Annotated in this window: 98 protein-coding genes and 1 other RNA gene (2 of these 99 cut by a window edge); 55 read left to right on the top strand and 44 right to left on the bottom strand. The window is 55.8% G+C overall.

The genetic code is table 11. The annotated features are described in order from the left end of the window. Nucleotides 1-1791 carry the 3' portion of a sodium-translocating pyrophosphatase gene (locus LT85_RS17630; RefSeq protein ID WP_038491378.1) on the top strand. 675 nt of this gene lie to the left of the window's left edge, so 1791 of the gene's 2466 nt are visible here — the last part of the coding sequence; its start codon lies off the left edge, out of view; the stop codon is at nt 1789-1791. 190 nt (nt 1792-1981) lie between these two features. On the opposite strand, the gene LT85_RS17625 is transcribed toward LT85_RS17630, so the two are convergent. After that, nucleotides 1982-2806 (bottom strand): hypothetical protein, encoded by an 825-nt coding sequence (locus tag LT85_RS17625; protein WP_156117571.1) that lies wholly within the window; start codon nt 2804-2806, stop codon nt 1982-1984. Nucleotides 2807-3049: 243 nt separating this feature from the next. Between LT85_RS17625 and LT85_RS17620 the strand changes: the two genes are divergently transcribed. The 4 genes from LT85_RS17620 to LT85_RS17605 all read left to right on the top strand — a co-directional run bounded on the left by LT85_RS17620 (nt 3050) and on the right by LT85_RS17605 (nt 9932). Next, the gene (locus tag LT85_RS17620) at nt 3050-3886 is read left to right on the top strand and encodes a M15 family metallopeptidase (RefSeq protein WP_038496669.1); all 837 of its coding nucleotides are present in this window, start codon (nt 3050-3052) and stop codon (nt 3884-3886) included. Between the two features lie 323 nt (nt 3887-4209). Then, on the top strand, nt 4210-8163 hold the full coding sequence (tssM, locus tag LT85_RS17615; RefSeq protein ID WP_038491373.1) for a type VI secretion system membrane subunit TssM: 3954 nt from the start codon (nt 4210-4212) through the stop codon (nt 8161-8163). Further along, complete coding sequence (tagF, locus tag LT85_RS17610) at nt 8160-9146, top strand: type VI secretion system-associated protein TagF (protein WP_038491370.1); 987 nt, start codon at nt 8160-8162, stop codon at nt 9144-9146. The genes tssM and tagF overlap by 4 nt, the downstream gene beginning before the upstream one ends. 3 nt (nt 9147-9149) lie before the next feature. After that, nucleotides 9150-9932 (top strand): OmpA family protein, encoded by a 783-nt coding sequence (locus tag LT85_RS17605; protein ID WP_038491367.1) that lies wholly within the window; start codon nt 9150-9152, stop codon nt 9930-9932. Between the two features lie 59 nt (nt 9933-9991). Here the strand turns inward: LT85_RS17605 and tssA are convergent, their stop codons facing one another. Beyond that, nucleotides 9992-11086: a type VI secretion system protein TssA gene (tssA, locus tag LT85_RS17600; protein WP_052135289.1), complete on the bottom strand. Its 1095-nt coding sequence runs from the start codon at nt 11084-11086 to the stop codon at nt 9992-9994. Nucleotides 11087-11466: 380 nt separating this feature from the next. Between tssA and LT85_RS17595 the strand changes: the two genes are divergently transcribed. The 5 genes from LT85_RS17595 to LT85_RS17575 all read left to right on the top strand — a co-directional run bounded on the left by LT85_RS17595 (nt 11467) and on the right by LT85_RS17575 (nt 21838). Beyond that, the gene (locus tag LT85_RS17595; RefSeq protein WP_253273567.1) at nt 11467-12174 is read left to right on the top strand and encodes a hypothetical protein; all 708 of its coding nucleotides are present in this window, start codon (nt 11467-11469) and stop codon (nt 12172-12174) included. 312 nt (nt 12175-12486) lie between these two features. Next, nucleotides 12487-14730 carry a type VI secretion system Vgr family protein gene (locus LT85_RS17590; RefSeq protein WP_052135287.1) on the top strand — a complete coding sequence of 748 codons (2244 nt, stop codon included), beginning with the start codon at nt 12487-12489 and terminating at the stop codon, nt 14728-14730. A 23-nt stretch (nt 14731-14753) separates the two neighbouring features. Then, complete coding sequence (locus LT85_RS17585) at nt 14754-16403, top strand: hypothetical protein (protein WP_038491358.1); 1650 nt, start codon at nt 14754-14756, stop codon at nt 16401-16403. A gap of 13 nt (nt 16404-16416) precedes the next feature. Continuing rightward, nucleotides 16417-20979 carry an RHS repeat-associated core domain-containing protein gene (locus tag LT85_RS17580; RefSeq protein WP_081992487.1) on the top strand — a complete coding sequence of 1521 codons (4563 nt, stop codon included), beginning with the start codon at nt 16417-16419 and terminating at the stop codon, nt 20977-20979. Nucleotides 20980-20986: 7 nt separating this feature from the next. After that, nucleotides 20987-21838, top strand: coding sequence for a leucine-rich repeat domain-containing protein (locus LT85_RS17575; RefSeq protein ID WP_038491354.1), 852 nt, complete (start codon nt 20987-20989; stop codon nt 21836-21838). A 651-nt stretch (nt 21839-22489) separates the two neighbouring features. Here the strand turns inward: LT85_RS17575 and LT85_RS17570 are convergent. From LT85_RS17570 to LT85_RS17530, 9 genes are all read right to left on the bottom strand, one after another. After that, on the bottom strand, nt 22490-22858 hold the full coding sequence (locus LT85_RS17570; RefSeq protein WP_038491352.1) for a hypothetical protein: 369 nt from the start codon (nt 22856-22858) through the stop codon (nt 22490-22492). 14 nt (nt 22859-22872) lie between these two features. Then, nucleotides 22873-25572, bottom strand: coding sequence for a type VI secretion system ATPase TssH (gene tssH, locus LT85_RS17565; RefSeq protein WP_038491349.1), 2700 nt, complete (start codon nt 25570-25572; stop codon nt 22873-22875). A gap of 24 nt (nt 25573-25596) precedes the next feature. Beyond that, a complete protein-coding gene (tssG, locus tag LT85_RS17560) occupies nt 25597-26679 on the bottom strand; it encodes a type VI secretion system baseplate subunit TssG (protein WP_038491346.1) in 1083 nt (360 codons plus the stop codon). Further along, nucleotides 26643-28487, bottom strand: coding sequence for a type VI secretion system baseplate subunit TssF (gene tssF, locus LT85_RS17555; protein WP_038491343.1), 1845 nt, complete (start codon nt 28485-28487; stop codon nt 26643-26645). Before tssF ends, tssG begins: the two co-directional genes overlap by 37 nt. 1 nt (nt 28488) lies before the next feature. Next, entirely contained in the window at nt 28489-28980 is a 492-nt protein-coding gene (gene tssE / locus LT85_RS17550) for a type VI secretion system baseplate subunit TssE (RefSeq protein WP_038491340.1), read from the bottom strand. A 75-nt stretch (nt 28981-29055) separates the two neighbouring features. After that, nucleotides 29056-29547, bottom strand: a complete 492-nt coding sequence (locus LT85_RS17545; protein WP_038491337.1) for an Hcp family type VI secretion system effector — start codon at nt 29545-29547, stop codon at nt 29056-29058. 24 nt (nt 29548-29571) lie between these two features. Further along, entirely contained in the window at nt 29572-31059 is a 1488-nt protein-coding gene (gene tssC / locus LT85_RS17540) for a type VI secretion system contractile sheath large subunit (protein WP_038491334.1), read from the bottom strand. Between the two features lies 1 nt (nt 31060). Further along, complete coding sequence (gene tssB / locus LT85_RS17535) at nt 31061-31570, bottom strand: type VI secretion system contractile sheath small subunit (RefSeq protein WP_038491331.1); 510 nt, start codon at nt 31568-31570, stop codon at nt 31061-31063. A 71-nt stretch (nt 31571-31641) separates the two neighbouring features. After that, nucleotides 31642-32145, bottom strand: a complete 504-nt coding sequence (locus LT85_RS17530; protein WP_367379779.1) for a tetratricopeptide repeat protein — start codon at nt 32143-32145, stop codon at nt 31642-31644. 352 nt (nt 32146-32497) lie between these two features. On the opposite strand from LT85_RS17530, the gene tssJ reads away from it, so the two are divergent. The 11 genes from tssJ to LT85_RS17470 all read left to right on the top strand — a co-directional run bounded on the left by tssJ (nt 32498) and on the right by LT85_RS17470 (nt 43090). Then, complete coding sequence (gene tssJ / locus LT85_RS17525) at nt 32498-33097, top strand: type VI secretion system lipoprotein TssJ (protein ID WP_038491326.1); 600 nt, start codon at nt 32498-32500, stop codon at nt 33095-33097. 65 nt (nt 33098-33162) lie between these two features. Beyond that, a complete protein-coding gene (gene tssK / locus LT85_RS17520; RefSeq protein WP_038491323.1) occupies nt 33163-34509 on the top strand; it encodes a type VI secretion system baseplate subunit TssK in 1347 nt (448 codons plus the stop codon). Then, complete coding sequence (gene icmH / locus LT85_RS17515) at nt 34509-35294, top strand: type IVB secretion system protein IcmH/DotU (protein WP_038491320.1); 786 nt, start codon at nt 34509-34511, stop codon at nt 35292-35294. Before tssK ends, icmH begins: the two co-directional genes overlap by 1 nt. Before the next feature lie 214 nt (nt 35295-35508). After that, nucleotides 35509-36687, top strand: coding sequence for a patatin-like phospholipase family protein (locus LT85_RS17505; protein WP_038491314.1), 1179 nt, complete (start codon nt 35509-35511; stop codon nt 36685-36687). 158 nt (nt 36688-36845) lie between these two features. Further along, complete coding sequence (locus tag LT85_RS17500) at nt 36846-37268, top strand: ribonuclease (RefSeq protein ID WP_081992485.1); 423 nt, start codon at nt 36846-36848, stop codon at nt 37266-37268. Between the two features lie 64 nt (nt 37269-37332). After that, nucleotides 37333-37731, top strand: coding sequence for a barstar family protein (locus LT85_RS17495; RefSeq protein WP_038491311.1), 399 nt, complete (start codon nt 37333-37335; stop codon nt 37729-37731). Between the two features lie 48 nt (nt 37732-37779). Further along, complete coding sequence (gene purN / locus LT85_RS17490; RefSeq protein ID WP_038491308.1) at nt 37780-38403, top strand: phosphoribosylglycinamide formyltransferase; 624 nt, start codon at nt 37780-37782, stop codon at nt 38401-38403. A gap of 85 nt (nt 38404-38488) precedes the next feature. Beyond that, nucleotides 38489-39742: an RsmB/NOP family class I SAM-dependent RNA methyltransferase gene (locus LT85_RS17485; protein ID WP_038491305.1), complete on the top strand. Its 1254-nt coding sequence runs from the start codon at nt 38489-38491 to the stop codon at nt 39740-39742. Nucleotides 39743-39790: 48 nt separating this feature from the next. Continuing rightward, nucleotides 39791-40375: a phospholipase D-like domain-containing protein gene (locus tag LT85_RS17480; protein WP_081992483.1), complete on the top strand. Its 585-nt coding sequence runs from the start codon at nt 39791-39793 to the stop codon at nt 40373-40375. A gap of 20 nt (nt 40376-40395) precedes the next feature. Beyond that, entirely contained in the window at nt 40396-41766 is a 1371-nt protein-coding gene (locus tag LT85_RS17475) for a mechanosensitive ion channel family protein (protein WP_038491302.1), read from the top strand. 130 nt (nt 41767-41896) lie between these two features. Further along, complete coding sequence (locus LT85_RS17470) at nt 41897-43090, top strand: DesA family fatty acid desaturase (RefSeq protein ID WP_038491299.1); 1194 nt, start codon at nt 41897-41899, stop codon at nt 43088-43090. 194 nt (nt 43091-43284) lie between these two features. On the opposite strand, the gene rpmG is transcribed toward LT85_RS17470, so the two are convergent. The 3 genes from rpmG to radC all read right to left on the bottom strand — a co-directional run bounded on the left by rpmG (nt 43285) and on the right by radC (nt 44531). After that, the gene (gene rpmG, locus LT85_RS17465; protein ID WP_009667251.1) at nt 43285-43452 is read right to left on the bottom strand and encodes a 50S ribosomal protein L33; all 168 of its coding nucleotides are present in this window, start codon (nt 43450-43452) and stop codon (nt 43285-43287) included. A gap of 22 nt (nt 43453-43474) precedes the next feature. Further along, complete coding sequence (gene rpmB / locus LT85_RS17460; RefSeq protein WP_038491295.1) at nt 43475-43711, bottom strand: 50S ribosomal protein L28; 237 nt, start codon at nt 43709-43711, stop codon at nt 43475-43477. Between the two features lie 145 nt (nt 43712-43856). Next, nucleotides 43857-44531 (bottom strand): RadC family protein, encoded by a 675-nt coding sequence (gene radC, locus LT85_RS17455; protein WP_038491292.1) that lies wholly within the window; start codon nt 44529-44531, stop codon nt 43857-43859. Between the two features lie 120 nt (nt 44532-44651). On the opposite strand from radC, the gene LT85_RS17450 reads away from it, so the two are divergent. From LT85_RS17450 to LT85_RS17425, 6 genes are all read left to right on the top strand, one after another. Continuing rightward, nucleotides 44652-45107 carry an FKBP-type peptidyl-prolyl cis-trans isomerase gene (locus tag LT85_RS17450; RefSeq protein WP_038491288.1) on the top strand — a complete coding sequence of 152 codons (456 nt, stop codon included), beginning with the start codon at nt 44652-44654 and terminating at the stop codon, nt 45105-45107. 23 nt (nt 45108-45130) lie between these two features. Continuing rightward, a complete protein-coding gene (gene ispH, locus LT85_RS17445) occupies nt 45131-46063 on the top strand; it encodes a 4-hydroxy-3-methylbut-2-enyl diphosphate reductase (protein WP_172656997.1) in 933 nt (310 codons plus the stop codon). A 612-nt stretch (nt 46064-46675) separates the two neighbouring features. Further along, a complete protein-coding gene (locus LT85_RS17440) occupies nt 46676-47605 on the top strand; it encodes a branched-chain amino acid ABC transporter permease (RefSeq protein WP_038491282.1) in 930 nt (309 codons plus the stop codon). 14 nt (nt 47606-47619) lie between these two features. Next, nucleotides 47620-48834: an ABC transporter permease subunit gene (locus LT85_RS17435; protein WP_038491279.1), complete on the top strand. Its 1215-nt coding sequence runs from the start codon at nt 47620-47622 to the stop codon at nt 48832-48834. A gap of 9 nt (nt 48835-48843) precedes the next feature. Next, entirely contained in the window at nt 48844-49614 is a 771-nt protein-coding gene (locus LT85_RS17430) for an ABC transporter ATP-binding protein (RefSeq protein WP_038491277.1), read from the top strand. Beyond that, nucleotides 49614-50336: an ABC transporter ATP-binding protein gene (locus LT85_RS17425; protein ID WP_038491274.1), complete on the top strand. Its 723-nt coding sequence runs from the start codon at nt 49614-49616 to the stop codon at nt 50334-50336. Before LT85_RS17430 ends, LT85_RS17425 begins: the two co-directional genes overlap by 1 nt. 104 nt (nt 50337-50440) lie before the next feature. Here LT85_RS17425 and LT85_RS17420 read toward each other — a convergent pair whose 3' ends face one another. Next, on the bottom strand, nt 50441-51496 hold the full coding sequence (locus LT85_RS17420; RefSeq protein WP_253273566.1) for a transglycosylase SLT domain-containing protein: 1056 nt from the start codon (nt 51494-51496) through the stop codon (nt 50441-50443). A gap of 496 nt (nt 51497-51992) precedes the next feature. Between LT85_RS17420 and ubiD the strand changes: the two genes are divergently transcribed. Together ubiD and ffs are read left to right on the top strand one after the other, a co-directional pair. Continuing rightward, on the top strand, nt 51993-53477 hold the full coding sequence (gene ubiD / locus LT85_RS17415) for a 4-hydroxy-3-polyprenylbenzoate decarboxylase (RefSeq protein WP_038491271.1): 1485 nt from the start codon (nt 51993-51995) through the stop codon (nt 53475-53477). Between the two features lie 109 nt (nt 53478-53586). Beyond that, nucleotides 53587-53685, top strand: an RNA gene (ffs, locus tag LT85_RS26115) — signal recognition particle sRNA small type. 150 nt (nt 53686-53835) lie between these two features. On the opposite strand, the gene LT85_RS17410 is transcribed toward ffs, so the two are convergent. The 6 genes from LT85_RS17410 to LT85_RS17385 form a co-directional block, all read right to left on the bottom strand. Next, a complete protein-coding gene (locus tag LT85_RS17410) occupies nt 53836-55233 on the bottom strand; it encodes a heavy metal sensor histidine kinase (protein WP_038491268.1) in 1398 nt (465 codons plus the stop codon). Then, nucleotides 55230-55943: a heavy metal response regulator transcription factor gene (locus LT85_RS17405; protein WP_052135286.1), complete on the bottom strand. Its 714-nt coding sequence runs from the start codon at nt 55941-55943 to the stop codon at nt 55230-55232. The genes LT85_RS17410 and LT85_RS17405 overlap by 4 nt, the downstream gene beginning before the upstream one ends. 85 nt (nt 55944-56028) lie before the next feature. Beyond that, nucleotides 56029-59214, bottom strand: a complete 3186-nt coding sequence (locus LT85_RS17400) for an efflux RND transporter permease subunit (protein WP_038491265.1) — start codon at nt 59212-59214, stop codon at nt 56029-56031. Further along, the gene (locus LT85_RS17395; RefSeq protein WP_038491262.1) at nt 59211-60443 is read right to left on the bottom strand and encodes an efflux RND transporter periplasmic adaptor subunit; all 1233 of its coding nucleotides are present in this window, start codon (nt 60441-60443) and stop codon (nt 59211-59213) included. Before LT85_RS17395 ends, LT85_RS17400 begins: the two co-directional genes overlap by 4 nt. Before the next feature lie 17 nt (nt 60444-60460). Next, nucleotides 60461-61978, bottom strand: coding sequence for an efflux transporter outer membrane subunit (locus LT85_RS17390; RefSeq protein WP_052135285.1), 1518 nt, complete (start codon nt 61976-61978; stop codon nt 60461-60463). 210 nt (nt 61979-62188) lie between these two features. Further along, on the bottom strand, nt 62189-63616 hold the full coding sequence (locus LT85_RS17385) for an MFS transporter (protein WP_038491259.1): 1428 nt from the start codon (nt 63614-63616) through the stop codon (nt 62189-62191). 268 nt (nt 63617-63884) lie between these two features. Here LT85_RS17385 and LT85_RS17380 point away from each other — a divergent pair, with 268 nt between their 5' ends. From LT85_RS17380 to ftsB, 4 genes are all read left to right on the top strand, one after another. Beyond that, complete coding sequence (locus tag LT85_RS17380; protein ID WP_038491256.1) at nt 63885-65534, top strand: CTP synthase; 1650 nt, start codon at nt 63885-63887, stop codon at nt 65532-65534. Between the two features lie 9 nt (nt 65535-65543). Continuing rightward, nucleotides 65544-66398, top strand: a complete 855-nt coding sequence (gene kdsA / locus LT85_RS17375; RefSeq protein WP_038491253.1) for a 3-deoxy-8-phosphooctulonate synthase — start codon at nt 65544-65546, stop codon at nt 66396-66398. Nucleotides 66399-66520: 122 nt separating this feature from the next. After that, the gene (eno, locus tag LT85_RS17370) at nt 66521-67804 is read left to right on the top strand and encodes a phosphopyruvate hydratase (protein WP_038491250.1); all 1284 of its coding nucleotides are present in this window, start codon (nt 66521-66523) and stop codon (nt 67802-67804) included. Nucleotides 67805-67892: 88 nt separating this feature from the next. Further along, complete coding sequence (gene ftsB, locus LT85_RS17365; RefSeq protein ID WP_038491247.1) at nt 67893-68273, top strand: cell division protein FtsB; 381 nt, start codon at nt 67893-67895, stop codon at nt 68271-68273. Nucleotides 68274-68361: 88 nt separating this feature from the next. Here the strand turns inward: ftsB and hslO are convergent, their stop codons facing one another. Together hslO and LT85_RS17355 are read right to left on the bottom strand one after the other, a co-directional pair. Next, nucleotides 68362-69318 carry an Hsp33 family molecular chaperone HslO gene (gene hslO / locus LT85_RS17360; protein WP_038491245.1) on the bottom strand — a complete coding sequence of 319 codons (957 nt, stop codon included), beginning with the start codon at nt 69316-69318 and terminating at the stop codon, nt 68362-68364. Between the two features lie 47 nt (nt 69319-69365). Next, the gene (locus LT85_RS17355; protein ID WP_038491242.1) at nt 69366-69890 is read right to left on the bottom strand and encodes a gamma carbonic anhydrase family protein; all 525 of its coding nucleotides are present in this window, start codon (nt 69888-69890) and stop codon (nt 69366-69368) included. A gap of 95 nt (nt 69891-69985) precedes the next feature. On the opposite strand from LT85_RS17355, the gene LT85_RS17350 reads away from it, so the two are divergent. Continuing rightward, entirely contained in the window at nt 69986-70831 is an 846-nt protein-coding gene (locus LT85_RS17350) for a ferritin-like domain-containing protein (protein ID WP_038491239.1), read from the top strand. A 33-nt stretch (nt 70832-70864) separates the two neighbouring features. Here the strand turns inward: LT85_RS17350 and LT85_RS17345 are convergent, their stop codons facing one another. From LT85_RS17345 to LT85_RS17330, 4 genes are all read right to left on the bottom strand, one after another. Further along, complete coding sequence (locus tag LT85_RS17345) at nt 70865-71362, bottom strand: RDD family protein (RefSeq protein WP_038491236.1); 498 nt, start codon at nt 71360-71362, stop codon at nt 70865-70867. Between the two features lie 65 nt (nt 71363-71427). Further along, nucleotides 71428-72159, bottom strand: a complete 732-nt coding sequence (locus LT85_RS17340) for a DUF3106 domain-containing protein (protein ID WP_052135283.1) — start codon at nt 72157-72159, stop codon at nt 71428-71430. Further along, nucleotides 72156-72602, bottom strand: coding sequence for a DUF3619 family protein (locus tag LT85_RS17335; protein ID WP_038491233.1), 447 nt, complete (start codon nt 72600-72602; stop codon nt 72156-72158). The genes LT85_RS17340 and LT85_RS17335 overlap by 4 nt, the downstream gene beginning before the upstream one ends. After that, nucleotides 72599-73168 carry an RNA polymerase sigma factor gene (locus LT85_RS17330; RefSeq protein WP_038491230.1) on the bottom strand — a complete coding sequence of 190 codons (570 nt, stop codon included), beginning with the start codon at nt 73166-73168 and terminating at the stop codon, nt 72599-72601. The genes LT85_RS17335 and LT85_RS17330 overlap by 4 nt, the downstream gene beginning before the upstream one ends. A gap of 625 nt (nt 73169-73793) precedes the next feature. Between LT85_RS17330 and LT85_RS17325 the strand changes: the two genes are divergently transcribed. The 10 genes from LT85_RS17325 to LT85_RS17280 all read left to right on the top strand — a co-directional run bounded on the left by LT85_RS17325 (nt 73794) and on the right by LT85_RS17280 (nt 83743). Then, complete coding sequence (locus tag LT85_RS17325; protein WP_038491228.1) at nt 73794-75521, top strand: acetolactate synthase 3 catalytic subunit; 1728 nt, start codon at nt 73794-73796, stop codon at nt 75519-75521. A 2-nt stretch (nt 75522-75523) separates the two neighbouring features. Beyond that, nucleotides 75524-76015: an acetolactate synthase small subunit gene (gene ilvN, locus LT85_RS17320; protein ID WP_014005248.1), complete on the top strand. Its 492-nt coding sequence runs from the start codon at nt 75524-75526 to the stop codon at nt 76013-76015. Between the two features lie 70 nt (nt 76016-76085). After that, the gene (ilvC, locus tag LT85_RS17315) at nt 76086-77102 is read left to right on the top strand and encodes a ketol-acid reductoisomerase (protein WP_038491226.1); all 1017 of its coding nucleotides are present in this window, start codon (nt 76086-76088) and stop codon (nt 77100-77102) included. Nucleotides 77103-77371: 269 nt separating this feature from the next. Further along, nucleotides 77372-78325: an ion transporter gene (locus LT85_RS17310; protein ID WP_038491223.1), complete on the top strand. Its 954-nt coding sequence runs from the start codon at nt 77372-77374 to the stop codon at nt 78323-78325. Between the two features lie 165 nt (nt 78326-78490). After that, nucleotides 78491-79252 (top strand): SIMPL domain-containing protein, encoded by a 762-nt coding sequence (locus tag LT85_RS17305; protein WP_038491220.1) that lies wholly within the window; start codon nt 78491-78493, stop codon nt 79250-79252. After that, nucleotides 79249-79446, top strand: a complete 198-nt coding sequence (locus LT85_RS17300; protein ID WP_038491217.1) for a hypothetical protein — start codon at nt 79249-79251, stop codon at nt 79444-79446. The genes LT85_RS17305 and LT85_RS17300 overlap by 4 nt, the downstream gene beginning before the upstream one ends. Before the next feature lie 401 nt (nt 79447-79847). After that, nucleotides 79848-80492: a phosphatidylserine decarboxylase gene (locus LT85_RS17295; RefSeq protein ID WP_156117569.1), complete on the top strand. Its 645-nt coding sequence runs from the start codon at nt 79848-79850 to the stop codon at nt 80490-80492. 82 nt (nt 80493-80574) lie between these two features. After that, complete coding sequence (pssA, locus tag LT85_RS17290) at nt 80575-81447, top strand: CDP-diacylglycerol--serine O-phosphatidyltransferase (protein WP_038491210.1); 873 nt, start codon at nt 80575-80577, stop codon at nt 81445-81447. A gap of 132 nt (nt 81448-81579) precedes the next feature. Further along, nucleotides 81580-82059 (top strand): peptidoglycan-binding protein LysM, encoded by a 480-nt coding sequence (lysM, locus tag LT85_RS17285; RefSeq protein WP_038491208.1) that lies wholly within the window; start codon nt 81580-81582, stop codon nt 82057-82059. 133 nt (nt 82060-82192) lie between these two features. Beyond that, nucleotides 82193-83743, top strand: a complete 1551-nt coding sequence (locus LT85_RS17280) for a 2-isopropylmalate synthase (protein WP_038496643.1) — start codon at nt 82193-82195, stop codon at nt 83741-83743. A 471-nt stretch (nt 83744-84214) separates the two neighbouring features. On the opposite strand, the gene LT85_RS17275 is transcribed toward LT85_RS17280, so the two are convergent. Both LT85_RS17275 and LT85_RS17270 read right to left on the bottom strand, forming a co-directional pair. Next, nucleotides 84215-84901 (bottom strand): gamma-glutamylcyclotransferase, encoded by a 687-nt coding sequence (locus LT85_RS17275; RefSeq protein WP_253273764.1) that lies wholly within the window; start codon nt 84899-84901, stop codon nt 84215-84217. A gap of 107 nt (nt 84902-85008) precedes the next feature. Then, complete coding sequence (locus LT85_RS17270) at nt 85009-85365, bottom strand: hypothetical protein (RefSeq protein WP_038491205.1); 357 nt, start codon at nt 85363-85365, stop codon at nt 85009-85011. A gap of 189 nt (nt 85366-85554) precedes the next feature. Here LT85_RS17270 and LT85_RS17265 point away from each other — a divergent pair, with 189 nt between their 5' ends. Beyond that, on the top strand, nt 85555-87051 hold the full coding sequence (locus tag LT85_RS17265) for a PLP-dependent aminotransferase family protein (protein ID WP_038491202.1): 1497 nt from the start codon (nt 85555-85557) through the stop codon (nt 87049-87051). Nucleotides 87052-87240: 189 nt separating this feature from the next. Here LT85_RS17265 and LT85_RS17260 read toward each other — a convergent pair whose 3' ends face one another. Beyond that, complete coding sequence (locus LT85_RS17260; protein ID WP_038491199.1) at nt 87241-88161, bottom strand: sugar kinase; 921 nt, start codon at nt 88159-88161, stop codon at nt 87241-87243. A gap of 31 nt (nt 88162-88192) precedes the next feature. After that, complete coding sequence (locus LT85_RS17255) at nt 88193-89494, bottom strand: amino acid deaminase (protein ID WP_038491196.1); 1302 nt, start codon at nt 89492-89494, stop codon at nt 88193-88195. Between the two features lie 193 nt (nt 89495-89687). Between LT85_RS17255 and LT85_RS17250 the strand changes: the two genes are divergently transcribed. From LT85_RS17250 to ppk1, 7 genes are all read left to right on the top strand, one after another. Then, entirely contained in the window at nt 89688-90569 is an 882-nt protein-coding gene (locus LT85_RS17250; RefSeq protein WP_038491193.1) for a MurR/RpiR family transcriptional regulator, read from the top strand. Between the two features lies 1 nt (nt 90570). After that, nucleotides 90571-92088 (top strand): N-acyl-D-amino-acid deacylase family protein, encoded by a 1518-nt coding sequence (locus LT85_RS17245; RefSeq protein WP_052135281.1) that lies wholly within the window; start codon nt 90571-90573, stop codon nt 92086-92088. 25 nt (nt 92089-92113) lie between these two features. After that, a complete protein-coding gene (locus LT85_RS17240) occupies nt 92114-92497 on the top strand; it encodes a RidA family protein (RefSeq protein WP_038491190.1) in 384 nt (127 codons plus the stop codon). A gap of 310 nt (nt 92498-92807) precedes the next feature. Then, complete coding sequence (locus LT85_RS17235) at nt 92808-94160, top strand: GntP family permease (RefSeq protein ID WP_038491187.1); 1353 nt, start codon at nt 92808-92810, stop codon at nt 94158-94160. Between the two features lie 331 nt (nt 94161-94491). Further along, entirely contained in the window at nt 94492-95502 is a 1011-nt protein-coding gene (locus LT85_RS17230) for a DUF2167 domain-containing protein (RefSeq protein WP_081992800.1), read from the top strand. An 11-nt stretch (nt 95503-95513) separates the two neighbouring features. Then, nucleotides 95514-96242, top strand: a complete 729-nt coding sequence (locus tag LT85_RS17225) for a site-2 protease family protein (protein ID WP_038491184.1) — start codon at nt 95514-95516, stop codon at nt 96240-96242. A gap of 181 nt (nt 96243-96423) precedes the next feature. Then, nucleotides 96424-98478: a polyphosphate kinase 1 gene (gene ppk1, locus LT85_RS17220; RefSeq protein WP_038491181.1), complete on the top strand. Its 2055-nt coding sequence runs from the start codon at nt 96424-96426 to the stop codon at nt 98476-98478. Between the two features lie 36 nt (nt 98479-98514). Here the strand turns inward: ppk1 and LT85_RS17215 are convergent, their stop codons facing one another. From LT85_RS17215 to dapC, 13 genes are all read right to left on the bottom strand, one after another. After that, entirely contained in the window at nt 98515-99177 is a 663-nt protein-coding gene (locus LT85_RS17215) for an amino acid ABC transporter permease (protein ID WP_038491179.1), read from the bottom strand. Nucleotides 99178-99270: 93 nt separating this feature from the next. Continuing rightward, nucleotides 99271-100074 (bottom strand): cystine ABC transporter substrate-binding protein, encoded by an 804-nt coding sequence (locus LT85_RS17210; RefSeq protein WP_038491176.1) that lies wholly within the window; start codon nt 100072-100074, stop codon nt 99271-99273. 184 nt (nt 100075-100258) lie between these two features. Further along, a complete protein-coding gene (locus LT85_RS17205; RefSeq protein ID WP_052135280.1) occupies nt 100259-101128 on the bottom strand; it encodes a Rossmann-like and DUF2520 domain-containing protein in 870 nt (289 codons plus the stop codon). Then, the gene (locus LT85_RS17200; protein WP_038491173.1) at nt 101086-103089 is read right to left on the bottom strand and encodes an ATP-binding cassette domain-containing protein; all 2004 of its coding nucleotides are present in this window, start codon (nt 103087-103089) and stop codon (nt 101086-101088) included. The genes LT85_RS17205 and LT85_RS17200 overlap by 43 nt, the downstream gene beginning before the upstream one ends. 88 nt (nt 103090-103177) lie before the next feature. Further along, nucleotides 103178-104062, bottom strand: a complete 885-nt coding sequence (gene prmB / locus LT85_RS17195; protein WP_038491170.1) for a 50S ribosomal protein L3 N(5)-glutamine methyltransferase — start codon at nt 104060-104062, stop codon at nt 103178-103180. A gap of 211 nt (nt 104063-104273) precedes the next feature. Then, nucleotides 104274-104678 carry a hypothetical protein gene (locus LT85_RS25540; protein ID WP_052135279.1) on the bottom strand — a complete coding sequence of 135 codons (405 nt, stop codon included), beginning with the start codon at nt 104676-104678 and terminating at the stop codon, nt 104274-104276. Between the two features lie 15 nt (nt 104679-104693). Beyond that, complete coding sequence (locus LT85_RS25535) at nt 104694-105437, bottom strand: methyltransferase regulatory domain-containing protein (RefSeq protein ID WP_052135278.1); 744 nt, start codon at nt 105435-105437, stop codon at nt 104694-104696. 30 nt (nt 105438-105467) lie between these two features. Then, on the bottom strand, nt 105468-105746 hold the full coding sequence (locus tag LT85_RS26900) for a class I SAM-dependent methyltransferase (protein WP_301280511.1): 279 nt from the start codon (nt 105744-105746) through the stop codon (nt 105468-105470). 135 nt (nt 105747-105881) lie between these two features. After that, the gene (dapE, locus tag LT85_RS17185) at nt 105882-107030 is read right to left on the bottom strand and encodes a succinyl-diaminopimelate desuccinylase (RefSeq protein ID WP_038491167.1); all 1149 of its coding nucleotides are present in this window, start codon (nt 107028-107030) and stop codon (nt 105882-105884) included. Nucleotides 107031-107079: 49 nt separating this feature from the next. Then, the gene (locus LT85_RS17180; RefSeq protein ID WP_038491165.1) at nt 107080-107433 is read right to left on the bottom strand and encodes an ArsC family reductase; all 354 of its coding nucleotides are present in this window, start codon (nt 107431-107433) and stop codon (nt 107080-107082) included. A gap of 36 nt (nt 107434-107469) precedes the next feature. Beyond that, nucleotides 107470-108615 carry a PilT/PilU family type 4a pilus ATPase gene (locus LT85_RS17175; protein WP_038491163.1) on the bottom strand — a complete coding sequence of 382 codons (1146 nt, stop codon included), beginning with the start codon at nt 108613-108615 and terminating at the stop codon, nt 107470-107472. Between the two features lie 183 nt (nt 108616-108798). Continuing rightward, nucleotides 108799-109626, bottom strand: coding sequence for a 2,3,4,5-tetrahydropyridine-2,6-dicarboxylate N-succinyltransferase (gene dapD / locus LT85_RS17170; protein WP_038491160.1), 828 nt, complete (start codon nt 109624-109626; stop codon nt 108799-108801). Between the two features lie 152 nt (nt 109627-109778). Continuing rightward, nucleotides 109779-110981, bottom strand: coding sequence for a succinyldiaminopimelate transaminase (gene dapC / locus LT85_RS17165; RefSeq protein ID WP_038496627.1), 1203 nt, complete (start codon nt 110979-110981; stop codon nt 109779-109781). A gap of 14 nt (nt 110982-110995) precedes the next feature. Here dapC and LT85_RS26695 point away from each other — a divergent pair, with 14 nt between their 5' ends. The 3 genes from LT85_RS26695 to LT85_RS17155 all read left to right on the top strand — a co-directional run. Continuing rightward, complete coding sequence (locus LT85_RS26695) at nt 110996-111226, top strand: hypothetical protein (RefSeq protein ID WP_156117567.1); 231 nt, start codon at nt 110996-110998, stop codon at nt 111224-111226. A gap of 173 nt (nt 111227-111399) precedes the next feature. Beyond that, nucleotides 111400-114930 (top strand): chromosome segregation protein SMC, encoded by a 3531-nt coding sequence (gene smc / locus LT85_RS17160; RefSeq protein ID WP_038491157.1) that lies wholly within the window; start codon nt 111400-111402, stop codon nt 114928-114930. A 358-nt stretch (nt 114931-115288) separates the two neighbouring features. Next, nucleotides 115289-115343: the beginning of a cell division protein ZipA C-terminal FtsZ-binding domain-containing protein gene (locus tag LT85_RS17155; protein ID WP_038491155.1), read on the top strand. 1103 nt of this gene lie beyond the right edge of the window; 55 of the gene's 1158 nt are visible here — the first part of the coding sequence; the start codon lies at nt 115289-115291; its stop codon lies off the right edge, out of view.

The following is a 115343-nucleotide window of genomic DNA, read 5'->3' as shown; positions in this document are numbered from 1 at the left end:
GGCGACTGCGCCGGCATGGCGGCTGACCTGTTTGAAACCTATGTAGTGACTTTGATTGCGACCATGCTGCTGGGTTCGCTGCTGATCCACGGCTTTGAACTTCAGGCGGTGCTGTATCCGCTGGCCTTGGGCGGTGTATCGATCCTGGCTTCGATCATCGGCTGTTCGATGGTCAAGGCCAAGCCTGGCAAGAAGATCATGTCAGCGCTATATACCGGCCTGTGGTGGGCGGCCATTTTGAGCCTGATCGGTTTTGCCGTGGTGACCTGGCTGGTCTTGCCTGCACCGATACGGATACCGATGATGGGCTCCGCCTTCATCGGCATTGTTCTCACCGGCCTGATGGTGTACATCACCGAGTATTACACCGGCACCGATTTCAAACCGGTGCGCCACATCGCGCAAGCTTCGACGACTGGGCATGGCACCAATATCATTGCCGGCCTCGGCGTCTCGATGAAATCCACCGCCTATCCGGTACTGGCCGTGTGCGTCGCCATCCTGGCTTCTTACTGGCTGGCTGGCCTGTACGGCATTGCAATCGCCGCGACCGCCATGCTGTCGATGGCTGGCATCATTGTGGCGCTGGACGCTTATGGTCCGATCACCGATAACGCCGGCGGCATCGCCGAAATGTCAGGCTTGCCTGATTCGGTGCGGGCGATCACCGATCCGCTTGATGCGGTCGGTAATACCACCAAGGCCGTCACCAAAGGCTACGCCATCGGCTCGGCCGGGCTGGCGGCGCTGGTGCTGTTCGCCGACTACACCCATGCTCTCGATTCAGTGGGGAAGAGTACTGTGTTCGACTTGTCTAATCCGCTGGTGATCGTCGGCCTGTTTATCGGTGGCCTGATTCCCTACCTGTTTGGGGCGATGGCGATGGAAGCGGTGGGGCGCGCAGCTGGTGCGGTGGTGGTGGAGGTACGACGCCAGTTCCGCGACATCAAGGGCATCATGGATGGCAGCGGTAAACCGGAATACGACAAGGCGGTCGACATGCTGACTTCGTCGGCGATCAAGGAAATGATCATTCCGTCGCTGCTGCCGGTGGTGGTGCCGATCCTGGTCGGCCTGATCCTTGGTCCGGCGGCGCTCGGCGGTCTGTTGATGGGCACTATCGTTACCGGCCTGTTTGTGGCTATCTCGATGACCACCGGCGGCGGCGCCTGGGACAATGCCAAGAAATATATCGAAGACGGCAATCACGGCGGCAAAGGTTCGGAAGCGCACAAGGCGGCGGTCACCGGCGATACGGTCGGCGATCCCTACAAGGATACTGCGGGTCCGGCGGTCAATCCACTGATCAAGATCATCAACATCGTAGCCTTGCTGCTGGTGCCATTGTTGCCGGCTTCGGGTATGAACCAGGCCGTAACGAGGCAGGAAGTGGTTCTGGTGCCGGTACCTGTCACCGCGCCGCCAGCTACTGAAGTCACTATCGACAAGAACGTTCCCGCCGCTTCGGCGCCGGCATCGTCGCCTGTCGCTGTGATTTACTTTGATTCGGGCAAGTCCGATGCACCTGCTGATACCGGTGAAAAACTGGCAGTGATAGTCGATGCTGCCAAGGCCAAGCCTGATGCCAAAGTAGTGGTGAGCGGCTTTCACGACACAACTGGCGATCCGGCCAAGAACGAGGAAATCTCGAAAGAGCGCGCCAAGAGCGTCAAAGCCATTCTGCTGATCGCCGGTGTGGCCGAAGATGCGATCGTGCTGGAGAAACCTCAAGTGACGACCGGCAGCGGCGACAATGCCGAGGCACGGCGGGTCGAGGTGAGTGTGCGTTGAGCTTGCGGCAGGAAAAGCAGGCGGCTAGCCCGGGATCCGGGCTGCCCCCGCAAGAAGTGCCTGTGTACCGTATGTCAGTCGCAAAGCGGATACCCAGGCTGCTTGGACTTCACCCATCACGGATAAACCGGATTGAAAATAGAAAGGACACCAGAAGGTGTCCTTTCTATTTGATCCCGCTTGCAGTAGCTTATCTGTTTATCTTGCAAGCAGTATCGGTATCCCAGCGTCCGGAACAAATCCGCCAGCGGCACAGTTCGCCTTCGATGATGCCAAGCTGTTTGCAACGTTGTAGCAAGCCGGCGGTGCTGTCGCCGCTTTTGCGTTCGACAATGTCCGGCGCGTCAGCGGTATTTTGCGCGAGCACTGGTTCGGCTGCTTTCCTTTTCGCTTGCTGCCGGGACTTCGCCGTCTCTTTGGTTTTTGGCGGCTCTGTCACGCTGTCGCCATGCGATACCAGCGCGGTCAGGATATTCACGTCGCTGTCAGCCGGCGCGCTTCCGGCTTTTACCGGTTTCTGTGCAGCCGCGAGTTTTTTTTCAGAAGTACTGCGATTCACCAGCGGCGCATTCACGCCCTTTACTACAGGTTTCGCAGGCTTCGGTTCTTCCAGCGCTTTTTTAAGCGAGGTGGCGGTTACGGGCACGCCTGCTTCCAAGCTTTCCGTCAGTTTGGCGCGAGCATCGACCGGCGTTTCATCGGTGCTTGCATCGGGTTTGTCCGGATGTGCGCTGGGGTCGTTTTCGATTACAGCTGCTTGTGATTCGGCTTTCTCGGGTTGAGGGGTGTTGGCCGCGAGTGCAGGAGTGGCGGATGCTGATTCTTTGGCCGCTGGCGTCGGCGTTGCCGGCAAGCTGGCTGCCGTAGCATCCTGGTTACTGCGTTGATTCCAAGCAAAAAATCCCCCTGCGCCAATCGCAGCAAGCAAGACCACTGCAATTGCACCGCGCAATGCGCCAGATTTCTTTTGCGCAATGGCTTTCGTCGGAGACTCTTTGCCCTCCAAGGCATTCAAGATGCTCCCGCTTGTATTTTCTGTCGGCGTCGATCCCGATAACAAATTCGGTTTTACGGAGCCACGCGCAGTTTCTTCTGATGGTTGCAAGACACAATTCTCCATATGTCAGGTATTAAACACAGACCGACGTGACGCCCAATTTGATAAGGTATACTCTCTGACAACTAAATATGTCAACTGGCAATATATTACCAAAAAAGTATAATTTTTTTTTGGTAATATTCACGAAAGGTGTTTGCGTTGGTCTTAGCCGTTGCTCTTTATTTTCTGCTTGCTTGCGGCATCTCGGGATTGCTGCTGTTTCCAGCCGCCCGTGAGATTGTGTTTTCTGCATTGCTCAAGAGGCGGCAGCAAATTGGCGTGCAAGTCCAGAGTTGGAAAGAACGTCGGTCCCGGACAACAAAATCCGTTACACAAAACCTGCAAGCGTCGAGACTCTCGACGTGGCAGTTTGTTAAAAAACATCATTTGATGTTGCTCGCAGGAATGGCGGTGGTGTTGATTCCGCCGTTAGTTGCGTGGATGTTGAGTGGAAAAGGCATGCTCGGTAGCTATGATGATTCTGGGCAAGTAGTGAATCAGCAGATTGCTGCGTTGCTGGAAGGTGAGCAGTTAGTACCGCCGCCGCCGTTACCGCCGGAGGTGTTTACTACCCAGGAAGTAGCGTTGGTACGGCCGATGCTGGATACCGCCAGTCGTAACTGGCAGCAGTTGGACGCGGATTTTACCCAGCGTTTGCTGCTGACTTTCAAGATCATGAAAGAACAGCATGGTTACGACATGGTCATTATCGAAGGTTATCGTAGTCCAGAGCGGCAAAACGCGTTGGCTCAGATGGGGGGCAGCGTCACCAATGCCAAGGCGTTCCAGAGTTATCACCAGTACGGCTTGGCGGCAGATTCGGCGTTCATGCGTAACGGCAAGTTGGTGATTACCGAGAAAGACCCATGGGCCATGCGCGGATATCAGCTGTATGGCGAAGTGGCTGAATCGGTTGGCCTGACCTGGGGCGGACGTTGGAAAATGATGGATCTGGGTCACGTAGAGTTTCGCAAGCCGGGTGTAATGAAAAAATAAAGCGGCTCTTTTTGAATGGCGTGAAGCGATAAAAGAGATATGGCATGGTACGGCGATTGATCGTATCGGAAGATAGCATTTCATGCGGTGGCATAGTCGTGCAACAAGCGACGGCCATTTATGCAGCGCAATCCAGATTCACCGTTTAGGCCGATGTAGAAACGCATAGGGTTCGGCTGACGACAGTTAGATCAATAATGGTGTTGCATAAAAGCAACGACAGTGGTGATTTGACTCCGAATACGGCTATCGTCATGGCTCTCGATGGCGTTTGCGGCTTTGCATCACTTTCAAAAGAATCAATTACTTAATTACTGATACTTATGCAACGAATTTGGCAATTTTTGACGAATACCCGCACTCTGGCAATCGTCGGCTTTGTGGCTCTCGCCTGTTTTCTCTTTCTTGCTGCGGATGCCTTGCAAATCGACGGCATCTGGGTCATTGCACTCCTGGCAGCAGTCCTGCTGATTTGGGGGCTGATCTGGCTGTATCGCAAGCAGCGCACCAAAACAGCGTCGAAAAACCTGAGCGACATGCTGGAAAATCAGGCCGAGAAAGCCAGCGACAAGCCCAGCACCGTTGGTCGCGACGAGACTGAAACCATCCGCAAGCGGATGCTGGAAGCAATTTCCACCATCAAGAATTCCAAGCTCGGCGAAAAATCCGGCGCTACTGCCTTATACGAGCTGCCGTGGTACATGATCATCGGTAATCCCGCCGCTGGTAAAAGTACGGCAGTCGCCAACTCCGGTCTGCAATTTCCGCTGGCCGACAAGAACAGCAATATTGTGCAGGGCATAGGCGGTACGCGTAATTGCGACTGGTTCTTTACAACCGACGGCATCCTGCTGGATACGGCAGGACGCTATTCGGTGCATGAGGAAGATCGCGCCGAGTGGTTCAGTTTCCTCGGTCTGTTGAAAAAGCATCGCAGCCGCGCGCCAATCAACGGCATCATCATTGCCGTCAGCGTGGCCGAGCTTGCGGGTAACCGTCCTGAGTTCGGCATCAACCTCGCCAAAAACCTGCGCCAGCGCGTACAGGAACTGACAGAGAAGCTGGAAGTTTTTGCACCGGTCTACGTCATGTTTACCAAGGCCGATCTGATCACCGGCTTTACCGAATTTTTCGTCGATATGGATCGCGGCGAAAAAGACCGGGTATGGGGCGCAACGTTGCCGTACAGCCGGAAGACCAGCAGTCAGGACGTGCTGTCGTATTTCGATGATCGCTTTGATGAGTTGTTTGAAGGCCTGAAGGAAATCAGCCTGGTTAATATGGCCTTGAATCGAGGCGACCGCTTGCCGCCAGGCGTGCTCACTTTCCCGCTCGAATTTGCAGCTGTGAAGAGTTCTTTGCGCGCGTTTATCGCGACCCTGTTTGAAGAAAACCCGTTTCAGTTCAAGCCGGTCTTCCGCGGTTTCTATTTCACCAGCGCTTTGCAGGAAGGCAGCGGCATCAGCAGCTCTTCGGAGCGGATTGCCGAACGTTTCGATCTGAAATTGCAAGCGCTTGAGCGTCCGGAAGTGCATTCCAAGCATGGCTTCTTTCTGCTCAACCTGTTCCGCAAAGTCATTTTTGCCGACAAGGATCTGGTCTCGCAATATGCAAGCCGCCACAAGACGCGTTTGCGCTACACCATGTTTTTTGCCGCGACCGCATTCGTCGGCCTTGCCCTGGCTGGCTGGAGCTGGTCGTATATCGGCAACCGTCAATTGACCGCCAACGTCCAGGCTGACCTGGACAAAGCGATTAAGCTGCAGGAAAAGCGGATTGACCTGCAATCGCGCTTTGAAGCGATGGAAATCCTGCAAGACCGTATCGAGCAGTTGCAAAAATATGACAACACTCGTCCGCTGTCGCTGAGCTTCGGCTTGTATCAGGGCGATTTGCTGGAACAGAAGCTGCGCGAAGAATATTTCGCCGGCGTCAAGGAGATCATGCTCAAGCCGGTCACAGCCAATATCGAATCCTTCCTGTCGGAGATGAACGCCCATGCAGCGCAGTTGGAGCCGATGTCGCATCCGGTGCAGTTGACCAGTACCTCACTGCCGGCAGCAGGGGCGGCAGCCGCAGCTCCCGGGCAGCCAGCGGGCGGCGCTGCCGCTCCTGCTGCTAGTGCTAGCGGCAATGCTACAGCCCCGGCTGGCAATGGCAGCAGTGGCGTTGCCCAGCAATATAAGGATTCCTCGCCGACGAATGTCCAGGATGGCTACAACGCCCTGAAAACCTATCTGATGCTGAGCGACCGGCAGCGCGCCGAATCGAGTCATCTGAATGATCAGCTGACCCGTTTCTGGCGCGGCTGGCTGGAAAGCAATCGCGGCAACATGACGCGCGAACAGATGATCCGCAGCGCCGAGCGCCTGATGACTTTCTATCTGTCGCAAATCAATGATCCGTCGTGGCCGACTATCGAAAGCAAACTGACCCTGGTTGACCAGTCGCGCGATAATCTGCGCCGCGTAGTGCGCGGTATGGCAGCTCGTGATCGCGTGTATGCGGACATCAAGGCGCGCGCTTCGACCCGCTTCCCGTCGATCACGGTGGCCAGTATTGTTGGCGATCAGGATAAGGAATTGATCGTCGGCAGCTACGCTATTTCCGGCACCTTCACACGTGAGGCGTGGGAGAAATTCGTCCAGGGCGCCTTCAAGGAAGCAGCTAACAAAGAACTGCAAAGCGCCGACTGGGTGCTCAAGACGGCTTCCAGCGATGACCTGACATTGGAAGGCAGCCCGGAGCAGATCCAGAAAGCGCTGGTCACCCAATACAAGACCGAATACGCCAAGGAATGGCAGAAGTTCATGCAGGGCGCGAACATTGCCGATCTTGGCGGATTTGATAACGCGGTCAAGGCGATGAACCGTTTTGGCGATCCATCCACGTCGCCGATCAACAAATTTGTCAATGCCGTGTATGAGCAGACCTCTTGGGACAACCCGTCGCTGTTGAATACCAGCCTGGGCCGTGCACAAAGCGGTGTGGTCGCCTGGTTCAAGCAAACCATCTTGCGTCAGGCGCCGTCCGGGGTGAACGTGAATGTCAACGTCAATGCCAACGTCAGTGCGGATGGCACAGCCCCGCCAATGGGGCCGGTCGGCAAGGAATTTTCCGGCGTCGCTCGCATGGTGAGCGCCAAGGACAACAATGCCACGCTGATGCGCGGCTACATGGAAACCCTGTCGAAATTGCGCACCCGTTTCAACCAGATCAAGAATCAGGGCGATACCGGCCCTGGCGCTAATCAGCTGATGCAGCAGACCTTGAACGGCAACGGTTCGGAGTTGGCCGATGCGCTCAAATATGTCGATGAGCAAATGCTGGTTGGCATGAGCGACTCGCAAAAGCAAGCTATCCGTCCAATCCTGGTGCGGCCGCTGATCCAGGCTTTTGCCGTCACCATTAAGCCGACCGAAGCAGAGATGAACCGGACCTGGGCGGCGCAGGTGTATGCACCGTTCGAGAAAACCCTGGCGGAGAAATATCCGTTTGCCGCCAACTCGAAGATCGAGGCGACCAGCGCCGAGATCGGCCAGACTTTTGGTCCTGACGGCAGCATCGCCAAGTTCGTCAATGCCTCGATGGGGCCATTGGTAGTGCGCCGCGGCGATACATTGGCGGCCAAGACCTGGGCTGACATGGGCATCACCTTGTCGCCGACCATGGTGTCGAGCTTCTCGCGCTGGGTTGCACCACTGGGAGCCAGCAGTGCAGCCGCGGCCGGCGCCGGCGGCGGCGCCGCAGATGCGCAAACGGTGTTCCAGATCCAGGCGCTGCCGGCTGCCGGCACCACCGAATACACCATTGAGATCGATGGCCAGCAACTGCGTTACCGCAATACGCAAGCGCAATGGACCAACTTTGTCTGGCCTAATCCGCAAGGTGTCGCTGGTGCTCGTATTACCGCGGTTACTTTTGACGGCCGTACTGTTGAAATCGCCAACCAACCCGGCCGCTTCGGCCTGGAGCGCCTGATCAACACGGCGGTGCGTAAGCGTAAAGACGGCAACTTCGAACTCAGCTGGACCAACGAAAATATCACCGTGCCGATTAATCTGAAAATCATCAGCAGCCCGCAAGTCAGCGCCAAGACGCCTGATGGCAGCGCACAGCAAGGGCAGGGCTTCCGTGGCATGAAATTACCTGAAACCATCGTAGGCACAGCGGCGAGTCCGGTATCCAATCCGCCAGCCGCTGCTCCAACCGGAACAACAGGGGCAACTGCAGCCGCTGCGGTAGGCGTAGCAACTGCAGGGGGAACAGTACAATGAGCGTTGGAGAAAAGTTGGCAAATATCGGTTATTTCGGGAAAATTCCTAGCCGCGGCGATTTCATCAAGGCCACGGATAATGTGCCACTGGTGTCGATCCTTGATGAGTGGCTGGCGCAAGCCATGGATCTGCTGTCCGCCGAGCCGCGCTGGAAGATCGCCTACGATGCAGTCAGTCCGCTGCACTTCGCGTTCGTCGGTCCGCGCAGCAGGCGCGCCATCGCCGGGCATCTGATCGCAAGTAACGACCAGGCCAACCGGCGCTTTCCTTTCCTTGCAGTCAGCACCATGGAAATCGATGAGCCGCAGGATTTTACGGCGAAGAGTCCGATGGCCTTCTCGCGCCTGTGGAACAGGCTCGAAACCCAGGCTTCCGATGTGATCGCGGCGACTGATCCAGCCATTTCCTTGCAAAACCTGACGGCCACCGCTATCCCCTTGCAACTCGGCAGTGGCGCTTATCATGCTGCTTTCACCGATTTCATGGAAATCCAGACCGTCGGTGGATTGGAGGCCATGCTGCGCAGTACCGGTTTCAAGGGTTCCTTGCGCCATCTGATACTTGCGCTAGGCATCTTGTTGCAGCCTGTGATGGAAAGCGCCTCCTCGCGGCTGGAAAAGAGCCTGGTGATGCCGTTGCCGGAAGATCCTCTGTACCGTAACCTGGTGGCGTCTTACTGGCTGCACCTGATCACGCCATTCCTGTTGCGTGGTAATTTTGAACTGGCGACCTTCGTCACCAAGATCAACGACCGGCCGGCGATGGTGATCGGCTTCAGCGGCGCTTCGCCGCGCACCCTGCAAGCGATCATGGATCCACAGGTCGCACTGGAGCACCATATTTCGTTCGAGGATGCCAATTGGGTCGAAGAGCAGGTCAGGGCCGACTACAGCATCACAAAAATCGCCAGCTATCTGGCGCAACCCACCTTATCGTTAAAATCGGCTCATGATTCGTTTCGTGAAGCATTTATTGGAGCCTGACGCATGCGTTATCTGAGCATTGCCCTGACATCGTTATTGCTGTCAAACCTGGCGCTGGCACAAAATGTGGCGCCCCCTGTCGCGACCCCCAAACCTGGCCAGATCCTGGTCAGCGGCACGGTGCCGGACGAAGCCAGCAAGCAGAGCGCGCTGAGCAAATTGCAGGAACTGTATGGTGCGGATCGGGTAGTCGACCAGATCTCGGTGGGGGCGGTGGTAGCGCCGGCCAACTGGAACGGTTATGTGCAAAAACTGATTAATCCAAGCTTGAAGCAAGTCAGCCGCGGCCAACTGAAAATCGATGGCAATACCGTCAGCATCAACGGCGAGGTCAGCAATGAAGCGCAGCGGCAGCAAATCGCCAGCGAGATTGCGGGCAATCTAAACCCAACCTACACGGTCAAGAATGGTCTGCGGGTGTCGGCATCTGAGCAAGGTCTGCTAGACCAGACGCTGGCTAACCGCACCATTGAATTCGAAAGCGGGCAAGCCACCTTGACGCCATCGGGCATGAGCATTCTTGATGAAATGTCGGCGGCGCTGTCGAAGCTGAAAGACAAGAAAGTGGAAGTGATCGGCCATACCGACAACCAGGGACTGCGGGCACGCAATATCTCGCTGAGCAAGGCACGCGCCGATGCGGTCAAGGATTATCTGACGCAGAAGGGCATCAATGGCGACCTGATCGTCACCTCAGGCCAAGGGCCGGACCGGCCGATCATGACCAACGATACGGCCGACGGGCGCTCGCGCAATCGTCGTATCGAGTTCCGGGTATCACAGTAAATGTAATAGCTGGAATGGCAGTGGTGATCGCAGTCGGCGTAGCGGCTGCAATCAGAGAATCAGTTTTGGTCTTGCGACTGGTTCTGCTGCAAACCCAGCAATTCTTCGACGTGGGCTAGCGATGCAGGGTCTTTGATGACCGTCTGCAGCCAGCTATGCAAGGGCAAGTCACCCCAGCTGGCGGCCTTGTCCGCCAGGTAAGCAACCGGGCTATGCGGTTCGGTGCGGCGGAAGAAATCCGCCACATGGCGCAGCTGCATCAAAGCTTGGGTGCGATTCTGTATTGGGCCATTCAACGTTGCTTGCGGTTCGTGCTGTTCCACCTTCTTCACCTCCTGTTGCATTTTGGGTGCGGCTTGTCCGTTGTCGGCGCTGGTTGTTGTTTGTGGCGCAGGGCGGGTATTGATCCCGGCTTCCTGGGCGAAACGGGTAATCGTCGAAATCACACTTTCAAGCGCTTCCTTGACTGCAGAAAAAGCCGGTCCGTCCTGGCCGACCCGAAAATCAATCGATTTTTCGAGTTGCAGCAGTGCTTGCTGGCATGAGGTAGCGTCCTTCAGCAGGGTTTCGTAGAAAGCCGGGGACGATTTGCGCCGTGCGGATTCAATATCCGCCAGCTTGACGCCATCGTTGTTGCCGCCATCGCTATTACCGCGTTCTTCATTCGCAGCACGAATGCGAGCAGACTCGAAGTCGACGGTAGAGAATGCAGTGCCGCGACCTTCGGTGAGCGGTATTTCACGCACCAATTGCACCGAGCGCGACAACAGCCAGCCGACATTGCCGATCCGCAGTTCCTGGTCGCCATCGTCCGGCACCGGATGCAACATGTCCCAATAACGGTCGCTCAAACCCGCCAGCACCAGATAGCCATCCGCCAGTCCGCGGAAACGCCGGACTTTGACATTGGCTTCGGTCAGCCATACGGCCAGACGGAGATCCTTGCTTTGTGTTTCAATCAGGCGCGCACAGTTGTCGACGACAAAACCCCAGTCGGCTTCTTTCAGGTCGGTGATCCATTCACCCTGATCCAGCGAAGGATCATCGAAGCGGCGCGCATGCGCAATGGCATCGAAGTCGCTGGAAAAAGACAGGTCGCCACCGCAAGGCGATGACTCGCTGATTGGATTGAGTAGTTGATCGATAGAAAACATAAAAGACAAACCCACAAAAAATATTTCAAGCTAAAAATGGCGGCCGCAATGCGGGGCGTTCCCTAAGAACGCCACTGTCGCCGCCGATATGGAACATATCGCAACAGTAAATAAAATCTTGCCAATACCTTACATGAAACATAAGAGAAATGCAGGAATTTCCTTGGGGTAATCATACCCCAGTGCTTACCCTGGTTACAAAATGATAGATAACTACCCGATGTCGGTCACTGTGGTTTTTCGGTAGATTGGACTCGGCGCAGGGTGTCAAAAAGTAAAAGGATATGTTTCCGTAGTAACATGTGTTCTACGTACACGATGAGTGATTGTCTGTTGGTATCCGAGGGTACCTGAGCCCGTAACCAGGTTTTTATTGGCGGATGAAATACCTGGTCATGCCGAGCAAGCAGTTAGTAGCCGCCAGATTTGATAATCAATTCATGATTGTTGTATTTGAAACAATTGTGTCATGTTGCCCCGGTTTTAATATTTTTAGGAAAGTGAGTAAAGCTATGAATCGTTGGAAAACCAGATTGATTTGCAGTGTTGCGATGACCTGCCTGACGCTGCCGCTGGTGGCGTCAGCCGCGCCTGCTGCTGCCCCAGTTGTTGCCGATACGACACAAAAGAACGCTGTGGCCGACCAGGAAATCAAAGTACTCAAGGACGTGGCGCAAGCCCGTCCAACCGAAAAAACGCCCTGGCTGCGTATGACCCAGATCAAATACGACGCCGGCAGCTATGGCGATGCGCTGGCTTATGCCTCCGAGGTGCTGCAGCGCGATCCGGCTGACAAATATGCGCGGGGTATTGTCGCGTTGAGCAGTCTCCGGTTGTCGATCAAGGCGTTGAACGACCTGAGCGCGCAGAGCGATCTGAATGGCACCGTGATGACAGATGCACAAAGCCAGACAAAACTGCTGCGTGAAAGCCTGGGTGAAACCGTGGTCGACCCGGCTGCGGTCGCTGAAGCAAAACCCAAAGTTTCTCATCCAATAAGGAGAAAGGCGGTACGCGCTGCCAAGGCCGCAACTCCGGCTCCCGCCGAGGCTGGTGGCGACGCAAAGCCATTTGGCGCGTTGCAGTAATACCAGCATGGCGATGTCGGACATCGTCATCTAACATATTGTGCATGCATCATCTGGCTGCCAGTCTTCGACTACTGGCAGCCGCTTCATTTTTCTTCGCTTTGCTTTCTCCTTATTGCTGCAATGTAATTTATTGTGGCGAAATGTCGCATCTCCCCAAAATATCGATATAATTTCATTCCGGCAATAATTGCCGCTCAGTCGTTCAATGAAGTGTCCAGGCGCCGGAGGTTCGCGCCAAACTCATTTGGGACCATGGCTCGAATCGCTGTCTCGGGCGGAGCCATTCCCCTTGCGAAACGGAGAATGTCCATGTATCCAAACGCCTCTGCATTGCTGGCCCGGGTGGGCCGTTTCAATCAAGACCGGCGCCTGGTCCGGATCAAGACGCCACTGGACGCCGACCTGCTGCTGGTGCACCGGCTACATGGCAGCGAAGCGTTATCCAAACCTTTCGACCTGACGCTGGAATTGTTGTCTCCCTACGACCAGCTGGAACTCAAGCAACTGGTCGGCCAGCCAGTGTTGCTGACCATGCAAACACGCTCCGGCGAAAGACATTTCCATGGCTTTGTGAAAGAGTTCGCGCGCACCGGTAGCGATGGCGGCATGGCTGTTTACCAGGCGCAGTTGGCGCCTTGGTTTTCCTTTCTTGATTACGCCAGCAATTGCCGCGTGTTCCAGGATCTGTCGGTGCTAGACATCGCGCAGAGAGTGTTCCAGAAGTACAACCAGCTAGCCGACTATCGCTTCGATCTGATCGCCAGCCGTTACCCGAAGCTGTCTTATTGCGTGCAATACAACGAATCCGATTTTAGCTTCGTCTCGCGCCTGCTTGAAGACGCCGGCATTTACTATAGCTTCGAGCATAGCGAGAGCGGCCACAAGCTGGTGCTGGCTGACGATTCCACCCAGTGCCTGCCGCTGGAAGAAAATGCCACGGTACGTTTCCAGCCGAACCAGGAATTGAAGGCCAGCGACGTCCTCGATGACTGGCAGCCGCGCCGCAGGATCGGCACTACGGTGCACAGCCTCAAGAGTTTCGATTTCAAGCAGCCGCGCAACCCGCTGGCGGCGGAGCAAAAGACCGATGCGCCTCGCGGTAGTTTGCCGCAGTTTGAGCGCTATGCCTATGACGGCTCCGCCAGATACGGCAACAGCGCCATCGGCGAGCAATTGACCGCGGTGCGCGCCGAAGAAGCCGGCTGGCAGACCAAGCTGTTCGAAGGTGCAGGCACCAATCGCGAACTGGTCGCCGGCCGTTACTTCGATCTGCAAGGCCATTTCGAGCACGAGAGCAGCGACATCGCCGAGCATCGCTTCATCGCCTTGCAGGTCACGCACGATGCACGAAATAATTTTTCCAACGATTTTAGCGACGTCCAGGATTGCGTCTACCGCGCCGGCGTCACCGCCTTGCGCCGCAAGATTCCATTCAGGCCCTTGCGCGACACAGCCAGACCGCGCATGCCGGGACCGCAGACGGCGACCGTGGTGGGGCCAAAAGGCGAAGAGATTTGGGCCGATAAATACGGCCGCGTGAAACTGCAGTTCCATTGGGATCGGCAAGGGCAGTTCAATGACCAGAGTTCTTGCTGGGTGCGGGTCGCCAGCCCGTGGGCGGGCAGCGGCATGGGTGGCGTGTCGGCGCCGCGTATCGGCCAGGAAGTGGTGGTCGATTTCCTCGACGGCAATCCGGACCGGCCTATCATTACCGGCCGCGTCTACAACGCCGACAACATGCCGCCGTTTGGCCAGGAGGTCAGCGGCATGCGTTCGAAAACAGTGCGCGGCGGCGGTTTCAACGAAGTCACCATGCACGACTCGGCCGGCGGCGAACTGCTAAACATGCACGCTCAGCGCGATATGGCGGTAACGGTGCTAAACGACCACAACAGTACCGTCAAGAACAACAAGGCGACCAAGGTCACTGTCAACCACAGCCTGGACGTCGGCGCCAACCAGGATATCTCGGTAGGGGGTAATCGCGGAGCGACGGTGACCGGTACCGATACCCGCACCGTCACCGGCACCGATACCGCAACGGTGACTGGAGCCGTGACGCAAACCTATCATGCCGGCCAGAAGCGGACGATTACCGCGGCGGGCTATAACGAAAACATCACCGGCGATTACGGCAGCACCTTGCTTGGCAATTACAGCGGCAATACCAATGGCAACTGGAAACGCGATATTACCGGCACGCTCACACACACCGTGACCGGCGCCGTCACCGACACCATGTATGCCGGCCGCGAGGTGAGCGTAACCGGCACCGACAAGCGTACCGTAACCGGTCCGGTAGAAGACAACAATACCGGCCACCGTCTGCTATCGGTAACCGGCGACATGCAGCACGAGGTGTCTGGTACGCATTCTGTTTATTCCGGCGCCAACCAGACCATGACTTCTGCCAGCAAGATCGAATTGGGCGTCGGTAGCGCCGTCATCAGCATCGACGCCGGCGAAATCACTATCACCGCCGGTGGATCGGTCATCAAGATCAATGGCGGCGGAGTCGCGATCAATGGCAGCAAGATAAATCTGAATAGCTGAAGCATCACCGAGAGGGCGCCAGCATGGCTAAGAATCCCGTTGAAAAAAGAGTCGACACCCTGCGCGATCTATGGCTGGAAAACACACAGGATCCACGCGTACGGATCCTGGTGTGGCGCATCCCGGCCAACGCCGACCGCATGCTGCAAGCCTTCTTCGAGATGCAGCAGCATCCCGGAGACTGGACCACGCCGGATTTGTTCCTGCGCTTTGATGTGGCATTCGACACTGGCTTTGGCTACAGCCGCGCGTTGCGCCAGTCTCTGGCCGAAAATTATATCGACAGCAAGGACAGTCTGCGCGAGCAAGGCGTGACGGCCGACTGGTCGGTGGCGCAGGTCGTACAGCACGATTCAGCTTCGGGCACGATGGCCATGCTGGCTTCGTTCGCGCAATATCATAAGGCTCAGCTGGCGCATTTGCGTTACGTGGCAGCGGTGCTGGCGCCGCATCCTGTCAGCAGCCAGTCGGCTTGGGAGGCATGGCTGGATGCTGCGTTGCGTAGTTCCGCACTGGCGTCGGACGACGCCAGCGTTCGCCTGACTCTGGTTGACACCATGTCCGACCAGCGTTGGCAAGCTTTGGCACAGCGTCATGGCGACCGCGTGCGCGTGGTCGAGGCACCCATTGATATGTTCGATATCGCCCGCGAAACAGTAGCGCAATCGGGCGGCACCGGACCGACCGTGGCTTACCGCCAGCTCCTGACCGACGTCATCACGCTGGTAGAAAAAGGCAGCGCCACGCAAACCTCCGCACGCGCCGAAAAAGCCATGCAGATCGCCCAGCGCGAGCAGTGGCCGGACCAGCAAGTGGTGTTGCACATGGCTGTCGCCGGTGCTTTTCTCAAGGAAAAAAACTTTGCCGACGCCATCAAGCGCTATCGTGATGCGCGCGCATGTGCAACCCAGGCCGAGCAAAGCAAGCATCCGATGGGCGCCGACCTGATCATGCAAACCTGGTTCGGCGAAGCCGGTGTATGGCTGGTAGCCAAAGAACCTGAGCGTGCGGCTCAAGCCTATCGTAGTGCGGCGGAGCAAGCGCAGCGCGTACCGAATCCCATGTTTGAAATTGAAGGCTTTCGCATGGCTGGCTACTGCTATGCGCAAAACGGCCAGCAGCAACAGGCGCGCGAACACGGCGCGCTGGCGCTGCGCGCCGCCAAGGTCATCAGTCCAGCCGAACGTCCGCTGACTACCATGCCGCTGGTTCTCCAGGGTTTATTGCGTGTGCAAGATCCTGCGCGCACCGCAAAACTGGAGCGCAGCGCAGCAGACTATCAAGCGGCTGTCGCCGCCGCGCATCTGCAAGCAGAACAGCAAGCCGCCAAACTTGGCGAACGGCCACAAGCCAGCGACCTGGAAAAAATCGAAAACGCCATGCATGCGAGCTTCGAAAGCAGCTTTCAGCGCCAGAGGCAGGAGCGCGAACACCTGATTGCTGGCGGTGACGAATTTTTCCGCAAAGTGGTGGCGCTGGCGCGCGAGCTGCTCAATCCGCTCTGGAACGGGCTGCCTGAGGTCAAGCATCCGTTGGACAAGGATGTTCCGGAATGGAGCGAGCCGCCGCAATTTACCAAACTGCCTGATTCGTCCGGTGTGATTGATGGTGAGACCGCAGTGAATACAAGCGCAAACATTACAGAACCGTTGAACGCCGCCGCGACGGCCTGAGAGGGAAGCGCCCATGACCAACGCAGCCAAACACTTCGATCCGCAGATCGGTATTGACATCCACATGTATTCGGTGCCGCCCGGCCCGTTGCCAACCGCGCACATATCCATCGTACTAGATCCTTTCGACTATCTCCCTTTCATCGGCGCCACGGTGCAGGTGGCCGGCGTCAAGCGCGCCACGGCAGGCACCGGAGGATTGTCGGTGCATATTCCTCTGGGAATGTGGACGCCGCCCATGCGCGCCCCAGAAGGGCCGCAGTTTGACGACCAGATCTTCATGGGCAGCAAGACGGTGATGGCCGACGGCTCCCCGTTTTCTCGCCTGGGCATGCCGGTACTCGATTGCAGCGTGGTTGGCATGGTGCCTCCGTTCCGAATCAAGAAGCCGGAAGAACCGCATATGTCGATGACCCTGCCGACTGCAGTTAATCTGGCGATACCCGACACAGTTTTCATCGGTGGCCCGCCTAGCATTATCGAGGCATTGGAGGGAATTGCAGCCCAGCTGGCGCTGGCTGGTCTGGTTAAAGGCTTGGGTAAAGGGTTAAAGGCCCTGCGTGAGACGAAAGCTTTCAAGCGCGCCGCCGCATCACTCAAAAAGAAGTACAAGAAGCTGTTCGAGAACATGGAGTCGGGTTTCTTGAAGTGCAAAGTGCTGCGCGCCGAACCAGTCGATATTCGTGACGGTAGCGTCGCCGTCTCTCATGAAGATTTTTTGATACCGGGTCGTTTGCAGCTAAGATGGAGTCGCGACTATGCATCGGGCAATAGCTACGATGGCATATGTGGCTACGGCTGGCAGACCCCCGCCGACTTTCGACTGGAAATCGATGTTGACGGCACAGTTCTTTTCTTCGAAGCCAACGGTGCGGCTGTTTTTCCGCATCTGCCTGCAGCGATCGGCGCTGAACACGCGGTGACCGAATTTGTCGATGGCGCACGCCTGATATGGACGCAAGATGCTGGTACCGATTTACTACAAGTAGTGACCAAGGACGACCTGCGCTACGTCTTCGACAAACCGGCCGCCAACATCACACCGTTGCATCAAGCCGTGCACCTGCAGATAGAACGGATCGAAGACCTGTGTGGCAATTACTGGCGCTTTGATCGCGTCGGCGGGCACTTGACCCGGATCGTCGAAAGCGGTATAGACGCCTTGCAGGGACGTTTCATCGAGGTGCATGAACATGATGGAAAGATCCATGGCCTCGGCTTGCACGACCCTGCTACCGGCCTGACCCACCCGTTGGTGAGTTACAAATATCAAAACAAAGATCTGGTCGCCGCGCTTGACGCGCTCGATGCCGCGCGTACCTTCGACTACGATCACCATTACATGGTGCGCCATACCGACCGCCTGGGCCTGTCTTTTTACTATGCTTATGATAGTGAATGGCGCGTGCTGCATGCCTGGGGCGATCACGGATTGCACGACTATCGGTTTGCCTACAACACACTACTGCGCGAGACTGAAGTCACTGATTCTCTCGGACACATCTTCTTGATCAAGTTCGATGAGAACAACTTGCCCCTCTGTGAAATCGATCCCTTGGGCGGAGTCACAATCTTCGAATACGATGAGGTGGGGCGTACTACGGCAGTAGTCGATCCGGTCGGAGCGCGCACTGAATTTGAATATGATGAGCGCGGCAATTTGTTGAAATTACTGCAGCCCGACGACAGCGCAATTGTGATGGCATTTGACGATGCTAATCGCATTACTGAGGTAGTCAACCCGCTCGGTCAGCACTGGCGGTACAGCTGGGATGAGCACGGCTTACTGCTGGAGCAAAGCACCCCCATGGGTGCGTGCTCGAATTTTACCTACGACGTCCATGGCCAACTTGTAACCCATGTCAACCCGCGCGGCGCTGTCACAGCGCTTGCTTTTGATCGCTACGGCAACCTATTGCATCTGACCGATGCACTCGGCCATCGCAGCTATTTTGAGAGTGATGCACTGGGTTGCTTGATGCGGCACACCGATCCAGCCGGTGACATCATCGAATATCGCTATGATGCCAAAGGGAGATTGTTACAGACGCGCCAGGTCGACGGCACTAGCGTCCATTGCGACTACGATGCAGAAGATCAGTTAGTTAGCTATACAGACCAGAACGGTGCTCGAACGAAGCTGGAGTATATGGGTACCGGTCAGCTCAGCGGACGCGTGCAGGCCGATGGCCACATCATGCAGTATCTCTATGACACCGAAGAGCAACTGATCGGACTGATCAACCAGAGCAACGAAAGCTACCAGCTCAGACGTGATGCGCTGGGTCGCATTATCGAAGAAATTGATTACTGGGAGCAGTCGCGCCACTATTGTTACAATGCCGACGGCAGCTTGCTGAGTACTACCGATCCGTTGGGTCGGGTCATTACCTACGCAACCGACCGCTTGGGCCGCGTCATCAAAAAAACTCTGCCTGACAGCGACCATCCAGCGCAGCAAATCCACGAAACCTTCAGCTACGATAGAAACGGCGCGCTCGTCGAGATGCGCAATCCGTATCGGCACATTCTGCGAAAGTTCGACGCAGACGGCCGTCTCAGCGAAGAAGTACAGGATGGATTTCAGATTAAATACCTCTACGACGAGGCCGGCAACTGGTTATCGCGGCAAACCTGTACCGGGAACAAGGTCGTTGCCACCTACGATCTGCGTGATCAGGTGGCGACCATCGCCGTCAACGATGAGCCACCCATTCTGATCGAACGTGATGCGCTGGGGCGCGCCATCAAAGAACATTTGAGCAGTAGCATCCAGCGTCAACTGCGTTATGACGCGAACGACCAACTGACCGCCCAGACCGTCCTGCGCGACCAGGTGCCATTGTTCGCCACCAGTTACGGATATGACCGCGCCGGTAACCGGACCCGGAGCAGCGATAGCGAGCATGGCAGCGACCTGTACCACTATGATCCTCTGGGCAATCTTCTGCGCCACACAGATCCGGTCAGAACGGTGACTGACTTCTTCAATGATCCTGCTGGCGACCGGTTGCGCACGCAGATCCGCCGATTGGAAATTAAGCAGGCAGCCGGCGGAGAAAGCCAAGCCGAAGTCCTGTGGACCCGGGAAGGGAGCCACGAAGGTACACATTACGTATTCGACCGCGCTGGCAACCTGGTCCGAAGAGGTGGTGGCCCAACATCGTCGACAGATTCACCTGTTTCTACTGCAGTTACAGATCCCGCCATGCAATTGCGTTGGGACGCCAACCAACGTCTGATCGAAAGTATCAAGGCGGGTCAGGTGACCCGTTATGGCTACGATCCGCTCGGGCGTCGGGTATTCAAACGCAACCCGACTCATACCACCTGGTTCTTTTGGGATGACGATGCCCTGCTGGGCGAAGTGCGGCACTGCAACGATGTTCAGAGCGCTGATATCTGGTCGGCCGGCAATGTAGCTGATTTAATGGCGGCGCGTAAACGGCTTTCTGCACTAAAGACACTTCACAACCGGGTGAGGGAATTTGTCTATTATCCGGGTACGTTTGTGCCGCTGGCCCTGATTGATCGGCAGACCAAGCTATCCAAACCGCCTGTGCGCGCGCCGATAACATCTGTTCCTGTAACAACGCCGCTACCCCACGTTTTATCAGATTTAACGGGAACCGCTGTTGGTGGTATCGGTGGATTGGGTGGGATGGGAGGATTGGGCAGTGTCCGACTCGGTCAGCAGGGTGAAGTCGCGTTCATGGCAGTGGAGGGCAATCGCCAAGCCAATCTTGCAGGATTGGGTGTTGGGATGCAACTGGGTGGCAATACAGGCCGAGCGTCCACTGCCTTTACACAAACGGCTGTTGAGCCAACAACAGCGGCAGGTACCCCATTAGAGATCACCGTCAGCAATGCAGAATCGACGGAGGATCAGACAAGCTACGGTGTCTTCCACTATCACAACGATCCTAATGGTTGTCCGATCAGACTGACTGATAGCAGTGGACAAGTGGTCTGGTCGGCCAGCTACACGACATGGGGGGGGAGACAGTCACAGCAAACGCTTGCCGTGGATAATCCGATCTGTTTTCAGGGACAGTACAAAGACGATGAAACAGAGCTGCATTACAATCGGTATCGCTACTATGATCCAAATATTGGCCAGTTTGTCGGGCAGGACCCTATTGGATTGCATGGAGGGGAAAACCTCTATTCCTATGGACCCAATCCGCTTTCTTGGATTGATCCATGGGGGCTGACAGGGACTTATATCTTTACGGATGGAACAACATCTTATATTGGTAAGGGTCCGATAGATAGAATGAAAAGTTCAATGAGGGCGAGAATAGGTGGGGTGGCTAACGCAACCAAATCGGCACACATAGATTTTAGGTCTTACGGTGGCTCTAGTAAATTGGGTTTTATGGTGGAGTATAAAATGATGGAAAAATATAATGCCCGACTTTCCCCAAATTTTGCAAATAGCCCATCTATGAATTCGCCTGGAAGGAAGAAATACATGGCAGCAGATTTGAAAACAAAAAGAAAGGTGGATAGGCTCGCCAATAAATTAGATAGGGAATATAAAAATTCTACTCAAGCTAAACCTGGTCGGTGTTAGGAAAAATATGAAAAAATTTAATTTTAATGAAGATATACAAGAATTAGAAGTTGACCCTCGTTTTATTGAACAAGGATTGTCCTACGCAGCGAAAAAAAAATGTACCGCAATTAGAGTGCATGAGTTAAATGAACAAAGTGGGGGTAGTTATGATCTGGATTTAACACCGCTCGCGAACAATAAAGTTATTCAGTCGCTATCAATATCGGACAATTTTAAAATTTCAAAAATACAAATTGATGAAATATATACATTGGAAAATCTAAGTAAGTTATCTTATCAAGACAAGAAAATTAAAATAGATTTTTCAAAATTGCCACAGCTTGAAGTTCTTTATTTTAAATATAACGATGTGCCAACCGGATTTTCTTCCTTAAAAAATTTAAAGCATCTTCTAATAACTTCTTTGAGTAATAATGATTGCTTTCTTCTTGAGGGGTTGACTTCTTTACGAGAGCTGCGGCTAAGTGGCGGGACTGTAAAAACCTTGTCCGGTATCGAGATGTTGTCGAAGTTGATAGATGTGAAAATCGACCATTGTTCCAAACTGGAAGATATATCTTCAATAGGTAAATTAAAGAACTTAGAAAATTTATATATAGAGAAATGTAAACTTCTAAATGATTTTTCATTTTTATCATCCAATAACTCTATCGAGAGACTGTTCCTGTCTGATTTGGACTCGATTTCGTTTATTGCTGGGATGAAGAAGCTCAATTTTCTTAAGTTTTGGAATTTAAAAGATGGAGATCTAAATCCCGTTTTAAAGGTTAAATCGTTAAAGATGGTGGATTTTTACCCAGATAAAAAACATTATAGCCACACAAAATCAGAAATTAACAACCTGCTAAACCATTAATATTAATGGTTCAGAAAATAATTCCACGAGACTGCATTAACGCTCAGCTTGTTAAAAAAATATTTCACGAGCTCAGGTAATTTCTGCGTCCGCAGTAAAGCGCGAGCTTTATTATATGGTTATTTTTTTTGACAATATGTTGCTGACCAGACTAATGACGTGAATTCGGGCACACTTAATTTTTTGTGGGCAGGTGACGACGAACATGCACTTGGTCGCACCAATCATCAGGTACATGAGAAATTAATTATTTGGTGGTGCTTGATATTCAGGAATTATCCGGGAACCATGAACCGTTAATCGCCTCGGGCGATTAACGGTAGGATCATGTTGTACGAGAAGCTATGCTCTGTCACCCCGAGCACAGGTGTGCCACCAAAAGGCTGCCATGTCTTGTCAGCGATGGTCAAAACAACGCTGGCCTTATTGGTAAAATAGCTCGGTAGATCGCAGTCCAGGTTTGCGCTTGAATCGCCCGACAGATTTCTGCTTGCGCCATTACTGGACAAGCTCGGTGTTTTGCTATCAGAGCTGAATAGCCGCTCCCGAATAGAAAAACCAAATGGCTTCGTAACGGGGCTGACTCAAGCCAGAGTAAGTGACTTACCGATTGGCCAATTCATAGATAAAGATTGGCAAATATCCAGGCGGTTACCCTGTGATCTGGATTACATGCAAAACAGGCAGTTCCTTACACCGCAAGTGATAACTCTTATCCCCCACCTTCAGCGTGATATGCAGATTAGTATCCACCCCACGCTGATCCCCAGTTCCGCCTTCATGCGGCGCTGCCGAAGGTAGCCAAGGCCGTCCCTGCATCAGCTGCAGCAAGCCGCGCGCCTGTGAGCGAGCAGCGGCAGTGGGCGTATCCAGTAAATCAACAATATCCGCCGGCGTCAGCTTGACGAAATTTCGCACATCCGTCGCCTTATCCTGGTACTGGTGCTTGCGACTGTATTTCTCGTCGAAGCGTTTCGAATAGCACTGTTTCAGAATTTTCTGTTTGGTTGCTGCATCCATGATTTCTCCTGGTTTTATTTAATCGCGTACTTGAATTGCCCCTGCTTGTTGGCAGTGACCTTGATCTTGGCGATGCTGCCGCCTTCGGCCATCTTGGCCAGCACGGTTTCGGCAATTTCTGGCAACAGCGTACCGTTGAGGATGTTGTCGACGTTGCGGGCGCCGGAATCGACTTCGGTGCAGCGCGCCAGCACCGCTTCGACCAGCGGCTCGTCGTAGCTGAATTCGGCCTTGTGGTTGATGGCGATGCGTTTCTGGATGCGTCCCAGCTTGAGGTTGATGATCTCCACCAGTACGTCGTCGGAGATCGGGTAGTAGGGGATCACTTTCAGGCGGCCGAGGAAGGCCGGCTTGAAGGCTTTCACCAGCTGCGGCCGGATTGCCTGTTCGAGGTCGTCGGTGCTCGGCAGTTCCGCCGCGGCCTTGTTGAGGCAGCTTTGCATGATCAGGCTGGAGGCGACATTGCTGGTGAGGATGATGATGGTGTTCTTGAAGTCGATTTCGCGGCCTTCGGCGTCGTCCAGAACGCCTTTGTCGAAGACCTGGAAGAACAGTTCGAGCACGTCAGGATGGGCTTTCTCTACCTCGTCGAGCAGCACCACGCTGTACGGATTGCGGCGCACCGCTTCGGTCAGGACGCCGCCTTCGCCGTAGCCGACATAACCCGGCGGCGAGCCTTTCAGGCCGGAGACGCTGTGTGCTTCCTGGTATTCGCTCATGTTGATGGTGACCAGCTTGCGTTCGCCGCCGTACAGCACGTCGGCCAGCGCCAGCGCGGTTTCGGTCTTGCCGACGCCGGACGGGCCGACGAACAGGAACACGCCCTTGGGTTTGTTCGGATCGTCCAGGTTGGCGCGCGAAGTACGCACGCGCTGCGCCACCGCTTCGATCGCATGCGGCTGACCGAGCACGCGCTCGTGCAGCAGCGAACCGAGGTTGATCACGGTCTTGATTTCATCCTTGACCATCTTTCCGAGCGGGATGCCGGTCCAGCTGGCGACGATTTCCGCCACGACCAGGCCGTCGACCTGCACCGGCACCATTGGTGTTTCGCCCTGCAGCAGCTTCAGTTCTTCGATCAGCTTGGCCAGTTCCTGGTTTTCCTTGCTGTCCTTGGCGGCTTTCTTGGACGGCTTGGTGCTGTCGTCTGCCGCGGTTTGTTCGGCCGCGGGGATCGCTTCCAGTTCAGTGCGGGCCGCCTTGATGCGATCAGTCAGCGCTTTTTCTTTTTCCCAGCGTTCGCGGTGGATCGCCAGTTCTGCATTCAGCGTGCTTTGCAGCTCACGCAATTCCTTGAGGCGCTCGGCATGTTTGCCGCCGGCGTTCGATTCACGTTCGAGCGAGTTCAGTTCCGCCACCAGACGATCCAGCTTCTTGACGATGTTCTCGATCAAGGCCGGCGTCGCGTTCTGGCCCAGTGCGACCTTGGCGCAGGCGGTATCAAGTACGCTGATGGCTTTGTCCGGCAACTGGCGGCCGCTGATGTAGCGGTGCGACAGGCGCACCGCCTCGGTAATGGCATCGTCGAAGACGCGCACGCCGAAGTGCTTTTCCATCAGCGGCGCCATGCCGCGCAGCATGGCGCAGGCCAGTTCTTCGCTTGGCTCTTCGACTTTGACGACCTGGAAACGGCGGGCCAGGGCTGCGTCTTTCTCGAAGTATTTCTTGTACTCGCTCCAGGTGGTGGCGGCAATGGTGCGCAGTTCGCCGCGCGCCAGCGCCGGTTTCAGCAGGTTGGCGGCGTCGTTCTGGCCGGCCTGGCCGCCAGCGCCGATCATGGTGTGGGCTTCGTCGATGAACAGGATGATGGCGTGCGAGCTCTTCTTGACTTCGTCGATCACGCTTTTCAGGCGGTTTTCAAACTCGCCCTTGACGCTGGCGCCGGCTTGCAGCAGGCCCATGTCGAGGGTATGCACTTCCACCCCTTGCAGCACGTCGGGCACGTCTTTTTGCGCGATGCGCAGCGCCAAGCCTTCCACCACTGCGGTTTTGCCGACGCCGGCTTCGCCGGTCAGGATAGGATTGTTTTGCCGGCGCCGCATCAGGATGTCGATGGTCTGGCGGATTTCGGCATCGCGGCCGATCACCGGATCGACCTTGCCTTCGCGCGCGCGCTGGGTCAGGTTGGTGGTGAACTTGTCCAGCGATGGGGTTTTCGACGCTTCGCCTTTGGTGGTCAGCTCCTGCACCGGGTCGCCGCCGTCGTCTTCAGTGGAAGCGCTGTTACTATCGATAGTGCTTTCTTGTGAGCCCTCGGTCAACTTCGCTAGGTCATGCTTAAGGTCATCCAGCTTGAACTTGATGAATAGCTTGGAACCGCGATAGGCCAGTTGCACCAGATCCGGTTCGGTCAGCAATGCCAGCAGCAAATGGCCGCTGCGGATGCGGCCGGACTGGTTGTCGAGCGAGGCGATCAGCCAGGCATGCTCGAACAACTTGGGCAGGTGAGGGGAGAATACCGGGGTGCGGGCGTTGCCGCTTTTGAAGCGTTCGATTTCATGCTGCAGATCGCTTTCGAGTGCGGCGAGGCTGATGCCGCATTTATGCGCAATCACCGCAAAATCGCTCTTCGGCTGTTCCAGCAAGGCCAGGAACAAATGCTCGATATCCACTTCATACTGGCCGCGGCCGACGCAGATGTTTGCTGCCCGTTCCGCTGCCAGGCGCGAGGTGTCGTTCAGTTTGCTGATTAAGGTTTTGAGATTAATGCTCATTGAAGCCTTCCCATCCATGCATGGTCAAAGTGAGTGAATTTCGTAACAAACGTCGGTGCGATCATTGACTTCCGGCTTGCTGGTGACAAACGTATCCCAGCCGAGCTGCCCACCCACGCGGTCGGAGTCCAAGGTCACGCTTTGCACCTCGTCCGCCCGCAGGATCAGCTGTACTTCATATTCCAGGAAAAAGCTGGTGAACATCGCCAGGATTTTCTGCAAGCCGATGGCGGCAGTGCCGCCCGGCAGAAAATTTTCAAAATTCTTCCGGCGCAGCGGGCCTATCTTCAGACGCATGCGCAAGTCGCGCTGCCAGACCCGCTCTCCAACCATCGCCACGCTGCCCAGCGTCGCATTGGTGGCTCCCAGCACCGTTTGTTGATCGCGCGGCACGTCGTACCAGTGGCCGACAAATTGCTCAATCGCGATCGGCACCGCAAAATATTCGCACAGGACCCGCTGCATGTAGGCGGCAGACGGTGGCCGGTGCCGGATCGCTGCAGCGAAATGCCCGATCGATTCGTCCAGCAAGCCCTCGCCGTCTTCCGACATGCGGTCGCGCAAAGTTCGATGGCCGAGACCGGCCAGCGCCATCAGCAGGGGCAGGAAACTGTCCTTGCCGTCGATCTGGTACTTGAACTCCAGGCGGTATTTGCGCCAGGCCTTGAAAAACAACGCCACGCCGCGATTCGAGAAGACGTCGAGGAACGCGCGCGGGCCGTGATCCTTTTCATACAACTGATGTGCGGCGATGCGTTCCGAATAGTGACTCGGGAGCGTGCCGTTGCTGCCTAAAAAGCCGAGAAACGCAGGTGTTAGCGAAATACTGTCGAGCTGGTTGGTCTGCAAGGCTTCCAGCAACTCTTCCACCGATTGCTGGGTCAGCTTGGGCCTTACTTCCAGCGCCTCGATTTCGCTCGGCGGAAAACCCAGCGACACGGTGTTCTGGAAACGCAGATAATCACTGACGGCCTCTTCATGCGGGACGCCATTCCGTTTCAGCCACAGTTCCAGCATCATCACTGCCTGGAAAAAATGGAAGCGATGCGGCTTGTCGAGCAGGCGCTGGATTACACTAGGTTCGAATCTCCGCTGCGCGGCAAGCATCGCAGTATCTCCTCACCTGTTCGTTTTGAAGCGATCACCAATTGCGTAAAGCTGTTGGCATGTACATACAGGCCGAGAAAACTGTCCAGGATATTGGCAAATACGTGAATGCCGCTACCGACAAAACCTTCCTCGTCCAGGGTCACCTTGATCTCGATGCCGCGCACCAGCGAGGCGAACGGATTTCCTGGTAACCAGGCGGTTGCGGCTTTATGATCGATGCCGACAACGCTGCCGATCTGGCGTTGCGATATTGCCGAACGCGGCAAATCGTACAGGCTCAGGGTTTCTTGCAGGGCTTCCAGGCCGCCCTTGGCCAGCGACAGATGGTTCAGCGCCAAATGCGAGATCAGGCGCCAGTGGGCGCCGCGGCCGCGTTCGAAACGACAGGGTTCGGAAGGTTTGCGCAAGAAACTGATTTCGTTGACCAGCGAGCCGCCTTCCAGGAACAGATCGCCGTCTGGCAGGCCGTAGGCCAGCGAGGCTGGCAAATTGCGATTGCAGCAAGTCAGTTCGATACTCAGCGTGTCGGTTTCTATGGCCGCCGGATCGAAGTCGATGTCAACGATGGAAATTTCGGTTTCGTAGCCGGGGCTTCTATCGGCTACCATTTCATCGCGCCGCATGGCCCAGTAGTGGCCGGCCTTGTCGACGTTTTCTCCATGGCGCAACGAATAGAACGGCCTGAATTCTGTGATCGATTCGCCTTCCGGCGTTTGTCGCACCAGTTGCACGGAATCGATGGAGTGTACTTCGTAAGCGTAGGCGCGCCGGGAATCGCCGACCACCGGATAATAGGCGCTGGTGTGAGTCAATCGGATCGGATCGCCGCGTTGTTTGAACAGGTTGATGACCGGCGTACAGCCCAGCAACAGGTTGTTGGTAGACAAGGTGCCCAGCATGCGCGCAGTGTTAGAGTCGGCGCGTAGTCCCGACAGCACCAGATGCAAGGTAAATTTCTTGCACCCGGCTGGCAGCAGCCGGGTGAGTTCGGCGACATCGACATCGAAGAAGTTGAATTTCTCCGGATAGGAAAAATACTCGGTCAGCAATCGGTAGGCAGGATGCGAGCGCGCCGGAAAATCGATCAGCGATTCTTCTTCTGCAAAGCCGGCAGGCGTGACCGGGATTTTACTCACCGCATGCCATTTACCACTCTTGCCGGCTTCTACATAGGCTCGCACAGTGCGCATGAACAGCGTATCGCGCAGGGCAGCGCAAAACGATGGCTCGCCGTCGATAAATACGCGGAGGGTCTTGACTCCGAGTTGAGCAAAACCGGCTTGCTCTGCGGTGCTTTCAAAGGTGATACCGATGCGCGAGCTGGCGGAAGGCGGCAGCAGGACTGCATCCGGCGGTTCGATGATGGGATCGAATATCGCATGCGACAAAAGCACAGGCGCTACAGTGACATCATAGCTAGTCTTGAATTTGCAGGCCACGCCTTTGACCAAACGCGTTGTCAGTTCGGTGCCACGTGGCACCGACATGGCCGAGGTGAGTTGCTTTGCCGCGGCACGATAGTCCATACGGGCAATTGAGCACGATGGAAAAGGGCGCAGATAGTGCGGATACAGTACCTCGAACAGGGCTTCAGTGAACTCCGGGTAGTCGTCGTCTAGCCGTTTCGATGTACGTGCATTGATCAGTGCAAACGACTGGATCATGCGCTCGATATGCGGATCTTCCGAGACTTCGCCGGACATCAGCAAGCGTCCGGCAATCTTCGGGTAGCGCTCGGAGAATTCCCGCGAATAGCGTCTCAGGAAACCCAGCTCACGTTCATAATAGGGGAGTAGTTCGTCCACGTTAACCGTCCATTCGCATCGCGCGGCGTGCTCTGCTGATTGAGTATTGCAAGGTAGAAGGCTGCAGTACGGCGTCGAAGCTTACGGCTTCCTTGGCCGGTCCGACAACCAGCATGGCGGCAATCGCAAAATTCAAGCGGTTGATCGATCCTTCGCGCAGTTCGAGCGAGGCCTTGACATCTCGCAAGCGCGGTTCATGGCGCGCAATGCCTTGTTCCAGGCATTGGCAGATATATGCACGATCATCCATGCTTGCCAGGCTCATACCGGAAAAATCATTCAAGCCGTAGGTCAATATCGACTGGCTGCATTCAGGGAAATTCTTCAGTATTTCTTCGGGAATCACGGTACGCGTATTCAGCATCGCTTCGAGATCGCGGGCAACCGCGTCTTTCAAGGCGTCCATCGATAAACGCACTACCAGGTCGGATTGCGCAGGCGTATTGTCGCCGCCCATCAGTCTGTCAAACAATCCAGGCGTGAAACCTTTCATCGCATACCATTCAGAGAAAAAAAGAACCGCAGCATCGGGATGCCACGGCTCTTGTTATTACTGGTACAAAAAAAATTACACGACCTTGTTGGTCGACAGATCCCAGCCGCCGGATGTGTTGCCACCGGAGCCGCCACCGATTTTTTGCTGGGTGTACTTCCATTTGACCTTGGAGTACTTCAAGCTGACGCTTTCGCTCAAGACATCGCCTTCCTGGACCGAAGGAGTGACGTCGGAGATGAGCAGGTTCGAGAGCTCGATTTCGAAGTACTTGATGCGGTCGCCCTTGCCGTCAGCACGCAGGAATTCAAACTTGGCGCTGTCGATGGTTTTGCCGGAAGAGCAGTTTTGCAGCAACAAAGGTGTGGCCAGATCGGCGATCTTGGTGATCACGATGTCCTTGTGTTCGCAACGTTCAGCTGTGTGGCCGCCGCCGGTCGATGCTGTAGCCGACTTCGGTTGCAGCACTTCCCATTGCACCGATTTGCATTCGATCCAGTCTTTATGCGCGCTGTCGGTCGATTCGCCCTTGATGCCGTTAATTTGCAGATATACGTCGATTGCCATGGTGATACCCCTTATTCAAGTAAATTAAGACTTGGTTGATGCTGGTAATTCTGCGACCAAGCGAAGTGAAACTGAAAGTTCGTCAAGCTGGAAGTGCGGGCGCAAAAACGATACTGCACGGTAGACGCCCGGACGTCCCGGTACTTCAGATACCTGCACTGAAGCTTCACGCAACGGGAATTGCGCCTTTTGCTCCTGGCTGGCATTGTCATCAAGCAGCACATACTGGGTCAGCCAACGGTTGAGGAAGTCTTCCACGTTGCCTGCCGAAGCAAAGCTGCCGATTTTGTCGCGCATCATCGATTTCATGTAATGCGCAATACGCGATACGGCGAAAATGTACTGCAGTTGGGCTGACAGTACCGAGTTGGCATTGGCCGAATCAGTATTGTATTTTTTTGCCTTCTGAGTCGATTGCGCACCGAAGAAGGCGGCGTAGTCGGTATTTTTGCAATGTACCAGCGAGATGAAGCCGAGGTCGCTCAGTTCTTTCTCGCGACGGTCGGTGATCGCGATTTCGGTAGGGCATTTGAGCGCAACTTCGCCTTCGTCGGTCTTGAAAGTGTGGGTCGGCAAGTCTTCCACCAAGCCACCGCCTTCGACGCCGCGGATGGCCGCGCACCAGCCAAAATCTTCAAAAGCCTTGGTCAGCTTGGTGCCAAAGGCATAAGCGGCGTTACACCACAGGTATTTGGAATGATCGGTGCCATCCACGTCTTCCACGAAGTTGAAGCCTTCGACAGTCTGGCCATCCTTCGGATTGAATGGCAGCCGGCCCAGGAAGCGCGGCAAGGTCAATCCGACATAGCGGGAATCTTCCGACTCGCGGAAAGATTTCCATTTTGCATATTCGACGGTTTCGAATACCTTCGCCAGGTCACGTGGCTTGCCGAGTTCGCTGTAGGTTTCCAGGCCGAACAATTCCGGCGATGCCGAACTGATGAATGGCGCATGCGCAGAAGCTGCGATGTGCGACATCTGTTCGACGAAGTACATGTCTTCCGGTTGGCGGGTAATTTCAAAATCGCCCAGCAAGGCGCCGAACGGCGAGCCGCCGAAAGTGCCGAATTCTTCTTCATAAACTTTCTTGAAGACGGCGCTTTGGTCGAAATCCAATGCTGCCTGGAAGTCTTTTACCAGTTCGCGTTTGGTAGCGTTCAAGACCTTGATCTTGATGTTCTGTCCGGTAGTCGAGTTGAAGACCAGGTAGTGCAAACCGGTCCAGCTGCTTTCCAGTTTCTGGAACTCAGGCGCGTGCATGACTGCGCTGACCTGTTCGGAAATCAGACGGTCCAGTTCTGCCACGCGGGCGTCGATGGTAGCCGACAGATTGGCCGACACCACCACAGTGCCCTGCATGACCTGATTCACGAGCTCCGAAATGATGTCTTTGGCGCGGTCGTGTTCTGCGCCGGACTTGGCGACCTTGCTCTGTTCTACGATCTGGTCGAGTAGACCGGATTCTGCCGCGGCCGAGCTGGCCGCCGCCGCAGGATTGTGCTGAAAGGACATCTCAGTCTCCTTGCTTTTTGGTTTGCTTACTCAACGCCGCCAGCTTTTCGGTACTGTTCAGCACGTCGTTCAGGATATCTTCCAGCTTGTCGTTGCCGGCCAGCTTGTTGCGCAGATCCGCAAGTTTGGTGCGGGCTTCGAGCAATTGCTTGAGCGGTTCGATCTGCTGTACTACAGCCTCCGGACGGAAATCGTCGATTGACTTGAATTTCAGTTCGACTCCGAACTCGCCGCCGGCGTCGGTCAGATGATTCGGCACGCGGAAAGTGGCTTTTGGCTCGATCCCCTTCAACACTTCGTCGAAGTTGTCGTTGTCAATATTGACGAACTTGCGGTCCTTCAGCTTGGCCTGGGCCACATCTGATTTGCCGCTGAAGTCGCCGACTACGCCCATCACGAAAGGCAATTCCTTTTGCTCGATAGCGTCGCCGATTTCAACGTCATACGTCATCTGCACCCGTGGTGGACGCACTTTCTGCAAACGTTTTTGAGTACTCTCTTTTTTGGCCATAAAACCCCCACTGATGCTTACCGAATAATCAAATCCCCGGTCCCGCTGGGCGGAAGCAGGATGTATTTAAGTTACTGCAACGATCCGAACGGATTGGTGCCGTCACCGCTAGGTTCTGGTGTAGCGCCCGGTTTCGCAGCGACTGCCCCTTTTTTTGTAGCGGCAGGGCGTGTAACTACTTTAGGGCGGGCAGGGACCAGGACTGTTTCGCCCAGGCTCTCACGCAGGATTTTTGCCAGCCCTTGTGCTTCAGTACGCACATTGCCGTTCAGGTCGTTTTGGGTACGCAGGTCGTTCAAAGCCTTGGTAGACAATCTGAGCCCACCCACGGCGACGATGCTGTTGGCAACCTTGTCTTTTGAGTCGCGTTGCAAACCTTCCAGCGCATAGGAAATTGCGTCACCGTAATTTTCCGCGTCGAATCTGATTTGCGCCAGCTTGATCCATGGGGCTTTGTCTGCTGGAAACGCGCCAGTCGCGTCCTTCAGCAATTTGACTGCCTTGTCGGTCTGGCCGGCTTTTTGAGCCGCGTCCGCTTCAGCAACAATTGCGTCCAGTTTGACAGCTGGGTCCACCGGTGGCGGGGTTGTTGCGCATGCACTTACCAAACATGCCAACGCCATGCTGTAGATTAATTTACTCTTCCATTGACTCATCTTAAACTCGCTTTCTATGTGGCAACTTTTAAATAGCCCAAATCTTAACAAAACTCGGCAGATGCAGATATCATATTGCCAATCTACATCAAAATTTGTTAACTTTGGTTACACCATTGCAACAAGTTTAGTTCAGACACGTACTATATGTCTAGAAGACAACTAATACATTGTTGTTGTTTTTTACAATATTGGTAACAAAATATTATCTCAGACAGTATTTTATCTATTTGGCATTTTTGCAACCCAAATAAAGACGACAATCAAAATAATGCGACATCTCTCTCTCTTGGCATCGCTGGTATCAGTACTAACTCTGACAGGCTGCGCAGCAGGTGCCGTCTCTGCGGTTGGCTCAATCGCCAGCTCTGTATTACAGATGTCAGGCATCACCAAGCCGGAAGTTCCCGACGCCCAGAAGCCGCCGCGAACCATCGCAATCAAGTTGCATGCAGGCACCAATCTGAATGCAGATAGTGGTGGCGCGCCACTTGCCCTTGTCGCCAGAGTATATAAGTTAAGACAAAATGGTGCATTCCAACAGGCAACTTACGATACATTTACTAATCCGCAAAAGGAAAAAGATGTGTTGGGGGCAGATTTGATTGAAGTCAAGGAAATCACCCTGGTTCCCGGGCAACGCTATGAAGTCAGTGAAAAAGTTAGTCGGGAAGCGGGCTTCGTCGGCATTGTTGCCTTGTTCCGGAAGCCGGCGGCACAACGTTGGAAACTGACCTTTCCAGCGGAGCAGGCTGAAAAATCAGGTATAACTTTAGGTGCAAATGCTTGTGCGTTGACGGTTGGTACTGGCGTTGCAGTTGCAGAAGATGTCGGCGCCAGCAAGTTCTTAACCCCGGCTCCGTGCGGCTAAGCGGCCAACTCTTGCTGCTAGCTGCATGATGATGGTTTGAATAAATTTACATGTGAGTCAAATACGTGAATCGAACATCGAAAATTTTATGGGGCGAGGGATTGTTCCTGCGCCCCCAGCATTTCCAGCAGCAGGACCGGTATCACGAGAATCGCCTGCATGAAACCACCAACGCCTTGCATCCTTTTGCCTGGGGCGTGCTGTCGGTGCAATTGGACCGAGATGCGCTGGCCAACAATACCTTGCGTTTGGCGGAATTGTCGGTAATTTTCCAGGACGGTGAAATCTATAAAGCGCCAGAAGCAGACGATTTGCCGGAAGTGGTTGACCTGGTTAATATCCCGCATGCCCAGCAAACTGTTACCTACTATGCGGCGCTTCCTTATATGAAGGGGTTCGGCGGCAATTTTTCGGCCCTGGGGCAGGTCAGCAATTCGACCCGTTATGCACAAAGCAATTCAGCTACGCCCGATCTGTTTACGCAAGCGGCGGAAGCGGAGCTGACTTACCTCAAGAAGTCGGTGCGACTGGTGTCGGAAGTCGAACCGCGCGACTCCCTGATCAGTTTTCCGTTGATCAAACTGCGCCGCATCTCGACTGGCGGCTTCGAGCCCGATCCGACTTTTGTCGCCCCAAGCCTGACGATCCGCAGCGCACCCGCGTTGTATATCCAGCTGCGACGATTGATGGATGCGCTACAGGCCAAGGTCAGCGCCTTGTACGGCCATCACCGTGAACCGAGCAAGAATGTCATCGAATTCCGCTCTGGAGATATTTCCTCTTTCTGGCTGCTGCACACCGCCAGTTCGGCATTTGCCGCATTGACGCATTACTTCCATAATCCGTCGTTTCATCCGGAGCGCCTGTACGAGCAATTACTGAGTCTTGCCGGCGCGCTGATGACGTTTTCAAAGAGCTACGCGCTATCCGATTTGCCGGTATACCAGCATCAGGATCCGGGGCCTTGTTTTGCCAAACTGGATTCCATCATTCGTGAGTTGCTGGATACCGTGATTTCGTCGCGTTACTTCTCGATCGCGTTGTCGGAAAACAAGCCTTCGCATCATCACGGCATGCTGGATTCCGGAAAAATCGACGACAAGACGGCGTTTTACCTGGCGGTCAATGCCAGCATGCCTGCCATCGAACTGGTCGATATCGTACCGTTGCGCTTCAAGATCGGCGCACCAGATGACGTCGATAAATTCGTGCTGTCGGCGATGCCTGGCGTCAAGCTGTCGCACTCGCCGCAAGTCCCTGCGGCGCTCCCGGTACGCCCGGATACTTATTACTTTGCGCTGGAAAACAAGGGCGCTCTGTATGACCGCATGTTGCAGGCGCAATCGATTTCGATCTACGTACCATCCGGCATCAACGACCTTAAACTTGAGCTCTTAGCGGTTACATCATGATGAACAGAACTTCAGCCCCATCCCTGCTTGGCGACATGGCTACCGGGCAAGGTCAATACTCCGCGGCCGACAGCGGTACGTCGGCAAATTCATTGCTGGACCTGATGTACGACGGTTTCTATGCCTTGTTTTTGCTGAAGAACCGCTGCGCGCCGGCCGATGAAGCCGGCTTTACGGAAAAGATGCAGCGCTTCCTGAATGATTTTGAGCGTGGCGCAAAAAAACTAGATGTTTCGGCGGAAGATGTCCACGCAGCCAAGTACGCTTTTTGTGCAGCGGTGGACGAAAATATCTTGCATTCGCAATTCAATATCCGTGAGTCATGGGCGCGGCGGCCACTGCAACTGATTCTGTTCGGCGATCAACTGGCGGGTGAGCATTTCTTCACGCGTCTCGAAGACTTGCGCGCAAAAGGCGCTTTGCACTTGCAGGCGCTGGAAGTTTTCCACATGTGTCTGCTACTCGGTTTCCAGGGTAAATATATTATCGAAGGCCCTGAAAAATTGAACTACCTGACCGCTCGCCTGGGCGATGAAATCGCCCGCATGAAAGGTAAGAGCGCCGGTTTTGCGCCGCACTGGGAGCGGCCGGACCAGATCAGTCACAAGTTGCGCAACGAAGTGCCGCTGTGGGCGCTTTGCTCGGTGTTTGCGTTGATCGGACTAGGCGGTTATTTTGGTTTGAACACGATGTTGTCGCGCGCTACTGCATCCAATATTGCCGGCTATAGCGACATCGTCAAACTTGCGCCGCGTGCGGCCAACTTGACCATCACTTTGCCGTAATCAACGATTTTTACTGTGCCGGCTGCGGGTCTTGTCGAGTGATTTGAAAAGGATCAACTTGTCGCCCGCACTACGCGTCATGGCTGTTGAGATGGCTGCGTTGTTTGACATGCAAGTCTTTCCCCTGTGCCAGAATTTTACGGCTTGTGGAATATTCCACTGACGTTCAATCTGATGGAGCAGTAATACATTACTGCTGGTAATCTTCTGTTTCATGGAGACAAAACAAAAAACCGGCCTCATCCTCACCGGCGGCGGCGCTCGCGCGGCCTATCAGGTTGGCGTCATGGACGCGGTGGCGTCGATTTTGCGAGAGCAGGGCTGGGCGGCCGAGAAAAATCCTTTCGATATCATTTGCGGTACGTCGGCCGGCGCGATCAATGCCACGGCGTTGGCTTGCCGGGTCGATAATTTCGGCCTTGGTGTGCAGAAGCTGATGGATGTCTGGGAACACTTCACGGTTGAGCAGGTATACCGCGCCGATTCGCTGGCCGTCTTGCGTTCGGGTGCGCGCTGGCTGTCCTTGCTGTCTTTCGGCTGGCTGTTGCGCAAGTGGCACGCCCATCCACCCAATTCGCTGCTCGACAATACGCCGCTGATTACTTTACTGCACCGTTTGCTGGACCTGGAGAGGCTGGATCAGGCGCTAGCTAATGGCAGCCTGGATGCGTTGGCGATCACCGCCTCATCGTACAGCGGCGGCCAGCACATTACTTTTTATCAGAGCGCTATCGAAATCCAGGGCTGGACCCGCAGCCAGCGGCGGGCAGTCAGGGATCAGATCGGCGTCGGCCACCTGCTGGCATCGTCGGCGATTCCCTTTATCTTTCCAGCGATTCCGATTTACTGCGAAGGCCGCCGCCAGTTTTTCGGCGATGGTTCGATGCGCCAACTAGCACCGATTTCTCCGGCGATTCATCTGGGCGCCAGCAAAGTGCTGGTGGTCGGCGCCGGTCGCCGCCAGGAAGCACCGGCGGACTCGCCGAACTTCGCCCGTTATCCAAGCCTGGCGCAAATAGCCAGTCATGCACTGTCCAGTATTTTCCTGGACGGGCTGGCGGTGGATATCGAGCGCCTCGAGCGTATCAATCACACACTTTCTTTTCTCACCGAAGAACAGCGCCAGCGAACGCCGCTGAAGCCGGTGGAAATGTTGATTATTTCTCCTTCGGAACAAATCGACGATATCGCCACCAAGCATTTTGGCAGCTTGCCGGTGCCGATCCGCACCTTGCTCGGGGGGCTTGGCGCTAAAGAAGTGCAGGGCGGCGGTTTGGCGTCGTATCTGTTATTCGAGTCCGGTTATACCCGTGAGCTGATTCGGATGGGACAAAAAGATACCTTGGCGCGACGCGACGAAGTTGCTGCTTTTTTCGGGCCTGCCTGCACCTAGATCACGATTAGGACGGCGCTGTACTGAACGCACGTTGTGCGATATTGTCAAATATTGCAACACTTGATGCGGGGGCAGGTATACGGGTTGATTCGTTTTCAGCAACACGTTACCCTACGGTATCGCATATGGTTTGCACATACAAAAATATGAAATTTATGAAAAACCACGCAACCCAGCGCCATTTTCTTGGTCTAAATGCCGATTTTGCTGTCGCCATGCTACGCAACAGCGTTCTGTTGCTGCTAGGTTTGCTACTGTCTTTTCAGGTTTTTGCGCGTGAGTCCCTGTCACAGGATGTGGTTACGGTGGACCAATTGCCGTCAGAAGCACAGACTACATTGATACTGATCAAGCAGGGTGGGCCGTTTCCCTATGCCAAGGATGGCGTCATCTTTGGTAATTATGAAGGGATGCTGCCGAAGCAGCGACGCGGCTATTATCATGAATACACGGTAAAAACCCCACGCGCCCGTAATCGTGGCGCTCGGCGCATCATTGCCGGCGGCAATCCGCAGTCGTCCGGCGAATATTATTACACTGACAATCACTATCAAACTTTCAGACGCATACAGGAGTGACTGAGACGAGTGACTGATATACAACAACGGCAATCCATTATCATTGCTCTAGCTGAGGGAAAAAATGAGCTTGTTTAAAACCGTACCGCCAAATGTAGTGCAGTCCATCCGCGCCTTCCGTGTGACCGAACTGCAGGCGGAGGCTCACCGTCTGGGGCAGCATTTCCTGTATGCCTACTGTGCGGAAGCAACGACTAAACAGCAAGTTTTAGGCAAAATCGCCAGCGCCTTCCATTTCCCCAAGCATTTTGGCAAGAATTTCGACGCTCTGGCCGATTGCCTGACCGATCTGGCGCACAAGTCCGGCCCGCAGCCTGGCTTTATCGTGGTAATCGAACAACTGCCAAATACGCAGAAATTCGACAAGGAAGCGCGTGAAACCTTGCTCGACGTATTCCGCGACAGCGCCGATTTCTGGGCCGACAAAAAAGTTGCCTTTCGCGTCTTTTATTCTTTCCAATAACGATATTTACCGTCTGTTTTGCTCAAAAACAGCGTTGCAACGGGTACAATGCGCGCCATGAGAAGCATTGTTATCCTGATTTCCGGGCGTGGCAGCAACATGCAAGCCATCGTCCGCACCGCTCAAACCGAACAATGGCCAGCCCGAATCGTTGCAGTGATCAGCAACCGTGCAGATGCCGAAGGTTTGAAATTTGCTGCCGCCCAAGGTATTCCCACGGCGGTGGTCGCGAATAAAGACTATCCTGATCGTGCGCAGTTCGACGCCGCTTTGCGTGTCGTGATTGATGGCTTTGTCCCTGATCTTGTGGTGCTGGCAGGTTTCATGCGGATTTTGACTGCGCCGCTGGTGGAACATTACGCCGGCCGCATGTTGAATATTCATCCTTCGCTACTACCAAGTTTTACCGGCATGGCGACCCATCGGCAAGCGCTGGAGGCGGGTGTAAAGGTACATGGCGTGACCGTGCATTTCGTTACGCCGACATTGGACCATGGGCCGATTGTGGCGCAAGTTGCAGTGCCGGTGCTGGAAGGCGATACCGAACAGTCGCTGGAGCAACGGGTGCTGATCGAAGAACATCAACTCTATCCGCGTGCGGTGCGCTGGTTTGTCGAAAATCGTTTAGTTATAGAGGACGGCCGGGTTCGCATCAATGCCGATCCTGCCTGACGCTAACAGCGCCGAATTTAATTTAACTGCACTATCGTCGTTTGCCATCCGAGCACGACAATCAGATTTTTAAGAAAGAATCATTATGAGATTGCCTCCAGCGATCATCGGTCACACCGAAGAAGTCTTGCGCGAAATTTTACGTTTTACCGGCCCTGCCGATGGCACCTTGTCGCACTATTTCCGCGAGCATCCAAAGCTCGGTTCGCGCGAGCGCGGCGTCGTTGCAGAAGCAGTGTATGGCTTGCTGCGCAACAAATCCATCTATACCAGTTTCGCCGAATCGGGAAATGGTCCGACCATGCGTCGCATGACCTTGCTGGGCCTGGCCGATGCGGTCGGCGTCGATTCGTTGGGCGGTTTGACGGAAGAAGAAACCGAATGGCTGACGCGGGTCGCGGATATCGACCGCAATCTGATGCCGCCGCTGATGCGTTCCAACCTGCCGCAATGGCTGTTCGACAAACTGGTCGCGCGTGATGGCGAGGCTGCAACGCTGGAGCTGGCGTCTGCAATGAACCAGCCGGCGCCATTGGATCTTCGAGTCAACACCATCAAGTCAAATCGTGAGGACGTCGCCGCCGCCTTGGCCGAAGCGCCGATTCTGTGTGAACCGACCCCGTATGCGCCGCTGGGTTTGCGTGTCATCAAAAAACCGGCTTTGCAAAACCTGCCGCTGTTCAAGAGCGGCGCGATTGAAGTGCAGGACGAAGGTAGCCAGTTGCTGGCGCAAATCGTCGGCGCCAAGCGTGGCGAAATGGTCGTCGATTTCTGCGCCGGCGCCGGCGGCAAGACCCTGGCGTTGGGCGCTACCATGCGCAATACCGGCCGTTTGTATGCTTTCGATATTTCCGAGAAGCGTCTGGCAAAACTCAAGCCACGTATGGCGCGCAGCGGATTGTCGAATATCCATCCTGTCTTGATCGCTCATGAAAACGACGGTAAGGTCAAACGCCTGGCCGGGAAGATCGACCGCGTGCTAGTCGATGCGCCTTGTAGTGGTCTCGGCACGCTGCGCCGCAACCCCGACGTCAAATGGCGCCAGACGCCGGAAGCGGTTGTCGAGATGAACGCCAAGCAGATTGCGATTTTGTCGAGCGCTGCGCGGCTGGTGAAGTCAGGCGGCCGCCTGGTGTACGGTACTTGCAGTTTGCTGGACGAAGAAAATGACGCGATTGCTGCACAGTTCCTGGCAAGTCACGAAGATTTTTCCCTGGTGCCGATGAAAGACGTGCTGGCCGAACAGAAAATCCCGCTGGAAATGGGCGACTATCTGAAATTGCTGCCGCATCAGCACCAGACCGACGGCTTCTTTGCCGCGGTGTTCGTACGTAAGTAACGTAATCTCGTTCAACCTGGCACGGATATCGTGTTTGCATCCACGCGAATGAAAGTAGCGGCTATCCTGATGCGCCGTATCGGGTTGGGTTTGGTGTTTTACACGGCGCTGATTGCCGCACCCGCAAGTGCATTCGATTCCACTCAGGCGCCGCAAGCCGCTGTTGGCACTTTGCAGCCGCTCTTTGCGCCATGGGACGATATTGAAACGGCTCTGATCGATGCACTCGATGCCGCACGGCAACAGGTGCTGGTGCAAGCCTACTTATTGAGTAATCATAAAATCGCCGCGGCATTGATCGCCGCCAAACGGCGCGGCGTCGATGTCAAGGTCATGCTGGATGGCCGCCAGCTTGAGAAGGTCGGCGCCAGCAAGGCGCGTGAGCTGGCCGCGGCCGGAATTCCGCTGTGGCTGGAAAGCGGCTATCAGAATGCGCACAACAAGGTGATGGTGATTGACTCGTCCACCGCCGCTGCAACGGTAATCACCGGCAGTTTCAATTTTACCTGGAGTGCACAGCACAAGAACGCGGAGAACGTGCTGATCGTACGCAACAATCCAGCGCTGGCGATGCGTTACGCGCTGAACTGGGAGCGTCACCGTTTAGACGCCACGCCCTATAAAACGCAGTAGTTAAAGCCGAATATACGCCCATGCCAGATATTTTCACGGATTTGCTCAATGATTTGCTCACTAACCTGCGTGCGCCAGGTTTGCTGCTGCAGGTCGGCTTGCTGCTGCTCTGTATATGCCTAGGCTGGGTGCTGGCGCGCTTGTTGCGTCGGACTTTCACGCTGAGTGCGGCGCAGCCGCAGGCGATGCAGATCGGCCTGGGCAGTTTTGTCAAGGTCTTGACCCCGATCCTGACTTTCCTGCTGCTGTTGCTGGTCAAGCTGGCTTTGCAGCGCTGGCATCAGCCGGTGAATATCTTGCGTCTGATGGTACCGCTGGTGGCGTCGCTGGCCCTGATGCGCTTTGTGTTCTATGTATTGCGCAGGGTTTTCGCGCGCAATAGCGGTGTCGGCACCTTCCTGTTGTTGTTTGAAAAGAGTTTTGGCGCACTGGTCTGGATCGGCTTGCTGTTGTATATCACCGGCTGGTGGCCGGACCTGTTCGATTACCTGGACAGCACGGTGTTGCCGATCGGTCGCTACAAGGTATCGTTGTTATCGATCATGCAAGCTCTGGTTTCGGTACTGGTAACGTTGGTGATCGCGCTGTGGGCCGGCGCTACCATTGAAGAGCGGCTGATGCGCGTCAACACCATGCATTCGTCGATCCGTACCGTGGTGGCGCGTATGGCGCGTGCGGTGTTGATCTTGATAGCAGTGTTGCTCAGCCTGTCGCTGGTTGGCATTGATCTGACTGTGCTGTCGGTGTTCGGCGGTGCGTTGGGTGTGGCGTTGGGGCTTGGTTTACAGAAAATCGCCAGCAGTTATGTATCAGGCTTCGTGATTTTGCTGGAACGCAGTCTTGCGATCGGCGATATGGTCGGGGTCAGCACGTTTTACGGAAAGGTGGTGCAGATCAATAGCCGCTACACCGTGCTGCAGGGGCTGGACGGCATTGATACCGTGATACCGAATGAGATCTTTATGATCAATTCGGTGCAGAACTATTCGCTGACCAATCGTATCCTGCGTCTGTCGACCCAAGTCACGATCGTGTATCAGGATGATGTCGAAAGCGTATTGACGATGCTGGAGCAGGCCGCGCTCGGGGTTGACCGCGTATCGCGTGAAGTGCTGCCGCAAGCGTTGTTGTTGAAAATCGGGGCGGATGGCCTAGAACTAGAGCTCGGGTTCTGGATCACGGATCCCGAGAACGGCCGGTTGAATGTGTTGTCAGATGTTAACCGGGCGATTTGGCGTGCGTTGCAAGCCCGTCAGATCAAAATTGCTCACGTGAAACGTGAAATCAAGGTATACGACGCTGACTTGCATAAAAGTAATTTTCACTCAGATTCGCAACAGGATTTGCAATTAGATGGCTCGGTAGATTCGCCGAAATCTAAAAACAGCTGATATTCAGGGTACAATTGCGATCGAAATTCGGGTAAATGGTCGGTAACTACCCGTCAATTTACCCGCATCACACTGCAAATTAGATTTTAAAACAAGCAGTGGCGTAATCTCTACACATGGAGTACACATAGTGTTCAATGCAATTCTCGATTTCTTGTCGAATGGCGTAACGGGTGCGAGCGCCTGGCAGGTCGTAGTGTTCACGCTGGTCGTGACGCACATCACGATCGCTGCCGTGACGATCTACCTGCATCGCGGCCAAGCACATCGTGCGCTGGATCTGCACGCCATTCCAAGTCATTTTTTCCGTTTCTGGCTGTGGCTGACGACCGGCATGGTCACCAAGGAGTGGGCTGCGATCCATCGCAAGCACCACGCCAAATGCGATACCGAAGAAGATCCGCATAGCCCTGTTACCCGCGGCATCAAGAAAGTCTTCTGGGAAGGCGCCGAGTTGTACCGTGCTGAATCCAAGAACCTGGAAACCATGGAAAAATTCGGCCATGGCACTCCGGACGACTGGATTGAAAGAAACCTGTATACCAAGCACAGTGCCTACGGCATTGTGGCCATGTTGTTCATCGATCTGATGCTGTTCGGCGTTGTCGGCCTGAGTGTGTGGGCAGTGCAAATGATCTGGATTCCAATTACTGCTGCCGGCATCATCAACGGCATTGGTCACTATTGGGGCTACCGCAACTACGATTGCAATGATGCTGCTACTAACATCATCCCGTTTGGCATCATCATTGGCGGTGAAGAATTGCACAATAATCACCATACTTTCGGTACTTCGGCCAAGCTGTCGTCGAAGTGGTACGAATTTGATATTGGCTGGATGTATATTCGGATCTTGGAAATCTGCGGCCTGGCCAAGGTCAAGAAGGTTGCGCCGGCGCCGAAATTCAACCATACCAAGCTGGTGCCGGATCTGGATACTTTGCAGTCCGTGATCGCTAACCGCTACGATGTCATGGCCAAGTACGCCAAGTCGTTGAAAAATGCCTGGCATGAAGAGCGCAGCCATCTGACTGATAAGGCTAAGCTGGGCTCCGGCTTCCTGAAATCATCGAAGAAGTTGCTGCAACGTGAGCCGACCAAGCTGGAAGCGCCACAAAAACAGCAACTGACAGAGTTGTTCTTACATAGCAAGGCACTGCAAACCATGCATGAAATGCGTGTTGAGCTGGGTGCCATCTGGGAGCGTTCGCATTTCACGCGTGACCAGTTGCTGCAGCAATTGCAGGATTGGTGTGCGCGGGCCGAAGCTTCCGGCATCAAGTCACTGCAGGATTTTTCCTTGCGTCTGCGCAGTTATTCCTGATTCAGATATTGTTAAGAAAGCGGCCCTGCATGGGCCGTTTTTTTTCGTCTGGTGATTTTTCTGTCTCTGCCTAAATCAGTAACGTCCCGCTTACCAGCGCCGATTAAAAATAGTGTGGGCAAGCGAAGCATTGGTTCCAAACGTAAAAAAGCCCGCAGGGAAAACCATGCGGGGCTTTTCAGAGTGCAGATCAATTACTTGATCTTGGTCTCTTTGTATTCAACGTGCTTGCGTACCTTCGGATCAAATTTCATGATCGACATTTTTTCCGGTGTTGTACGCTTGTTTTTTGTCGTAGTGTAGAAATGACCTGTACCTGCGGTCGATTCCAGCTTGATTTTGTCGCGGCCTGATTTCGCCATGATTCTTCCTTTATTCTGCTAGTTAGACGTTTTCGCCACGAGCGCGGAGATCGGCCAACACGGCATCGATGCCGATTTTGTCGATTACGCGCAAACCGGCGTTGGACAAACGCAGGGAGACCCAGCGATTTTCAGACTCAACGAAAATGCGGCGATTTTGCAAGTTAGGCAAAAAGCGACGTTTCGTCTTGTTGTTTGCATGGGAAACGTTGTTGCCGACCATCGGCCCCTTCCCGGTGACTTGGCAGACACGTGCCATGTTTTTACTCCTAAAAGATTTCCGAAACTGGAAAAAAGAAGAGTATATATAAAAAAATGAGATTTTTCAACGACTTGCGGAAAACAATTGTGTCTTATGCGCGTTTTATGATTTAACAATTTGGTTTTGGTCTAATATTGCAAATTTACAACTGGCCATGCTCTGCAAACGAGTACACCTTGGTGCCGGCGACGATGAAATGATCGAGCACCCGGACACCGATCAGATCCATGGCCTGTTTCAGGGTTTGTGTCAGCTTGTGATCGGCGGCGCTCGGCTCCAGCGTGCCTGAGGGGTGATTGTGTGCAAGCATGATGCTCGCGGCATTGTGCGCCAAGACAGCCTTGACTACTTCGCGTGGATAAACGCTGGCGTGGGTCAGCGTGCCGCGAAACAGCTCCTCGGCGCAGATCAGCCGATTTTTGACATCGAGGAACAGCACCAGAAAGGATTCATACGGTTTATTGGTTAACAGTAATTGCAGGTACTGCTTTACCGCGGCTGGCGCATCAAAGCTGCTGCCCGATTGTAATTCCTCTGCCAGCGAACGCCGCCCCAGTTCCAGGATGGCTTGCAGTTGGGCGTATTTCGCAGGTCCGAGGCCGTTAATCAAACAAAAGTCCTTTAGCGATGCGGAAAACAGCCCGTTCAACGAGCCGAAATGGGAGGTCATTTCGCGTCCCAGGTCGACTGCGCTTTTGCCTGCGGTGCCAACCCGCAGGAATACTGCCAGCAGTTCTGCATCGGAAAGCGCCTGCGGCCCGAATTTAATCAGGCGTTCGCGCGGTCTTTGGTCTGTGGGCCAATCTGTAATTGCCATAGCATGGATGAATTGCTGAGTGCGAAGCACGTCATGTGCTGCAAGGTGGCTTACAATATCATCTTCAGATGAACGATTGCCTTTTTGTTAGTGGTGTTTTTGCCTAATTGCGTCTAATTTATGTCTAATTTGTCTTTGCCTGTCGTCACCGAAGCATCCTATTTAACGTTGCACTATCGCCTTGCTTCACAAGAGGGTGAAGATATTGTCAGTACTTTCAAAGAGTCACCGGCCACCTTGCAATTCGGCATGGGCCAGCTGGCGCCATTCCTGGAGAGTTGCCTGCTGGGTTTGCCTGAAGGTACGCATCAAACCTTTGACCTGCCGCCGGAACAGGCTTTCGGTCCACGCAATCCAGAGCTGATCCAGCGCGTGTCGCGCGCGACCTTGCGTCAGAATTCGCAGTTGGGCGAGGAGTATCGTATTGGCGATCTGGTGGAATTCGCGGCGCCGGGCGGTGGTCAATTCGCTGGCGTGTTGCGCGAGATTGATGAGCAGGGCGCCTTGTTCGACTTTAATCATCCGCTGGCGGGGCAGTCGCTCAAGTTCGAAGTAAAAATCATCGGCATTTTGTAATTGCGCCGATTGAAGGAATGACTATGGATAAAGAAATTCTACTAGCGCAGCCGCGTGGTTTTTGCGCCGGTGTCGACCGCGCGATTGAAATCGTCGAGCGCGCGCTGGAACAGTTTGGCGCACCGATTTATGTGCGCCACGAGATTGTCCACAATGCCTATGTGGTGGCGGATCTGCGAAATAAGGGCGCGATCTTCATTGAAGAGCTAGCGGATGTCCCGGCCGGGAACACGGTGATTTTTTCTGCCCACGGCGTATCCAAGGCGGTGCAGGAAGAAGCTGAGGTGCGCGGCTTGAAAGTGTTTGATGCAACTTGCCCACTGGTGACTAAGGTGCACATGGAAGTCGCCAAGATGCGGCGCGAGGGACGTGAGATTGTTATGATCGGTCACGAAGGCCATCCCGAGGTCGAGGGCACCATGGGCCAGACAGAGGGCGGCATGCATCTGGTGGAAACCGTGGCCGACGTCGACAAGCTGCAAGTGGCGAATCCGGCGATGCTGGCTTATGTCTCGCAGACTACCTTGTCGGTCGACGATACCGCAGATGTGATTGTCGCTCTGAAGCAGCGCTTTCCTCTGATCACGGAGCCGAAGAAGGGCGATATCTGCTACGCCACCACCAATCGCCAGCAAGCCGTGAAATTCATGGCGCCGCAGGTTGACGTAGTGATCGTGGTCGGCAGCCCCAACAGTTCGAATTCCAACCGTTTGCGCGAAGTAGCCGAGAAGCGCGGCACCGCTGCCTATATGGTGGATAACGCCGAGCAGATCGATCCTGACTGGCTGCAAGGCAAAACCCGCATTGGCGTGACCGCCGGCGCCTCTGCACCCGAAGTCCTGGTGCAGGCGGTAATTGATCGCCTGACTGCCTACGGCGCCAAGAATGTGCGTACGCTCGACGGCGCAGAAGAAAACGTCACGTTCCCTATGCCAAAGGGCCTGGCGCGGGCCTGATTCGCGAAAACGACGAATGAAATAAGTTGATTGCCCATGGGAATCTGAAAATTTTCATGGGATAAACTTGTTTCACCGTTGCTGGCCAATGGTCAAAACGGTCGCGCAAATCCAAGCCCAATGGGGTGTTTGCCTCATTCTGGCGCGAAATTATATTTCGAATAAATCCTACTTTTCCATCGATAGTTTTTTGTTTTCCTCGCTATCATTGCGGCGCTGTAACTTGATTGTAAAACCCAGTGCCGAAGCACGTTTGGCAAGGTAATATTGTAGTGCTGTCAGAGTTGCTTATCCCTCAACGTTAGCTATAATCTGCACGGTCATGGTGCATTTGCCCATCGAGGCAAGGCACTTTAAGATAAAAACGTTTTTTATAAAGACGTAATAGGAGACAAACAAATATGTGTACCTCGTTCATCCTTCTTATACCGGCTATTCACGCAATGCCAAATTACCTTTCCAGTTAAGCGAAAGGGCGTCTCCCCACGGCACTAGGACTTTATCCAAGGTGCCGTTTTTGTATCGGGAATGATTTTTGCTGTGCTGCCTCTGATATGGTCGCAATAGTGTTCTGACCGATTTGAACCGAAACACACATACAAGAAGGAAATTATGGATATCTTTATCCAACAAGTTATCAACGGCTTGGTGCTGGGAAGCATGTATGCGTTGATTGCCCTCGGTTACACGATGGTATACGGCGTCTTGAACCTGATTAATTTCGCCCACGGCGATATCCTGATGATCGGCGCGATGGTTGGCCTGACCATCCTCAAGCTGCTGCAGCATGTCGCTCCCGGCTTGCCTGGCATCGTCCAGCTGGCGATTGCCATCATCGGCGCCATACCGGTCTGCGTCATCGTCAGTCTGATCATCGAGCGCGTTGCCTACCGGCCGTTGCGCAACGCGCCGCGACTGGCGCCGTTGATCACAGCGATCGGCGTATCCATCCTGCTGCAGACTTTCGCCATGATGATCTGGGGCCGCAGCCCGCTGCCAGTGCCGCAAGTCATGCCGTCCGACCCTGTGCACATTTTCGGCGCCCTGATTTCGCCTACGCAGATCATGTTGCTGGTGCTGGCCGCTGCCTCGATGTTCGGCCTGGTGATGCTGGTTGAGAAAACCAAGATGGGCCGCGCCATGCGCGCTACCGCCGAGAATCCGCGGGTTGCGGGTTTGATGGGCGTCGATTCCAACCGTGTCATCGTCATGACCTTCGCCATCGGCGCCGCGCTGGCGGCAGTGGCCGGCGTGATGTGGGGAGCGAATTATTCTTCTGCGCAGTTCGCCATGGGCTTCGTGCCAGGCTTGAAAGCCTTCTCCGCTGCAGTGCTGGGCGGTATCGGCAATATCTACGGCGCCATGCTGGGCGGTATCCTGCTGGGCTTGATCGAGAGTCTCGGCGCAGGTTATATCGGCGACCTGACCGGCAATTTCTTCGGTAGTAACTACCAGGACATCTTTGCCTTCATCGTGCTGATCATCGTATTGACCTTGCGTCCATCCGGCATCATGGGCGAACGTGTCGCCGATCGCGCTTAATTCGGAGAACATACATGGCCAATTTCTTCGACACCAAAAAGAATCCGACCAAGGCTTACACCAGCCTGGTCGCCCTTGCTATCCTGTTCATGATATTCCCGTTCATTGCCGCCAATTTCGGCAATTCGTGGGTCCGTATCATGGACTTCGCTCTGCTCTACATCATGCTGGCGCTGGGCCTGAACATCGTGGTCGGTTTTGCCGGCCTGCTGGATCTGGGCTATATCGCCTTCTACGCGATCGGCGCCTACATGACCGGCTTGCTTGCCTCGCCGCAGTTCGCCTCGGTGCTGGAATCTTTCGTCAATACGTATCCTGCCATTGGCAATTTCCTGGTCATGGTCTGCGGTCCGGAAATTGTCCAGAACGGCATTCACTTGTCGCTATGGGTGATCGTGCCGCTGGGTGCGGCCTTGGCGGGCATGTTCGGCGCTATCCTGGGTGCGCCTACACTCAAGTTGCGCGGCGATTACCTTGCCATCGTGACCCTGGGTTTCGGTGAAATCATCCGGATTTTCATGAACAACCTGAACGCGCCGGTCAATATCACCAACGGTCCGCAGGGTATCAACCTGATCGATCCGATCCGCATCTTCGGCGTCTCGCTGGCAGGTGAACGCGGCTCTAATGCGACCGTGTATTTTGGCGGCATCGGCATGCCATCGGTGAACGCCTATTACTTCCTGTTCCTGGTGCTGTGCATTGCGATCATCTTCATTTCGATCCGTTTGCAAAACTCGCGCCTGGGCCGTGCCTGGGTGGCGATCCGCGAAGATGAAATCGCCGCGAAGGCGATGGGCATCAATACCCGCAATATGAAACTGCTGGCGTTCACCATGGGCGCTTCGTTTGGTGGCGTTGCTGGTGCGATGTTTGCCTCGTTCCAGGGTTTTGTCTCGCCGGAATCATTCTCGCTGACTGAGTCGATTGCGGTGCTGGCGATGGTGGTGCTGGGCGGCATGGGCCATATTCCTGGCGTGGTGCTGGGCGGTATCTTGCTGGCGGCGTTGCCGGAAGTCTTGCGGCATACCGTGGAACCGCTGCAGATGGCGTTGTTCGGCACGGTACTGATCGATGCCGAAGTATTGCGTCAGTTACTGTACGGCCTGGCGATGGTGGTGATCATGTTGACGCGCCCAGCCGGCTTGTGGCCAGCACCCAAGCACGAGGACCGGCCGGATGCCGATATCGATAAACCTACGCTGGCAACCGGCGTGGTAGAGGCTTAAGGAGATCACATGAGCGCACCAACAATTTTAAATATCTCCGGCGTCAACAAGCGATTCGGCGGTTTGCAGGCTTTGTCTGAAGTCAACGTCAAGATCCTGAAAGGCCAGATTTATGGCCTGATCGGGCCGAACGGCGCGGGCAAGACGACTTTCTTTAACGTCATCACCGGCTTGTACCAGGCCGATACCGGATCCTTTGAGCTGGCCGGCAAGCCGTATTCGCCGTCGGCACCGCATGAAGTCGCCAAGGCGGGGATTGCCCGTACATTCCAGAACATCCGCCTGTTTGGCGAGATGACTGTGCTGGAAAACGTCATGGTAGGTTGTCACGTACGCACCCACCAAGGTGTGTTCGGCGCGGTGTTCCGCCACAAGGCGGCCCGCGTGGAAGAACTGGCAATTCGCAAGCGTTCGCAAGAATTGCTGGATTTCGTCGGTATCGGTCGTTTTGGAGAACGTACTGCGCGTCATTTGTCGTACGGCGATCAACGCCGTTTGGAAATCGCCCGGGCGCTGGCGACAGAGCCGCAATTGCTGGCATTGGATGAACCTGCTGCCGGCATGAACGCCACCGAAAAATTGGCGCTGCGTGAACTGCTGGTAAAAATCAAGAATGAAGGAAAGACCATTTTGTTGATCGAACATGATGTCAAGCTGATGATGGGCTTGTGTGACCGTCTGACCGTGCTGGATTACGGCAAGCCGATTGCGGAAGGATTGCCAGCAGAAATCCAGAAGAACCCTGCAGTGATTGAAGCCTATCTGGGAGGTGGTCACTAATGGCAACCAATATCCTGAAAATCAGCAACCTGAAAGTCGCTTATGGCGGCATCCAGGCAGTCAAGGGCATCAACCTCGACGTCAATGAAGGTGAGCTGGTCACGCTGATTGGCGCCAATGGCGCTGGCAAGACTACTACGCTGAAAGCCATCACCGGTACTTTGCCGCAATGTAAAGTCGAAGGCGAGATGCACTATCTGGGGCAGCACACCAAGGGTTTGACCTCGTTTAACCTGGTTAAGCAAAAACTGGCGATGGTGCCGGAAGGGCGTGGCGTATTTACCCGCATGAGCATCCAGGAAAATCTGCTCATGGGCGCGTACACAAGTGACGACAAGGCCGGCATTGCGGCTGACATCGACAAGTGGTTCACTGTCTTCCCGCGCTTGAAAGAGCGGGCTGCGCAGATGGCCGGTACCTTGTCCGGTGGCGAGCAGCAGATGCTGGCCATGGCGCGCGCCTTGATGAGCCATCCAAAGCTATTGTTATTGGATGAGCCATCGATGGGTTTGTCGCCGATCATGGTGGAGAAGATATTCGAAGTGATCCGCAACGTTTCCGCACAAGGCATCACCATTTTGCTGGTCGAGCAGAACGCCAAATTGGCGCTGGAAGCGGCGCATCGGGCTTATGTGATGGATTCCGGCCTGGTGACGATGACCGGCAACGCCAAGGACATGCTGGATGATCCTAAGGTGAAGGCGGCTTATTTGGGCGAGTGATCAAAAGGCCCGGAGGTTTTCGTAACCTCCTGCGCCGTTTGCAGAAGTAAAAAAAGAGCCATTGGCTCTTTTTTTATTGGCGCGCTGCTAGATCAGGATGTCGATCAAGTCAGTGGCAGGGGAGTCAACTGATTGTCTGACTGCTGGATACGGCGTTCGATCGGGTCCGGCACATTGACTGCTGCTTCAGCAGGAGTCGGGCTGGCGGCATCGGCAGGAGCCACTGCCTGTATCGGATGCGCTTTCGGCGTAGCGATAGGTGCAACAGAACCGGTTGACGGCACGTTTTTGCCGATAGCGACATCTTGCAGGCGGCGATATTCAGCCAGCACCTTGTAGCCGTAGCCGCCATCATTGGCGAACGCAGCAGCGCCGACATAGCGTTTCAGACCGGCTTCGACCGAGCCGCCCTGGTTCACGTAGTCACGCAGGATCATGGAGCCGACCTTGATATTGGCAGTCGGGTTCAGAGCAGCCTTGATACCGCCCATGCTTTCGAACTTGTCTTCATGTACTTTCGACATGACTTGCATCAGGCCTTGCGCACCAACCGGGCTTTCGGCAAACGGGTTCAAGCCCGATTCGATCGCCATCACAGCCAGGATCAGGAGCGGATCCAGCTTGGTTTCGCGCGCGGTTTTATAGGCTGTCGTCACAAACATGTTGGTGGCGTCGCCAGCGACGCGATAACGCTTGGACAGCCAATTGGTTACCCATTGCTGTTGGCGCGAGCTGTCGAGCGGTTTGATGGCCTTGTTGGCCAGTCCATCCATATGCAGCAAATGATTCACGTTGGCGCTTGGCGCCGGTACCGTCAGGCTGGCAATGTTCTTGGCCGCAGCATTCGCCGGCACATTCGCCAGGTTGCTTATCGTTGAGGCAACTTGTGTCGCCGGTAGTGTTGCAGCTTGCTGCGGAGCGCTGCTGGCAAACAACGGCAGGCTTTGCAGCTTGTAGACCAGGTCCGGCTTGATGATCATGGTGCTGAGACCGATGATGGCCAGGATGCCGCTGAACAGGATGCTAACGCGAGTGGTGGCGATAAGACCGCCGACGGTATCGCGGGCAAACAGCGCGCCGCTGACGGATTGAGTACTGAGTTTCTTTAAATACGCGGGCGTAGCCCAACTAGGTAAAGCTTTGGTAGATCTTGCTAACAATGGAACCTCCTGAATCGTCGCGGTGCATGCAGGCCCCTTGGAACAGCGGGGCGGGTACAACTGAACTGAATGCTGCTTGCACCGTAATCAATATCGCCTGGCTTCGCATGCTGTGTGCGTCATGCCAGACGTCGTTGCTGTTTGCGCTTATGTGACTTTAAGCTGGTCGGCTGCATTAGTGCGCCGTGCCACTGGCAAACAACTTGTTCGGGGGAGAAGGCTGACGCCTTTTGAAAACACTCCTTAAAATGTCATGTGGGACCCCGATCCCGTAAGTACTGAGAGCCGATTAAAAACGCTTTTTGGGCGCTGCGGCTTCTTCAAGCTGGGCGCATTGTATGAGTGGGTTTATATCAAGTCAATACTATAAAAAACATTAACAATAACTTTTATGTATAACGATTGCATGGGTTTACCGCTGTGACCCAATAGAATCAAGCACTTGGCGAGCAAATATTAGTTGCTCAATTAACATGTAAAAAGATTGTAAAAATTCATGAAATATTCAGATTTACGTGATTTTATTGTCAAATTAGAACAAATTGGAGAGCTAAAACGGATTTCAACGCCGATTTCGCCCTATTTGGAGATGACGGAGATCTGCGATCGCACTCTGCGCGCGGGCGGTCCGGCGCTACTTTTTGAGAATCCAAGCGGACATTCGATACCTGTGCTAGGTAATCTGTTCGGCACTCCGCGCCGTGTCGCGTTGGGCATGGGCGCTGATGACGTCAGCGAATTGCGGCGCATCGGCCACGTGCTAGCAAGCTTGAAAGAGCCAGAGCCGCCCAAGGGTTTCAAGGATATTCTCGGCCTCGGTACGCTGGTGAAATCCTTGTGGGACATGGCGCCCAAGGAGCAGCGTTCGGCGCCTTGCCAGGATATCGTCTGGGAAGGCAATGACGTCGACCTCGCCAGGCTGCCGATCCAGCACTGCTGGCCGGGCGATGTGGCGCCGCTGATTACCTGGGGGCTGGTGATTACCAAGGGGCCGCACAAGAAGCGCCAGAATCTCGGTATTTATCGTCAGCAGGTACTGAGCCGCAACAAGGTCATCATGCGCTGGCTGGCGCATCGCGGCGGCGCGCTGGATTTCCGTGAGCACGCGATTGCCACGGGCGGCAAGCCGTATCCGGTAGCGGTGGCGTTAGGCGCCGACCCCGCAACTATATTAGGTGCGGTGACGCCGGTGCCGGACAGTCTGTCTGAATACCAGTTCGCCGGCCTGTTGCGCGGCAGCCGGACCGAGCTGGTGAAGGCCATCGGCAGCGAGTTGCGGGTGCCGGCTTCGGCTGAGATAGTACTGGAAGGGCATATCAATCCCGATCCATCGCATCCGTCCGGCTACGAGATGGCGCTTGAGGGGCCATACGGTGATCACACCGGTTATTACAACGAGCAGGACTGGTTCCCGGTGTTCACTATCGACCGCATCACGATGCGCAAGTCGCCGATCTATCACTCTACGTATACAGGTAAGCCGCCGGATGAGCCAGCAGTACTTGGCGTGGCGCTGAACGAGGTGTTCATTCCTTTGCTGCAAAAGCAGTTTTCCGAGATCACCGATTTCTATCTGCCGCCTGAGGGTTGCAGTTACCGCATGGCGGTGGTGCAAATGAAAAAGGCTTACGCTGGCCACGCGAAGCGCGTGATGTTCGGCGTCTGGAGTTTTCTGCGCCAGTTCATGTATACCAAGTTCATCGTCGTGGTCGATGAGGACGTCAACATTCGCGACTGGAATGAAGTGATCTGGGCGATCACCACCCGCGTCGATCCGATACGCGATACCACAATCGTCGATAACACGCCTATCGATTATCTCGACTTCGCCTCACCGGTCAGTGGTCTCGGCAGCAAGATGGGCATTGACGCCACCAACAAGTGGCCGGGTGAAACCAGTCGCGAGTGGGGTCGTACCATCAGCATGACGGATGAAGTGAAGGTGCGGGTCGACCAGATCTGGCAAGAGCTCGGCTTGTAGAGGGGATTCGGAGAAAAGCTTTATACAAATAGCAGGAAAAATGGCAGCGCTTTCCAAAAAGCTGTAAAAAGCGCTGCCAGCAATGACGCAATGCGGTACAATTCACCCCGGCGGGCCCCTGCGCATTGTGGCGTGGTCAACCTGGTCAGGTCGGGAACGAAGCAGCCACAGCCATTTCCTGCAAGTGCCGCAGACAAGGCTCGCCTCTATCCTCAGTATTATTCCGTACGGTTTTTCTCAGCGCACTCCGCGCAGCTAATCTATCTATTCATATGGCGCCCGGCAATTGCCAATAGCTTGCCAGTTTGTAGTCGGTTACCGTTATTGCGCAGGCAAGCTCCATGTCGCCCGTTTCTTATCAATGCGTAATCGCGCCTGTGGCTGGGATGCTGAAGCCTATCGTCGTTACGCCTTCAATGCTATTTGCAAACACGCCGCCGCCATGCATCTTGGCAATTGCCTTGACGATCGCAAGGCCCAAGCCGTGGCCGTGCAACTGGCTTTGGTCTTTATCGTTGCGAGCGGCATCGACACGATAGAAGCGATCGAACAGGCGTGGCAAATGGTTTTCGGCAATCGGTTTACCTGGGTTCGAGACGGCGATTCCGATAATCGCAGGTTGCTGCGTGATGGTAACCACAATTGCTGCGCCAGGCGTTGAGTGCTGGATCGCGTTGTGCAGCAAATTGCTCATGGCGCGTTTGAATAGTGATGTTTCAATCGAGGCCTCGGCATTGATGTCGCCTTTTACCTTGACCGTCATTTTCGACTCATCCAGCACAAATTCAAAAAACTCCACGGTCTTGTTTATTTCCAGCGCAATCGAGGTGCGCACCAGGCTAGTGGCGGCCTCCCCCTGGTCGACGCGAGCGAGGAACAGCATGTCGTTGATGATCGAACGCAGTCGTTCCAGTTCTTCCAGGTTGGATTGCAGCACTTCCTCGAATTGCGGCGCCGTGCGCTGGCGTGACAACGCGACTTGGGTTTCGCCGATCAGGTTGGCCAGCGGCGTGCGCAACTCATGGGCAACATCCGCATTAAAGGCTTCCATCTGGTTATAAGCGCCCTCCATGCGTTCCAACGCGCCATTGAACGCTGCCGTCAGGTCTGATAGTTCACCCGGCAGCGGGGAAATTTGCAAGCGCTGCGACAAGGTCTTGGGGCCAAGCGATTGCGCTTCGGTAGAGAGTTGTTTCAAAGGCCGCAATCCTACTTGCGCAATCCAGTAGCCGAGCAGCATCACCAGTACCACGCCCAGCAGTGACAGTCCAACCAACGCAATCATGAAGGCGTGCAAGGTGTGCATATAAGGTGCTGCGTCCACCGCCACGATCAGCCTGACTGCGGGCCGTTCCTGGAAGGCGGGCAGGGCTTTCGTCAAGGTATGCAGCGGATATGCGCGGCCGCGCAGTGTCAGGTTGCCCATGCCGTTCGGGTTGCGATCTATCTTTTCGATATCGGCCAGGTCCTTGCCGTACTGGAAGCGCGGATCGTCGCTCAGCACCCAATAGCGAAAGCTGCCGTCGGCCGGCGTCAGCGTATCCAGTTTCGCCTGAACCCGCGGCCAGCGGGCGGGATCGCCGTTGTGCTCGATCATGTACTGGGTGTCCAGGAAGCGAGTATTCAATTCATCGTGCTGGTGGCGCGCCAATTCACGCTGCAGCACGCCGTACAAGGCACCGCCTATGAGTGAAAAAATCAGCAATGCGGCCAGTGCGAACATCGCCACCAGGCGCACTTTGATGGAACGCTTCATTCGATGCTCTCTTGACCATGCTGCTCATGCGGATGGTGCGGTTCGCGTGGTTCCAGCACGTAGCCCATGCCGCGTATGGTGTGCAGCAGCTTGAGGCTGAACGGCATGTCGATCTTGGCGCGCAAGCGCTTGATAGCGACTTCGACGACATTGGTGTTGCTGTCAAAATTCATGTCCCACACCAGTTCGGCGATCGCCGTCTTCGAAAGAATTTCGCCTTGCCGCCTGGCCAGCACCGCCAGCAAGGAAAATTCCTTGGCGGTGAGGTCGATGCGGATACCGGCGCGGTAGGCTTTGCGGCTGATCAGGTCGATCTGCAGATCGGCGATCCTCAATTGTGCCGGTTCCAGGGCGCGGCCACGCCGCGTCAACGCCTGCAGTCTGGCTAGTAGTTCCAGGAATGAAAACGGCTTGACCAGGTAATCGTCGGCGCCGCCTTGCAAGCCCTTGATGCGATCTTCCACGCGGTCGCGCGCGGTCAGCATGATGACGGGGGTTTGCTTGATTTCGCGCAGAGCATGCAAGACAGAAAAACCGTCCACGCCAGGCAGCATGACATCGAGCACGATCACATCGTAATCGTGCTGCAACGCCAGATGCTGGCCATCAATGCCGTCGTGCGCTACATCGACGGCGCAGCCTTGTTCGGTCAGCCCCTTGTATAGGTAGTCCGCAGTCTTCAGTTCATCTTCGACGATCAGGATTTTCATGTGTAGCCGGTCTCCTGTTCTGTCCTGCATGGCGGCATGTACTAACGCCATACCGCCATGCAGGATCGGGAAATTTCTGTTTTGATTATTTCGAATCTATCACGACTGACGGGTTTGCAACCGTTGTTCCTGCCTTGCGCGCTGCCTTGAGCGCCCGCCGCGCTTCCTTGCGGCTCTCGTACCAGTAATGGGCGCGATCCAGATACAGATAGACCACGGGGGTTGAGAACAAGGTCAGCGCTTGCGACAGGATCAGACCACCTACCATGGCGTAGCCCAGCGGGCGCCGCAGTTCAGAACCGGCGCCGTGGCCCAGCATCAGCGGCAGGCCGCTCAACAGCGCGCACATGGTGGTCATCATGATCGGCCGGAAGCGCAGCAGGCAAGCCTGGTAAATCGCCTCTTCCGGCTTCATGCCGTGATCCCGTTCTGCGGTGAGCGCAAAGTCGACCATCATGATGCCGTTTTTCTTGACGATGCCGATCAGCAGGATGATGCCGATCAGCGCAATCACGGTGAGGTCATAACCGCCTGCCATCAGAATCAGCAGGGCGCCGACGCCGGCCGAAGGCAAGGTCGACAAGATCGTCAGCGGGTGGATATAGCTTTCATACAGCAAGCCCAGCACGATATATACCGCAACCAGGGCGGCAGCGATCAGGTAAGGCTGCGACGACAGCGAGTCGCCAAATGCCTTCGCCGTGCCCTGGAACGCACCGGTCAGGGTTGGCGGTATGCCCATGTCGTTTTGAGCCTTGTTGATCGCAGTGACTGCTTCGCCCAGCGCCACGCCCGGCGCCAGGTTGAAGGAAATCGTCACCGCCGGGAACTGGCCCTGATGACTGATCGACAGATACGAAGTCTTGTTGGTATCGACGGTGACGAAGGTCGACAACGGTACTTGCTGGCCCGTGACCGGTGAAGTCAGGTACAACTTGTTGAACAGGTCCGGATCTTGTTGCAGCTTGGGCGTCACTTCCAGGATCACGTGATAACTATTGATCTGCGTAAAATATTGGGCGACCTGGCGTTGGCCGATGGCGTCGTAGATCGTCGCATCGATCAGCGCCGGCGTGATGCCGAAACTGGAGGCGCGGGCACGGTCGATGGTCAGGCTGGCGGATGCCGCGGAATTTTGCTGGTCGGAGGCGACGTCGGTCAATTGCGGCAACTGGCGGAAGCGCGTCATCAGTTTCGGCGCCCAGACATTGAGTTCATCCAGGTTGGAGTCGGTCAAGGTGTACTGATACTGAGTCCGCGACAGACGGCCGCCGACGTTGATGTCCTGGCCCGCTTGCAGGAACAGGTTAACCCCCTGCACCTTGGCCAGTTGCGGCCGCAGGCGGGTAATCACTTCATCGGCGCTGGCAGTGCGTCCTTCGTCTTTTGGTTTCAAACTGATGAAGAAGTTACCGGTATTGAAGGTGTTCTGGCCGCCGCTCATGCCGAAGCCGGTAACGTCCGGATCCTTGCGTACGATATCTGCCAGCGCCAGCATGCGCTGATTCATCGAAGAAAACGATGAATCCTGGCCAGATTCGGCGAAGCCGTAAACGAAGCCGGTGTCTTGTTGCGGGAAGAAGCCTTTCGGGATCACGATAAACAGCGCCACTGTGGCTGCCATGGTGGCGAAGAACACCATCAGCGTGATGAATTGATGGCGCAGCACGACATGCAAGCCACGTTTGTAGGCGTTCAGCATCGCATCGAAACCGCGCTCGAACAGCTGGTACATGCGGCCATGCGATTCGGCGGAATGCGGCTTGAGGAAGCGCGAGCACAACATCGGCGTCAAGGTCAGTGAAATCACGACCGAGACAGCAATGGTCAGCGTCACGGTAATTGCAAATTCCCGGAACAGGCGGCCAACGATGCCCCCCATCAGCAGAAGCGGAATAAACACAGCCACCAGCGATACCGAAATCGAAATGATGGTGAAGCCAATTTCTCCTGCACCCTTGTACGCCGCTTCCATAGGCGACATGCCTTCTTCGACGTAGCGGTAAATGTTTTCCAGCATCACAATCGCATCGTCGACCACGAAGCCGACGGCGATGGTCAGCGCCATCAGGGAGAGGTTGTCGAGACTGAATCCCAGCAGATACATGACGCCGGCGGTGCCGAAAATAGCCAGCGGCACGGTGACGCTAGGGATCAAGGTCGCCGGGATATTGCGCAGGAAAATGAAAATCACCATTACGACCAGCGCGATGGTCAGCACCAGCGTGAACTCCACATCGGATACCGATGCGCGGATGGTCTGGGTGCGGTCGATCAGGGTATTGACTCTAACGGTAGGCGGGATAGCTGCTTGCAAGCGCGGCAGCGCGGCCTTGATACGATCCACGGTTTCGATCACGTTGGCGCCCGGTTGCTTGGTCACCGCCAGCACGATCGAGCGGCCGTTGATCACGGTATTGCCAGCTGGTGCGGCGGCGCCGGCGTAGGCCCAGCCGGCGACCTTGACGTTCTCCGGCGCATCAATTGCAACGCCGATGTCGCGCACGCGAATCGGCGCGCCGTTCTTATATGCCAGCACCATGTCGTTCCATGGTTCTGCGCTCAGCAACTGGTCATTGGTGTAGACAGTGAAGCTTTGTTTCGGACCGTCGACGGTGCCCTTGGGCTGGTTGACCGTCGTGTTCGCAATCACGCCACGGATATCTTCCAGGCTCATGCCCATCGCGCTCAACTTGGTAGGGTCGACCTGGATACGCACCGCCGGTTTTTGCACGCCACCGATATTGACCAGGCCAACGCCGGGAATCTGCGAAATCTGCTGTGCCAGGATGTTGTCGGCATAGTCATTCACCTGGATGATAGGCAATACATCCGATTGCACCGACATCACCAGGATCGGCGAATCTGCCGGATTGACCTTGCGGAAAGTTGGCGGACTCGGCAAGTTGGCCGGCAACTGGCCGCTGGCGGCGGTGATCGCCGCCTGCACATCCAGCGCGGCGGCGTCGATGCTGCGGTTGAGGTCAAACTGCAGGGTGATCTGCGTCGAGCCGAGCGAACTACTAGAGGTCATCTGCGACAGACCGGCAATCAGCGAGAACTGTCGTTCCAGTGGCTGCGCGACGCTAGACGCCATGGTTTCAGGGCTGCCGCCCGGTAAGTTGGCGGAGACTTGAATCGTCGGGAAATCGACTTGCGGCAACGGCGCGACCGGCAGTAAGGGCCAGACTGCTGCCCCCACCAGGAAAATCGCAATAGCGAGCAGCGTGGTGCCGATAGGACGCTTGATGAAGGCGGCAGAAATACTCACTTGCTTGCCCCCGTAATTGCAGTCGTTGTTGTGCCCGCAGTTGTACCTTTAGCGGCTGCGCTAGATGCGTTGCCGCTGCCTGCCGCGCTGGCGTTCTCTTTCACTTTAATGCCTGGTTTCAATTTGTACTGACCATCGACCACTACTCTTTGACCTGCGCTCAAACCTTTGTTGATGACTGCAATGCCGTCCTGGATATTGGCGACCTGAATCACCTGGTTTTGCGCGGTGCCGTCGGCGTTGATGACATAGGCGTAGGTACCATCCTGGCTGCGCTGTACCGCTGCAGCCGGCACGGTCAATGCCTGTTTGCGGTCGCCCAACACCAGACGTACATTGACGTATTGTCCCGGCCACAATACATGCGACGGGTTCTGGAAAATGCCTTTCAACTGCACCGTGCCGCTGGTGGTGTCGATCTGATTGTTCAGCAACGCCAGATTGCCCTGGGCCAGCATGGTGTCGCCATTGCGCGGGAAAGCTTGTACGCCGAGCGGTTTCTGGCTGCCATGCAGGGCGGTGTTGATGCTCTGGAAGCTTTCTTCCGGTAGTGTGAACACCACCGCGATCGGATCGATCTGATTAATGACCACCAGGCCATTGGTGTCGGTAGCATGGACAATATTGCCAGGGTCAACCAGGCGAGCGCCAACGCGGCCGCTGATCGGCGCAAGGATAGTGGTAAAGCTGAGTTGCACCTTGGCGTAGTTGATCTGGGCGTCGTCGGATTGCACCGCAGCTTGCAACTGGTTGACCAGCGCGTGCTGGGCGTCCAGCGTCTGTTGCGTGGCGGCGTCTTGCTGCACCAGCGTGGTATAGCGTTGCAGGTCCAGCTTGGCGTTTGCCAGCTGAGCCTGGTCCTTGGCTTTTTGCGCCACGGCCTGGGCCAGTTGCGCCTGCAAAGTGCGCGGATCGAGCTGCGCCAGCATCTGGCCGGCTTTGACATCCTGGCCCTCGACAAAACCCACCTTGTCCAATTGGCCGTCGATACGTGCCTTGACCGTCACGCTGGCATTCGAGGTAACGGTGCCGACTCCGGTCAGGTACATCGGCATATCCTGCTGTTTGACGGTGGTAGTGCTGACCGATACGGCGCTGGAAGAAGCGGCGGCAGGCGGCGCTGCTGCACCGGCCCTAGGACTCAGGGTCCAGCCGGCGGCGCCGATCAGGACCAGTATCGCGGCGGAAATCAGCAGCGTCGAACGGGTTTTGGAAAGTGTGGTGGTCATGATGTCGGCTCGAAAAATTAATTGGCGGTATTGTTGTTTTTTGCTGGCGCGGCACTGTCAGTCTGGGCCGTGCTCAACTGCGAGGTCGGTTGCGTGGAGAGCTGAGAAGCATCCCAGCCGCCGCCGACTGCTTTGATCAGCGCGACACTTGCTACCAGCTGGCGTCCCAGCAATTGCACCAGGGTGCGTTCATTGCTCAGCGAAAGGGTTTGTGCAGTGACCACCGTCAGGTAGGTTGCAGTACCGGCCCGGTACTGGCTCAAGGCCAGCTGTTCCGCCAGTTGCGAGGCTTTCACGGCTTGGCTTTGTACGGTCGTTTCCTGGTCCAGTACGTTCAGCGTCGCCAGGTTGTCCTCGACTTCCTGGAAGCCGCCCAATACGGTTTGCTTGTATTGCGCTACCGCGGCATCATAGGCCGCCACTGCCTGCGCCGTATGCGCGCGGCGCAGGCCGCCATCGAAAATCGTCTCAGCCAGCACCGCTCCCAGCGACCAGACCCGGCTTGGCGTATTGAACCATTGGGCCAGGCTGCTGCTGTTGAAGCCGCCGCTGGCGCTCAATGTCAAGGCGGGGAAATAAGCTGCCTTGGCGACGCCGATATTGGCGTTTGCCACCGCGACATTGCGTTCAGCATTGGCAATATCCGGCCGCCGTTCCAGCAGGTCCGACGGCAGGCCGGCTGGAATCGCCGGCAAGCTTGCTTGTATCTTGGCTGCCATTTGCGGATCCGCGGACGCTGCCGCCAGTGAAAATCCGGCCGGCGCTTTGCCGGTCAGGATAGCGATGGCGTGTTCCAGCTGGCTGCGTTGCGCCTGCAGATCGATGGCTTGCGCTTCTGCGGTCTTCAACTGGCTTTCCGCCAGCGCTACGTCGGAGCGCAGCGCTACGCCGACTGCATACTGGCTTTGCGTCAGTTGCAACGAGCGGGCGTAGGCGGCAGTGGTGCGCGCATATAAATCTTTCAGCAGATCGGTAATGCGCAATTGCAGATAGTCTTGCGCCAGCGTGGCCTGGATACTGAGGCGCGCAGCCGCCAGATTGGCTGCGCTGGCCTGGGTGCCGGCATTGCCCGCTTCGACAGCACGCCGCACGCTGCCCCAGACATCAGGCTCCCAACTGCCTTGCACGCCGGTCGTATAGCTATCGCCAAGATTTGGGCCATTGGTGTTGGTCTGGGCGCGGCCGGTTCCGGCACTGATGCCGATAGTCGGCCAGAAGCCAGCGCGAGCGGCATCGGCCGCAGCGCGCGCCTGGCGATATTGCGCTTCGGCCTGGGCGATGTTCTGGTTGGCCTGGTTGGCTTGCTGCATCAACGTGTTCAGCGTGCTGTCGCCATACACTTCCCACCAGTTATGGTTACTGTCGATCTGCTTGGGTTCGGCCTGCTTCCATGGTCCGCTTTCTTTGTAGTGGGTGGGGACATCCATGGCGGGGCGCACATAATCGGGGCCTACGGCGCATCCGGCCAGCGCCAGCGCGATCGCAGCAGCCAGGATGGTACTGGAGAGTTTTCTTGGGGAGGAGGAGAAATTCATGAGTCTGATTAAGCTGGCGTTCGGAACATTGAATGGAATGTCCGGGCGGCAGGTGGCGACAAATGAACTATGGATAAGCTAGCAACAAGCTAAAACGAGCATTCGCGCCGCGCGCAGCATCGGGCAGTATTTGCAACCACTTTAAATCTTGCTGCAGTACGTGATGCTGTCGCTAATATGACAATTCTGTCAGTTTGGCTTTTTATTTCTCTACACGGAAGCTTCTGACACTCTTCCGTGGCGGATACGCAATGCGCTGATGATGGTTGCAAGCAAAGTTGCGCTGGCGGCAAGCCATAACGATAGGTGCACTGCGCTGGCGTCCATATGGGCAGTGTCGGCGTTAGCCTGGGCAATGCTGGTGGCCGCCAACACCACGGCAACCAGCGCTGCGCCTAAAGACTGGCCGAAAGTGCGGGCAATGGCCAGTACGCCGGAGGCGGTGCCGCTACGGGTGCGAGGCGCATTGCTCAGCATTTCGCGATTATTCGGACTCTGGAAGAAGCCGAAGCCGAGTCCGCAAACGAAGGCGCGCCACAAAATATCCGGGATCGAAGCGTGTTCGCCGAGGCAGGCCAGTAGCATCAGGCCGATCGTCAGCACCAGCAAGCCGCAAGTTGACAGCAATGCGGCTGAGTATCGGTCGGCAAGGCGGCCTGCAATCGGTGCTGTGATGGCGATTGCGACCGGCCATGGGGTGAATAGTGCGGCGGAAAGTAGGGGGCTGAAGCCGTAGGCCCCCTGGAACAAGAATGGCAACGCAATAAAGGCAATTCCCTGGCCAACGAAAGAGCAGAGTGAAGTGGCGACCGCCATCGAAAAGCGCTGTGATGCAAAAATATCAAGCGGCAACAGCGGTGCGACATATTTTCGTTGTCGAATGATAAATAAAATAGTCGATGCCGCTGCCGTCCCGCCTAATAACAACTCTTTGTCCCAGCTATCGTGACGCGATAAGCCGTCCACCGCCATGACAAAGGTGCCAAGGGCGATCGCCGACAACAGGGCGCCAGTGGCGTCGAATTTGCCGCCGCGGCCGGGATTGCGCGGCAATACGCGCTGCGCTAGCAATAAGGTGACTATCCCGATCGGTACATTGACGGCGAATAGCCATGGCCAGTTCAGTACTGACAACATCAGGCCGCCGATGGCTGGCCCGGCGGCGGTGGATGACGCTACTACCAGCGCGTTGATGCCGAGCGCCGTGCCTAGCAGGCGGGTCGGGAATATGTTGCGGTAGAGCGCCGGCCCGATGCTCATGGCGGCAGCGCCGCCCAAACCTTGCAAGAATCGCATGCCATTCAATATGGCCAGCGATGGCGATAACGCGCAACCGAGCGAAGCCAGGGTGAACACCAGGATGCCGCTCATGTAGAGACGCCGGAAGCCAAATACTTCGCCGATCGAGGCAAAGGCCACCATGGTCATGGCGCCGGCCAGGATGTAGGCATTCGCGATCCAGACCGCGGCTGCCGGATCTACATGCAAGCTGCGCGCAATCATCGGCAGCGCGACGTTGACGATAGAGCCGTCCAGTACGGTCATGCTGGTGCCGAGGATCATGACGATAATCGCTACCCGCCTGGTTGCTCCAGGCAGGCCGTCATCTTCTGGCATATCGCCGAACAGCTGGCTCATGCGGCGAGGCCGCGCAACATGGTCGCAAGGCTTGTAGGGAGGGAAAGCGAAATAGGCACGTTCAGCTAGGCGGTGGAGGATGTGTCGGAAGGCGTGAACCGGAGCCGTGAATTATTACATGAAGCGCAATTTTATGCAGATAACCGCAGAGCCGCTTGCCACCGTCTTACAACATAAGGCATTATTTTTACAATCACTCGCGGCCGACCGGAGCGCGGTTTGATGTATAATTCGAATTTCCCGCATGTGCCGTTCGGCACCTTCTGTAATGACTAAGTTTGTATTTGTTACCGGTGGCGTTGTCTCATCCCTTGGTAAAGGGATTGCAGCCGCCTCACTCGCCGCGATTTTAGAATCACGCGGCCTTAAAGTCACCCTTCTTAAACTCGATCCGTATATTAACGTCGATCCAGGCACCATGAGCCCGTTCCAGCACGGCGAAGTGTTTGTGACCGACGATGGCGCAGAGACCGATCTCGATCTCGGCCACTATGAGCGCTTCATTACGGCCAAGATGAAGAAGGTAAATAACTTCACTACCGGCCAGATCTACGAATCGGTGATTCGCAAGGAACGCCGTGGCGAGTACCTCGGCAAGACGGTACAGGTTATTCCGCACATCACCAACGAAATCCAGGATTACATCTACCGTGGCGCCGAAGGTTTCGACGTCGCGCTGGTGGAAATCGGCGGTACTGTGGGCGACATCGAATCCCTGCCGTTCCTCGAGGCGGCGCGCCAGCTGAGCCTGCGCGCAGGCCGCAAGGCGGCGGCTTTCGTCCACCTGACTCTGGTGCCTTACCTGGTATCGGCCGGTGAACTGAAGACCAAGCCGACCCAGCACAGCGTACAAAAACTGCGTGAAATCGGTATTTCTCCGGATGCGCTGCTGTGTCGTGCCGACCGTCCGATTCCCGATGACGAACGCGCCAAGATTTCCCTGTTCTCGAATGTCCAGGGCGATGCCGTCATTTCGGTATGGGATGCCGACACCATCTACAAGATTCCGCAAATGCTGCACGATCAGGGGTTGGACGCGATTGTCTGCGAAAAACTGGGCCTGTCGCCGAAACCTGCGGACCTCTCGGTCTGGACCAAGCTGGTGCACGCACTGGAAAATCCAACCTACGAAGTCACCATCGGCATGGTCGGCAAGTATGTCGACCTGACCGAATCCTACAAGTCGTTGACGGAAGCCTTGCGTCACGCCGGTATCCATACCGGCAGCCGGGTCAACATCGAATACCTGGACTCGGAAGAAATCGAAGCGACCGGTACTGGTCCGCTGGCCAAGTACGATGCAATTCTGGTACCCGGCGGTTTCGGCAAGCGCGGCGTGGAAGGCAAGATTGCCGCGGCCCGTTTCGCTCGCGAACACAAGATTCCTTACCTCGGTATCTGCCTCGGCATGCAAGTTGCGCTGCTAGAATATGCGCGTAACAAGGCAGGCCTGCCGCACGCCAATTCGACCGAATTCGATGCGCAAACCGACCAGCCAGTCGTGGCCTTGATCACTGAATGGCAGAATCATGACGGCAAGGTGGAGTTGCGCGATGTTAACTCCGATCTGGGTGGCACCATGCGCCTGGGCGCGCAGACCTGCGATATCAAGCCGGATACCTTAGCTTCCGAGATCTACGGCCCGACCGTGACCGAACGCCATCGTCATCGTTACGAAGCCAACAACCATTACCTGGAGCGGATTGAAGCTGCCGGTCTGGTGGTGTCGGCCCGTACCCCGACTGAAGACTTGTGTGAAATCATGGAATTGCCGCGCACTGGCGAGAATGCTCATCCTTGGTATGTCGGCGTCCAGTATCACCCGGAATTCAAATCGACTCCGCGCGATGGCCATCCCTTGTTCATTTCGTTCATCAAGGCTGCGCTGGCGCACAAGCAAGCCAACACTGCGGCTTAAGGAAAAAGCATGAAACTTTGTGGCTTTGACATTGGTCTGGATCAGCCGTTTTTCCTGATCGCCGGTCCGTGCGTGATCGAATCGCGCCAGATGGCGCTGGATACCGCCGGCAAACTGAAAGAGATCACCAGCGAGCTGGGCATCAATTTCATTTACAAATCGTCTTTCGATAAGGCTAACCGTTCGTCCGGCGCGTCGTTCCGCGGTCTCGGCATGGACAAGGGGCTGGAGATCCTGGCCGAAGTCAAAGCGCAAATCGGCGTGCCGGTGCTGACCGATATTCATGAAATTGATGAAATCAAGCCGGTGGCAGCAGTGGTCGACGTTTTACAGACGCCGGCTTTCCTGTGCCGCCAGACCGATTTCATCAATGCTTGCGCGCAGTCCGGCAAGCCGGTGAATATCAAGAAGGGCCAGTTCCTGGCGCCGCACGACATGATCAACGTCATCGCCAAAGCGCGCGCTGCTGCACGCGAAGCTGGCTTGCCGGAAGATAATTTCATGGCTTGCGAACGTGGTGCATCGTTCGGCTACAACAACCTGGTATCCGACATGCGCTCACTGGCGATCATGCGCGAAACCGGTTGCCCGGTGGTGTTCGATGCCACTCACTCGGTACAATTGCCGGGCGGCCAGGGCAGCACCTCCGGCGGCCAGCGCGAATTCGTGCCGGTATTGGCGCGCGCAGCGATTGCAGTCGGCGTGTCAGGTGTGTTCATGGAAACCCATCCGAATCCGGCCGAAGCCAAATCGGATGGCCCGAACGCGGTGCCGCTGGGACGCATCAAAGAATTGTTGTCGACCATGATAGACCTGGACCGGGTCGTCAAAAAGAATGGCTTTATCGAAAGCAATTTCGGTTGATTGCTTGAGGCTGGACGAGGATGACTATATGGCTGCCGCTATACCAGGATGCGGCGCCGCATGAACCTTGTCCCCGCAAATGGTTTTAATATCTCGAATATTTTTATCTGATAGGGAAATACATGAGTGCAATCGTTGACATCATTGGCCGTGAAATTATTGATTCACGCGGTAATCCGACAGTAGAGTGCGATGTCTTGCTGGAATCCGGCGTGATGGGCCGTGCGGCGGTGCCGTCCGGCGCTTCGACCGGTTCGCGCGAAGCGATTGAACTGCGCGACGGCGACAAAAGCCGTTACGGCGGCAAGGGTGTGCTGAAGGCTTGCGAGCATATCAACACTGAAATCTCCGAAGCCATCATGGGCCTGGACGCCAGCGAACAAGCATTCCTGGACCGTACCCTGATCGACCTCGACGGTACTGAAAACAAGAGCCGCCTGGGCGCCAACGCCATGTTGGCGGTGTCGATGGCGGTGGCCAAGGCTGCGGCTGAAGAAGCCGGCCTGCCGCTGTATCGCTATTTCGGCGGTAGCGGCGCGATGCAAATGCCTGTGCCGATGATGAACGTCATCAACGGCGGCGAACATGCCGACAACAACCTGGATATCCAGGAATTCATGATCATCCCGGTCGGCGCACCTAGTTTCCGTGAAGCGCTGCGTTACGGCGCGGAAGTCTTCCACGCGCTGAAGAAAATTTTGCACGACAAAGGCCTGGCGACTTCGGTTGGTGATGAAGGCGGTTTTGCACCATCGCTGGCCAGCCATGAAGAAGCGCTGAAGCTGATCATCCAGGCAATCGAAGCCGCAGGCTACGAGCCAGGTACGCAAATCGCCCTCGGCCTGGATTGCGCTGCGAGCGAATTCTACAAGGACGGCAGCTACGTCCTGGCAGGCGAAAACATGACCCTGACCGGCGCGCAGTTCACCGGCCTGCTGGCATCGTGGTGCGATAAGTATCCGATCATCAGCATCGAAGACGGCATGGCGGAAAACGACTGGGACGGCTGGAAGCTGTTGACCGAAACACTGGGCAAGAAAATCCAGCTGGTGGGCGACGACCTGTTCGTCACCAACACCAAGATCCTGAAAGAAGGCATCGATAAGGATATCGCCAATTCGATCCTGATCAAGATTAACCAGATCGGTACTTTGACCGAAACTTTCGCTGCGATTGAAATGGCCAAGCGCGCCGGTTACACCGCAGTGATCTCGCACCGTTCGGGCGAGACGGAAGATTCGACCATCGCCGATATCGCGGTTGGCATGAATGCCCTGCAGATCAAGACCGGCTCATTGTCGCGTTCGGACCGCATGGCGAAGTACAACCAGCTGCTGCGTATCGAAGAGGATCTGGGCGATATCGCCAGCTATCCTGGCCGTGACGCGTTCTATAATCTGAAGTAAATGACTGGCAGGGTAATTGATCGTTATGCGATGAATTACCCTGAATTCCATTGACTGGCAGGAAGTTTCAAGTAATCCCATACAATCGATGCGCCTAATTGCAATTTGCCTGACTCTCCTTCTGTTGCTTGTCCAGTATCCGCTCTGGCTAGGCAAGGGCGGTTGGCTGCGCGTCTGGGATATGGATCAGCAGGTACATACTGCACACGACAAGGTCGCCGAATTAAAGGCTCGCAACGCCAAGCTGGATTCGGAAGTCCATGATTTGAAAGAGGGTACCGGCGCAGTTGAAGAACGTGCGCGGACTGAGTTGGGCATGATCAAGCAGGATGAGATTTTTATCCAGATTCTCGATCCAAACGGTAATCCGGCCGATGCGCCGGCACCGCCGAATCCAGAACTGACTGCCGTGGAGAAAACGGTGGCGGTTGCAGTGCCGGAGGAACGGGCCAAGAAACCGCAACATTGATTCGTCCAATTTCTACAGGACAAAAGAAACAATAATTGCCTGGAACTACGGCGCGCCATTATGTAGAAATAATGGCGCGCCGTTTGTTTTAGTGCTTGCTGGTCCCAGTAGGCAGTAGCGCTTCGACCGGAGCTTCGGTGGCAAACAGGTGGGCGCAATCGACTTTGTCGAATTCATAATGCTGGCCACAGAAATCACAATCCACGGACAGCTTGCCTAAATCGGCCAGAGCCTCCTCGATTTCAGGCTCCCCCAGCATTTTCAGCATATTGCCGACTTTTTCACGCGAGCAGTTGCACTGGAAACTAGGTTGCTGCGGTTCGAAAACACGAATGCTTTCCTCCCAGAAGAGGCGCCGCATCAGCGTTTGGATATCGGTCGCCAGCATTTCTTTCGGTTGCAAAGTGCCGCCCAGCGCCATGAAACGATTCCAGGTTTCCATATCATCGTTAACCGGTGCATCGATGCCGCCATGATTCGGCAATTTCTGCAGCAGCAAGCCACGGGCAACCTTGTCGTCCGCCGCCAGCCACAGCTTGGTATCCAGCTGCTCCGAGCGCAGCATGTAGTTCTCTATGACGGTCGCAATACTGTCGCCATCCAGCGGAACGATACCCTGATACGGCTTCTGGCCGGGCATCTTGTCCTGCGGGTCGAGCGTGATCGCGAAGCGTCCCTGGCCATTCAGGTTGACCAGCTGCGACATGCCTGCGTCGTCATCGATCACGGCGTCGGGAGCGAGTTTGGCCGTAGCACGCATGCGAAGTTGCGAATCGCACTCGGCCACCAGCAGGCGGATCGGGCCATCGCCGTGAATTTGCATGACGATGACGCCGTTGAACTTCAGGTTGGCCGACATGAGTGCCGCCGCAGCCATCATTTCCCCCAGTAGCACGGTGACAGGCTTCGGATAGTGATGATGTGTCAACACCTGTTGCCAGGTAGTCGACAATTCCACCAGTTCGCCACGCACCGCCGCATTTTCCACCATGAATTTCTGCAGCGAGTCGTTATCGCCAGTTTCCGCTATCTTTGTTACGTCCATATCGTTATCCACTTATTTTCTGTTTATTGCCTGCCAATTATTTGCGATCAGCCGATTTGCTTGAGCCTGGCCTTGTATTCCTGCCCGCGTTCGATGTAGTGTGCGGCGTTGCCTGCAAGGGCGGCGACATCCTGCTCGCTTAAGGTGCGCACCACTTTGGCAGGCGAACCAATTATCAGCGAATTGTCGGGGAACTCCTTGCCTTCGGTGACCAGCGCACCGGCTCCGACCAGGCAATTCTTGCCGATCTTGGCGCCATTCAGTATCACTGCCTGGATACCGATCAGGGCGCCGTCGCCGATGGTGCATCCATGCAGCATTGCTTGATGGCCGATGGTGACGTTCTTGCCTATCATCAACGGAAAACCCATGTCGGTATGCAATGTGCTGCTTTCTTGCACATTGCTGCCCTGGCTGACAGTGATCAATTCATTGTCACCGCGAATCGTGACGCCGAACCAGACGCTGGCGTCGGCTTCGACCCTGACCTTGCCGATCAGGTTGGCGGATGGCGCAATATAAGCTGACGGCGCGATGTCGGGGGCATGTTCACCCAATTGGTAGATGGCCATAAATCTCCGTAAAATGCTGGATGCCGTTAATCAATGTCTGTAAATATGTCCATATTCCGATTTTTCAACCTTGCCGCCATTTTACCGCTGTCAACATGAACCATTCGTCTGATTCTCGCTTTGCAGCAGATAGCGCGGTCAAGGCCGAGCTGCGTTCGGTCGCCTTGCAATGCCTGTGCGAGGCCGATGTTGCAACTAAAGTCGCCGCGGTTGAAGCGATGGCCGCGGCATGGAGCGCTGGCGACATGACGCTTGACGCCGATGTCATGCTGACTGCCGTCGCCAGCATACCCGGACGTCCGCCGCAACCGTCGCTGGTGCCGCCGCGCGAAGTCGAGCATCGTTCCATGGCTTCGGTAGAAGGGCGTGCCGCTATGATTCACGCACTGGCGCATATCGAATTCAACGCCATCAACCTGGCGCTGGACGCCATCTGGCGATTTGGCGGCATGCCGCCTGATTATTATGCCGACTGGCTGCGTGTGGCAAAGGAAGAATCTTATCATTTTTGCCTTTTGGCAACGCATTTGAGCACTCTGGGCTTCGCCTATGGCGATTTCTCTGCGCATAACAGCTTGTGGGAGCTGACGGAAAAAACCAGTCACGACATCGTGGCCAGGATGGCGCTGGTGCCGCGCATGATGGAAGCACGCGGGCTGGATGCGTCGCCGCGTACTCGCGCCAAGCTGGCGCAGGCCGGGGACGAGCCGGCAGCGGCGATCATCGACATTATCTTAGGCGATGAGATCGGCCATGTAGCGATCGGCAATCGCTGGTATGGCTGGCTTTGCCAAGAGCGGCAACTGGAGCCGCTGGCGACATTTGCCGCTTTGGCAGTGCAATACAAGGCGCCGATATTGCGCGGTCCGTTCAATCTGGAGGCTAGGAGAGCGGCTGGCTTTTCAGAGCAGGAGTTGCTGGCATTGCAGCAGGAGATATAAAAAAGCCGCTTCAATCAGCGGCTTGATAACGGCTTAGTGATACCACTTATGCTTGCCGGCTGGAGTGGTGATTTCCGCCATGTTGACCAGCTTGGTGCCGGCGATCCTGTCGTGCAGGAACTGGCGTTGGGGATCGAGATAAATCGTCATGGACCAGAGAATGAAATTGGCCATCGGCACCCAGACCAGCATCCAGGCATGCGCGCCAAGCGCCCAGGCCAAGGCAAGTCCCGGCAAAAACCAGCACCAGCTAAGAAGAAAGCGCAGCACTGCGCGGCCAGCCTTGACCGTACTGCCGTCGCGGTTGACCAGGCGGATGCGCCAAGTTTTCATGGCCAGGGTTTGGCCGCCATGGCTCCAGCACCAGACAAAATACGCTGTCAGCACCAGGAACAGCCAAGCCTGCTGAGCGTGGCGCAGATAAAGGGCACTGCGTTGCTGTAGCAGGGTAGAAAAAATCCACCCCGAAATAAACAAAATGCCAAATAACAGCATCGATTCATACATGATGCTGCCAAACCGGCGTTTCAATGAGGGCGTTTGTTGCTCAATAGAAGTTTTACTGGCGACGGGCGACGCGGAATGATTCAAAATGCTTATTTCGCGGTGGACGCTGGCGCAGGTGTCGGCACAGGCGCAGGCGGCGTGACGGATATCGCAGTTGCCGCAGCCGGTGCGATCACTGCAGTTTGTTCCGCATTTTTCTGCGACGCTGGCTGGGCTGGTGCCGTCAGCTTGTGTTTGATCGATGCGGCAGGTGGCAGAGTGGTTACCCGTTTATGTCGTGGCGTGGCCTGTTCGGCCAGTTCTTTCTTTTGTTCTTCGGATAATTGCTGATATTGCTGCCAGCGCAATGCTCTTTGCTCGGTATCCAGTTTGTTGGCGCGTGCATAATTTTCACGGGCGATACGGCGTTGTTCCGGGGTCAGGGTGACCCAACCGCGCATCCTGGCTTGAAGCCTTTCCTGTTCGGCAGGAGTCATCTTGACGTAGCGGCCACTGATCTCGAGCCATTTCTTGCGCGTGGACGGTTTCAGATTGTCCCAATCCGGCGCCAGCGGCTCCAGGATATGCTGTTGCAATGCCGTCAGCTCCACCCAATTGGGTGCGGCGGCATTGCCAGCCACCTTGGTCATCTTGGGCGCTTTGAGGGGGAGCTCACTGATGTCGGCAGCATGGGACGGTGCAGCCGGTCCGAGCACTGCCAGTACAGCGCCACCGCTGATCAGCAAAGCAAATGCGGCACCGATCAAACGCCTGGCGCCGCCATTCTGTTTGCTCGCTGTCGCCTTGCGTTCAGCCGGATTCGAATAGGTGGTCAGGGTCATTGCTCTTGCTGAGTCGTGTCTTGTTGTGGTTCTTGCTGTTGCGCAAGATAAGCGCTAAAGCCGCGGTCGAGATAGGCCGAAGGCGGTAATTCATCAGATAACACGGCGGCATCGATATCGGCAGCAGCCGCAATCCGGTGTTGCTGTTCGAATTGATACAGGCCCGACAACAATATCGCGCCAACCAGTATTGGCGCAGCGACGCCGATACGGGTCAGCCAGGACAGGCGGTGGTTAAAGAAGTTACCCGCGAAATTACCAGCATGGCCGGCGAGCACGCCCTGGCGCACCAACACCCGCGTCGGCGCGTCTTTTTTCTTGCGCGCAAGCGCAGCCTTGCGTGCAGCAGCCAGGCGGTCGACGGCCGGCGTCGGCAAGCTGTCCAGGTTTTCATTCAGTGCGTGCCGCACCTTGAAAGCGAAGTTGATTTCTTTAGTGTTCATAAGCTGATTCCTTTGGCCTTGAGCGATAGCGCCAGAGTGTGCGTTGCGCGAGAGCAGTGCGTCTTTACGCTGCCTTCCGAGCATCCCATTGCGGCCGCGGTCTCGGCAACATCCATGTCCTCCCAATAACGCATCAGGAAGGCTTCCCGTTGACGCGCCGGGAGCTTCTGTACTTCCTGATCGATCATATTAAGAATTTGCTCACGCTCAAGCTTACTGGCGCTGGATTCCGTGGCTTGCGAATCTTCCGGCGATTCGAAAGTTTCCAGGACGTCGTAGTCTTCGTCGTCGGCATTGTTATGCCCCATGCTGGAAAACAGGCTGACCCAGGTATTGCGTACTTTTTCCCTGCGGAAATAGTCATGGATTGTGTTTTGCAGGATGCGCTGGAACAGCATCGGCAGTTCTGCAGCCGGTTTGTCGCCATATTTTTCCGCCAGTTTGATCATGGCGTCCTGGACGATGTCCAGCGCAGACTCATCCTTGCGGACAGCGTAAACCGCCTGCTTGAAAGCCCGGCGTTCGACGTTTTCAAGAAAGTCGGAAAGTTCTTTATCTGTGGCCATGCTTTGCGGCGGATTCGGTCATTAACTGGCTACTGCTTTGGTTCAAGATACTGCCTTGCCGCCGGTATACGGCGACGCCTGGAATAAACCCCCGGCGCAGGCTCGTTTATGCTAGCCGTCCTTGGCCTCTGCCTGAAATCTGTTTTTACCATTGCCTTGATAAACAATGGCTTAGGATTAATTTCGAGACTGGCCGAATCCTAGCAAAAAAGGCGGGTGTTGTGGGCAAAACTACAGCAAAAGACATGATTTAAAGCGGATTTCATGCAATTTGGCTTGACCGAATTGAAACTACGGATTATGGTAGCTATCCACTTCAGCATCCTGGAGTGCAACCATAGTCTTTTCGCTGACGACTCAAGATGTTGTTCAACGGAAGGCATGCTACATATTTGTAAGCTGTTTGCTCTAACCCGTGCCACAAGCGCGAGAATCAGGTAACAGCGTAAGCAGGAAATTCGGCTGAACGAGTAGCGTTTAGCGCCATTTTGAATCGTATCTACGGCTACGCAACGGAATGACGTGATCGCACAAAGAAGGGACGCCGTAGCACTGATACGCTTCGCCATTTCGTCAGGAAAGAGCATCCGATCAATTTCCAATGGACCTTGAAAGGATCTAGTAAATGAGCAAAGACACAAACTTGCCTGTCACCGGCGCGGAAATTCTCGTGCGCTGCCTGGCGGAAGAGGGAGTCGAACACGTGTTCGGTTATCCCGGTGGTGCCGTGCTGTACATCTACGACGCCATTTTCCAGCAAGAAAAATTCCAGCATATCCTGGTACGACATGAGCAAGCTGCGATTCACGCAGCCGATGCCTATTCTCGCAGCTCGAACAAGGTTGGCGTGGCAATCGTCACGTCCGGTCCCGGCGTCACCAATGCGGTGACCGGCCTGGCCACGGCCTATATGGACTCGATCCCGATGGTGGTGATTTCGGGTCAGGTGCCGTCCTATGCGATCGGCGAAGATGCGTTCCAGGAATGCGACACAGTCGGTATTACACGCCCTTGCGTCAAGCACAACTTCCTGGTCAAGGACGTCAAGGATTTGGCGGCGACCATCAAGAAAGCGTTTTTTATCGCCAGCACCGGCCGTCCCGGCCCAGTGCTGGTGGATATCCCAAAAGACATCACCATGCACCGGCACGTCTTCGAGTATCCGAAGGAAGTCGAGATGCGTTCGTACAAGCCGGTGGACAAGGGCCATTCAGGCCAGATCCGCAAGGCCGTACAACTGTTGCTGACTGCTGAACGTCCGATGATCTACGCCGGCGGCGGCGTGATCCTGGCGAATGCTGCGCCAGAGCTCAACAAGCTGGTTGATCGCCTGGGTTACCCATGCACCAACACTTTGATGGGTCTCGGCGGTTACCGTTCGTCCAGCGACAAATTTGTCGGCATGCCAGGCATGCACGGCACCTACGAAGCCAACATGGCGATGCAGAACAGTGACGTGCTGATCGCCATCGGCGCTCGTTTCGATGACCGCGTGATCGGCAATCCGAAGAATTTCACTTCAGTGTCGCGCAAGATCATCCATATCGACATCGATCCATCGTCGATTTCCAAGCGCGTCAAGGTCGATATTCCTATCGTTGGCAACGTCAAGGATGTGCTGCAGGAATTGCTGGCGCAGCTGGATGCGGCCGAAGCACGGCAAAACACAGCGGCCTTGTCCAACTGGTGGAAGCAGATCGAGGAATGGCGCGGCCGCGATTGCCTCAAATTTACCGATTCGAAAGAAGTCATCAAGCCGCAGTCCGTGGTGCAGAAAGTATGGCAGATCACCGATGGCGATGCGTTCATCACCTCGGATGTCGGCCAGCACCAGATGTGGGCGGCGCAGTACTATGGCTTCGACAAGCCGCGTCGCTGGATCAATTCCGGCGGCCTGGGCACCATGGGTGTCGGCTTGCCGTATGCGATGGGCGTGCAGATGGCCAATCCGGGTGCAACCGTGGCCTGCATCACCGGCGAAGCATCGATCCAGATGTGTATCCAGGAACTCGCCACCTGCAAGCAATATCATTTGACGCCCAAGATCATTTTGCTGAATAACCGCTTCCTCGGCATGGTCCGTCAGTGGCAGCAGATCGACTACGGTTCGCGCTACTCCGAGTCCTACATGGATTCGCTGCCGGACTTCACCAAGCTGGCAGAATCGTTCGGCCACGTCGGCATGAAGATCGAGAATCCGGCCGACGTCGACGGCGCGTTGAAAGAGGCATTCGGCATGAAGGACAGGCTGGTATTCATGAATTTCATTACGGATCAAACCGAAAACGTCTGGCCGATGGTCAAGGCGGGCAAGGGCTTGACTGAAATGCTGCTCGGTTCGGAGGATCTGTAATCATGCGCCATATCGTTTCTGTACTGCTGGAAAATGAAGCCGGCGCGCTGTCGCGCGTGGTCGGTCTGTTTTCGGCCCGTGGCTACAACATCGAGACATTGACGGTCGCACCGACCGAAGATGCGACCTTGTCACGCATGACCATCGTGACAAGCGGTTCGGATGACGTGATCGAACAGATCACCAAGCATTTGAACCGTCTGATTGAAGTCGTCAAAGTGGTCGACCTGACCGAAGGCGCTCATATCGAACGCGAACTGATGCTGATCAAGGTGCGCGCCGTCGGCAAGGAACGCGAGGAAATGAAGCGTACCGCGGATATTTTCCGTGGCCGCATCATTGACGTCACCGACAAGTCCTATACCCTGGAACTGACAGGCAACAAAGGCAAGCTGGACGCGTTTATCGATTCGATCGACCGTGCAGCGATCCTGGAAACCGTCCGTACCGGCGGCTCTGGCATCGGTCGCGGCGAGCGCATTCTCAAAGTTTAAGAACAAGACAGAACAATGCGCTGAGATGTCTCGGCGCATATCAAATCAAATTACATATATAGGATTAAAAATGAAAGTTTTCTACGACAAAGACAGCGACCTCTCCCTGATCAAAGGCAAGAATGTTGCCATCATCGGTTACGGTTCCCAAGGCCACGCACACGCGCAAAACCTGAATGACTCGGGCGTGAAAGTTACTGTCGGCCTGCGTAAAGGCGGCGCATCGTGGGACAAGGCGAAGAACGCCGGTTTGAACGTGGCTGAAGTCAACGACGCAGTGAAAGCTGCTGACGTCATCATGATCTTGCTGCCTGACGAAAACATCGCCCAGGTTTATGCAGAAAATGTCGCTCCGTTCGCCAAGCAAGGCGCAACCCTGGCATTCGCCCACGGTTTCAACGTGCATTACGGTCAAGTCGTGCCGCGTGCCGACCTCGACGTCATCATGATCGCCCCTAAAGCGCCAGGCCACACTGTCCGCGCAACCTACACCCAAGGCGGCGGTGTACCGCACCTGATCGCCGTTTACCAAGACAAATCCGGCAGCGCCCGTGACATCGCTTTGTCGTACGCAACCGCCAACGGCGGCGGCCGTGCCGGCATTATCGAAACCAACTTCCGTGAAGAAACCGAAACCGACCTGTTCGGCGAACAAGCGGTTCTGTGCGGCGGTGCGGTTGAGTTGATCAAGGCCGGTTTCGAAACACTGGTGGAAGCCGGCTACGCGCCGGAAATGGCTTACTTTGAGTGCCTGCATGAGTTGAAACTGATCGTCGATTTGATCTATGAAGGCGGCATCGCCAACATGAACTACTCGATCTCCAACAATGCGGAATACGGCGAGTATGTCACCGGCCCACGCATCGTTACCGAAGCCACCAAGGACGCAATGCGCCAATGCCTGAAAGACATCCAGACCGGCGAATACGCGAAGAGCTTCATCCTGGAAAACAAGGCTGGCGCGCCAACCTTGATTTCCCGTCGCCGCATCACTGCTGAACACCAGATCGAGCAAGTTGGTGAGCAACTGCGTGGAATGATGCCTTGGATCAAAAAGAACAAAATGGTTGACCAGTCGAAGAACTAATCAGAGCTTTATTGATTAACCATCGGGCATCACGCAACAAGCGCTTGTAGGCGCTTGCTGGGCAGGACGGCGCAAAGCAGTGCTTTGCGAAACCCCGTCCAGCCTGCCTTGGATTAAGAAAAACAAGATGGTTGATCAATCCAAAAATTGATTAAATCTTTCTTGATTTGATGAAAAGGACGGCATTGCCGTCCTTTTTTACTTTCTTGACCCACAATCGTTCATTGTTTAGATTGTGGCGTTGGTAATTGGGTGATTTTCTAGGGAATATGGTAACTAACACTATAGGCAGCAGGTTCGGCAAACCTGATCGCGGTTGGCGCGAGCGGCTCTACACGATCATTTTCGAAGCGGATACTAGAGCAGGAAGGCGTTTCGACACCGCTTTGCTGATCATCATCGTGCTGAGCGTGGCGACGGTGATCATCGATAGCGTCGGCACCGTGCGCGCACGTGATTTCCTGGTGTTGAATGCGCTTGAGTGGCTGTTCACGATTTTGTTCACGATCGAATACGTAGTGCGTCTGTTGTGTGTCAAGCGGCCTTTGCGTTATGCCTTGAGTCTGTTCGGCGTCATCGACCTGCTATCGATTCTGCCAACCTACCTGGCATTTTTGCTGCCTGAATTCCATTTCCTGATCGATGTCCGGCTGCTGCGCATGTTGCGTGTATTCCGTGTGATGAAGCTACCGCGCTATTTCGACGAATCGCAGGTCTTGTGGCAGGCGCTGCGCAACAGCCGCCACAAGATTCTGGTGTTTCTTGGCGCGGTGCTGATCATGAGCGTGATCCTGGGCACCATCATGTACGTGATCGAAGGGCCGGAAAACGGCTTCACCAGCATCCCGGTCGGCATGTACTGGTCGATTGTGACCTTGACCACCACCGGTTACGGCGACATCCATCCGAAAACGCCGGTGGGCCAGTTGATCACATCCTGCGCCATGCTGATGGGCTACGGCATTATCGCCTTGCCGACCGGGATCGTCGGTGTGGAACTGGCGATGACCATGATGAAGGGCACGCCGACCACCCGCACCTGCGCTCATTGCCTGACCGAGGGGCATGAAGCGGATTCGCTGTTTTGCAAACATTGCGGCGAGAAATTGGAACCCTATCAATACGATGCGGTTGCTGCAGGCATGGACACTTCCGATAATCTGGCGGAGTTCAAGAGTCGCATGGGGCGCAATGCGCGCGGCGTTCCCCCTGAAAAAAAATAATTGCTGCCTGGTTGCCACTAGTTTTTTCTGTATTGCAATTGATTCTGACAACAGGCAACATTGTCATCGAACTAAATTGACAGAATATAATCGAAGGGTGGTCTGTAAATTAACAGCTTTTGGGGCGCACTTCGAGTAGCGCTCCATTTTTTCTTGGAGAAGAATATGTCGCGATCACGCAAATTGATGTTGTCATCCCTGTTTGCCGCCACCGGTTTCGCCGCCCAGGCGCAAGCCCTGCCGCCGACCAGCGGCACTCTGGTGATAGTGCCTGCCTTCGGCGAAGTCAAGCACACCAACGATCAGGTCAGGATCACCTTCAACGTGGAAGAGCAAGACAAGGATAAGGCCGCCGCAGCATCCCGCGTCAACGTCAAGATGAAGCAGGGTACCGACATCCTGAAACGCCAGGATCCGCAGGCGATTCTGCAAACGCGTGGCTACTATACGTATCCCGTCTATCCGGAAGACCAGCCGCAGCCACGCGGCAGCGCCAACAAGCCACGCCAGCCAACCGGCTGGCGCGTCGGACAGTATCTGGACGCCACCACCACCAATCTCAACAATCTGCCGAAGACAGTGGCGGCAGTGCAAAGCGTGCTGGGCCTGAACGGCTTGTACTTCGGCTTGAGCGACGCTACCAGCAAAAAACTGGATGACCAGCGTATCGCTGCGACTTATCAGAACCTGACTGAGCGGATCACATCGATCGCCCACGCCATGGGGCGCAATCCCGCAGATGCCGTGCTGGATACAGTTGATTTCGAAGGTTCCGGTAACTATGCACAGGATTCTTCGCCGGCACCCAAGGCAATGATGATGCGTGCAGCCTCCATGGCTGAAGCTGCCCCGGTAGAAGAGCCTAGCTTCGAGCCAGGCGAAACCACCTTGAACATGCGCGTGGTTGGCAAAGTTCGCTTCAAATGATGCGCTCTTCCGTTTTTTGCCTGAGTCTGGCCGCCGGCGCTGTACTAGCGCTGGCCGGCTGTAAACCTTCGGCCCCGCCGCCGCAGATATTCAAAACCCAGACGGATGCGCTGGAAAAGGCAAAAGGGGTGGAGAAGCAGTTGCAGGATGCCCAAGACAGAAACCGGGCGGCGGAAGAAGAGCAGGAGAAATAAGCGAAAGTCCGGGTTGTTGTCTGCCAAGTGTGTACAGGTCGGGTTACACATGCGAACCCGACCATGTTTTAGCAAGAAACCTCTGATTTCTTGTTGTATTGCAAATATATCTCTGACTATATTTATCTACGTCAATAAAATCGAGCGAGAAGCTTGGTCTTTTTATACAATGCCCAAGATCATCTAGTATCATGCTGACGGTCTGCGGCGTTGATTTATTTCTTACCGCGTATCTTGATCATCAAGCGGCACAGCGGCTGGCGGTTTGGCCTTGAGCATGCAGTAATCGCCATGCAGCAGGTTACATTTATTTCCCGCTCGACTAGAATAGCCACGCTCTCAGTTCCGTCATGTATCAATCCGCTAATGTATCAATCCACTAATTCTCAAAATAATCCGGAGTGCAGTTGAATAATTACCCCCATCCTATTATCGCCCGCGAGGGTTGGCCGTTTTTGGGCATCACCTTTGCGGTCGCACTGCTGGTCACGTTTTTTTCCGTGGCATGGTCACTGCCATTCTGGATTATTGCTTTATTCGTATTGCAATTCTTTCGCGATCCGGGCCGCGTGATTCCGCAAAATCCTGCTGCTGTGCTGTCGCCTGCGGATGGCCGGATCGTGGTTGTTGAAAAAACCATGGATCCTTACGCCAATCGCGAAGCCCTGAAGATCAGCGTTTTCATGAATGTGTTCAACGTCCATTCGAATCGCGCACCGGTCGACGGCAAGATTGAAAAAGTACAATATTTCGCGGGGAAGTTCGTCAATGCCGATCTGGACAAAGCATCGGTGGAAAATGAACGTAATGCCTTGGTGATTACCGCCGACAATGGCCAGACTGTGACGTGCGTCCAGGTCGCCGGCCTGATTGCGCGCCGTATCCTGTGCTACGTCAAGGCCGCCGATGTCTTGACGCGCGGTCAGCGCTACGGCTTCATTCGCTTCGGTTCGCGCGTGGACGTGTACCTGCCGCTGACCGCCACCCCGAAGGTTGCAGTCGGCGACAAAGTGTCCGCCACCGAAACTATCCTGGCCGAGTTCTAAAAGACACGGCGGAAAGTTGATGTTTGCAACATTGTTTGTACAGTCGTTGTTTGTAATTAGAGTTGATTGAAACGGAACTTACATGGCCACATTCAAGCGCCGTAAAGCGAAGAGTAACGTCGCACAGTTCCCCAAGGCGCTGCGCCCGTACAAAACCGCCGAGCGCAGCGAATACCTGAATGAAGAAGATATCCACCCGCCGGTACGCCGGCGGCGCGGCATCTATCTGTTGCCGAATGCCTTCACCACAGCAGCATTGTTCTGTGGTTTCTATGCCATCGTAATGGCGATGAACCTGCGCTTCGACCAGGCATCCATCGCGATTTTCGCGGCGATGGTGCTGGATAGCCTCGATGGCCGCGTAGCACGGCTGACCAATACCCAGAGTGAATTCGGCGCGCAGTATGACAGTCTCTCCGATATGGTGTCGTTTGGCGCCGCGCCGGCGCTGGTGGTCTATGAGTGGTCCTTGCGTGGGATGGGCAAGCTAGGCTGGCTGGCGGCTTTCGTGTATTGCGCTGGCGGCGCCTTGCGCCTGGCGCGCTTCAACACCAATATTGCGGTGGTCGACAAACGTTACTTCCAGGGGTTGCCCAGCCCGGCTGCGGCAGCGTTGGTGGCAGGCTTTGTATGGCTGATGGACGATCTCGGATTCCAGGGTACATCCCTGAGCTGGGCAGCCTGGGCGATCACCTTGTACGCCGGCCTGACAATGGTCAGCAACGTGCCTTTCTACAGCTTCAAGGATATCAATCTGCGCAAGCCGATGCCGTTCATTGCCGCATTCCTGGTGGTGCTGGCGCTGGTGGCGATTTTCAGCGATCCGTCAAAGGTATTGTTCGGCCTGTTCGTGCTGTATGGTTTGTCGGGGTTCGGCGTGTATTTCTGGCGCTGGTTCAAAGGCAAGCCAGTCAGTATCGTGCAAACGGAACTTGAGCACGACGATAAGGACTAAGCGATAGAAGCCAGTGCTTGGTCATGCCAGTGAAATATAGGTAAGGTTAAATGTTGTTAAACCTTACTTTTGAAGCAGCACTGTAGCGAAGCTAGTGGCATCATCGTTGTTCAACTACTACCGGAGAAAAAAATGGGATTACTTTCTTTTTTTAAAGACGCGGGTGAAAAGCTGCTGGGACACAAGCCGGAAGAAGTGGCGGCAGCGCCAAACGTCGAAGAACTGCAAAATGCCGCAGCAGACGCGATCAAGACCTATGTCGGCACACAAGGCATTGACACCAGCGGTTTGACGATCGCTTTCGATGCTGCTTCCTCCGCGGTCACAGTCAGTGGTGAAGCGCCGGATCAGGCAACCCGTGAAAAGATTGTTTTGTGCTGTGGCAATGTCAAGGATGTCAGTAATGTTAATGATAATCTGACCGTTGCAGCTGCTACCGATGAATCGCAATGGTATGACGTGGTTAGCGGCGACAACCTGTCGAAGATTTCCAAGCAATTCTATGGCGATCCGAACAAGTACCAAGCCATTTTTGAAGCCAACAAGCCAATGCTGAAAAGCGTGGACCTGATTTATCCGGGCCAGAAGCTGCGTATTCCGCCGCTTTCCTAATAGCCGGGAACCAAAACAAGCCGCCCGTTGTACTCCGGGCGGTTTTTTTACGTCTGTCGATTTGTTATTTTTATGCCGCAAGTCGCCAAAGTCTTTAAAATTGATGATTCACAAGACCAATCTGGAGCACAGCATGGCAGCCAACTCGCCCGAAAAACTGATCATATTCGACACCACCTTGCGCGACGGCGAACAATCGCCCGGGGCATCGATGACCAAGGATGAAAAAATCCGTATCGCCCGGCAACTGGAGCGGATGAAGGTCGATGTGATCGAAGCCGGGTTTGCCGCCGCTTCGCCGGGTGACTTCGAGGCGATCAGGGCCATCGCCGGTATCATCAAGGATTCCACCGTGTGCTCCCTGTCGCGCGCCAACGACAAGGATATTGCGCGCGCAGCAGAAGCCCTGCAACCAGCCGAGCGCAAGCGAATTCACACCTTTCTTGCAACCTCGCCGCTGCACATGGAAAAGAAGCTGCGCATGACGCCGGACCAGGTGTTCGAGCAAGCGAAGCAAGCCGTGCGCTTTGCCCGCAAATTTACCGACGACGTTGAATTCAGTCCGGAAGACGGTAGCCGTTCCGACATGGATTTTCTGTGTCGCGTGCTGGAAGCCGTGATTGCGGAAGGTGCGACCACGATCAACTTCGCCGACACTGTCGGCTATGGCGTGCCTGAGCTATACGGTCATATGCTGCGGACTTTGCGCGAGCGGATTCCTAACTCGGACAAGGCGATCTGGTCGGTGCATTGCCATAACGATCTGGGCATGGCGGTGGCGAATTCATTGGCGGGCGTCATGATCGGCGGCGCGCGTCAGGTGGAGTGCACCATCAATGGCCTGGGCGAACGGGCCGGCAATACGGCGCTGGAAGAAATCGTGATGGCGGTGCGGACGCGGCGCGACTATTTCAATCTCGATATTGGCATCGATACGACGCAAATCGTGCCGGCTTCCAAGCTGGTGTCGCAGATCACCGGGTTTGCGGTGCAGCCTAACAAGTCTGTTGTCGGTGCCAATGCCTTTGCGCATGCTTCGGGTATTCACCAGGATGGCGTGCTGAAGGCGCGCGATACTTATGAAATCATGCGTGCCGAAGATGTGGGCTGGAGCGCCAACAGGATTGTGTTGGGCAAACTGTCTGGTCGCAATGCGTTCAAGCAACGCCTGGAAGAACTTGGCATCGTGTTGGAGTCGGAAACTGAAGTCAATGCGGCCTTTGCGCGTTTCAAAGAGCTGGCGGATCGAAAATCTGAAATCTTTGACGAAGATATCATCGGGCTGGTGTCGGAAGAGCAGCAGTCGCATGACCAGGAATTTTATCGTTTTGTCTCTTTGTCGCAGCATTCGGAAACTGGTGAACGGCCTGCTGCGCAGGTGGTGTTTTCGATTGATGGTAAGGAGTCGAATTGCGCGGGGGAGGGCAACGGGCCGGTGGATGCGATTGTCAATGCGATTGAAACCAAGGTTGCCAGTGGTGCGGAGTTGTTGTTGTTTTCTGTGAATGCGATTACTACTGGTACGCAGTCGCAGGGGGAGGTGACTATGCGTTTGTCCAAGGCTGGGCGGATCGTTAATGGTGTTGGCGCGGATTTGGATATTGTGGTGGCGTCGGCTAAGGCGTATCTGTCTGCACTGAATAAATTGCATTCCAAGTCGGAGAAGCTGAATCCGCAGTTGTAATTTTCTTGGCCGGAGCTGTTCGGTGAGTCGCCGCGCACATAGTTAAATGGGGTCGGAGTTTTTTTTCGCGGCTTTTGCGAAAATTACTCCGACCCCATTTAACGTGCCACGGAGTACGTGCGTTGGTATTTGATGTTCGGTCGTCGTTACTTGAAACGGTTGCTACTCCGTGGATGCAAGCCGGGGGTAGCCCGGCAGCTAGTCACTTTTTCTTGCTTCGCCCCCTGGCCGGGCGCAAGAAAACATAACCAAAAAGAAGGCGATCGCAAAGCCCTTGCCTTCCCTGCGGTCAGGTCCCCAAAAGAGGCGCGTGCCAGTCGGGTGAGACACAAACTCGCTACGCTCAGACATGTGTCTCACAATTCCCGACCGTCACGCGCCTCTTTTGGCAAGTTCTCAATGCGGAGCACTTCAAAAGCAACGTCAACTTCCACTTCAACGTCAAAATCAACTTCAAAACCGGTGGTGGGATTATTTTTCTGTTGAAGGATTTTGGCGGGATTCTAGCTGCGCCCATAGTCTTGCTAGATATGGATCTTCGAAGCCTTCTTTCAGTAGTCCCTCTAGCGTATGCCGTAAATAATCTCTGGCCGGCCCATATAGGCCGCACGCATCGCGTAAATAGGACACTACTGTCGGGTCTGGCAGACGGCCTGCGTAGCTTTCGTGCTGGCGGTTCATGACGAAGGCCAGGGCTTTGATGCGGGGGCCGGTTTTGCCGTTGAGTTGCATGGGTAGCCAGCGCGGGATGTAGGCGCCGGTCAGCATTTCGCGGCGCCATAACATCTTCAGTTCGGTTTCTATGCTGATGGCGGGAATCCGGAAGGCGATGCCTTGGCAGGAGCCGCCGCGATCCAGGCCTAGCACCAGTCCCGGGTTATCCCAGGTGCCGCGGTTGATGCGGGAGTACAGGTAGAAGCCACGGTGATAGCCATATAGCATGGCCGGCAGCCGTTCGCTGTACTCCACCATCGGATTCCAGATCAGCGAGCCGTAGCCGAATAGCCAGACATCGCCATTGGGATCCGGCAGCGACGCTAGAGCGGCGCGCCACGAGGCTTCCAGCGCTGCTTCTGACAGCAGGGCAGCTGCAATAGGAGTGTTATCCAGGATGCTTCGGAGGCGGTCCTGTTCAAGATCTTCACGCGTGATACTCATGCGTACAGAATAAGCCAGATCGGGGTTTTGCAACAAGTGCTTTGCTGTATCGCGGCGTGCCAACCCTTGGATATGTAGCAGTTGGCACACTGTTTGCCGTAGATTGTCTATGATTCAATGGCCTCAGTCCGGTTTGCCGGATGTGTAGAGGTGTTGCCCCGACGTAGCCAGCGGGCCAGGAGCGAGCCTAGAAAATTTCTTGTCGGTAAAATTATCAGGCCGGTCGCCTTACCGCCTCCTTGCGCACACAAGCGGACCCAGCCACCGCGCTGTATCACATGGCAATCTCCCTCGGCGATCAGGGCGCGGTTGGCGACGGTGATATCGACCAGGTGGCTGGCCGCTTCGGCGATCAGGATATTGCCCTGCAAAGATACGATGGCTGTGCCGCGGCTGGCATAGAACATATTGCTGCGATCATGGCCAAGCTGGATCCTGGCGGTGTTGCTGTCGGGGGAGTTCATCGCGTTTTCCTTGTTCAAAGAGATGGCTCCAGCGTAATCCCCCTCGTACTATCGAAACAGGCACAGAGATGCCCTGAACGTGGCGCAACAGATAGGATTTTGGCAGATCTGTTATCGTCCATTTTGCTTTAATCTGTATCTGTTTCGTTTTCCGCCAATGATTCACACTAAAGCAATTCAACCATCGCCATGAGAAAATCTCCCTTGTCGCTTTCGCCGTCCCAATCTGTTACGCCGCAGTTGCTATACCGCCAGTTGGCCGGGCATTACCTAGCGGCGATTCAATCCAATACGCTGGCGCCGGGCGAGCGTATGCCCTCGGTGCGCGACCTGATGCAGCAACACCAGGTCAGCTTGTCGACCGCGTTGCAAGCGCTGCGTTACCTGGAGCAAGACGGCTGGCTGGAAGCGCGGCCACGCTCTGGCTATTTCGTGTTGCCCGCACGGCGCATGGCGCTGGCGGAAGAGCCGAATCTGTCAACCATGCCGGCCCTCATGTCAGCGCAGTATGCAGGGATCCATGAGCGGGTCTCAGGAGTTATCGCCCAGGGACATGGCGCCAGCGTGACGCTTGATTTGAGCGGCGCCAGTTGTGCCCCCGAGTTGTATGCAGTGGAGGCTCTGAAAAACGCGGCAATCCGTACCTTGCGCAAGCAGCCACAGGTCTTGACCAGCATGATGTCCCATCGCGGCAATCCAGCCTTTCGGCAAGTTCTCGCCAAGCGCAGCCTGGCAATCGGCATCAAGATGGCGCCGGAAGAGGTGATCGTCACCCACGGCTGCATTGAGGGGATCAACCTGGCGCTGCGTGCCGTAGCGCAGGCCGGTGATACCGTCGCGGTCGAGTCGCCCACTTACTACGGCTTGCTGCAGGTGCTGGAAAGCCTGGGCATGCGTGCGCTGGAAATTCCGACCAGCCCGCGTACCGGCATATCGATAGAAGCGCTGCAACTGGCGTCGCAAACCTATCCCGATATCAAGGCATTGGTGCTGGTGCCGAACTTGCAAAATCCGCTCGGCAGCATCATGCCCGACGAACACAAGGCACAACTGGTAGCGCTGTGCCAAGAACATGGCATGGCGCTGATCGAAGACGACTCGTATAGCGGCCTTGTGCCGGAGACAAGCTCGGCGCGGGCTTTGAAATCCTGGGATCGCAGCGGCAATGTGATTTATTGTGCGTCGCTGAATAAAGTGCTGGCACCGGGGATGCGGCTGGGCTGGATGGCTGGCGGCCGCTGGCAGGCGCGGCTCGAAATGCTGAAATTTGCACATACGCGCGCTAATGAAGAATGGTCGCAGATTGCCGCCGCCGACTTTATGGCATCGGCTGCATACGAGCGTCATCTGCGCCGTTTGCGCGACGCTTTGCGATTGCAGCGGGCTCGCACCGCAGACGCAATTGCGCGACATTTCCCTGTCGGCACCCGTATCAATGTGCCGGATGGTGGTGCTTTGCTATGGGTGGAACTACCTGCGCAACTTTCATCGAAAGCGGTGTTTGAATCAGCATTGAAAGAAGGGATCAAGATCGCCCCCGGCCTGATGTTTTCCAACTCGAACCGTTTCAATCACTTTCTGCGGCTCAGTTGCGGCCAACCGTTTTCGCCTCGGATCGAGTACGGCATAAAGCGACTGGGAGAAATTGTCGAAGATTTGCTGGCGGGCCGGGTGCGTGTGGCGTAACAAGCCTTAGAGGCTGTTGCAAACACACCTGGCGTTGGTTGCCCTTGCAGGGCGCGCACGGGCTTGCAAGCCCGGGCCGTTCCGCGGGCAGACGACAATGTCGTCTGAAACCCCCGCTACACCCTCTTTGTCGTACTACTCGTACTGTCTTCGTCGGAGCGCCTAGCCATCTGTGTTCGCAACAGCCTCTTAGTTTAATTCCAGTATTTCTTCAACCTGCGCCGCACGCGGAATCGGTGCCACCGCGCCGTAGCCGGTTGTCGACAAGGCTGCACAGACATTGGCGTAGCGCGCGGCCTTGAATGGATCGTCACCGGCCACTATGCGTGCAATGAAGGCGCCGCCGAAGCAATCGCCGGCGCCGGTGGCGTCTACCGCTTCCACGCTGTAGGGCTGTACCAGCCGCCGTTCCTTGGCGGTGGCGACATAACAGCCTTCGGCGCCGAGCTTGAAAGCGATCAGGCCGATACCGTAGGACAGCAGCGTATCGACAATCGCATCGCGGTCGTCGAGGCCGGTGAGGGCGTTGATGTCGTCCCAGCTAGGCAGGCAGATATCGCACAGCGCAAACGCCTGGCGCATTTTTTCCTGGGCTCGTTCCAGCGGCCAGAGTTTCAACCGCAGATTGGTGTCCAGCGAAGTCTTCACACCATGCTTGCGCGCATGCGCCATTGCCGCCAGGCCGGCGTCGCAGGCCGAGGCGCTGATCGCCAGGCTGATGCCGGACAGGTGCAGCACCTTGGCCGCAGCGATTACCGCCAGCGGCAGTTGCGCACTGGTGTAGCGGCTGGCGGCGGAACCCGCGCGCAGGTAGTCGAAGTGATGACCGCTCTGGTCGTGCGAAACGAAATACACTCCGGTAGCGGCGCTTGCATCGCTGGACACGTGGCTTGCGTCGACCTCTTCAGTCTGCCACAGTGCGCGCAGCTTGTCGCCGAAATGGTCGTGGCCGAGCGCACTGATATAACCACTGCGCGCGCCCTGGCGGGCTGCGGCTATGCAAAAATTGGAAGTGTCGCCACCGAAGCCCTGCAAATACATGCGTGCATCATGGGCGCGCTGGTTGAATTCCACCATTGCTTCGCCATAGGCCAGGATATCAATAGTCATTGCTTTGCTCGCTACAGTACGGAAGTCAAAATTAAAAGAAAGTCTGGATCACGTCGATTACTTGATGCTGCGGGTTGACCACGGCAATCTGACGCCACTTGTCGAAGGTCAGGCAAGGGTGTGAAATGTCGAAGCCGATCATGTCGCCGACTTTGATATCGTCGTCTTCTTTAATTTGCAGATAAGCATGCTGGTCCATCATGCCGGTCAGTTGCCAGTGCGCCGGCGTTGTGTCTGGCGCGGGATTGCCGGGCCGGTAATGCGCGGCAGGTAAAGGCAGGCCGGCATCAAACGCGGCGTCACGCTTGCCGAGCGCGATGATGGCTTTATTTGCTTCAGGAATCGACTGTACGTAAGCCCACAACTGCAAGGCTGGCTGTAGCTCGGTGCGCATTTTGCGGGCGATCGGATTACGCGTCTGGATTTGCGCCTGCGCCGCGCGATAGATGCCGACGTCATGCGTCAGGTAACAGCCGGGCCGCAGTACCACATCCAGCGGCAGGCCGATCTCGGTCTTGGCGAATTCCTCGGCGACCACGTCGTACCAGGCCGAACCGGCGCCGGTCAGGATTACCGGCCGTGCGGCCGCGCCTCCGGTGCGGGCGGCAAAGCGGCCATCCTTGGCCAGTTGCTTGGTGCAGGCGACGGCGTGCTGTAAAAAGCCGCGAATGTCGGCTTCTTCTTTCAGCACGCCTTCGTAGACTTCGACGCCGGCCAGGACGATATTGTCGGGCCAGCGCGCCAGCGCTTCCAACACTGCGGCTTGCTGTTGCGGGTTGCGGATGCCGGTGCGGCCGCCGTCAGGTCCCAGTTCCAGCAGCACATGCAATTGTTGCTTGCGTGCCTGGAAGAAGGCGCCCAGTTGATCGACGCCGTCGGCCGAATCGACCAGGCAGCAGAATTCAAACGACTGGTCCGCCAGCAAATCGGCGATGATCGCCATGTTTTGTTTGCCGACCAGTTGATTGGCCATGATCACGCGCCGTACGCCGTGCTGATAGGCGACCTTGGTCTGATGCGCGGTGGCCAGCGTGATGCCCCAGGCGCCGCCAGCCAGTTGGCGCGCGAACAGCTTGGGCGCCATGGTGGTTTTGCCGTGCGGCGCCAGCTTGACGCCGTATTCGCTGACGAACTGCTGCATCCACTGCAGGTTGTGATTCATGCGCTCTTCGTAGAGCACAGCTGTAGGCAGGCTAAGGTCTTCGCGCAGCAGGTTCCAGTTCAACGCCTTGATCTCTGCGGCAGTCACGGGCTGCTGAAATGCACCAAGTCCTTTGTTCAAAGGGCTGATGGCCAGGCTATCGATGCTGCCGTGATTGTTTGTAACATTCATATTCAATTCTCCTCCGTCATAATTCATTTGACGTAATCATATCCTTGAATTTACTATATTAAAAGCATGTTACAAAGTAACATAGAATTTCAGCTTGTCGTCACATCACTTTCTTGTTGTGATTGATATGATAACTTTGACTGGCCCTGCGGTATAACCATTGGAACACGTCTCGGAGCACTTCGTGGAGCGCATGAATCATCCCTTCGATATTGTGTCGCGCATCGCCGAGCGCAGCAGTCTGTTGCGCCAGGCCGAGCAAAAGGTAGCGCAGGCGATCCTGGGCGACTTGCCGTTCGCCGCCAGCGCCAGCATCCAGACCCTGGCCAGGCAGGCCGGCGTCAGCGAAGCTAGCGTTACCCGTTTTGCCAAGGCTATCGGCTGCCGCGACGTGCGCGAGCTGAAGATGAATCTGGCGCAGGCGGCAGCTATCGGCCAGCGCTTTTTGCGGACCGAGAATGCGCTTGCGGAGGATGAGCTGCCGCAAATCGTCGACCTGGTGTACGCCGATATCCACAAGGTGCTGGAAGTGAATCGCAGTTTGCTGAATCAGGAAACGTTGCGGCAGGCAGCGCAGGCGTTACTGCAGGCGCGCATGATTTATGCCTTTGGTATGGGAGGCGGCTCGACTATGCTGTCTGATGAGGCGCGTTACCGGTTGGTGCGTCTGGGCCGGCCGGTGGCAACCTATCACGACGCCATGCTGCAGAAAATGGTCGCAGCGACCTCTGACAAGAACGATGTGGTGCTGGTCCTCTCTACCACCGGCAACGTGGCTGAACTGAACGCCAGTTGTGCGGTGGCCAGGGAATATGGCGTACGGCTGGTGGCGATCACCGCGCTGGGTTCGCCGCTGGCGGCGATGGCCGATGTGCTGTTGCCACTGAAGTCGATGGAAACAGATTTTATTTTCAAGCCATCGTCGTCGCGCTACGCCATGATGATGGCGCTGGATGTGCTGATGACTGAATTGGCGCTGTTGCAAAAGGACCGCAGCCAGGAACTGCTGCGACGTCTGAAGTTCACACTGGATACGCATCGCGGCGGCAGCAGCCGCGAGCCGTTGGGAGATTGAGATGAGCAATGAAATAAATACGGATGGCCAGGTAGCGATACGTCAATGCGACACCTTGATTCTCAACGTGTCCGTGATCGATGGCAGCGGCAGCGCGCCGTTTGCAGCCGACGTTGCGCTCGATGGCGGCCGCATCCTGCAGATCGCCAGCGATGGCGCATTGCTCGGTTGGCATGCGCGGCAGGTAATCGATGGAAAAGGCAAGGTGCTGAGCCCCGGTTTTATCGACGTCCACACGCATGACGACACGAACGTCATTCGCACGCCTGCGATGTTACCCAAGCTGTCGCAAGGCGTCACCACCGTAGTGGTCGGCAATTGCGGCATCAGCGCTGCGCCGGTCAGCCTCAAGGCAGAGCCACCCGATCCGATGAACCTGCTGGGCGAAGCGAGCGCGTTCAGCTATCCCACTTTCGCCTCCTATGTAGAAGCCGTCAACCTCGCCCGGCCATCGATCAACGTGGCTGCGCTGATTGGCCACACGGCGTTGCGCAGCAACCAGATGGACCGCCTCGACCGTGCCGCCAGCGATAGTGAAATCGCTGCCATGTGCGTGCAGTTGCGCGAAGCGCTTGCGCACGGCGCGCTGGGCCTCAGCACCGGTCTTGCTTATGGCAATGCGATCATGGCGCCGACCTCGGAAGTGCTGGCGCTGGCCGAGCCGCTGGCCGAAGCCGGTGCGATCTACGCGACGCATCTTCGTAGCGAGTTCGCCGATATCCTGGAAGCCATGGATGAAGCCTTTCGCATCGGCAAACACGCAAGGGTGCCGGTGGTGATCTCGCATATGAAATGCGCCGGCGTCGAAAACTGGGGCCGCAGCAGCGAAGTGCTGGCGGCGCTGGAGCAGGCGCAACGTTACCAGCCGGTTGGTTGCGACTGTTATCCCTACACCGCTAGCTCTTCCACACTGGATTTGAAACAGGTAACCGATACCATCGACATCATGGTGACCTGGTCGGAGCCGCAGCCAGCGATGGGCGGAAAGATGCTGGCTGACATCGCCGCCGAATGGAAGGTTGACCTGATGGAAGCGGCGCGCCGCTTGCAACCGGCAGGCGCGGTCTATCACTGCATGCAAGACGATGACGTTAATCGCATCCTGAGTCATCCGGCGACTGTGGTCGGTTCGGATGGCTTGCCCAATGATCCCTTGCCGCATCCACGCCTGTGGGGCGCATTTCCGCGGGTGCTCGGCCATTACAGCCGCGAACAAAAGCTGTTTCCATTGACTGTCGCGATCCGCAAGATGACAGGCCTGTCTGCAGAGCGTTTTGGCTTGACCGAACGTGGCCTGGTGAGCGAAGGCTATTGGGCCGACCTGGTGTTGTTCGATCCGGAGACGGTGCGTGACGCCGCGACTTTTGCGGATCCGATGCAGCCGGCTGAAGGTATTGAAGCAGTTTGGGTGAATGGCGCGTTGTCTTATCTTGGTGGTGCGGAAAAGGCGCCGACAGAATTGCGGGCAGGGCGTTTCCTGGCGCGACAGGCTGGTGTTCGTGCCACCGTCGCAAGTTGAGTTTTATTTTTTCTGAGGAGTAGTTATGACAATCAAACGATATGGTGTTGAAGGTGGTTCAGGAACCGGCGGCCAGCATCTGCCATTCGCGCGCGCGGTGGAGGCCGATGGCTGGCTGTATGTGTCCGGCCAGGTGGCGATGGTGGATGGCGAAGTAATCGACGGTGGTATTGTCGCCCAGTCGCACAAGACTATCCAGAACGTGCTGACGATCCTGAAGGAAGCCGGGTATGGTCCGGAACACGTAGTACGTTGCGGCGTCTGGCTTGACGATACCCGCGATTTTCAATCCTTCAACAAGGTGTTCAAGGAATATTTCGGCGCCAATCCGCCTGCGCGCGCCTGCGTGCAATCGGCAATGGTAGTCGACTGCAAGGTGGAAGTAGATTGCATCGCCTATAAAAAATAGTCGATCAAGGCTAACGGCGTTGGGCGGTGCAGTGTGGTATTCATCCAGGCTGTATCGCGATCTGAATATTTATCAGGACTTACGCAAAATCGTCGTGGCAAGACGCATCGACGAAGATCATGCAAAGATCAGTCAGGAGATGCTCGCGGTCAGGGCCGTTTTGCGTAAGTCCCGTTTATAAAATATAAGAGGCTGTTGCAAACACAGATGGCTAGGCGCTCCGACGAAGACAGTACGATTAGTACGGCTAGGAGGAGCAACAACGCCAGATGTGTTTGCAACAGCCTCTAAGCAAACATAGGAGGATTTGATGGAGATGGTTCAAGGAAATCTGTTGCTGCTTTACGCAGTGATTGCAGTGATCGCATTGGTGGTGCTGATCGCCAAGTTCAAGATGAATCCGTTCATCGTACTGATCGTGGTATCGGTGATTCTTGGCCTGGTGGTGGGCATGCCGATGGCGAGCATCGTCAAATCATATGAAACCGGGGTCGGCGGCGCGTTGGGGCATATTGCACTGGTGGTCGGTCTGGGCACTATGTTTGGCAAGATGATGGCCGAGTCGGGTGGCGCTGAACGTATCGCCAATACGCTGATCGGCGTCTTCGGTCCCAAGCGGGTGCATTGGGCCATGATGGTCGTGGCGCTGATCGTCGGCTTGCCAGTATTCTTTGAAGTCGGTTTCGTATTGCTGATTCCAATCGCCTTTAACGTCGCCAAGCGTACCGGCACCAACATGATCATGGTTGGTATCCCGATGGTTGCCGGTTTGTCGGTGGTGCATGGTTTGATTCCACCGCATCCTGCTGCGCTGTTTGCCGTCACTGCCTATAACGCCGATATTGGCCGCACCATCATGTACGCACTGATCGTCGGCATCCCTACGGCCATCATTGCCGGTCCGCTGTTTGCCAAGCTGATCAGCCGCTTCGTTGTTCCTAATCCTGACAATCCATTGATTGCGCAATTTGTGGAAGAGCGTACGGCTCGTGAATTGCCAGGCTTTGGCATTACTGTCGCCACCATCTTGTTGCCAGTCGTGCTGATGCTGCTGGGCAGCTGGGCCGATTACTTCTTCACGCCAAAAACCTTCGCCAATGATTTCATGCGCCTGATGGGCAATTCGGTGATCGCACTGTTGATCGGTACACTGGTGAGTTTCTATACCTTTGGCAAGTCACGCGGCTTTGACCGTGAAGCCATTCTCAAATTCACGACTGAATGCCTGGCGCCTATTGCAGGCATCACGTTGATCGTCGGCGCCGGTGCCGGCTTTGGCCGTATCCTGATCGACGGCGGCGTTTCCAAGGCGATTGTCGAAGTGGCCAATAATGCGCATCTGTCACCATTGCTGCTGGGCTGGTTCGTGGCGGCGCTGATCCGGGTTGCCACCGGTTCGGCGACTGTCGCCATGACCACCGCTTGCGGTATCGTGGCGCCGATCGTCACTGCCGGCACTGTCGCGGTCCGGCCGGAATTGATGGTACTGGCAACCGGCGCCGGTTCGCTGATCCTGTCGCATGTGAATGACGGCGGCTTCTGGCTAGTGAAGGAGTACTTCAATATGACCGTGACGGAAACCTTCAAGACCTGGACGGTGTGCGAAACCATTATTTCGGTGGTGGCTTTGCTGCTTACTTTGGGTCTGGCTACTGTGATCTGATTTATCCCAAGCTTGTCGCATCAACCGTATACAGCCTGCAGAATTTGATTCCGCAGGCTTTTTTTATGTGCTTCAAGCACAAATTGTCGAACCGGAATTGGTTTGCTAAAACGGTAGACTGTTGTACAGGATTAATAAATATTGTGAATTCATTCATTATTTAGGATGCAATACGGCAATACGTGTCGATTTTATGATATTAAAGTGGCTGCTGTTTTGTTGAAAAGTCAATGCGTCCCGGCCGGTGTTATTGCTGGATGCCATAGACGCCTTTACCGGCAATCGACAGAAAAATTCCCGACACTCTAATATCGATAAAGCCATGAATATCCTGAGAAAAATCCTGATTGCGCTTGCGGCTACATTTATCGCGGCGACCTGCGCAGCTCAGACCGCCGAAATCCAGGCTGAGATTAAAGCAGCGGCGGCTGAGGCAAATAAAGTTTTGGTGGAAGGACCGAGCAAGATCGCGCTCGGTGACCAGGCTACTTTTTCTTTGCCCCAAGGTTATGGCTTTGTTCCGTCCTCCGCCGCTGCGCGCTATTTGCGTGCAGTCGGCAACGTTATCGACGACAAGTCGCTGCTGGGCGTAATTGTCCCCACGGCTAAAAATGGCGACTGGTTTGCCACCGTTGAATACAAGAAAGAAGGCTATGTTCGAGATGACGATGCCCGCGACTGGAAGGCCGACGACATGTTGCAGAGCTTGCGAGAGGGGACCGAGCAAGGGAATGCAAGTCGTAAGGAGCGCGGCATCCCCGAGATTGAAGTAGGTGGCTGGGCGGAAGCTCCCGCCTACGATTCGACCACCCATCGCCTGGTATGGTCCTTGATCATTCATGACAAGGGTGCGATGGCCAATGATGATAAAACTGGCGTGAACTATCGCACCCTGGCGCTTGGCCGCGACGGCTATCTCACCTTGACCATGGTAACTGCCCTGTCGTCCCTTGCGCTGGACAAGCCAATCGCAAACAGTCTTCTGGCTGCCATCGACTATCACCAAGGCAAGCGTTATGCAGATTTCAAGGCGTCGACCGACCATGTCGCGGAATATGGCCTGGCCGCTCTGGTGGTTGGGGTAGCGGCCAAGAAAATTGGCTTGATCGCAGTCATTGCGGCTTTTGCTGCAAAATTCTTCAAGATCGGCCTGCTGGCGGTGTTCGCCTTCGGCGCAGCCATCAAGCGATTCTTCAAGCGTGAACCGAAACCTGCACCGGTGCCAGTCAACCCGGTTGAAACGGAATCGTCGCCGTTTGCGCCCCCACAGTTTCCGCAACTTACGCCCGACACTAAAGCTGAACGTCCGGCCGAAGCCAATGATCCGGCAAATCATACCTGACGGCGCGGGCCATGATTAAATTGTTATTACTATTGTTGGGAGGCCTGAAATTTGGCAAGATCCTGACTACTTCCGGCACCATGCTGCTATCGATCGCGGTCTATGCGATGTTCTACGGCTGGCGTTACGCTGTCGGTTTCGTGCTGTTGTTGTTCGTGCATGAAGCAGGGCACTACCTGGCCGCGCAGCGGCGCGGCCTGGCTGTAGGTGCACCAACCTTCATCCCGTTTGTCGGTGCCTGGATCCAGTTGAAAGATATGCCGCACGATGCGGAAACAGAAGCCTATGTTGGCCTGGCTGGGCCATTGGTCGGTACGGCGGGAGCGCTGGTCTGCTACTTTGTCGCGCGCCAGTACGACAGTAACCTGCTGCTTGCCTTGTCGTACGCCGGTTTTTTTCTGAACTTGTTCAACATGATCCCGATGTCGCCTTTTGACGGCGGACGCATCACTGCGGTGCTGTCTCCGCGCATCTGGTTTGCCGGCGTTCCTGTGCTGCTTGCCTTGTTCGTCTACCAGCCGACGCCCCTGTTGATCGTGGTAGTCATTCTCGCCTTGCCGCAACTGAAGCGGGCCTGGAACTACGATGCCAGCAGTCCGGAAAACCAGCGTTATTATGGCATCGAGCCTTCCGTAAAGATGACGTATGCGTTCTACTATCTGGCGCTGCTAACGTTCCTGGTGCTGATGACGCACGGCGTGCACGATATGCTGGCGCCGATCCATAGCAATTTGCGCTAATCGGGTTTTCAATTTCCTTGTATACGCGGCCGGTTTCATGCGGTTGCGTATCTCATTCCCTTTTTCGTTTGTCATTCCCGCGTCACATTGCATCCTTACAATCGTTAAGGCATTATTGGTAATATGCTAATAATGCAGGCTGTTAATCGTCCATCCCCTAGCTCACTCTACTGACCGGAACATGACTTTTCCATTGCTCAATCGCGAACTCGGCGTGCTTGCCTTTAACGAGCGGGTCCTGGCCCAGGCCGAAGATCCTATGGTGCCCTTGCTGGAACGGCTGCGCTTTGTCTGTATCACCAGCAGTAACCTGGACGAATTTTCGGAGATTCGCATGTCTGGCCTGCAGGAGCAGATCCGGGTCGCGGTGGATGGCGTGACTCCCGACGGCATGTCGCTGCAGCATGCTTACAGCACCATCAGCGAGCGTGCACAGAAACTGGTGGCGCGCCAATACGCGCTGTTCAATGAAGTGTTGCTGCCGGCGCTGAATGCCGAGGGTATTGCGTTCTATCAGGAATCAGAGTGGACTGAGGAGCAGACGGCCTGGGCTCATGAATTTTTCAAGACAGAGTTGCTTCCGGTACTGACGCCGATCGGGCTCGATCCGGCCCATCCGTTTCCGCGCGTGCTGAACAAGAGTTTGAATTTCGCCGTCAAGCTGAGCGGCAAGGATGCGTTCGGCCGTGAAACCGAACTCGCCATCGTGCAGGCGCCGCGGGTGCTGCCGCGCCTGGTGCGGATGCCGGAACATCTGTCGGGTCATCCTTACGGCTTTGTGTTGTTGAGTAGTTTCATGCAGCGTTTTGTCGGTGAGCTGTTTCCAGGATTGTCGATCGGTGGCTGCTATCAGTTCCGCGTTACCCGCAACAGCGACTTGTTTGTCGACGAAGATGAGGTGACCGATTTGCGGCTGGCTTTGCAGGGTGAGCTGCCGACGCGTCAGCTTGGCAATGCGGTGCGACTGGAGGTGGCCGATGGTACACCGGCTTCACTGGTGCAGCGCCTGCTGAATCAAAATGGCTTGACGCCGGCGGACTGCTATCGTGTCAACGGCGCAGTCAATCTGGTGCGTCTGATGCCTTTGCCAGATCTGGTCGACCGTCCTGATTTGAAGTTCACTCCGCATTCGCCGGTGCTGCCGAAAGCCTTTGTCACAGGCGCATCGGTATTCGATATCATCGACCAGAACGACGTTTTGCTGCACCATCCCTACGAAAGTTTCCAGCCGGTGCTGGAGTTACTGCAGCAGGCTGCGATCGATCCCGACGTACTTGCCATCAAGCAGACCATTTATCGCACCGGTAATGATTCGCCATTGATGAGTGCGTTGATGCAAGCTGCCAAGAACGGTAAGGAAGTCACGGTGGTGCTGGAGCTGATGGCGCGCTTCGACGAAGAAACTAATATCGGCTGGGCCGCCAAGCTGGAGGCGGTCGGCGCCCACGTAGTGTATGGCGTGTTCGGCTACAAGACACATGCCAAGATGCTGCTGATCGTGCGCCGCAAGCGCCACGCCAAGCATACTAAGCTGAAACGCTACGTGCACCTCGGCACCGGCAATTATCATCCGAAAACCGCGCGCCTCTACACCGATTTCGGCTTGATGACCAATGACGACAAGATCTGCGAAGACGTGCATAACGTGTTCCAGCAATTGACCGGCTTTGGCAAGCAGGTTCCGCTCAAACGCTTATGGCAATCGCCGTTCACCTTGCATGCCAATGTGCTGCATGCGATCCAGAAAGAAGTCGACGCCGTCAAAGCTGGTAAGCAGGGCTACATCATCGCCAAGATGAACGCCTTGTTGGAGCCGACCGTGATTGAAGCGTTGTATCTGGCCTCCCAGGCCGGGGTCAAGATCCAGCTGCTGATTCGTGGCGTCTGCGCCTTGCAGCCGGGCGTGCCTGGCCTGTCGGAAAACATCAAGGTGCGTTCCGTCATCGGCCGCTTCCTGGAACATCACCGTGTGTTTTATTTCTATGCCGACGGCGAAGAACATGTGATGCTGTCGAGTGCCGATTGGATGGATCGTAACCTGTTCCGACGCATCGAAACGGCGTTCCCGATCCTGGACAGCAAGCTCAAGCGCCGCGTGATCGAGGAGAGTTTACTGGTGCATTTGCAAGACAATGCATCGGCCTGGGATATGGATAGCGAGGGAAGCTACCAGCGCGCCAATCCTGGCGACGATACGCCGCTGGTGAGCCAGATCGATTTGCTGTCGCGGTTTTGACCGCAAACCTGATTGCTAGTGGGCTGTTGCAGCCCGCTAGTTTGATTTATGCGCCTGCCCGAGCTTGCGCTCCAGGCGGATTTGCAAGCGTTCGAAACACATGCTCAGGCACCAGTAGATAGCGGCTGCCGCCAGATACAGCGGCAGCGGCCGGAAGGTCACCGCAATCACTTCCTTGGTGGCTAGCATCAGTTCGGTCACGGTGATGACCGATACCAGCGAGGTATCCTTGATCAGGCTGATCAGGGTGTTGCTCATCGACGGCACTGCGATCCGGATCGCCTGCGGGATAATGACATAGCGCAGGGTTTGCCAGTAATTCAGGCCGATACTATAGCTGGCGGCCCATTGTCCGGTATGCACCCCTAGAATCGCGCCGCGCAGGCTTTCCGACAGATAGGCGCCGGCATTCAGGCTGAGCGCCAGGATACCTGCCGTCAATGGCGAAAAACTGATGCCAATGCTCGGCAGACCATAATAGATGACAAAGATTTGCACCAGTAGCGGCGTGCCGCGCATCAGACTGACGTATACGGTGGCAGGCCATTGCGCCCAGCGTGACGGCACGATACGGGCAATAGCGAGCGGGAAGCCGAGCAGTAAACCGCCCAGCATCGACGCCACTGCGAATATCAAGGTATAGCCGACTCCGCGGAACAAGGTCGGTGCCGCCTGCTGCAGCAAATCCAGTAATTCCATATGGTCTCTGTTAAACCTAGATCTTTAGCTTAAAAAAACATCCCCGCAATGGGCGGGGATGTCTGGTTTAACTGAAGTGTAGCGCGAATTATGTCACTGCGCCGCTGGCGCTTTGCTAACATCAAAGCCGAACCATTTGAATGACACCTGTTTGAAACTGCCGTCTTTTTGGATATCATCCAGCGCGTTATTCAAGGCAGCCTGGAATTTCGGATTGCCTTTTTGGAAAGGAATGCCGATTTTATCGATGTCACCGAAAGTGGCGCCGGCCTTCAAAGGCAGATTCGAACTTTTCAGCAGATAACCGACGAGCAGGCGGTCATTCAAGGCTGCATCGATACGGCCGCTGGCGAGATCGGCCAGGTATTCAGGCGAGCCAGGATAGGTTTTGACATCGATGCCGGAGACAGCCTTGGCTTTCTGTTCAAAGTTGGTGCCCTGGCCCAGGCCGAGCTTGTAACCCTTCAGCGATTCCAGTGTTGGGAAACTGCGCTTTTCGTCTTTCCGGACGATCAGCTGTGCGCTGGAAAAGGTATACGGCTGCGAGAAATCGAAGGCCTTCTGACGCTCTGGGGTAATGCCAACCTGGTTCAGGATGACATCGTATTTGCCGGCGCCGAGGCCTGCCAGGATACCGCTCCATTCCGTCGTCGTGAATTCCGGTTTCACACCCAGCTTGGCCGCCAGCAGTTTTGCGACGTCAACTTCAAAACCTGTCAGCTCGCCGCTTTTCGGGTCCTTGAAGTTGAACGGCGGGTAGTTGCCTTCCATGGCCACTTTCAAGGTGCCGCGGGATTTGACGGTATCGAGCAGATCCGCTGCGAAGGCATTCAGCGTCACGCTGGTGATCAGGATCGCCGCTGCTATTTTGCTGAGTTTTGACAGTGTTGTGGCCATTTTTTATCCTTTGGTTGAGGGCGCAGACAAGCACGGGTTGTTGTTAGTGGACGGTTACAGCCCACTAGTGACGACTATGTTAAGCGGTTTGCGGGCAAACGTAAAATGAAGCTTTTTCCATTCTATATGCACTTATTGTCTTTGCATTCTAGATTTTTTTCAGTTAGCAGTGATACTACGCTATTTACGATTGCCCGTTTTTCTTGCGTCCGGCAAGGTCCGTGGTGAGGAGCGCAAATTGCTCATACAGTGCGGCGACTTGCGGCTGCCACTGCTGTACGGCTTGATGCTGGCGCGTCACCGTCGCTAGGTCGCCGCGCGCAATGGGGCCGGTGAGGGCGGCAGCTGGGCCGAGGCGGAAGGCGTTGGCTGCGCTTTCGATGAGTAGCGGTTCGATCATTTTTAACGCCAGCTCGGGCGCAATGCCGGCAGCGGCATATGCTTGCTGGGCGACGTCGATCAACGTCACCAGGTAATTGGAGGCAAATACGGCCGCTGCGTGGTACAGGGTCTTCTGGTCGCGTTGTATCTCGACCAGTTGTGCGCCGATTGCGTTGAATGCCAGGCCCAAAACGGCGAGAGCGGCGGCGTCGCCTTCGCTGCCGCACCAGGTGCCTGAAAAATGATCGGCCACTTGCTGCGGCGAAGCAAAACTGCGAATCGGATGGATGCTGGCGACTACTGCACCGAGTTCGGAGGCAGAAACTAGTTCGAGCGATGACAGCGCGCCGCTGCAATGAAACACGATGCTGCCTGGTCGTAGTTTGCCGGCAGCGGCGAGGGCACTGCAGCAAGCTGCGATCTGGTCATCGCCGGCGGCAATCAGGAATACATCGGCTTGACGCAGGTCGGCGTACGATGCGACTGCATCGCCGGCGCCGATGAAGGCGCATGCGTGGCGGGAGCTGTCGCTTGAGCGGTTCAGTACGTCGAGCAGAGAAAAAACCTGTTGGCGATGCCAAAGCCGGCCCAAGGTCTGGCCGACTTTACCACCTCCGATAATGCTCAGGCTTAGTTGCCCAGTTGCTCCAGCGCTTCCTGTTGTTCCAGCCATTCGGCCTCCAGTTGCGTCAGTTCCTTGGCGTAAAACGCCTGATCGGTCAGCAGCGTCGCCAATTCCTTCTTCTTGTCTTTATCATAGATTTCCGGATCAGCCAGGCGGGTGTCGACCGTGTTCTTTTGCGCGGTACGCTTGGCGATCTGCTCGTCCAGGCGCTTGATGCGTGATTCGATAGGCTTCTTCTGCGCCGCCAGCTTTTGCCGCGTTTCCGCTTCCTGCCGCTTTTGTTCGCGGCGGTCGGCGTTGTCGACAACCGGAGCCGCCGGCGCTACTGCGCTGGCGATCTTGGCCTTGCTGCTGGCTTTTGGCAGGGCCGCATCGGTGGCGCTGTTCTTCGCCGCCAGCTTGGTCTTGAATAGCCAGTCCTTGTAATCGTCCAGATCGCCGTCGAACGGCTGCACCTTGCCGTCGGCGACAATGATGAACTGATCGGTGGTGGCGCGCAACAGATGGCGATCATGTGACACCAGCACCAGTGTGCCTTCGAACTGCGCCAGCGCCATAGTCAAGGCTTCGCGGGTTTCCAGGTCCAGATGGTTGGTCGGTTCATCCAGCAGCAGCAGATTAGGCCGTTGCCAGACGATCAGCGCCAGCGCCAGGCGGGCTTTTTCACCACCGGAAAATGGCTTGATTGAACTGGTCACCATGGTGCCGTTGAAATTGAAACTGCCGAGGAAATTACGCAATTCCTGCTCACGCGTGGTCGGCGCAATTTTACCCATGTGCCACAGCGGCGATTCGTCGTGACGCAGCATTTCGACCTGATGCTGGGCAAAATAGCCGATCGACAAACCTTTACCGAACTGGGCATCGCCGCGCAATGGCTTCAGTTCTTCCGCGATGGTCTTGATGAACGTCGATTTACCCGCGCCATTGACGCCCAGCAAGCCGATGCGCTGACCAATCTGTAGCGAGAAATTGATGCCGGAAACGATGACTTTTTCTGTGACTTCGTGGCTGGTTTCGCTTTCAGTGCGATAGCCGGCGCTCACATCTTCCATCACCAGCAGGGGGTTCGGCGCGCTCAGCGGCACCCGGAATTCGAAAGAGAATTCAGCGGCGGCGCGTAACGGCGCCAGTTCTTCCATCTTGGCCAGCGCCTTCATCCGGCTTTGTGCCTGACGTGCCTTGCTTGCCTGCGCCTTGAAGCGGTTGATGAACGATTCCAGATGCGCACGCTGGCGCATTTGCTTTTCCAGGGTGCCGGCAGCCAGTTCCAGCTGCGCCGAACGTTGGCGCTCGAACGAGGAATAATTGCCGGAATAACGCTTCAGCTTGCGTTCGTCGATATGCACGATGACATTCACCACGCCGTCGAGGAAGTCGCGGTCATGGGAAATGATGATCAGGGTGCCAGGGTAGCGCTTGAGCCAGTCTTCCAGCCAGATAATGGCGTCCAGGTCCAAGTGATTGGTCGGTTCATCGAGCAGCAGCAGGTCGGACGGGCACATCAGCGCCTGCGCCAGATTCAGGCGCATGCGCCAGCCGCCGGAGAAGCTGGCCACCGGTTGTTCCATTTGCGCCAGCGAGAAGCCAAGGCCTGTCAGCAATTGTTCGGCGCGCGAACGCACGGTGTAGGCATCGGCGTCGGCCAGCGCGCTATACAGCTCGCCGATCAAAATGCCGTTGGAGGTGCTTTCCGGTTCGCTTTCCAGGAAGGCCAGTTCTTCTTCCAGCCGGCGCAGGGTGACGTCGCCATCGATGGCGTATTCGATCGCAGGGCGATCCAGCGCCGGAGTTTCCTGGGCGACGTAAGCCATGCGCCATTTCGACGGGAAGTCGATGTCACCGAGGTCGGCATGCAGCTCCCCGCGCAGCAGTCCGAACAGGCTGGACTTGCCGGCGCCGTTGGCGCCGATCAGGCCGATCTTGTCGCCCGGATTGAGGGTGACGTCGACATTGTCGAGCAATGGCTTAATGCCGCGCATCAGGGAAACTTGTTGAAAACGTATCATGTCTACTATCTACTTGCTGAATGAATGGCCATGCATGCGTCAGCGAACCGCATGCAGGTCTTGAGATCTTGGATAAAGCGTTACAGGCTTACGGCAGCTGGTCGGCGGTCAGCAGGAACACCATGTCGTCGCCGGCGCTGGTCGAGACCCAGGTCATTTCCAGGTTCGGGAACGCGGCTTCGGCGAAAGCGCGTTCATTGCCGATTTCAACCACCAGCACGCCGTTAGCAGTCAGACGCTGTTTGGCGCCGGCCACGATCTGGCGTACCAGGTCCATGCCGTCGCTGCCGCCTGCCAGGGCGATTTGCGGCTCGCGCAGGTATTCCGGCGGCAGCTTGCCCATCGAGCCTGAGTTCACATAAGGCGGGTTGGTGACGATCAGGTCGTATTTCTTGGCTGGCACCTTGCTGTACAAATCGGATTCGATCAGCGTGATGCGGTCCTGCAATTCATATTCGTCCACGTTGCGGCGCGCCACTGCCAGCGCATCGGCGGAGATGTCCGCTGTGTCGACGTGGGCAGAAGGGAAGGCGTCAGCCAGCATGATCGGCAGGCAGCCGGAGCCGGTGCACAGTTCCAGGATGTTGCTGACCGTCGCCGGCTCTTGCAGCCACGGCGAGAAATGGTCGGGGATCAACTCGGCGATGAACGAACGCGGCACGATCACGCGTTGGTCGACATAGAAACGGTATTCGCCGAGCCAGGCTTCGTTGGTGATATAGGCGGCAGGCAGGCGGTCGACGCTGCGCTTTTCAATTACTTGCAAGACGGCTTCAATTTCATGCGGCAGGAGGCGCGCATCGAAAAAAGGTTCGATCTTGTCCAGCGGCAGCTTCAGCGTATGCAGGATCAAATAGGCCGCTTCGTCCAGCGCATTGCTGCTGCCATGGCCGAAAAACAGACCGGCGGTATTGAAACGGGTCACTGCATAGCGCAGCAGGTCGCGGATAGTGGTAAAGGATTGTGGTGTCATGGCGCGATTGTCGTATGTGCGGGATAGATCAGGAGTTGTCGCAACGTGGTGGATTACGCTGTCAGGGCAACTCGGCCTCAACTGTCAACTGCTTACTCGCAGAGTTACAGCCAGAGCCAAAAAATGTGTCAGGCGGATTCTATCGGAAATGCCGGGCAGAATGGGGCGAACCCGGCTATTTAGCCTGGTATTGTATCGATTTAACCCCAAATTATCGGGGATTGATTAATAGCGCATTATATCTGAGTGCGCGCAGGGCATTGCCGACATGTTCGGCGGCAGCTTCCTGCAAGGCTTGCGGATCGGTCAAGCGGTGGCCTTCCTTGTGCTTGAACTCCAGGGTGTTTTGCTGCTCTTTCTGCAAGATATGCGCTATCAGTTGCTCTTGAGTATGATTTTCATCCAACTTGGGCAGCAGGATTTTCTCGATGATGTTCAGACGTACTCCCTGGTGCCAGAGATTGGTGGTGTCGGCGTTCGGGGCCAGGGTCAGGTCTGCACGGGCGAACGCCAGGGCGAGCGGTTGTTCGGCAACGGCAGGGGCAACGTCCAGCGCTTGCACGCGAAAATTCACAGCGCCGCGTATCACCAGCACCTCCATCAGTTGGGTGATCATCTCGGTGTCGCTGTCCTAGCGTTGTTGCAGGCGTTGGCGAATGGCGCTTACCAGTTCCGGCACGTGCATGGTGGCCGGAAAGCGTTCGCCCAGCAGTTGCAAGGCAAGCTTGTTGATCCGGCCTTTGATGACTAGCTGCTGGCCGTTGAGGGTGAGTGCCTGCTCCGTATCGTCATGAGCGATCGTCGCAGTACCGCTATCGACCGCGCAAGCATGGTGCAATAGCGCCAGCCTGCCCGAATTGAGCATATAGCGGATCTGGCTTTGCTGTTTCGCGTGCACCAGCAGGGTGTGGCGGAACTGGCAGTTACTCAGGAAATCCATGTATTGTTCCAGCACCACCTGGTCGTTTCCGCATTCACGCAGCAGGGGATCGGCGACGTTGCTGCCAAGATTGCTGACAAACATAGATTGCGTTTCGGCATCGGCCAGATAGCCCAGTTTGTGCCGCTGTGCACGCGCCGCAAATTCGCTCAGACAGCAAGGCCCGTTGCACGGCTCCAGATATTCATGCAGCAGATAGTAATCGTCGAACTGGCCGTTGAGCGCGCCGGCGTGCTGTTCCAACACCTGGTGGAGGACGCTGCCCTTGCTCGACACCTCGTGCATGAAATTGAACGTGCCGCGGGAATGCGCTAGCTTGTCTTGCGGCTTTTCATGGTTTTTGCCGCGGAACAGCATCGCCTCCCGCACCACTTCCTTGAATTTCCAGCCCGGATAGGTGTTGTAGCTGATGATGGCTATCCCGTCGGAGGCCAAATTCTCTGCACATACACGCAAAATCTCGTCTTACACCTGCGGCGACATCCAGCTGTACACGCCATGGCAAACGATGTAGTCGAACTGGCCCAGGGCCGGACCGATGTCGCTGATGCTCATATGGTGCAGGTTGATATTTGTCAGACCCAGCGCGGCGAGCCGTTGCTGACCGGCGTCGATTTGTACCTCGGACAGGTCTACGCCGACATAGTGGCCGCCGGGATGCCGCTGCGCATGAGGAATCAGATTGCCGCCGGCAGCGCAACCCAGTTCCAGCACGCGCGCATTCTCTGTGCGCGGCGGAGTCAGGTTGAACAGGGTAGCGACCGCCGCCAGATGCTCTGGCGCGGTGGCTTTGAACGGATGGGAGGTGTATGACGTGGCGTCGTAGGCTTGTTCAACGATGTCTTTTATGCCAGCGATAAGTACCTTTGTGCGAGTGAGTTAAACGGCAGTGGAGGGCAGCAGGTTTTCCAGGGTCCGGCGGTAAATGTTCTTCAGCGGATCGATGAACTGTACTTCAACATGCTCGTCGATCTTGTGAATACTGGCGTTAGGCGGCCCGAATTCGATCACTTGCGGACAGATCTGCGCAATGAAGCGGCCGTCCGAGGTGCCGCCGGTGGTGGACAGTTCGGTGTTGATTCCTGTTTCAGCCTTGATCGCAGAAGAGATGGCATCGCTTAGCGTGCCTCGCGGCGTCAGGAACGGCCGGCCGCCGACAGTCCAGGCAAGCGTGTATTCCAGGCCATGCTTGTCGAGGATGGCCTGCACACGCTGCTGTAAGCCCTCGACCGTGCTGGCGGTTGAAAACCGGAAATTAAAATCGATCACCACTTCGCCGGGAATCACGTTGGAGGCGCCGGTGCCGCCGTGAATGTTGGACATCTGCCAGGAAGTCGGCAGATAGTATTCATTGGCGTCATCCCACTTTTCCGCCGCCAGTTCGGCCAGCGCAGGGGCTGCCAGATGGATTGGATTTTTCGCCAGGTGCGGATACGCGATGTGCCCTTGGATGCCTTTGACGGTGAGTTTGCCTGACATGGTGCCGCGGCGGCCGTTCTTGATCATGTCGCCCAGCGTCGAACTGGAGGTCGGTTCGCCGACGATGCAGTAATCCAATTGTTCGCTGCGCGCCTTGAGTTTTTCGCAGACCACGACGGTGCCATCGGTAGCCGGGCCTTCTTCATCGCTGGTAATCAGGAAGCCGATCGAGCCGGAATGATCCGGACGAGCCTGGATGAATTCCTGCACCGCCACCACCATCGCAGCAATCGAGGTTTTCATATCGGCGGCACCACGGCCATACAGCTTGCCGTCGCGATGGCTAGGCAGGAACGGATCGGATTGCCACTGTTCGCGCGGACCGGTCGGAACGACGTCGGTATGGCCGGCGAACGCCAGCAGTGGCCGCGTCGTGCCCTTGCGTGCCCACAGGTTGGTGACGTCGCCAGACTGGATGGTTTCACATGCAAAGCCGAGCGGCGCCAGCAATTCGATCAGGAGCGCCTGGCAGCCCTTGTCCTGTGGCGTGACAGAGGAGAGGGCAATCAGTTGTTCGGCCAGCGCCAGGGTTTTGCTTTGGTTGTTCATGGACGGTATGTTGATGATGTTGCGATAGTTTGCAGGTTTGCCGGCTGAATCATTGGCTGAATATTTCCTGGTACAGCGCGTCCGAAAACCCGACATAAGCTTGCTTGCCGGTGTACAGCACCGGCCGCTTGATGATCGACGGCAGTTCCAGCATCAACGGTGTCGCACTGATACCGTCGGTGATGCCGTTGCGGCGCTGTTCCGAGAGGCCGCGCCAGGTTGTGCCCTTGCGGTTGACCAGCGTATCCCAGGGAATGTCTGCCAGCCAGGTCGTGATCAGTTCAGCCGTGATGCCGTCTTTTTTGAAATTGTGAAACGTGTAGGCGATCTCCTGGTCTTCAAGCCAGGTGCGGGCTTTCTTGACCGTGTCGCAGTTGGGAATGCCGTAAAGTGTAATTGCCATAAATGAGATACTGTCGCTACGGATGATGAGGATGTTTTATAAATCCAGTGTGAACTCGGTGAAGGTTGCACCTTCTACGCGCTCAGGCTCTGGGATCACCGGCACCGCATTCTTCTTCGAGCTCGGTGTATGGTTATTGATCAGCCAGTAAAGGTTGCTCGGCGAATCCGCATGTTCCAGTGCTTCGTCCTGGGTAATGACGCCATCCGCAATCAATTGCATCAGCGCTTGCTCGAAAGTCTGCGAGCCGGGCGCCAGGCTTTTTTCCATCGCCTCCTTGATCTGGCTGATGTTGTCTTCTTCAATCAGTTCAGAAACGTGGCGCGTGTTCAGCATGATTTCCACTGCTGGAGTACGCTTGCCTTCGGTGGTGGTGACCAGGCGCTGCGAGACAATCGCGGCCAGGGTCGACGCCAAGTCTTCCAGCAGTGCGGGTCGGTTTTCCATCGGATAGAAACTGATGATACGGTTCAGTGCGCGATACGTGTTGTTGGCGTGCAGCGTCGACACCACCAGATGGCCCGACTGGGCATAGGCTAGGGCGGCCGACATGGTGGCTTTGTCGCGGATTTCGCCGATCAGGATGCAGTCCGGCGCCTGTCGCAACGCATTCTTCAGTGCGCCGTTGAGGTCGGTGGTGTCGCTACCGATTTCGCGCTGGTTGACGATCGAGCGGTGGCTCTGGAACAGGAATTCGATAGGATCTTCCAGCGTCAGGATATGGCCTGCCTGGGTCTTGTTGCGATAGTCCAGCATCGACGCGATGGTGGTGGATTTGCCGGATCCGGTCGAGCCGACAATCAGCAGCAGGCCGCGTTTGCGGCCGATCAGTTCGAGCAGCGCCGGCGGCAGGCGCAGTTCTTCAAACGGCGGAATCTCGTACGGGATATAACGAATCACGGCGGAGATGCTGCCGCGCTGGCGGAACGCCGACAGCCGGAAACTGCCGACGCCGGCCACCGGCAAACCAAGATTCAATTCATTGTTGCGGTCCAGTTCTTGCAGCCGTTCGGCCGGCAGCACTTCTTTCAGCAGAAGAAGGATAGTGTTGTCATCCATGCTTTGCTGGTTGACCGGGACCATCTGGCCCTTGATCTTCAGGTGAATCGGCGAGCCGGGCGCCAAGAACATGTCCGACGCCTCTTTCTCCTGCATCAGCTGAAACAAGCGATCCATTGCCATAAAAACTCCTCGGTGCAGAAATATTATTATGTCGAAGACTTGGATAGCCTACAGCGCTTTTGGCGCGGCCGGTCCTGCCTTCTTTCTTTGTAATTCACACATCTTGGCAGGGGCAGTGCTGCATTGGCAGCAAGGCTTGCCTTGGCAACCCGCAAACTCTGCCCCTCAAAGCTTTACAACGAATCAGGCTTCGCGCAGCAGTTCGTTGATGCCGGTCTTGGCGCGGGTCTTGGCGTCGACGCGCTTGACGATCACGGCGCAATACAAGCTGTACTTGCCATCGGCCGAAGGCAGGCTGCCTGAAACAACTACCGAACCCGAAGGGATGCGGCCGTAAGTGACTTCACCTGTAGCGCGGTCGTAGATCTTGGTCGACTGGCCGATGTAGACGCCCATCGAGATGACCGAGTTTTCTTCAACGATCACGCCTTCGACGATTTCCGAACGAGCGCCGATGAAGCAATTGTCTTCAATAATGGTCGGGTTGGCTTGCATCGGTTCCAGTACGCCGCCAATGCCGACGCCGCCGGACAGGTGGACGTTCTTGCCGATCTGCGCGCAGGAGCCGACGGTAGCCCAGGTGTCGACCATGGTGCCTTCATCGACATAGGCGCCGATGTTGACATAGGAAGGCATCAGCACCACGTTCTTGCCGATGAAGCTGCCATGACGCGCCACTGCCGGCGGCACGACGCGGAAACCGCCCTTGGCGAAATCTTCAGCGGTGTAGTTGGCGAACTTGGTTGGCACCTTGTCGTAGAACTGCATGTTCTCGCCGGCCGGCATCGGCAGGTTGTCTTCCAGGCGGAACGACAGCAGCACGGCCTTCTTGATCCATTGGTTGACGACCCAGTTGCCGTCGATTTTCTCGGCCACGCGCAAGCTGCCCTGGTTGAGTTCGGCGATGACTTTGGCGACCGCTTCGCGGACATCGGCGGGTGCAGTTTTCGGGGAAAATTCGGTACGCTGTTCCCAGGCTTGGTCGATAAATGCTTGCAGAGATTGAGTCATGATTAGTCGCTAAATGAAAGTTCAAAAATGGATTTGACCATGACGGCGTTGCAAATGGATCGTCATGGTGCAATACGTAAGATCAACCGCAAGCAAGAAAGCCGCGCTACGCGCAAATCTTCAATGCCGCTGTTTGGTTAAGCGTTAAAGAATTAAAGGCCCCGGCAAAACGCCGCAATCCGCTGCGCTGCTTCCAGGCACTCATCGACTTCCGCCACCAGCGCCATGCGGATCCGTTGCTGTCCCGGATTGCTGCCATGGGCGTCGCGCGCCAGATAGCTGCCGGGCAATACCGTTACATTATATTCGGCATACAGCCGCTTGGCGAAGTCAGTATCGGAGATGTTTGTCAGTTTATCTACTTTTGCCCATAGATAAAAACCGGCGTCGGGCAGGGCAACGTCCAGCAGGGTTTGCAGTACAGGGGTGACCTGTTGGAATTTCGCCATGTATTTGGCGCGGTTTTCGACGACGTGGGTTTCGTCGTTCCAGGCGGCGACCGAAGCCGCTTGCACTGGCGGGCTCATGGCGCCGCCGTGATAGGTACGATACAGCAGGAATTTCTTGAGGATGGCGGCATCGCCGGCGACAAAGCCGGAGCGCATGCCAGGCACATTGGAACGCTTTGACAGGCTGGAAAAAGCGATCAGGCGCGGATAGCCGCTGCGGCCCAGTATATTGGCCGCTTGCAGGCCGCCCAAGGGCGCCTCCGGCTTGAAATAAATCTCGGAATAGCATTCGTCGGCGGCGATCACGAAGCCGTGCCGGTCCGACAGCGCAAACAATTCTTTCCAGTCTTCCAGCGACAGCACGGCGCCGGTCGGATTACCCGGCGAGCACAAATACAGCAGCTTGACCCGCGGCCAGACATCGTCCGGCACGCTGCGATAATCCGGCGCAAAGTTGCGGGCGGGATCGGAATTGACGAAATAAGGCTGGGCGCCGGACAGGTAAGCGGCGCCTTCGTAGATTTGATAGAACGGATTCGGGCACATGACCAGCGCATCTTTTTGCGCCGGATCGACCACAGTCTGCGCCAGCGCAAACAGCGCTTCGCGCGAGCCGTTGACCGGCAGGATCTGCGTCGCCGGGTCTAGTGGCGGCAAGCCGTAGCGGCGTTCCAGCCAGCCAGCGATGGCAGCGCGCAAAGGTTCTGCGCCAATGGTGCTCGGATAGCTGGCCAGGCCGTTCAGGTTGTCGCTCAGCGCTTGCTGGATGAATTTAGGCGTCGGATGTTTCGGTTCGCCGATGCCGAGACTGATCGGCTTGTACGCCGGATTGGGCGTGACGTCGGCGAATAATGCGCGCAATTTTTCAAACGGATAGGGCTGCAGCCGGTCAAGTAATGGATTCACGTGATTGATGACGGATGAATAACAACGATGGAATGGGGAAAACTGCTGCGAATATGCTGTTTGCATTATATACAGAAGTGGCCTGTTTGATTGTCCGTATCGCGCCTCCGACAGGTCGTAAAAAGCAGATTCGTCGGCTTTTTGCGCTTTCCATTGTCTTCTTGAACTTTTTCGATAAGTCCGGCCACAAACCTGTGGCGCCTGCCTTTCCTATGCGGGTAATGTCGGGTGCACAAATCTGCTGATAAAGTAACAATCACATTTTCCATCGTTAGCCGCCATTTGCAGGCATTCAGATCGCATATATGGCGAGGTGGAATGTTATGATGGCGACCTCCTGCGAGGTTTTTCCTCGTTTTTTATAGTGTGAAGTAGTGCGGCAGCTTTTTCGCCGACTTTGATAAGAACAGTCGATAACGTGCGTTTAACTTCCATTAAATTATCGGGATTCAAGTCTTTCGTTGACCCTACCAATTTCCAGGTCCCGGGCCAGCTGGTCGGTGTGGTGGGGCCTAACGGTTGCGGCAAGTCCAATATCATCGATGCGGTGCGCTGGGTCTTGGGTGAATCCAAGGCTTCCGAGCTGCGCGGCGAGTCGATGCAGGACGTTATTTTCAACGGCTCTTCTCACCGTAAGCCGGCTGGCCGTTCTTCGGTCGAGCTGGTGTTCGACAATAGCCTCGGTAAAGCTGCGGGCCAATGGAGCCAGTACGCCGAAATCGCCGTCAAGCGCACCTTGACGCGCGACGGCACTTCTACGTATTACATCAATAACCAGGCGGTACGCCGCCGCGATATCCAGGATATCTTCCTCGGCACCGGACTAGGCCCGCGCGCTTACGCGATCATCGGCCAGGGTATGATTTCCCGCATCATCGAGGCGCGCCCTGAAGAGTTGCGGATTTTCCTGGAAGAAGCCGCTGGCGTGTCCAAGTACAAGGAGCGTCGCCGCGAAACCGAAAATCGCCTGAACGACACCCGCGATAACTTGCTGCGGGTCGAAGACATCTTGCGCGAACTGAACGCGAATCTGGAAAAGCTGCAATCGCAGGCTGCGGTCGCGCAAAAATTCCATGAGCTGCAAGGCGACCAGGAAGAGAAGCAGAAATTGTTGTGGCTGTTGCGCAAGAATGAAGCCAAAGCCGAGCAGGAAAAATTCTTCCGCGAAATTGAAAAGGCGCAAACCGACTTGGAAGAGCAGACCGCCAAGCTGCGTCATGTGGAAACCGAGCTGGAACATATGCGGCAATCGCACTATGCGGCAGGCGACCGCATGCATCAGGCGCAAGGCCATCTGTACCAGACCAACTCTGAAATCGGCAGCCTGGAAGCGCAGATCAAGTTCGTCATCGAATCGCGTAACCGCTTGCAGTCGCAACTCAATTCATTGACCGCGCAGCGCGATCAATGGCAGCGCCAGGGTACGCAATTCCAGGACGATCTGGTGGAAGCCGAGATGCATCTGGAAGAGCTGATGGCGCGCGTCGAACAATCGCAGGTAGCCTCGCAGCAACATAACGATCAGTTGCCGGCGCTGGAGCAGCGTTGGCGAGAAGCGCAGCTGAAGAGTACCGAGTCGCGCGCCAAGATCATGCAGATCCAGCAGCAGATCGAACTCGAATCGACCCATCAGCGCAATGCTTCGAATATCCTGAATGGCCTGACCGGCCGCCGCGAGCGGTTGTCGCAGGAAAAGAACGGCTTGAACCTGCCCGACAATGCACATCTGACCAATCTGCGTATGCAGCTGGAAGAAAAGCAGGCCGGGCTGGAAGAAGTAGGCATGCAGCTGGAAGAGCTGCAGGAACAGCAGCCGCGTCTGGAAGAGGAGCGGCGTAACGCGCAGCAGCAAGTCAATACAGAAAGCGCCAATAACGCCCAGCTGGAAGCGCGTCTTGCCGCGCTCAAGCAATTGCAGGAGAGCGTGCAGACCGAGGGTAAGGTACAGCCTTGGCTTGAAAAGCACGAGTTGGCTGCATTGCCGCGCCTGTGGCAAAAACTGCATATCGACGGTGGCTGGGAAACCGCGCTGGAGTCGGTCCTGCGCGAGCGTACTTCGGCGCTGGAAATGTCCAACCTGGATTGGGCGAAGGCCTTTTTCAACGATGCGCCGCCAGCCAAGCTGGCCTTGTTTTCACCAAATGGCGTAGCGTCCACTGCGCCTGTCGATGCGCCTGCCGGCCTGAAACCGTTCCTCAATCTGTTGCAGTTGAACGATCCGGGTTTGCGGGTGTTGATGCAGGACTGGCTGCACAATTTCTACGCTGCCGACGATACTGTGACGGCCTTCGCCGAGCGCGGCAAATTGCCGCTGGGCGCCAGCTTTGTGACGCGCCAGGGGCATGTGATCAGCAAGACCGGCGTGCGTTTTTATGCCTCGGATTCGGAGCAGGACGGCATGCTGGCGCGCCAGCAGGAAATCGAAAACATCACCAAACAGTTGCGTGCCCAGCAGATGCTGGCCGATGAGGCGCGTTCACGCTCGGTGCGGGCCGAAGCGGCCCTGTCGCAAGCCACCCAGCGCTTGCAGGAAATGCGGTTGCGGCATACCGGCTTGACGCAGGCCGTGCACGGTTTGCAGATCGATGTCATGAAATTGTCCGAGTTGCAGGAGCGCTTTAACCAGCGCAGCTCGCAGATTGCTGCCGACCTGGCTGAAATCGCCGCGCAGGAAAGCGAGCAGCAGCAAATCAAGATGGAATCGGAAGCCAAGTTCGAGCAGCTCGACATGGAACTGGCCGAATTGCAGGAAAAGCATGAAGACGGACAAACCGATTATCTGGGCAAGGAACAGCAACTGAACGACGCCCGCCAGCGCCTGCGTGAAATGGAGCGGGCCGCGCAGGAGGCGGAGTTCGCCGAGAAATCCCATCGCAACAAGATCGAAGAACTCAAGCGCAGCATCGCCACCGCGCTGGAGCAGGCGGCGCAGTTGTTCGCCAACATGCAGCAGGGCCACCTTGAACTGGAAAGCCTGGACGACCAGGCGGCGCAAGCCGGTTTGCAAGATTTGCTGGACAAGCGCAGCGAGCAGGAACGCGCATTGGCCGATACTCGCCACGAACTGGACCAGGTCTCGCAGAATTTGCGCCAGCATGAGGAAACTCGCCTGCAAGCCGAACGCAGCCTGCAACCGCAGCGCGACCGTATCATGGAGTTGCAGCTGAAAGAGCAGGCCGCGCGTCTGAATCAGGAACAATATGTGCAGCAGCTACTCGAAGCCCAGGCGGATGAAGCTGCGCTGAGCGAAAAGCTGACATCGGAAATGCGGCCATCGTACCTGCAAGGCGAAGTTACCCGCCTGACCAACGCCATTGCCGGCCTGGGTGCTGTCAACCTGGCGGCGCTGGACGAGCTGGCGCAGGCATCCGAGCGCAAGAATTTCCTGGATGCGCAAAACGCTGACTTGACCGAAGCCATCAACACTTTGCAGGACGCGATCCACAAGATCGACAAGGAAACCCGCGACCTGCTGCAAGATACTTTCGACAAGGTCAATCATCACTTTGCCGAGCTATTCCCGATTCTGTTCGGCGGCGGCCAGGCCAGGTTGATCATGACCGGCGATGAAATCCTCGACTCCGGCGTGCAGGTGATGGCGCAACCACCGGGCAAAAAGAATGCAACGATTCATTTACTATCGGGTGGTGAAAAGGCGCTGACCGCGACGGCATTGGTGTTCTCGATGTTCCAGCTGAATCCGGCGCCGTTCTGCTTGCTGGACGAGGTTGATGCGCCGCTGGATGACGCCAATACCGAGCGTTTCTGCAATATGGTCAAGCGTATGTCAACTAACACACAGTTCCTGTTCATTTCGCATAATAAGATTGCGATGGAAATGGCGCAGCAGCTGATCGGCGTGACCATGCAAGAGCAGGGTGTGTCGCGGATTGTTGCGGTGGATATGGAAGCGGCCAGAAGTTTTGCCAGCGATCCCGTTGCCGCATAAACTGATATCCGATGGGAGATCTGGAGCGCCAATGAACGGAAAGCGTCGGCAGCTTGGGTAGCTTGACAACTTTTTGCGGCAACAATAAGCTGATTTAATAGCCGTAATGCAATATATTGTAAAAAAATGTCTCAATAATTTTACGTTGAGGTCATATGCAGTAATACTAGTATTGTTTTTATAAAAATAAACTGGATTTCGGCAGGGGATGCATATTCACGCGGTCACTGACAATTATTTTAGAAGTGTTTTTTCCTCGGATTTAATCAATGACCAGACCACGGTTTCAATCGCAGATTCATATTTCAAGCACATGCGCCGGTAACATGGCAGCGTTGGCTATTAAGGCATTAGCAGAATGACAGATTTACAGACCAGCCTGTTTATCATTGGAGGCGCGTTTCTTGTTGGCG

Source organism: Collimonas arenae, from assembly GCF_000786695.1.
In the GTDB taxonomy this organism is placed as follows: Bacteria; Pseudomonadota; Gammaproteobacteria; order Burkholderiales; family Burkholderiaceae_D; genus Collimonas; species Collimonas arenae_A.
This window is presented reverse-complemented; position numbering and strand designations above follow the sequence as displayed.

Coding starts and splice junctions, on each gene's coding strand:
- tssM (WP_038491373.1), top strand. CDS start 4,210: ATGCAACGAATTTGGCAATTTTTGACGAATACCCGCACTCTGGCAATC.
- tagF (WP_038491370.1), top strand. CDS start 8,160: ATGAGCGTTGGAGAAAAGTTGGCAAATATCGGTTATTTCGGGAAAATT.
- LT85_RS17605 (WP_038491367.1), top strand. CDS start 9,150: ATGCGTTATCTGAGCATTGCCCTGACATCGTTATTGCTGTCAAACCTG.
- tssA (WP_052135289.1), bottom strand. CDS start 11,086: ATGTTTTCTATCGATCAACTACTCAATCCAATCAGCGAGTCATCGCCT.
- LT85_RS17595 (WP_253273567.1), top strand. CDS start 11,467: ATGAAATACCTGGTCATGCCGAGCAAGCAGTTAGTAGCCGCCAGATTT.
- LT85_RS17590 (WP_052135287.1), top strand. CDS start 12,487: ATGTATCCAAACGCCTCTGCATTGCTGGCCCGGGTGGGCCGTTTCAAT.
- LT85_RS17585 (WP_038491358.1), top strand. CDS start 14,754: ATGGCTAAGAATCCCGTTGAAAAAAGAGTCGACACCCTGCGCGATCTA.
- LT85_RS17580 (WP_081992487.1), top strand. CDS start 16,417: ATGACCAACGCAGCCAAACACTTCGATCCGCAGATCGGTATTGACATC.
- LT85_RS17575 (WP_038491354.1), top strand. CDS start 20,987: ATGAAAAAATTTAATTTTAATGAAGATATACAAGAATTAGAAGTTGAC.
- LT85_RS17570 (WP_038491352.1), bottom strand. CDS start 22,858: ATGGATGCAGCAACCAAACAGAAAATTCTGAAACAGTGCTATTCGAAA.
- tssH (WP_038491349.1), bottom strand. CDS start 25,572: ATGAGCATTAATCTCAAAACCTTAATCAGCAAACTGAACGACACCTCG.
- tssG (WP_038491346.1), bottom strand. CDS start 26,679: ATGCTTGCCGCGCAGCGGAGATTCGAACCTAGTGTAATCCAGCGCCTG.
- tssE (WP_038491340.1), bottom strand. CDS start 28,980: ATGAAAGGTTTCACGCCTGGATTGTTTGACAGACTGATGGGCGGCGAC.
- LT85_RS17545 (WP_038491337.1), bottom strand. CDS start 29,547: ATGGCAATCGACGTATATCTGCAAATTAACGGCATCAAGGGCGAATCG.
- tssC (WP_038491334.1), bottom strand. CDS start 31,059: ATGTCCTTTCAGCACAATCCTGCGGCGGCGGCCAGCTCGGCCGCGGCA.
- tssB (WP_038491331.1), bottom strand. CDS start 31,570: ATGGCCAAAAAAGAGAGTACTCAAAAACGTTTGCAGAAAGTGCGTCCA.
- tssJ (WP_038491326.1), top strand. CDS start 32,498: ATGCGACATCTCTCTCTCTTGGCATCGCTGGTATCAGTACTAACTCTG.
- icmH (WP_038491320.1), top strand. CDS start 34,509: ATGAACAGAACTTCAGCCCCATCCCTGCTTGGCGACATGGCTACCGGG.
- LT85_RS17505 (WP_038491314.1), top strand. CDS start 35,509: ATGGAGACAAAACAAAAAACCGGCCTCATCCTCACCGGCGGCGGCGCT.
- LT85_RS17500 (WP_081992485.1), top strand. CDS start 36,846: ATGAAAAACCACGCAACCCAGCGCCATTTTCTTGGTCTAAATGCCGAT.
- LT85_RS17495 (WP_038491311.1), top strand. CDS start 37,333: ATGAGCTTGTTTAAAACCGTACCGCCAAATGTAGTGCAGTCCATCCGC.
- purN (WP_038491308.1), top strand. CDS start 37,780: ATGCGCGCCATGAGAAGCATTGTTATCCTGATTTCCGGGCGTGGCAGC.
- LT85_RS17485 (WP_038491305.1), top strand. CDS start 38,489: ATGAGATTGCCTCCAGCGATCATCGGTCACACCGAAGAAGTCTTGCGC.
- LT85_RS17480 (WP_081992483.1), top strand. CDS start 39,791: ATGAAAGTAGCGGCTATCCTGATGCGCCGTATCGGGTTGGGTTTGGTG.
- LT85_RS17475 (WP_038491302.1), top strand. CDS start 40,396: ATGCCAGATATTTTCACGGATTTGCTCAATGATTTGCTCACTAACCTG.
- rpmG (WP_009667251.1), bottom strand. CDS start 43,452: ATGGCGAAATCAGGCCGCGACAAAATCAAGCTGGAATCGACCGCAGGT.
- rpmB (WP_038491295.1), bottom strand. CDS start 43,711: ATGGCACGTGTCTGCCAAGTCACCGGGAAGGGGCCGATGGTCGGCAAC.
- radC (WP_038491292.1), bottom strand. CDS start 44,531: ATGGCAATTACAGATTGGCCCACAGACCAAAGACCGCGCGAACGCCTG.
- LT85_RS17450 (WP_038491288.1), top strand. CDS start 44,652: ATGTCTAATTTGTCTTTGCCTGTCGTCACCGAAGCATCCTATTTAACG.
- ispH (WP_172656997.1), top strand. CDS start 45,131: ATGGATAAAGAAATTCTACTAGCGCAGCCGCGTGGTTTTTGCGCCGGT.
- LT85_RS17440 (WP_038491282.1), top strand. CDS start 46,676: ATGGATATCTTTATCCAACAAGTTATCAACGGCTTGGTGCTGGGAAGC.
- LT85_RS17435 (WP_038491279.1), top strand. CDS start 47,620: ATGGCCAATTTCTTCGACACCAAAAAGAATCCGACCAAGGCTTACACC.
- LT85_RS17430 (WP_038491277.1), top strand. CDS start 48,844: ATGAGCGCACCAACAATTTTAAATATCTCCGGCGTCAACAAGCGATTC.
- LT85_RS17425 (WP_038491274.1), top strand. CDS start 49,614: ATGGCAACCAATATCCTGAAAATCAGCAACCTGAAAGTCGCTTATGGC.
- ubiD (WP_038491271.1), top strand. CDS start 51,993: ATGAAATATTCAGATTTACGTGATTTTATTGTCAAATTAGAACAAATT.
- LT85_RS17410 (WP_038491268.1), bottom strand. CDS start 55,233: ATGAAGCGTTCCATCAAAGTGCGCCTGGTGGCGATGTTCGCACTGGCC.
- LT85_RS17405 (WP_052135286.1), bottom strand. CDS start 55,943: ATGAAAATCCTGATCGTCGAAGATGAACTGAAGACTGCGGACTACCTA.
- LT85_RS17395 (WP_038491262.1), bottom strand. CDS start 60,443: ATGACCACCACACTTTCCAAAACCCGTTCGACGCTGCTGATTTCCGCC.
- LT85_RS17390 (WP_052135285.1), bottom strand. CDS start 61,978: ATGAATTTCTCCTCCTCCCCAAGAAAACTCTCCAGTACCATCCTGGCT.
- LT85_RS17385 (WP_038491259.1), bottom strand. CDS start 63,616: ATGAGCCAGCTGTTCGGCGATATGCCAGAAGATGACGGCCTGCCTGGA.
- LT85_RS17380 (WP_038491256.1), top strand. CDS start 63,885: ATGACTAAGTTTGTATTTGTTACCGGTGGCGTTGTCTCATCCCTTGGT.
- kdsA (WP_038491253.1), top strand. CDS start 65,544: ATGAAACTTTGTGGCTTTGACATTGGTCTGGATCAGCCGTTTTTCCTG.
- eno (WP_038491250.1), top strand. CDS start 66,521: ATGAGTGCAATCGTTGACATCATTGGCCGTGAAATTATTGATTCACGC.
- ftsB (WP_038491247.1), top strand. CDS start 67,893: ATGCGCCTAATTGCAATTTGCCTGACTCTCCTTCTGTTGCTTGTCCAG.
- hslO (WP_038491245.1), bottom strand. CDS start 69,318: ATGGACGTAACAAAGATAGCGGAAACTGGCGATAACGACTCGCTGCAG.
- LT85_RS17355 (WP_038491242.1), bottom strand. CDS start 69,890: ATGGCCATCTACCAATTGGGTGAACATGCCCCCGACATCGCGCCGTCA.
- LT85_RS17350 (WP_038491239.1), top strand. CDS start 69,986: ATGAACCATTCGTCTGATTCTCGCTTTGCAGCAGATAGCGCGGTCAAG.
- LT85_RS17340 (WP_052135283.1), bottom strand. CDS start 72,159: ATGACCCTGACCACCTATTCGAATCCGGCTGAACGCAAGGCGACAGCG.
- LT85_RS17335 (WP_038491233.1), bottom strand. CDS start 72,602: ATGAACACTAAAGAAATCAACTTCGCTTTCAAGGTGCGGCACGCACTG.
- LT85_RS17330 (WP_038491230.1), bottom strand. CDS start 73,168: ATGGCCACAGATAAAGAACTTTCCGACTTTCTTGAAAACGTCGAACGC.
- LT85_RS17325 (WP_038491228.1), top strand. CDS start 73,794: ATGAGCAAAGACACAAACTTGCCTGTCACCGGCGCGGAAATTCTCGTG.
- ilvN (WP_014005248.1), top strand. CDS start 75,524: ATGCGCCATATCGTTTCTGTACTGCTGGAAAATGAAGCCGGCGCGCTG.
- ilvC (WP_038491226.1), top strand. CDS start 76,086: ATGAAAGTTTTCTACGACAAAGACAGCGACCTCTCCCTGATCAAAGGC.
- LT85_RS17310 (WP_038491223.1), top strand. CDS start 77,372: ATGGTAACTAACACTATAGGCAGCAGGTTCGGCAAACCTGATCGCGGT.
- LT85_RS17305 (WP_038491220.1), top strand. CDS start 78,491: ATGTCGCGATCACGCAAATTGATGTTGTCATCCCTGTTTGCCGCCACC.
- LT85_RS17300 (WP_038491217.1), top strand. CDS start 79,249: ATGATGCGCTCTTCCGTTTTTTGCCTGAGTCTGGCCGCCGGCGCTGTA.
- pssA (WP_038491210.1), top strand. CDS start 80,575: ATGGCCACATTCAAGCGCCGTAAAGCGAAGAGTAACGTCGCACAGTTC.
- lysM (WP_038491208.1), top strand. CDS start 81,580: ATGGGATTACTTTCTTTTTTTAAAGACGCGGGTGAAAAGCTGCTGGGA.
- LT85_RS17280 (WP_038496643.1), top strand. CDS start 82,193: ATGGCAGCCAACTCGCCCGAAAAACTGATCATATTCGACACCACCTTG.
- LT85_RS17275 (WP_253273764.1), bottom strand. CDS start 84,901: ATGAGTATCACGCGTGAAGATCTTGAACAGGACCGCCTCCGAAGCATC.
- LT85_RS17270 (WP_038491205.1), bottom strand. CDS start 85,365: ATGAACTCCCCCGACAGCAACACCGCCAGGATCCAGCTTGGCCATGAT.
- LT85_RS17265 (WP_038491202.1), top strand. CDS start 85,555: ATGAGAAAATCTCCCTTGTCGCTTTCGCCGTCCCAATCTGTTACGCCG.
- LT85_RS17260 (WP_038491199.1), bottom strand. CDS start 88,161: ATGACTATTGATATCCTGGCCTATGGCGAAGCAATGGTGGAATTCAAC.
- LT85_RS17255 (WP_038491196.1), bottom strand. CDS start 89,494: ATGAATGTTACAAACAATCACGGCAGCATCGATAGCCTGGCCATCAGC.
- LT85_RS17250 (WP_038491193.1), top strand. CDS start 89,688: ATGAATCATCCCTTCGATATTGTGTCGCGCATCGCCGAGCGCAGCAGT.
- LT85_RS17245 (WP_052135281.1), top strand. CDS start 90,571: ATGAGCAATGAAATAAATACGGATGGCCAGGTAGCGATACGTCAATGC.
- LT85_RS17240 (WP_038491190.1), top strand. CDS start 92,114: ATGACAATCAAACGATATGGTGTTGAAGGTGGTTCAGGAACCGGCGGC.
- LT85_RS17235 (WP_038491187.1), top strand. CDS start 92,808: ATGGAGATGGTTCAAGGAAATCTGTTGCTGCTTTACGCAGTGATTGCA.
- LT85_RS17225 (WP_038491184.1), top strand. CDS start 95,514: ATGATTAAATTGTTATTACTATTGTTGGGAGGCCTGAAATTTGGCAAG.
- ppk1 (WP_038491181.1), top strand. CDS start 96,424: ATGACTTTTCCATTGCTCAATCGCGAACTCGGCGTGCTTGCCTTTAAC.
- LT85_RS17215 (WP_038491179.1), bottom strand. CDS start 99,177: ATGGAATTACTGGATTTGCTGCAGCAGGCGGCACCGACCTTGTTCCGC.
- LT85_RS17210 (WP_038491176.1), bottom strand. CDS start 100,074: ATGGCCACAACACTGTCAAAACTCAGCAAAATAGCAGCGGCGATCCTG.
- LT85_RS17205 (WP_052135280.1), bottom strand. CDS start 101,128: ATGGCTGGAACAACAGGAAGCGCTGGAGCAACTGGGCAACTAAGCCTG.
- LT85_RS17200 (WP_038491173.1), bottom strand. CDS start 103,089: ATGATACGTTTTCAACAAGTTTCCCTGATGCGCGGCATTAAGCCATTG.
- prmB (WP_038491170.1), bottom strand. CDS start 104,062: ATGACACCACAATCCTTTACCACTATCCGCGACCTGCTGCGCTATGCA.
- LT85_RS25540 (WP_052135279.1), bottom strand. CDS start 104,678: ATGATCACCCAACTGATGGAGGTGCTGGTGATACGCGGCGCTGTGAAT.
- dapE (WP_038491167.1), bottom strand. CDS start 107,030: ATGAACAACCAAAGCAAAACCCTGGCGCTGGCCGAACAACTGATTGCC.
- LT85_RS17180 (WP_038491165.1), bottom strand. CDS start 107,433: ATGGCAATTACACTTTACGGCATTCCCAACTGCGACACGGTCAAGAAA.
- LT85_RS17175 (WP_038491163.1), bottom strand. CDS start 108,615: ATGGCAATGGATCGCTTGTTTCAGCTGATGCAGGAGAAAGAGGCGTCG.
- dapD (WP_038491160.1), bottom strand. CDS start 109,626: ATGACTCAATCTCTGCAAGCATTTATCGACCAAGCCTGGGAACAGCGT.
- LT85_RS26695 (WP_156117567.1), top strand. CDS start 110,996: ATGAATAACAACGATGGAATGGGGAAAACTGCTGCGAATATGCTGTTT.